The organism is Pseudomonas multiresinivorans, from assembly GCF_012971725.1.
In the GTDB taxonomy this organism is placed as follows: domain Bacteria; phylum Pseudomonadota; class Gammaproteobacteria; order Pseudomonadales; family Pseudomonadaceae; genus Pseudomonas; species Pseudomonas multiresinivorans.
Window position 1 is genome coordinate 282,192 of the sequence record NZ_CP048833.1, and the last position, 111,392, is coordinate 393,583.

108 protein-coding genes and 2 pseudogenes are annotated in these 111,392 nt (G+C 66.1%); 50 read left to right on the top strand and 60 right to left on the bottom strand.

Annotated elements, in window-relative coordinates:
• Positions 1-230 precede the first annotated feature (230 nt).
• The 8 genes from G4G71_RS01310 to G4G71_RS01345 all read left to right on the top strand — a co-directional run bounded on the left by G4G71_RS01310 (position 231) and on the right by G4G71_RS01345 (position 11,439).
• Positions 231-2,447, top strand: a complete 2,217-nt coding sequence (locus tag G4G71_RS01310; RefSeq protein WP_169935097.1) for a TonB-dependent receptor — start codon at positions 231-233, stop codon at positions 2,445-2,447.
• A gap of 14 nt (positions 2,448-2,461) precedes the next feature.
• Positions 2,462-3,535 (top strand): ABC transporter substrate-binding protein, encoded by a 1,074-nt coding sequence (locus G4G71_RS01315; RefSeq protein ID WP_169935098.1) that lies wholly within the window; start codon positions 2,462-2,464, stop codon positions 3,533-3,535.
• Positions 3,536-3,770: 235 nt separating this feature from the next.
• Positions 3,771-6,059: a TonB-dependent receptor family protein gene (locus tag G4G71_RS01320; RefSeq protein ID WP_169935099.1), complete on the top strand. Its 2,289-nt coding sequence runs from the start codon at positions 3,771-3,773 to the stop codon at positions 6,057-6,059.
• A gap of 46 nt (positions 6,060-6,105) precedes the next feature.
• Positions 6,106-7,701 carry a GMC family oxidoreductase gene (locus G4G71_RS01325; RefSeq protein WP_169935100.1) on the top strand — a complete coding sequence of 532 codons (1,596 nt, stop codon included), beginning with the start codon at positions 6,106-6,108 and terminating at the stop codon, positions 7,699-7,701.
• Positions 7,702-7,711: 10 nt separating this feature from the next.
• Positions 7,712-9,121, top strand: coding sequence for an aldehyde dehydrogenase family protein (locus G4G71_RS01330; protein WP_169935101.1), 1,410 nt, complete (start codon positions 7,712-7,714; stop codon positions 9,119-9,121).
• 214 nt (positions 9,122-9,335) lie between these two features.
• Positions 9,336-10,526, top strand: a complete 1,191-nt coding sequence (locus tag G4G71_RS01335; protein ID WP_169935102.1) for an MFS transporter — start codon at positions 9,336-9,338, stop codon at positions 10,524-10,526.
• Between the two features lie 317 nt (positions 10,527-10,843).
• On the top strand, positions 10,844-11,098 hold the full coding sequence (locus G4G71_RS01340; RefSeq protein ID WP_169935103.1) for a type II toxin-antitoxin system HicA family toxin: 255 nt from the start codon (positions 10,844-10,846) through the stop codon (positions 11,096-11,098).
• Positions 11,095-11,439, top strand: a complete 345-nt coding sequence (locus G4G71_RS01345) for a type II toxin-antitoxin system HicB family antitoxin (protein ID WP_169935104.1) — start codon at positions 11,095-11,097, stop codon at positions 11,437-11,439. The genes G4G71_RS01340 and G4G71_RS01345 overlap by 4 nt, the downstream gene beginning before the upstream one ends.
• A gap of 133 nt (positions 11,440-11,572) precedes the next feature.
• Here G4G71_RS01345 and G4G71_RS01350 read toward each other — a convergent pair whose 3' ends face one another.
• On the bottom strand, positions 11,573-12,304 hold the full coding sequence (locus tag G4G71_RS01350) for a class II aldolase/adducin family protein (protein ID WP_169935105.1): 732 nt from the start codon (positions 12,302-12,304) through the stop codon (positions 11,573-11,575).
• Positions 12,305-12,643: 339 nt separating this feature from the next.
• Between G4G71_RS01350 and G4G71_RS01355 the strand changes: the two genes are divergently transcribed.
• From G4G71_RS01355 to G4G71_RS01385, 7 genes are all read left to right on the top strand, one after another.
• Positions 12,644-13,798 (top strand): LLM class flavin-dependent oxidoreductase, encoded by a 1,155-nt coding sequence (locus G4G71_RS01355; RefSeq protein WP_045213251.1) that lies wholly within the window; start codon positions 12,644-12,646, stop codon positions 13,796-13,798.
• A 17-nt stretch (positions 13,799-13,815) separates the two neighbouring features.
• On the top strand, positions 13,816-14,871 hold the full coding sequence (locus G4G71_RS01360) for an ABC transporter substrate-binding protein (RefSeq protein ID WP_054909532.1): 1,056 nt from the start codon (positions 13,816-13,818) through the stop codon (positions 14,869-14,871).
• A gap of 86 nt (positions 14,872-14,957) precedes the next feature.
• Positions 14,958-16,013: an ABC transporter substrate-binding protein gene (locus tag G4G71_RS01365; protein WP_169935106.1), complete on the top strand. Its 1,056-nt coding sequence runs from the start codon at positions 14,958-14,960 to the stop codon at positions 16,011-16,013.
• Complete coding sequence (locus G4G71_RS01370) at positions 16,000-17,217, top strand: MFS transporter (protein ID WP_169935107.1); 1,218 nt, start codon at positions 16,000-16,002, stop codon at positions 17,215-17,217. The genes G4G71_RS01365 and G4G71_RS01370 overlap by 14 nt, the downstream gene beginning before the upstream one ends.
• Positions 17,218-17,979, top strand: coding sequence for an ABC transporter permease (locus tag G4G71_RS01375; RefSeq protein ID WP_169935108.1), 762 nt, complete (start codon positions 17,218-17,220; stop codon positions 17,977-17,979).
• Positions 17,976-18,737: an ABC transporter permease gene (locus G4G71_RS01380; protein WP_169935109.1), complete on the top strand. Its 762-nt coding sequence runs from the start codon at positions 17,976-17,978 to the stop codon at positions 18,735-18,737. The genes G4G71_RS01375 and G4G71_RS01380 overlap by 4 nt, the downstream gene beginning before the upstream one ends.
• A 25-nt stretch (positions 18,738-18,762) precedes the next feature.
• Positions 18,763-19,557, top strand: a complete 795-nt coding sequence (locus G4G71_RS01385; RefSeq protein WP_169942455.1) for an ABC transporter ATP-binding protein — start codon at positions 18,763-18,765, stop codon at positions 19,555-19,557.
• A 254-nt stretch (positions 19,558-19,811) separates the two neighbouring features.
• Here G4G71_RS01385 and G4G71_RS01390 read toward each other — a convergent pair whose 3' ends face one another.
• Positions 19,812-21,449: a SulP family inorganic anion transporter gene (locus tag G4G71_RS01390; RefSeq protein WP_169935110.1), complete on the bottom strand. Its 1,638-nt coding sequence runs from the start codon at positions 21,447-21,449 to the stop codon at positions 19,812-19,814.
• Positions 21,450-21,921: 472 nt separating this feature from the next.
• Between G4G71_RS01390 and G4G71_RS01395 the strand changes: the two genes are divergently transcribed.
• Positions 21,922-22,281, top strand: a complete 360-nt coding sequence (locus G4G71_RS01395) for an SMR family transporter (protein ID WP_169935111.1) — start codon at positions 21,922-21,924, stop codon at positions 22,279-22,281.
• Positions 22,275-22,604, top strand: coding sequence for a multidrug/spermidine efflux SMR transporter subunit MdtI (gene mdtI, locus G4G71_RS01400; RefSeq protein ID WP_169935112.1), 330 nt, complete (start codon positions 22,275-22,277; stop codon positions 22,602-22,604). Before G4G71_RS01395 ends, mdtI begins: the two co-directional genes overlap by 7 nt.
• A gap of 280 nt (positions 22,605-22,884) precedes the next feature.
• Here mdtI and G4G71_RS01405 read toward each other — a convergent pair whose 3' ends face one another.
• The 12 genes from G4G71_RS01405 to flgB form a co-directional block, all read right to left on the bottom strand.
• Positions 22,885-23,931: a hypothetical protein gene (locus G4G71_RS01405; protein WP_169935113.1), complete on the bottom strand. Its 1,047-nt coding sequence runs from the start codon at positions 23,929-23,931 to the stop codon at positions 22,885-22,887.
• A 120-nt stretch (positions 23,932-24,051) separates the two neighbouring features.
• Positions 24,052-24,966 carry a flagellar hook-associated protein FlgL gene (gene flgL / locus G4G71_RS01410; RefSeq protein WP_169935114.1) on the bottom strand — a complete coding sequence of 305 codons (915 nt, stop codon included), beginning with the start codon at positions 24,964-24,966 and terminating at the stop codon, positions 24,052-24,054.
• 22 nt (positions 24,967-24,988) lie between these two features.
• Positions 24,989-26,356 carry a flagellar hook-associated protein FlgK gene (flgK, locus tag G4G71_RS01415; protein WP_169935115.1) on the bottom strand — a complete coding sequence of 456 codons (1,368 nt, stop codon included), beginning with the start codon at positions 26,354-26,356 and terminating at the stop codon, positions 24,989-24,991.
• Positions 26,353-27,393 (bottom strand): lytic transglycosylase domain-containing protein, encoded by a 1,041-nt coding sequence (locus G4G71_RS01420; RefSeq protein WP_169935116.1) that lies wholly within the window; start codon positions 27,391-27,393, stop codon positions 26,353-26,355. Before G4G71_RS01420 ends, flgK begins: the two co-directional genes overlap by 4 nt.
• Positions 27,393-28,496, bottom strand: a complete 1,104-nt coding sequence (locus G4G71_RS01425) for a flagellar basal body P-ring protein FlgI (protein WP_240964860.1) — start codon at positions 28,494-28,496, stop codon at positions 27,393-27,395. Before G4G71_RS01425 ends, G4G71_RS01420 begins: the two co-directional genes overlap by 1 nt.
• Before the next feature lie 15 nt (positions 28,497-28,511).
• Positions 28,512-29,174 (bottom strand): flagellar basal body L-ring protein FlgH, encoded by a 663-nt coding sequence (gene flgH / locus G4G71_RS01430; RefSeq protein ID WP_037016153.1) that lies wholly within the window; start codon positions 29,172-29,174, stop codon positions 28,512-28,514.
• A 2-nt stretch (positions 29,175-29,176) separates the two neighbouring features.
• On the bottom strand, positions 29,177-29,962 hold the full coding sequence (gene flgG, locus G4G71_RS01435) for a flagellar basal-body rod protein FlgG (protein WP_169935117.1): 786 nt from the start codon (positions 29,960-29,962) through the stop codon (positions 29,177-29,179).
• Positions 29,963-29,989: 27 nt separating this feature from the next.
• The gene (locus G4G71_RS01440; RefSeq protein WP_169935118.1) at positions 29,990-30,718 is read right to left on the bottom strand and encodes a flagellar basal body rod protein FlgF; all 729 of its coding nucleotides are present in this window, start codon (positions 30,716-30,718) and stop codon (positions 29,990-29,992) included.
• Positions 30,719-30,969: 251 nt separating this feature from the next.
• Positions 30,970-32,157 (bottom strand): flagellar hook protein FlgE, encoded by a 1,188-nt coding sequence (gene flgE / locus G4G71_RS01445; protein WP_169935119.1) that lies wholly within the window; start codon positions 32,155-32,157, stop codon positions 30,970-30,972.
• A 35-nt stretch (positions 32,158-32,192) separates the two neighbouring features.
• Positions 32,193-32,864 carry a flagellar hook capping FlgD N-terminal domain-containing protein gene (locus tag G4G71_RS01450; protein WP_169935120.1) on the bottom strand — a complete coding sequence of 224 codons (672 nt, stop codon included), beginning with the start codon at positions 32,862-32,864 and terminating at the stop codon, positions 32,193-32,195.
• Positions 32,864-33,292, bottom strand: a complete 429-nt coding sequence (flgC, locus tag G4G71_RS01455) for a flagellar basal body rod protein FlgC (protein ID WP_169935121.1) — start codon at positions 33,290-33,292, stop codon at positions 32,864-32,866. Before flgC ends, G4G71_RS01450 begins: the two co-directional genes overlap by 1 nt.
• A gap of 4 nt (positions 33,293-33,296) precedes the next feature.
• Entirely contained in the window at positions 33,297-33,662 is a 366-nt protein-coding gene (flgB, locus tag G4G71_RS01460; RefSeq protein WP_054909518.1) for a flagellar basal body rod protein FlgB, read from the bottom strand.
• 320 nt (positions 33,663-33,982) lie between these two features.
• Between flgB and flgA the strand changes: the two genes are divergently transcribed.
• Positions 33,983-34,546 (top strand): flagellar basal body P-ring formation chaperone FlgA, encoded by a 564-nt coding sequence (flgA, locus tag G4G71_RS01465; RefSeq protein WP_169935122.1) that lies wholly within the window; start codon positions 33,983-33,985, stop codon positions 34,544-34,546.
• 272 nt (positions 34,547-34,818) lie between these two features.
• On the opposite strand, the gene G4G71_RS01470 is transcribed toward flgA, so the two are convergent.
• The 6 genes from G4G71_RS01470 to G4G71_RS01495 all read right to left on the bottom strand — a co-directional run bounded on the left by G4G71_RS01470 (position 34,819) and on the right by G4G71_RS01495 (position 40,625).
• A complete protein-coding gene (locus G4G71_RS01470) occupies positions 34,819-35,748 on the bottom strand; it encodes a phosphatidate cytidylyltransferase (RefSeq protein ID WP_024766297.1) in 930 nt (309 codons plus the stop codon).
• A 1-nt stretch (position 35,749) separates the two neighbouring features.
• Entirely contained in the window at positions 35,750-36,379 is a 630-nt protein-coding gene (locus G4G71_RS01475) for a lysophospholipid acyltransferase family protein (protein ID WP_169935123.1), read from the bottom strand.
• 14 nt (positions 36,380-36,393) lie between these two features.
• On the bottom strand, positions 36,394-36,840 hold the full coding sequence (locus G4G71_RS01480; protein WP_169935124.1) for a hypothetical protein: 447 nt from the start codon (positions 36,838-36,840) through the stop codon (positions 36,394-36,396).
• Positions 36,830-38,170 carry a phosphatase PAP2/dual specificity phosphatase family protein gene (locus G4G71_RS01485; protein WP_169942459.1) on the bottom strand — a complete coding sequence of 447 codons (1,341 nt, stop codon included), beginning with the start codon at positions 38,168-38,170 and terminating at the stop codon, positions 36,830-36,832. The genes G4G71_RS01480 and G4G71_RS01485 overlap by 11 nt, the downstream gene beginning before the upstream one ends.
• A gap of 11 nt (positions 38,171-38,181) precedes the next feature.
• Positions 38,182-39,939: a bifunctional alpha/beta hydrolase/class I SAM-dependent methyltransferase gene (locus G4G71_RS01490; RefSeq protein ID WP_169935125.1), complete on the bottom strand. Its 1,758-nt coding sequence runs from the start codon at positions 39,937-39,939 to the stop codon at positions 38,182-38,184.
• A 65-nt stretch (positions 39,940-40,004) separates the two neighbouring features.
• Positions 40,005-40,625 (bottom strand): CDP-alcohol phosphatidyltransferase family protein, encoded by a 621-nt coding sequence (locus tag G4G71_RS01495; protein WP_169935126.1) that lies wholly within the window; start codon positions 40,623-40,625, stop codon positions 40,005-40,007.
• 306 nt (positions 40,626-40,931) lie between these two features.
• Here G4G71_RS01495 and lafA point away from each other — a divergent pair, with 306 nt between their 5' ends.
• The 3 genes from lafA to G4G71_RS01510 all read left to right on the top strand — a co-directional run bounded on the left by lafA (position 40,932) and on the right by G4G71_RS01510 (position 43,412).
• Entirely contained in the window at positions 40,932-41,813 is an 882-nt protein-coding gene (lafA, locus tag G4G71_RS01500) for a lateral flagellin LafA (RefSeq protein ID WP_169935127.1), read from the top strand.
• A 289-nt stretch (positions 41,814-42,102) separates the two neighbouring features.
• Positions 42,103-42,936, top strand: a complete 834-nt coding sequence (locus G4G71_RS01505) for a winged helix-turn-helix domain-containing protein (RefSeq protein ID WP_240964861.1) — start codon at positions 42,103-42,105, stop codon at positions 42,934-42,936.
• Positions 42,924-43,412, top strand: a complete 489-nt coding sequence (locus G4G71_RS01510) for a hypothetical protein (protein ID WP_089285788.1) — start codon at positions 42,924-42,926, stop codon at positions 43,410-43,412. The genes G4G71_RS01505 and G4G71_RS01510 overlap by 13 nt, the downstream gene beginning before the upstream one ends.
• Positions 43,413-43,417: 5 nt before the next feature.
• On the opposite strand, the gene G4G71_RS01515 is transcribed toward G4G71_RS01510, so the two are convergent.
• The 17 genes from G4G71_RS01515 to G4G71_RS01595 all read right to left on the bottom strand — a co-directional run bounded on the left by G4G71_RS01515 (position 43,418) and on the right by G4G71_RS01595 (position 58,086).
• Positions 43,418-44,449, bottom strand: coding sequence for a flagellar motor protein MotB (locus G4G71_RS01515; RefSeq protein ID WP_169935129.1), 1,032 nt, complete (start codon positions 44,447-44,449; stop codon positions 43,418-43,420).
• Positions 44,446-45,318 (bottom strand): flagellar motor stator protein MotA, encoded by an 873-nt coding sequence (gene motA, locus G4G71_RS01520; protein WP_169935130.1) that lies wholly within the window; start codon positions 45,316-45,318, stop codon positions 44,446-44,448. The genes G4G71_RS01515 and motA overlap by 4 nt, the downstream gene beginning before the upstream one ends.
• A gap of 13 nt (positions 45,319-45,331) precedes the next feature.
• Entirely contained in the window at positions 45,332-46,093 is a 762-nt protein-coding gene (locus G4G71_RS01525) for a FliA/WhiG family RNA polymerase sigma factor (RefSeq protein ID WP_240964862.1), read from the bottom strand.
• Between the two features lie 6 nt (positions 46,094-46,099).
• The gene (locus tag G4G71_RS01530) at positions 46,100-46,585 is read right to left on the bottom strand and encodes a flagellar basal body-associated FliL family protein (RefSeq protein ID WP_169935131.1); all 486 of its coding nucleotides are present in this window, start codon (positions 46,583-46,585) and stop codon (positions 46,100-46,102) included.
• Between the two features lie 44 nt (positions 46,586-46,629).
• Positions 46,630-47,784 (bottom strand): flagellar hook-length control protein FliK, encoded by a 1,155-nt coding sequence (locus tag G4G71_RS01535; RefSeq protein ID WP_169935132.1) that lies wholly within the window; start codon positions 47,782-47,784, stop codon positions 46,630-46,632.
• A 3-nt stretch (positions 47,785-47,787) separates the two neighbouring features.
• Positions 47,788-48,105 carry a hypothetical protein gene (locus tag G4G71_RS01540; RefSeq protein WP_169935133.1) on the bottom strand — a complete coding sequence of 106 codons (318 nt, stop codon included), beginning with the start codon at positions 48,103-48,105 and terminating at the stop codon, positions 47,788-47,790.
• Positions 48,089-48,487, bottom strand: coding sequence for a flagellar export chaperone FliS (fliS, locus tag G4G71_RS01545; RefSeq protein ID WP_169935134.1), 399 nt, complete (start codon positions 48,485-48,487; stop codon positions 48,089-48,091). Before fliS ends, G4G71_RS01540 begins: the two co-directional genes overlap by 17 nt.
• Positions 48,484-49,833, bottom strand: a complete 1,350-nt coding sequence (gene fliD / locus G4G71_RS01550; RefSeq protein WP_169935135.1) for a flagellar filament capping protein FliD — start codon at positions 49,831-49,833, stop codon at positions 48,484-48,486. Before fliD ends, fliS begins: the two co-directional genes overlap by 4 nt.
• A 420-nt stretch (positions 49,834-50,253) precedes the next feature.
• Positions 50,254-50,694: a flagellar export chaperone FlgN gene (gene flgN / locus G4G71_RS01555; protein WP_169935136.1), complete on the bottom strand. Its 441-nt coding sequence runs from the start codon at positions 50,692-50,694 to the stop codon at positions 50,254-50,256.
• The gene (flgM, locus tag G4G71_RS01560; protein ID WP_169935137.1) at positions 50,691-50,975 is read right to left on the bottom strand and encodes a flagellar biosynthesis anti-sigma factor FlgM; all 285 of its coding nucleotides are present in this window, start codon (positions 50,973-50,975) and stop codon (positions 50,691-50,693) included. Before flgM ends, flgN begins: the two co-directional genes overlap by 4 nt.
• Before the next feature lie 191 nt (positions 50,976-51,166).
• On the bottom strand, positions 51,167-51,589 hold the full coding sequence (locus G4G71_RS01565; RefSeq protein ID WP_024766279.1) for a flagellar FliJ family protein: 423 nt from the start codon (positions 51,587-51,589) through the stop codon (positions 51,167-51,169).
• Complete coding sequence (gene fliI / locus G4G71_RS01570) at positions 51,589-52,920, bottom strand: flagellar protein export ATPase FliI (RefSeq protein ID WP_169935138.1); 1,332 nt, start codon at positions 52,918-52,920, stop codon at positions 51,589-51,591. Before fliI ends, G4G71_RS01565 begins: the two co-directional genes overlap by 1 nt.
• 1 nt (position 52,921) lies before the next feature.
• Positions 52,922-53,620 (bottom strand): flagellar assembly protein FliH, encoded by a 699-nt coding sequence (gene fliH, locus G4G71_RS01575; RefSeq protein ID WP_169935139.1) that lies wholly within the window; start codon positions 53,618-53,620, stop codon positions 52,922-52,924.
• 6 nt (positions 53,621-53,626) lie between these two features.
• A complete protein-coding gene (locus G4G71_RS01580) occupies positions 53,627-54,667 on the bottom strand; it encodes a FliG C-terminal domain-containing protein (RefSeq protein ID WP_024766276.1) in 1,041 nt (346 codons plus the stop codon).
• Positions 54,645-56,336 (bottom strand): flagellar basal-body MS-ring/collar protein FliF, encoded by a 1,692-nt coding sequence (gene fliF, locus G4G71_RS01585; protein ID WP_169935140.1) that lies wholly within the window; start codon positions 56,334-56,336, stop codon positions 54,645-54,647. Before fliF ends, G4G71_RS01580 begins: the two co-directional genes overlap by 23 nt.
• A gap of 9 nt (positions 56,337-56,345) precedes the next feature.
• On the bottom strand, positions 56,346-56,681 hold the full coding sequence (gene fliE, locus G4G71_RS01590) for a flagellar hook-basal body complex protein FliE (RefSeq protein ID WP_169935141.1): 336 nt from the start codon (positions 56,679-56,681) through the stop codon (positions 56,346-56,348).
• Positions 56,682-56,706: 25 nt separating this feature from the next.
• A complete protein-coding gene (locus tag G4G71_RS01595; protein ID WP_420826000.1) occupies positions 56,707-58,086 on the bottom strand; it encodes a sigma-54 dependent transcriptional regulator in 1,380 nt (459 codons plus the stop codon).
• Positions 58,087-58,559: 473 nt separating this feature from the next.
• Here G4G71_RS01595 and G4G71_RS01600 point away from each other — a divergent pair, with 473 nt between their 5' ends.
• Genes G4G71_RS01600 through G4G71_RS01630 form a run of 7 tightly spaced genes read left to right on the top strand, consistent with a single transcriptional unit; the run spans position 58,560 to position 64,859 of the window.
• The gene (locus tag G4G71_RS01600; protein WP_169935143.1) at positions 58,560-59,399 is read left to right on the top strand and encodes a FliM/FliN family flagellar motor switch protein; all 840 of its coding nucleotides are present in this window, start codon (positions 58,560-58,562) and stop codon (positions 59,397-59,399) included.
• Positions 59,396-59,767, top strand: coding sequence for a FliM/FliN family flagellar motor switch protein (locus G4G71_RS01605; protein WP_169935144.1), 372 nt, complete (start codon positions 59,396-59,398; stop codon positions 59,765-59,767). Before G4G71_RS01600 ends, G4G71_RS01605 begins: the two co-directional genes overlap by 4 nt.
• Positions 59,767-60,537 (top strand): flagellar type III secretion system pore protein FliP, encoded by a 771-nt coding sequence (fliP, locus tag G4G71_RS01610; RefSeq protein WP_420825969.1) that lies wholly within the window; start codon positions 59,767-59,769, stop codon positions 60,535-60,537. Before G4G71_RS01605 ends, fliP begins: the two co-directional genes overlap by 1 nt.
• 19 nt (positions 60,538-60,556) lie before the next feature.
• A complete protein-coding gene (locus G4G71_RS01615; protein ID WP_045213351.1) occupies positions 60,557-60,829 on the top strand; it encodes a flagellar biosynthetic protein FliQ in 273 nt (90 codons plus the stop codon).
• A 4-nt stretch (positions 60,830-60,833) separates the two neighbouring features.
• A complete protein-coding gene (gene fliR, locus G4G71_RS01620) occupies positions 60,834-61,634 on the top strand; it encodes a flagellar biosynthetic protein FliR (protein WP_169935145.1) in 801 nt (266 codons plus the stop codon).
• On the top strand, positions 61,627-62,760 hold the full coding sequence (flhB, locus tag G4G71_RS01625) for a flagellar biosynthesis protein FlhB (protein WP_169935146.1): 1,134 nt from the start codon (positions 61,627-61,629) through the stop codon (positions 62,758-62,760). The genes fliR and flhB overlap by 8 nt, the downstream gene beginning before the upstream one ends.
• Before the next feature lie 2 nt (positions 62,761-62,762).
• The gene (locus G4G71_RS01630) at positions 62,763-64,859 is read left to right on the top strand and encodes a flagellar biosynthesis protein FlhA (protein WP_045213356.1); all 2,097 of its coding nucleotides are present in this window, start codon (positions 62,763-62,765) and stop codon (positions 64,857-64,859) included.
• Between the two features lie 203 nt (positions 64,860-65,062).
• Here the strand turns inward: G4G71_RS01630 and G4G71_RS01635 are convergent, their stop codons facing one another.
• Positions 65,063-65,425, bottom strand: a complete 363-nt coding sequence (locus G4G71_RS01635; protein ID WP_054909495.1) for a PilZ domain-containing protein — start codon at positions 65,423-65,425, stop codon at positions 65,063-65,065.
• A gap of 356 nt (positions 65,426-65,781) precedes the next feature.
• On the opposite strand from G4G71_RS01635, the gene G4G71_RS01640 reads away from it, so the two are divergent.
• From G4G71_RS01640 to G4G71_RS01665, 6 genes are all read left to right on the top strand, one after another.
• Positions 65,782-66,903 (top strand): PAS domain-containing protein, encoded by a 1,122-nt coding sequence (locus tag G4G71_RS01640; RefSeq protein WP_169935147.1) that lies wholly within the window; start codon positions 65,782-65,784, stop codon positions 66,901-66,903.
• Positions 66,904-66,913: 10 nt separating this feature from the next.
• On the top strand, positions 66,914-68,350 hold the full coding sequence (locus G4G71_RS01645; RefSeq protein WP_169935148.1) for a sigma-54 interaction domain-containing protein: 1,437 nt from the start codon (positions 66,914-66,916) through the stop codon (positions 68,348-68,350).
• Positions 68,351-68,756: 406 nt separating this feature from the next.
• Positions 68,757-69,356: a dimethylamine monooxygenase subunit DmmA family protein gene (locus G4G71_RS01650; RefSeq protein ID WP_169935149.1), complete on the top strand. Its 600-nt coding sequence runs from the start codon at positions 68,757-68,759 to the stop codon at positions 69,354-69,356.
• Positions 69,353-70,321, top strand: coding sequence for a PDR/VanB family oxidoreductase (locus G4G71_RS01655; RefSeq protein ID WP_169935150.1), 969 nt, complete (start codon positions 69,353-69,355; stop codon positions 70,319-70,321). Before G4G71_RS01650 ends, G4G71_RS01655 begins: the two co-directional genes overlap by 4 nt.
• 14 nt (positions 70,322-70,335) lie before the next feature.
• Positions 70,336-71,352, top strand: coding sequence for a heme-dependent oxidative N-demethylase family protein (locus tag G4G71_RS01660; RefSeq protein WP_169935151.1), 1,017 nt, complete (start codon positions 70,336-70,338; stop codon positions 71,350-71,352).
• Positions 71,353-71,461: 109 nt separating this feature from the next.
• Positions 71,462-72,991 carry an APC family permease gene (locus G4G71_RS01665; protein WP_169935152.1) on the top strand — a complete coding sequence of 510 codons (1,530 nt, stop codon included), beginning with the start codon at positions 71,462-71,464 and terminating at the stop codon, positions 72,989-72,991.
• Between the two features lie 240 nt (positions 72,992-73,231).
• Here the strand turns inward: G4G71_RS01665 and G4G71_RS01670 are convergent, their stop codons facing one another.
• Positions 73,232-74,167: an AEC family transporter gene (locus tag G4G71_RS01670; protein WP_169935153.1), complete on the bottom strand. Its 936-nt coding sequence runs from the start codon at positions 74,165-74,167 to the stop codon at positions 73,232-73,234.
• 62 nt (positions 74,168-74,229) lie between these two features.
• On the opposite strand from G4G71_RS01670, the gene G4G71_RS01675 reads away from it, so the two are divergent.
• Positions 74,230-75,150 carry a LysR substrate-binding domain-containing protein gene (locus G4G71_RS01675; protein WP_240964863.1) on the top strand — a complete coding sequence of 307 codons (921 nt, stop codon included), beginning with the start codon at positions 74,230-74,232 and terminating at the stop codon, positions 75,148-75,150.
• Positions 75,151-75,244: 94 nt separating this feature from the next.
• Here G4G71_RS01675 and G4G71_RS01680 read toward each other — a convergent pair whose 3' ends face one another.
• Positions 75,245-75,925 (bottom strand): SDR family NAD(P)-dependent oxidoreductase, encoded by a 681-nt coding sequence (locus tag G4G71_RS01680; RefSeq protein WP_169935154.1) that lies wholly within the window; start codon positions 75,923-75,925, stop codon positions 75,245-75,247.
• Between the two features lie 292 nt (positions 75,926-76,217).
• Positions 76,218-77,168, bottom strand: coding sequence for an adenosine deaminase (locus G4G71_RS01685; protein ID WP_169935155.1), 951 nt, complete (start codon positions 77,166-77,168; stop codon positions 76,218-76,220).
• 196 nt (positions 77,169-77,364) lie between these two features.
• Here G4G71_RS01685 and G4G71_RS01690 point away from each other — a divergent pair, with 196 nt between their 5' ends.
• The 4 genes and pseudogenes from G4G71_RS01690 (at position 77,365) to G4G71_RS01700 (ending at position 79,552) form a co-directional block, all read left to right on the top strand.
• Positions 77,365-77,856: a hypothetical protein gene (locus tag G4G71_RS01690; protein WP_169935156.1), complete on the top strand. Its 492-nt coding sequence runs from the start codon at positions 77,365-77,367 to the stop codon at positions 77,854-77,856.
• A gap of 101 nt (positions 77,857-77,957) precedes the next feature.
• Positions 77,958-78,546, top strand: a pseudogene (locus tag G4G71_RS30140) (calcium:cation antiporter); the annotation flags it as partial.
• 59 nt (positions 78,547-78,605) lie between these two features.
• Positions 78,606-79,040 (top strand): annotated as a pseudogene (locus G4G71_RS30145) (calcium:cation antiporter); the annotation flags it as partial.
• A gap of 2 nt (positions 79,041-79,042) precedes the next feature.
• Positions 79,043-79,552: a nucleoside 2-deoxyribosyltransferase gene (locus G4G71_RS01700; protein ID WP_169935158.1), complete on the top strand. Its 510-nt coding sequence runs from the start codon at positions 79,043-79,045 to the stop codon at positions 79,550-79,552.
• Positions 79,553-79,695: 143 nt separating this feature from the next.
• On the opposite strand, the gene G4G71_RS01705 is transcribed toward G4G71_RS01700, so the two are convergent.
• On the bottom strand, positions 79,696-80,718 hold the full coding sequence (locus tag G4G71_RS01705; protein WP_169935159.1) for an energy transducer TonB: 1,023 nt from the start codon (positions 80,716-80,718) through the stop codon (positions 79,696-79,698).
• 85 nt (positions 80,719-80,803) lie between these two features.
• Positions 80,804-81,766, bottom strand: coding sequence for a CobW family GTP-binding protein (locus G4G71_RS01710; protein ID WP_169935160.1), 963 nt, complete (start codon positions 81,764-81,766; stop codon positions 80,804-80,806).
• A 76-nt stretch (positions 81,767-81,842) separates the two neighbouring features.
• Between G4G71_RS01710 and G4G71_RS01715 the strand changes: the two genes are divergently transcribed.
• Positions 81,843-82,199, top strand: coding sequence for an NADH:ubiquinone oxidoreductase (locus G4G71_RS01715; RefSeq protein ID WP_169935161.1), 357 nt, complete (start codon positions 81,843-81,845; stop codon positions 82,197-82,199).
• Between the two features lie 137 nt (positions 82,200-82,336).
• On the opposite strand, the gene G4G71_RS01720 is transcribed toward G4G71_RS01715, so the two are convergent.
• Genes G4G71_RS01720 through dksA form a run of 3 tightly spaced genes read right to left on the bottom strand, consistent with a single transcriptional unit; the run spans position 82,337 to position 84,597 of the window.
• Positions 82,337-82,969 (bottom strand): DUF1826 domain-containing protein, encoded by a 633-nt coding sequence (locus G4G71_RS01720; protein WP_169935162.1) that lies wholly within the window; start codon positions 82,967-82,969, stop codon positions 82,337-82,339.
• Entirely contained in the window at positions 82,969-84,171 is a 1,203-nt protein-coding gene (gene zigA, locus G4G71_RS01725; protein ID WP_169935163.1) for a zinc metallochaperone GTPase ZigA, read from the bottom strand. Before zigA ends, G4G71_RS01720 begins: the two co-directional genes overlap by 1 nt.
• A 21-nt stretch (positions 84,172-84,192) precedes the next feature.
• Complete coding sequence (dksA, locus tag G4G71_RS01730; RefSeq protein WP_024766818.1) at positions 84,193-84,597, bottom strand: RNA polymerase-binding protein DksA; 405 nt, start codon at positions 84,595-84,597, stop codon at positions 84,193-84,195.
• A 129-nt stretch (positions 84,598-84,726) separates the two neighbouring features.
• Between dksA and G4G71_RS01735 the strand changes: the two genes are divergently transcribed.
• Both G4G71_RS01735 and folE2 read left to right on the top strand, forming a co-directional pair.
• Positions 84,727-85,128: a hypothetical protein gene (locus tag G4G71_RS01735; protein ID WP_065086381.1), complete on the top strand. Its 402-nt coding sequence runs from the start codon at positions 84,727-84,729 to the stop codon at positions 85,126-85,128.
• Positions 85,129-85,197: 69 nt separating this feature from the next.
• Complete coding sequence (gene folE2, locus G4G71_RS01740) at positions 85,198-86,085, top strand: GTP cyclohydrolase FolE2 (RefSeq protein ID WP_169935164.1); 888 nt, start codon at positions 85,198-85,200, stop codon at positions 86,083-86,085.
• Here the strand turns inward: folE2 and G4G71_RS01745 are convergent.
• Together G4G71_RS01745 and cfaB are read right to left on the bottom strand one after the other, a co-directional pair.
• The gene (locus G4G71_RS01745; protein ID WP_169935165.1) at positions 86,082-86,558 is read right to left on the bottom strand and encodes a GNAT family N-acetyltransferase; all 477 of its coding nucleotides are present in this window, start codon (positions 86,556-86,558) and stop codon (positions 86,082-86,084) included. The two genes, folE2 and G4G71_RS01745, sit on opposite strands and share 4 nt — an antisense overlap.
• Positions 86,559-86,688: 130 nt before the next feature.
• Entirely contained in the window at positions 86,689-87,873 is a 1,185-nt protein-coding gene (gene cfaB / locus G4G71_RS01750) for a C17 cyclopropane fatty acid synthase CfaB (RefSeq protein WP_169935166.1), read from the bottom strand.
• 415 nt (positions 87,874-88,288) lie between these two features.
• On the opposite strand from cfaB, the gene G4G71_RS01755 reads away from it, so the two are divergent.
• On the top strand, positions 88,289-89,707 hold the full coding sequence (locus G4G71_RS01755; protein ID WP_420826001.1) for an MDR family MFS transporter: 1,419 nt from the start codon (positions 88,289-88,291) through the stop codon (positions 89,705-89,707).
• Positions 89,708-89,720: 13 nt separating this feature from the next.
• Here the strand turns inward: G4G71_RS01755 and G4G71_RS01760 are convergent, their stop codons facing one another.
• The 8 genes from G4G71_RS01760 to G4G71_RS01795 form a co-directional block, all read right to left on the bottom strand.
• Complete coding sequence (locus G4G71_RS01760; RefSeq protein WP_169935168.1) at positions 89,721-91,025, bottom strand: MFS family transporter; 1,305 nt, start codon at positions 91,023-91,025, stop codon at positions 89,721-89,723.
• A 499-nt stretch (positions 91,026-91,524) separates the two neighbouring features.
• Positions 91,525-93,360 (bottom strand): glutamine--fructose-6-phosphate transaminase (isomerizing), encoded by a 1,836-nt coding sequence (gene glmS, locus G4G71_RS01765; protein WP_169935169.1) that lies wholly within the window; start codon positions 93,358-93,360, stop codon positions 91,525-91,527.
• A gap of 15 nt (positions 93,361-93,375) precedes the next feature.
• Complete coding sequence (locus tag G4G71_RS01770; protein WP_169935170.1) at positions 93,376-94,146, bottom strand: DeoR/GlpR family DNA-binding transcription regulator; 771 nt, start codon at positions 94,144-94,146, stop codon at positions 93,376-93,378.
• A 180-nt stretch (positions 94,147-94,326) separates the two neighbouring features.
• Positions 94,327-96,363, bottom strand: coding sequence for a GGDEF domain-containing protein (locus tag G4G71_RS01775; RefSeq protein ID WP_169935171.1), 2,037 nt, complete (start codon positions 96,361-96,363; stop codon positions 94,327-94,329).
• On the bottom strand, positions 96,360-97,232 hold the full coding sequence (locus tag G4G71_RS01780) for an endonuclease/exonuclease/phosphatase family protein (protein WP_065348224.1): 873 nt from the start codon (positions 97,230-97,232) through the stop codon (positions 96,360-96,362). The genes G4G71_RS01775 and G4G71_RS01780 overlap by 4 nt, the downstream gene beginning before the upstream one ends.
• Before the next feature lie 12 nt (positions 97,233-97,244).
• Positions 97,245-97,886 carry a thiol:disulfide interchange protein DsbA/DsbL gene (locus tag G4G71_RS01785; RefSeq protein WP_169935172.1) on the bottom strand — a complete coding sequence of 214 codons (642 nt, stop codon included), beginning with the start codon at positions 97,884-97,886 and terminating at the stop codon, positions 97,245-97,247.
• A 179-nt stretch (positions 97,887-98,065) separates the two neighbouring features.
• Positions 98,066-98,671, bottom strand: a complete 606-nt coding sequence (locus G4G71_RS01790; protein WP_024766807.1) for a c-type cytochrome — start codon at positions 98,669-98,671, stop codon at positions 98,066-98,068.
• 47 nt (positions 98,672-98,718) lie between these two features.
• Positions 98,719-99,009 (bottom strand): c-type cytochrome, encoded by a 291-nt coding sequence (locus G4G71_RS01795; protein ID WP_024766806.1) that lies wholly within the window; start codon positions 99,007-99,009, stop codon positions 98,719-98,721.
• Between the two features lie 180 nt (positions 99,010-99,189).
• Here G4G71_RS01795 and yihA point away from each other — a divergent pair, with 180 nt between their 5' ends.
• Complete coding sequence (yihA, locus tag G4G71_RS01800) at positions 99,190-99,852, top strand: ribosome biogenesis GTP-binding protein YihA/YsxC (RefSeq protein WP_169935173.1); 663 nt, start codon at positions 99,190-99,192, stop codon at positions 99,850-99,852.
• Between the two features lie 278 nt (positions 99,853-100,130).
• On the opposite strand, the gene polA is transcribed toward yihA, so the two are convergent.
• Complete coding sequence (gene polA / locus G4G71_RS01805) at positions 100,131-102,881, bottom strand: DNA polymerase I (protein WP_169935174.1); 2,751 nt, start codon at positions 102,879-102,881, stop codon at positions 100,131-100,133.
• Positions 102,882-102,955: 74 nt separating this feature from the next.
• On the opposite strand from polA, the gene G4G71_RS01810 reads away from it, so the two are divergent.
• A complete protein-coding gene (locus G4G71_RS01810) occupies positions 102,956-103,243 on the top strand; it encodes a DUF2782 domain-containing protein (RefSeq protein WP_024766803.1) in 288 nt (95 codons plus the stop codon).
• Positions 103,244-103,277: 34 nt separating this feature from the next.
• The gene (locus G4G71_RS01815) at positions 103,278-104,228 is read left to right on the top strand and encodes a homoserine kinase (RefSeq protein WP_169935175.1); all 951 of its coding nucleotides are present in this window, start codon (positions 103,278-103,280) and stop codon (positions 104,226-104,228) included.
• 114 nt (positions 104,229-104,342) lie between these two features.
• On the opposite strand, the gene G4G71_RS01820 is transcribed toward G4G71_RS01815, so the two are convergent.
• The 3 genes from G4G71_RS01820 to znuA form a co-directional block, all read right to left on the bottom strand.
• Positions 104,343-105,032: a TSCPD domain-containing protein gene (locus G4G71_RS01820; RefSeq protein ID WP_169935176.1), complete on the bottom strand. Its 690-nt coding sequence runs from the start codon at positions 105,030-105,032 to the stop codon at positions 104,343-104,345.
• Between the two features lie 14 nt (positions 105,033-105,046).
• Positions 105,047-107,194 carry an adenosylcobalamin-dependent ribonucleoside-diphosphate reductase gene (locus G4G71_RS01825; protein WP_401036333.1) on the bottom strand — a complete coding sequence of 716 codons (2,148 nt, stop codon included), beginning with the start codon at positions 107,192-107,194 and terminating at the stop codon, positions 105,047-105,049.
• A gap of 426 nt (positions 107,195-107,620) precedes the next feature.
• Complete coding sequence (gene znuA / locus G4G71_RS01830) at positions 107,621-108,562, bottom strand: zinc ABC transporter substrate-binding protein ZnuA (RefSeq protein WP_169935178.1); 942 nt, start codon at positions 108,560-108,562, stop codon at positions 107,621-107,623.
• A 70-nt stretch (positions 108,563-108,632) separates the two neighbouring features.
• Between znuA and zur the strand changes: the two genes are divergently transcribed.
• Genes zur through G4G71_RS01850 form a run of 4 tightly spaced genes read left to right on the top strand, consistent with a single transcriptional unit; the run spans position 108,633 to position 111,144 of the window.
• Complete coding sequence (gene zur, locus G4G71_RS01835) at positions 108,633-109,139, top strand: zinc uptake transcriptional repressor Zur (protein WP_017521236.1); 507 nt, start codon at positions 108,633-108,635, stop codon at positions 109,137-109,139.
• Positions 109,139-109,939 (top strand): zinc ABC transporter ATP-binding protein ZnuC, encoded by an 801-nt coding sequence (gene znuC / locus G4G71_RS01840; RefSeq protein WP_169935179.1) that lies wholly within the window; start codon positions 109,139-109,141, stop codon positions 109,937-109,939. Before zur ends, znuC begins: the two co-directional genes overlap by 1 nt.
• The gene (gene znuB / locus G4G71_RS01845) at positions 109,932-110,720 is read left to right on the top strand and encodes a zinc ABC transporter permease subunit ZnuB (protein ID WP_169935180.1); all 789 of its coding nucleotides are present in this window, start codon (positions 109,932-109,934) and stop codon (positions 110,718-110,720) included. Before znuC ends, znuB begins: the two co-directional genes overlap by 8 nt.
• 37 nt (positions 110,721-110,757) lie before the next feature.
• A complete protein-coding gene (locus G4G71_RS01850) occupies positions 110,758-111,144 on the top strand; it encodes a hypothetical protein (protein ID WP_169935181.1) in 387 nt (128 codons plus the stop codon).
• Positions 111,145-111,392: the final 248 nt, after the last annotated feature.

The window sequence follows — 111,392 nt, forward strand, 5'->3', positions numbered from 1 at the left end:
ACCCAGCATGAACTGCTGCGCCAGCAGCACCGCCTCTCCACGCAGAGGAAAAAATCCTTACAGATCATGCCATTGGAAAGTCGGTACGGAAGTTGCGATGCCCCCCACAAGCCAACCGGCCTTATCACGCGTGAGCCAGCAGAAGCGCAACGCAATAACAGCTTGATGCCTTGCGGCGACGACCGAGCACCACAGAGCCAGCCGTCTTTTCGCCGCCCCCTGGGGACACCATGTTCAAACGCAACACCCTTTCCCTCGCGATCCTGGCGGGCCTCGCCAGCGTCGCTGTGCATGCCGCCGACGGCGATACGCAGAACAAGGAGGACGCCAGCACCGCGCCGACCCTCGGCAAGGTGGTGGTCACCGCGCAGAAACGCGAAGAGTCGGTGCAGGAAGTACCGGCGCCGATCACCGTGCTGAGTGGCGAGAAGATTCGCGATGCCTCGCTGCAGTCGGCCAACGAAGTCACCCGCTACACCCCCAACGCCTCCGCCGGCACCACCGACGGCCATGGCCGCCCGCGCTGGTGGATCCGTGGCCTGGGCACCGGCGACCAGGGCGCCAACACCGTCAGCCCGATCGGCATCTACGTCGACGACGTGTACATCGCCAACATCAGCGCCACCGGCTTCCCGCTGTTCGACCAGGAGCGCGTGGAAGTGCTGCGCGGCCCGCAGGGCACGCTGTGGGGCAAGAACACCACGGGCGGTGCGATCAACTTCATCTCGCGCAAGCCAACCTTCAGCCCCGAGGGTTACTTCAAGGTCGACATGGGCAACTACGCCAACCGCATCGTCGAAGGCGCGGTGAGCGACGCACTGGTGGACGACAAGCTGGCCGGGCGCGTGTCCTTCCACCACCAGGGCCGCGACGGCTACACCGAGAACAAGAACGACGGCAACGACCAGGGCGCGCTGGAAGACGACGCCGTGCGCCTGCAACTGGCCGCGCGGGTGAATGACAACCTCGACGCCAACCTCAACGTCCACGCCCGCCACTACCACGACACCGCCAGCTACAACACCGTGAGCTACGGCACCCGCCCGAACGGCACCAACCAGTTCGGCTACTCCATCGATCCGGAACTGGGCAAGGCCAACTTCAACGCCAAGTACCAGGCCGAGATCGACCAGGCCGGCAGCAACCTCAACCTGGTCTGGCAGCTGGGCGAACTGGAGCTGACCTCCATCACCGCCTTCGAACACTTCACCCGCGACGGCTGGACCGACAGCGACAATACCCCGCTGGAACTGCAGCGCAGCTACAGCTATGCCGACAGCCAGCAATGGTCGCAGGAACTGCGCCTGGCCTCGCCGCGCAGCGACCGGCTGAACTGGGTGCTGGGCTTCCACTACTTCAACGAGGACCTGGAGTCGAAGAACGCCAACGCGGCGCTGCCCAACGTCTACGTGCCCAGCTACTACAACAACGTCAGCTACGACCAGAAGACCGAGAGCTACGCGATCTTCGGCAGCACCACCTACAACTTCACCGACGACTTCAGCCTCACCGCCGGCCTGCGCTGGACCCGCGAGACCAAGGACATCGACCTGGAGCGCCTGGTCAACCGCGGCGCGGCGAGCTTCGGCGACGGCCACTGGTGGCAGCCGGGCAACGTCGAGACTCCGCTGATCGTCAACGCCACCCAGGACGAGAGCAACACCTGGAGCGACTACAGCTGGGACCTGACGCCCGAATACCGGATCTCCGACAACGCCCGCGCCTACTTCCGCTATGCCCGCGGCTTCCGTTCCGGCGGCTACAACGCCGGCGTCACCAGCCAGGCCACGGTGGCCAAGGTCGATCCGGAATACCTCACCTCCTACGAGCTGGGCCTGAAGTCGGAATGGTTCGATGGCCGCCTGAACGCCAACGCCAGCGTCTTCTACTACGACTACAAGGACATCCAGCTCAACATCGTCACCGCGGTGAACAACCAGACCGTCTCGCGCCTGGCCAACGGCGCCCAGGGCGAGGCCTATGGCGCCGAGTTCGAGCTCGAAGCCATCCCGGTGCAGAACCTCCACGTCAACTTCGGCCTGGGCCTGCTGCACACCGAGTTCACCGACTACACCTCGGGCACCGACGACTACTCCGGCAACCACTTCGTCCGCGCGCCCAGCGTCTCGGCGGTGATCGGCGCCGACTACCGCATCCCGCTGAACGTCGGCGGCGCGGTGATCCTCGGTACCGACTGGAACACCCGCAGCCGCCAGTACTTCTTCACCAACGACCAGAGCGCCAACATGCGCAGCGGCGGCTACACCCTGGGCAACGCGCGGGTGACCTACGAGCTGCCGGGTGAAACCACCCGCGTCACCGCCTACGTGAACAACCTGACCGACAAGGAATATCGCAACCACACCCTGCCGGGCGGCTACCAGACCGCCGCGGTGATGTTCGGTGATCCGCGCACCTTCGGCGTCTCGGTCACCACCGACTTCTGAGCGAGGTAACTGCCATGTCCCTGATCCATCGCACGTTGCGCCGCCTGCTGCCGGCGGCCGCCATGCTGCTCGCGGGCCACGCGCTGGCCGCCGAGCAGCCCAGCACCCTGCGCATCGCCACGGTGGCCTACGCCAACGCCGGGCAGATCACCTTCAACGGCCCGGCCTACGTGATCGACCGCGACAAGTGGCTGGAGCAGCAACTGGCCCAGCGCAACATCAAGCTGGAGTGGGTGCCCGCAGCCACCGGCTCGGTGGGCACCTTCGTCAACGAGGAGTTCGCCAACAAGCGCATCGACTTCGCCTTCTACGGCGACCTGCCGTCGATCATCGCCAACGCCTCGGGCGTGCAGACCCAGCTGATCGTCCCCGGCGGCATCGGCAACAACGTCTACCTCGTCGTGCCACCGGGCTCCACAGCGAAATCCATCGCCGACCTCAAGGGCAAGCGCATCGCCCTGCACCGTGGCCGGCCGTGGGAACTGTCGTTCGCCAAGCTGCTGGAAGCCAATCACCTGGGCTTCGAGGACTTCCGCATCTTCAACCTCAACCCGCAGGCCGGCGCCGCCGCATTGAGTGCCGGGCGGGTGGATGCGTTCTTCACCCTCAGCGATGCCTTCCTGCTGGAGGACAAGCAGGTCGGCCGCGTCATCTGGTCGAGCAAGGAGGCGCCGGCCGACTGGAAGATGCGCGCCGAAGTCTGGGGCGCGCGGGACTTCGTCAAGGATCATCCGGACCTCACCCAACTGGTGGTGGACGCCTACCTGAAGGCCGCATGGTGGGTGTCCCAGGACGCCAACCAGGCGGCGTACCAGGAAGCGCAATCACGCTCCGGCGTACCGCTGAGCGTGCTGCAACGCGAAGTCGCCGGCGAGCCTTGGCCTGCGCACTTCTCTCCGCTGTACGACGACGCCCTGCGCCAGCACTACACCGATGGCATCGCCTACAGCCTCAAGGCGAAACTGATCCGCAACGAGGTGAAGGTGGACGACCTGCTGGAGCCGAAGTTCGTCGAGCAGGGATTGAAGAACCAGCAGCTCGAGGGATTCTGGAAAGAGCAGGTGAAAACCGTCGCCAGTCAGCCCTGACATTCCTGGCGCCAGCCCAAATAATAAAGCCCCGATAGCGGGGCTTTATTATTTGGGCGATAAACTTTCACGAACAACTGTTCATAACAAGTAGCTGCCCCAGCACCACTGTAAACGCAGTTGCTGCAGCAACAGCAGAGAAACACCTAAAATCCGCACTAAACCGCTCTAAATCGCATGGCACAGAGCTTGCTCAGGCTAATGGGTAAATTATTAAAAGCCCCGAGCGACTGCCATGAAGCATGCAAGAGATTTTCGATTGAAACCGCTGGCCATTGCATTATCCAGCGCCCTTTTATTCAACGCTGAAGTTGCACTTTCCGACGAATCCAATAGCGCCGGAAATATCACCCTGAGTACCGTCACGGTCCAGGGGCAAAGCCAGGAAACCCAGGTCGGCGATGCCCGCAAGGAAGTCGCGCCGGTCTCCAAGGGCACCCTCACCAAATCCCAGCTGGAAAAGTTCGTCGGCCTCGACAGCGCCGTCACCGGCGCCCTCAAATACCTGCCCGGCGTGCACGTCAGCGGCGGTGACAACAGCGGCATCACCGAAGGCGGATTGAACATCCGCGGCTTCTCCCAGGACCAGATCGGCTTCGTCCGCGACGGCATCCCGCTCAATGACCCGCAGTTCCTCACGCCCCATGCCGACTTCATGGGCGACCCGGAGAACTACGAGTCGGTGTCGGTGCTCTACGGCTCCTCCTCGATCAACGCGCCGACCCTCACCGCCAGTGGCGGCAGCGTGCTGATCAAGTCCGTCGCGCCAACGAAGGAAAGCGGCCTGCTGGTGAAGCAGAACGTCGGCAGCGACAGCCTGTTCCGCACCTTCGCGCGGGTGAATACCGGCGAGGTGAACGGCTTCTCTGCCTGGCTCTCGGCCTCTCGCACCACCGCCGACCTCTGGGACAACAGCGGCGGCGAGCTGTCCTCCAACCGCTATGAAGGCAACCTGCAATACGAGTGGGACGGCAACCGCATCAACGGCATCTTCTCCAGCTTCCTGATGCGCACCAACAGCTACAACCACCCGACGCTGGCCGAGTACCGCGCCAACAAATACGACCAGGGCTACCCGCGCGACATCTACCCCACCAAGGGCAACGGCACCAACGGCGTGCCCGACGTCACCGTGCCCGGCCAGAGCGCGGCGGCCTCGCGCGCCGACTTCAAGATCCAGACCTACGCGCTCAATGGCCTGTTCAACCTCTCCGACAAGGTCCAGCTGAAGGTCGACCCGTACTTCGTCCGCGTCACCGACGGCACTGCCGCCGTGGCCGTGGTGCCGGTCAACGAAAACCGAGTGAATGCCGACCTCAATGGCGACGGCGACAACATCGACCCTCTGGTGACCGGCGCGCTCAGCGTCTACCCGACGCAGTACCGCATCGGCTCCACCAATACGTTGGACTTCCTGGTCAACGACGATCACACCCTGCAACTGGGCCTGTGGACCGACTACACCCACGCGCGCAACCAGTTCCCGGTGGTCGAGATCAAAGGCAACGGCAAGCCCGCCGGCATCGACGGCAGCCACAAGCTGCGCGATGGCAACGGCAATGCCATCTACTTCACCGACCAGCGCAACGAGATCACCACCCAGAAGCTCTGGGTGCAGGACACCTGGGACATCACCTCGCAGCTCGTCCTCACCGGCGGCCTGGCCTGGCAACACACGCAGAACAAGGGCGACGATCGCCTCAGCGGCTTCGACGACAGCGCCGACTACAACCGCTTCCTGCCCAGCCTGAGCCTGAGCTACCAGCTCGACCCACAGCAGCAGCTCTACTACAACACCACCTCGAACATGCGCACTCCGGCGGTGGCCTCGGTCTACGGCCAGGCCAATGGCGGCGACAAGCAGAAACCGGAAGTCACCTGGAACCAGGAGATCGGCTGGCGCTACAGCACCGATGACGTGCTGCTCAGCGCGGCGCTGTTCTACGACAAGTTCAAGGATCGCCAGGCGGCGTTCGAGGAAGTCTCCGGCGTCACCTCCTACTTCAACGCCGGCGATGTCACCACCAAGGGCCTGGAGCTGTCGCTCAACGGCCTGCTGCCGGCGAACTTCAACTACTTCGCCTCCTGGACCTACCTGCGTTCCACCCAGGACGACGACTACAGCGCCGGCGGCGCCAGCCTCGACACCAAAGGCAACCAGCTCTACGACACCCCGCGAAACCTGTTCAGCGCCGGCATCGGCTACGACAACCAGACCTTCTACGCCAACTTCCTCGGCCGCCACACCGGCAGCTTCTACGGCGACCTGGCGAACAACGAGAAGATCGGCGGCTACACCGTGTTCGACGCCAACCTGGGCTACCGCCTCAAGGACCTGGGCAGCGCGCTGAAGGAAACCACCCTGACGCTCAACCTCAACAACGTCTTCGACAAGCACTACCTGTCGGGCGTGAACTCGGGGACGGTCTCCGCCGACCCGGCCGACGGCGACTTCTACGGCGCGCCGAAGTACTACAAGGGCGCCCCGCGCGCCCTGGTCGCCGGCATCTCCGTCGGCTTCTGATCACCCTGCACGCGCCCGGTGCGGGAGCGCCGGGCCGGGAGGCGACATGACCACTCCTCGCTATGACCACATCATCGTCGGCGGCGGCAGCGCCGGCAGCGTGCTTGCCAGCCGCCTCAGCGCCGACCCGAAACGCCGCGTCCTGCTCATCGAGGCCGGCCCGGACACCCCGCCTCACGCCACGCCGGCGGAAATCCTCGACGGCCACAACCCCTTCCGCCTGCGCCTGGAACTGCGCGATCGCTATTTCTGGCCGGACCTGAGCGTCCGCCACGGCGCGCAGCCAGAAGGTGTGGAGCGCCCCGAGCGCTACCTCGAACAGGCCCGCGTGCTCGGCGGCGGCTCCAGCGTCAACGTGCTGGTGGCCAACCGCGGCCTGCCGCGCGACTACGACCAGTGGGCCGAACTGGGCGCAGCCGGTTGGGGCTGGGACGACGTCCTACCCTACTTCCGCAAGCTCGAACGCGACACCGATTACGCCGGCCCACTGCACGGACACGACGGGCCGATCCCGATCAGCCGCGTCTCTACCCGCGACTGGACGCCCTTCACCCGCTCCGTGGTCTCGGCGCTGCAAGCCGAAGGGCTGCGCGACATCGGCGACCAGAACGGTGTGTTCGACGACGGCTACTTCGCCCCGGCGGTGAACCTGGAGCACGGCCAACGAGTGTCAGCCGCCCGCGGCTACCTCGATGAAGCAGTGCGCGCGCGGCCCAACCTGACGCTGTGGACCGACAGCCAAGTGCTCAGCCTGCAACGCGACGGCACGCGCATCACCGGCGTCGAGCTGCAACGTGACGGTGAGCGCGTTGCCGTGGAGGCCGGCGAAGTCATCCTCGCCGCCGGAGCGCTGCAATCGCCGGCCTTCCTGCTGCGCAGCGGCATCGGCCCGACCAGCCAGTTGCAGGACCTGGGCATCGAGGTGATCGCCGACCGCCCTGGCGTTGGTGGCAACCTGTGGGAGCACAGCTCGCTGGGCACCCTCGCCACCCTGGGCGATGCCGCGCGCTCCGACGCAATACTGGCGCGGCCCGGCACGTCGCACCAACTGGGCATCCGGGTCTCCTCGGGCGTCGATCCGGACATACCCTCGGACCTCTACCTGGCCATCGGCGCGGACGCCGAGCGCGGCGTGGCCCACGCGCTGTTCTGGATCAACAAACCCAACTCCAGTGGCCGCCTGACCTTGCGCGATCGCGACCCGGCAAGCCCGCCGCAGGTCGATTTCAACCTGCTCTCCGACCCGCGCGACCTGCAACGCGCGCGCGTGGCGCTGCGCACCATCCAGCGCCTGTTCAAGCACCCGGTCCTGGCGCGCTACGAGCTGCAACTGGCGCTCACCCCCTTCGCCGTGCCGCAACCGGGCGGGCCGAAGCTGGAAACCCTGCTGGCCGACGACGCGGCGCTGGAAGCCTACCTGCGCCGGCACATCGGCGGCGTCTGGCACCCCAGCGGCACCTGCCGCATCGGCGCCGCCGATGACCCGCAGGCCGTGGTCGACAGCGCCGGTCGCGTCTACGGCGTGGAAGGCCTGCGCGTTGCCGACGCCTCGATCATCCCGGTGATCCCCACCGCCAACACCAACCTGCCGACCCTGATGCTCGCCGAGAAAATCGCCGACGCCATCCTGGGCGGTGCCTGAGGAACTCGCCATGTCGCGCTATGAACTGCTGATCGATGGTCGCCTCCAGGCGGCCGAGCACTACGACCGGGTTATAGACCCGGCCAGCGAAGAACTCGTCGGCGAAGCCGCCCGCGCCAGCCTGGAGCAGGTCGACGCGGCGGTGGACGCCGCGCACCGCGCCTTCCCAACCTGGGCCACCGATCTCGACGGCCGCCGCCAGAGCCTGGCCCGAGCCGCCGAACGAGTACGCGAGAACGCCCAGGCGCTGGCCGAGCTGATCACCCGCGAACAGGGTCGCCCGCTGCGCTCGACACTGGAGGAAGTGGCGGGCGTCGCCGCCACTTTCGAGCACCACGCACATCTGGAGCTTCCCGCCGATACCCAGTTGCGCGACGACGGCGAACGCCTGGTGCGCATCACCCGCAAACCCCTGGGGGTGGTCGCCGCAATCACCCCGTGGAACGTCCCGCTGATCCTGCTGGTGCTGAAGATCGCGCCCGCCCTGCATGCCGGCAACACCGTGGTGGCCAAGCCCTCGGAACACACGCCGCTGTCCACCCTGCTGCTGGCGCGACTGCTGGGCGATGTGTTCCCTGCTGGCGTGTTCAACGTGATTGCCGGTGCAGGCGAGGTCGGCGAACACCTGGTGCGCCATCCCCGAGTGCGCCACGTGACCTTCACCGGCAGCGTCGCCACCGGCAAGCGCCTGTATGCCGGCGCAGCGGACGACCTCAAGCGCCTGACCCTGGAACTGGGCGGCAACGATGCCGCGCTGGTGCTGGAAGATGCCGACCTCGAAGCCATCGTCGAACCGCTGTTCTGGGGCGCCTTCTGGAACAGCGGCCAGGTGTGCTTCGCGATCAAGCGCCTGTACGTGCATGAAAGCCTGTTCGAACCGCTGCTGGCCAAACTCGCCGAACGCGCCGAGCGCACCCGCCTCGGCCATGGGCTCGACCCGCAGACGGAACTGGGGCCGCTGACCAACGCGCAGCAACTGGAACGGGTCATCACCCTGGTGGAAGACGCCAAGGCTCACGGAGCGCGCATCCACAGCGGTGGCACGCGGCCCGACGGCCCCGGTTACTTCTACCCGCCGACCCTGGTCAGCGGCGTGGCGGCCGGTGTCGCGCTGGTGGATGAGGAACAGTTCGGCCCGGTGCTGCCGGTGATCCCGTTCCGCGACGAAGAGGACGCCATCGCCCAGGCCAACGCCAGCCCCTACGGCCTCGGCGCCTCGGTGTGGACCCGCGACCTGGCGCGCGGCGAAGCCATCGCCGAACGGTTGGAGGCGGGCCTGGCCTGGGTCAACCAGCACGGCCACATCCAGCCCGGCGCGCCCAAGGGCGGGCACAAGTGGAGCGGGCTCGGCTACGAAGGCGGGCAACGCGGTTACGAGGCCTTCAGCGAGCTGCAGGTGCTCAACATTTCGCGGCGCTGAGGCGCGGCTTATCCAGATCAAAGCCCCTCACCCTGACCCTCTCCCGCGAACGGGAGAGGGGGCCGTTCGGCGCAGGATGAAACTGCCGCGTCAGCCGGCACGGACCGCCCCCTCTCCCCGAGGGAGAGGGCTGGGGTGAGGGGGAAGGCGCCGGCACAGGCTTTCCCGGAAAACAGACAGCCATTCCAACCCAACTCTCAAAGAGGATTCCCCGATGCGTGCCGGAAGCTGGCCCTCGATCCTGCTCACCCTGGCCTTCGCCGTGATCATCGCGGCGTGCCACGGCAAGACCATCCTGCTGGTCGCCGACATCGCCAACGCCTTCTCGGTCAGCCCCTCGCGGGCCAGCTGGGTCGTGTCGGCGGTGGCGGTGGTCGCCGCCCTCGCCTCGCCCCTGGTCAACTGGATCGTGGCGCGGGTCGGCGAGCGCCGTGCCATCGTCTTCGGCCTGTTGCTGGCGGCGGCGTGCAGCTACCTGGCGAGCCGCACTGAAGATTTCACCACGCTGATCACCCTGCGCGTCATCGAAGGCGCCGGCTACATCAGCGTGGTGCTCGCCGCACTCGCCTTGCTGGTACACACCACCGAAGGCCGTCGCCGCACCACCGCGCTGGCGTTCTGGTCAGTGGCCTCGCCCCTGGGCGGGGCCATCGCCATCTTCGCCGTGGCGCCCTATGTCGGCGGCCAGCATGGCGAATGGCGCAACGCCTTCAGCGGCCACGCGCTGGTGCTGCTGGTCCTGCTGCTGGCGACGCCGCTGCTGCCATCGGTGAACCTGGCGACCCGCAGCGAGCGCCACTCCCTGCGCCAGACCTTCCGTCTCTACGCCGACCCGTCCGTGCTGCGCCTGGCGCTGGCCGTGGGCGCACCGCTGACCGTGGCGCTGGGCCTGGTGACCATCACCCCCGACTACTTCATCCACAGCCTGGGCGTTGCCCCTTCGACCATCGGCGTGATCTCCACCATCGGCATCCTCTCCAGCGTGCTGGCCGGGCTGCTCGCCGGCTTCGTGCTCAACCTGCGCTTCTTCGGCCCGCTGGCCGTGGTCGGCGGCGCGCTGATCGGGGTGGTGCTGGAGGTGCTGGTGTTCATTCCCGGCATCGCGGCGTCCACCGCCATCGTGGCGAAGATCATCCAGGGCTTCGTTGGCAGCTTCGTCGTCGCCTGGGTGTTCACCAGCATCCCGCGCATGAGCCGCGGCGGCGACGTGATGGGCGCCGGCGGCGTTGCCGAACAGGCGCTGTACCTGTCGATGTTCCTCGGCCCGGTGCTGCTGTTCCCGCTGTTCAGCCTGCCCTCGCGCCTGCCGTTCTTCGCCGTGCTGATCGTCGCCAGCCTGCTGCCGCTGTTCCTGCTGCCGCTGGGGCTGCGCTGGCGCGCGGCGGAACCGCCGGTACCCGCCTGACCGGGTCGCTATCTACAGGAGGCTCACACTCGCGCTTTCCGTAGAATGGGTGGAGCTTGCGATATCCATCAGCCATGGACGGGCGAAACACGATGGGTATCGCTTCGCTCCACACCATCCTACAAAGGCGCGCCAGAAAGCCTGGAGTATGAGTGTGGGTAGGAGCGAGCTTGCTCGCGAACAAACCCCGCGGCGGGCTCGGATCGCAAGCAAGAACTCAGCGTCTCCCTCGCTCCTACAAAAGCATCCGAGATGGCTGGCCTATCCCGAGGAAATGGCAACCGCAGAGTGCTATCATATGGCGATAGCATTTCTGGATGCAGAACCGCCACCGTAAAACCCTCGCCATGATCTTCCGCACGCCAACCAGTGCATCGATAGTCTTTACCGACATCGAAGCTCTGGTTCTGCATTTGGGCGGCGCCGTGGATGAGCGTGAAGGGTCACGGGTGAAATTGGTTCTGCATGGCCAGACCTGGCGCTGCCATCGCCCGCATCCGGGCAAGGAGGCCAAGCGTTACCAGGTCGAGGAAGCCCGCGAGTTCCTGCGTCGGGTTGGAGTGGAAACATGAGCCGCATGACCTACAAGGGTTACACCGCCCGTATTGAATTCGACGATCGTGATGATCTCTTCGTCGGCCGCCTACTGGGCGTGAACGACATCATCAGTTTCCATGCAGACAGCGTTGGTGGGCTGCATGCTGCCTTCCAGGATGCCGTCGAGGATTACCTGGCCGACTGCGCGGAGCGCGGTGTGGAACCGGAGAAGCCGGCGTCCGGCAAAATCATGCTGCGCATCCGCCCGGAGGTTCACGCCGCAGCCGCCATTGCGGCGAAGGCGTCCGGCAAGAGCCTGAACCAGTGGGCGGAGAGCGTTTTCGAACGCGCAGCCCGGAGGCGCACTGGCAGCTGAATGCAGGGTTGTAGGAGCGAGCTCGCTCGCGAACAAACCCCGCGGCGGGCTCGGATCGCTCCTACGAAAAGCCCGCCGATTCGCAGCCATGAAAAAGCCCTCGCAAGAGGGCTTTTTCAGTTCAGGGGAAAACTCAGGCCGCTGCGCCCAGCAGCTTCTGGCCCTGCTCCCAGAGGCCGGTCATCTTCCATTGCTGTTCCAGCACGCCGGGGCCGAATTCCTGTGAGCCGCCTAGGCCTTCGGCGAGGCCCTGGAAGTAGGCGCCTTCCTCGATCAGCAGGATCAGCTTGGACGCCTTGATCAGGTCCTCGCCCCAGAAGGTCGCACCGCCGTTGGCTTCGAGGATGGCCGGGGTGTGCGGGTTCTCGGCGATCCTGTCGAGGATGAACAGCGGCTCGGGCTGGCGGCGGTCGATGTAGATCGGCAGCTCGCGGGCCAGGGTCACGCGCTGGGAGGCGGCGTAGCGGATCGGCAGCACGCGGTGGGCGCTGGCCCAGCCGCCGAGGTACGGCGTGTGGACGTGGATCACCACGTTGATTTCCGGGCGCGCCTGGAAGATCGCCGCATAGCGCTTGCCGTTGCCACCGGCACCACGGCCACTGAGCGGAGTCGCCCCGGCGATGCTTTCGTCGAGGATCACCTCGCCGTCCCAGGTCGAGATCACCGCGCGGATTTCCTGATCGTCCGCCCATGGGTTGGGCGCGTGGACGGCGATCACCTTGTCGCTGTCCGGCACGCGGACATAAGCCTGGTAGGTATTGGTGGCGGTCAGGGTGCGACTTTCCTTGAGCACACGGAAAGCCTTGGCGAAGTCCCGGCGGACCTGTTCAAGCTGGCTGGCGAGTTGCGGATCGAGGGTGGACATGGAGTGCCTCCTGGCAGTCGGGGATGGATGAACCGCTTGGCGGTGTTCCAGTGACTGAGCAGGACTTGTGCCACTAAAAAATATCGCTATTAATCAACAAGTTAGAAGACAACAAAGCCAACAGCGGGGCATCACGCCTGGCTGAGCGGGCAAAACTGCTGCCCGCCCAGCATCCCCTGCTGACCCACTGCTGCTGTACAGACAAACGCCCTGCTGCCGCAGCAGCACACCCGCCTGCAAGTCCCGCCACGCCTGGCCTGCAGCCTTTGGGCACAGCCCTTGCTCAACACCTTGCACGAGCAGCACGACGCTGCCCCCGCCACGTAAAGGAGCAAGGCCATGAGCACCGAATTCTTCTGGCGACTGCCGCTGGGCAGCGACGGTCCCTATCTCGCCTCAGACAAGAACAACCGCGGCAGCCACATCGAGCGCCCCGGCAACATCGCTCCGGGCCGCCTGCCCAACGGCGAGCCGGACGGCTTCACCTACATCGACTACATCGCCCAGGTGGCCAAGGCCGCCGAGATCGCCGGCTTCGAGGGCGCGCTGCTGCCCACCGGGCCGGAGCCGTGGATCGCCGCCGCCGCGCTGGCCCGCGAGACCCGGCGGATCAAGTTCCTCATCGCCTTCCAGGCCGCCTGGACGCTGCCCGCCTATGCCGCGCAGCAGGCGGCCATCCTCCAGCACCTGTCCCGCGACCGCCTGGAGTGGAACATCATCACCGGCGGCAACCCTGCCAGCCAGCGCGCCAACGGCGACTTCCTCGAGCACGACAAACGCTACCAGCGCACCGGCGAGTTCCTCGACATCATCGACGGCCTGTGGAAGAACGAGCAGTTTTCCTACCAGGGCGATATCTACCAACTGGAGAACGGCTCGCTGCCCATCGCGCTGCGCAACGTGCGCAAACCGGGCGTGTACTTCTCCGGTTTCTCCGACCCGGCGCTGGATGTCGCGGCGAAGCACGCCGACGTCTACCTGAACTGGGCCGAACCCATCGACAAGCTCAAGCCGCACCTGGAACGCGTGCGCGAGCTGGCCGACAAGCAGGGCCGTGAAATCCGCTTCGGCATCCGCATCGACCTGTTCGCCCGCGAGACCGAAGAGGCCGCCTGGAGCGAGCTGCGCCGCCAGTACGAGCGCATCGACGCGCGCACCAGCGCCTTCATCAAGAACTTCGCCACCGGCTCGGATTCCGTCGGCGCCGCACGGCAGACCGCCTACCACCAGAACGTCGAGCGCTTCGACGACCTGATCCTCGGCCCCAACCTCTGGGCCGGCTTCGGCAAGGCCAAGCCGGGCCCGACCATCGGCCTGGTGGGCAGCCACGAGAACGTCGCCGAACGCCTCGCCGAATACCGCGACGCCGGTTTCTCCACCTTCATCCTCGCCGGCAATCCGCACCTGGAAGAAGCCCTGCGCATCGGCCAGGAAGTGCTGCCGCTGGTGCAGGGCAAACGCGCCGACGTCCACGAACTCAAGGCCCGCGCCTGACCCACAAGGAGCTGCACATGTCCCGTCCCCTCGATACCCTCTGGTACACCCGTTGCCCGGTTCCCACCGGCCTTGGCATCGCCGTGCAGAAAGGCTGGCTGGAAGAATCCCTGGCCGAGCAGGGCACGAAGATCCAGTCGCTGCGCGAGTCCGCCGACCAGGCGGTGCGCGAGTCGCACTTCGACCACACCCTGCAGAACTCGGTACGCCACGGCGGCAATATCCCGGCCATCTGGGCCCGCGCCAGCGGCCGCGAGACCCGTGTGATCGGCCTGTCCTGGGCCGATGAAGCGCAACTGATCCTGACCACCGCCGAGAGCGGTATCCGCAGCGTGCGCGACCTCAAAGGCCGGCGCTTCGGCCTGCCGGACTGGAGCGGCGCGCAGATCGACTTCACCCGCGCCCAGGCCATCCGCGGCCTGGAAAACGCCCTGCGCCTGGAAGGCCTGGAAGTGCGCGACCTGGAGCTGGTGGACTTCGGCCTGAAGGGCACCTTCAGCGATGAAGCGCCGGGCAACATCGTCGGCATCACCGGCCATGGCGGCAGCCGCCGACGCAGCCAGAACCCGGAACTGGTCGGCCTGCTGCGCGGCGAAGTCGACGCAATCTTCCTCAAGGGCGCCCACGCCGTGCAGCTGGCGCAGCAGTTCGGCCTGCACACGGTGATCGACACCGGCGCGCACCCCGAGCCGCTGATCCGCGCCAACAACGGCACGCCGCGCACCCTGAGCGTCGACCTCAACCTGCTGGAGCAGCACCCCGACGCCGCCACCGCGATCCTCGCCTCGGTGCTGCGCGCGGAGGACTGGGCGCACCAGCACCCGGACGACACCCGCCGCTACCTGGCGCGTGAAACCAACAGCAGCGAGTTCTGGGTCGCCACGGCGTACGGCGAAGACGCCCACCTGCGCCTGCGCACCAACCTGGACGAAGGCTCGATTCTCGCCCTGCAGGACTTCACCGACTTCCTGCACCGCTGGAACTTCGTCCCGGCGCGCTTCGACGTGCGCGAGTGGATCGATCCGCGCCCGCTGGAAACCCTGCGCAGCCGCCTGGCGCAAAAGGCCGGCTGACCAACGTCACGAGGGCGATTCCCTCTGTTTCCCGACCTGAGCCCCCGCGCGCCGGCGCGGGGGCTTTCATCCCCCGACGGACACCCATGAGCACACCGCTGGAAACCCTCTGGTACACCCACAGCCCCGTCCCAACGGGCCTCGGCATCGCCGTCGAATCCGGACGCCTGGCCCAGGCCTTCCGCCCCTTCGGCACGCGCATCCAGTCGCTGCGCGAGTCCTCCGAACGCGAGGTGCGCGAGGCGCATTTCGACCATCACCTGCCCTTCTCCGTCCGCCACGGCGGCAACATCCCGTCGATCTGGGCCCGCGCCAGCGGCGCACGCACGCGGGTGATCGGGCTGTCGTGGAGCGACGAGGTGCAACTGATCGTCAGCGCGCCGGACAGCGGCGTGCGCAGCGTGCGCGACCTGCGCCACCGGCGCTTCGGCCTGCCGAAGTGGGCCAACGTGCAGATCGACTTCACCCGCGCTCAATCCCTGCGCGGGCTGGAAAACGCCCTGCGCCTGGAAGGCCTGGAAGTGCGCGACGTCGAACTGGTGGACTACCCCTACGGCGGCACCTTCAGCGACGACCCGGTACGCCATGTGTTCGGCGCCCAGGTGGCGCTCAAGGGCAACCGCGTGGTGCAACGCAACAACGAGCTGATCGGCCTGCTGCGCGGCGACATCGACGCGATCTTCCTCAAGGGCGCCCATGGCCTGCAACTGGCCCACGAATTCGGCCTGCACGTGGTGATGGATGTCGGCTCGCACCCCGAGCCGCTGGTGCGCGCGAACATCGGTACACCACGGACCCTGACCGTCGACCAGCAGCTGCTGGACGAGCATTTCGACGCTGCCGTACTGGTGCTCGACAGCGTGCTGCGCGCCGAGCAATGGGCCTGGGCACACCCGGAAGAGACCCGCCGCTTCCTCGCCCGCGAGCTGAACACCAGCGAATTCTGGGTGGCCAGCGCCTACGGCGACGACGCCCACCTGCGCCTGCAGACCAACCTGGCCGAGCGCTCGATCAACGCGCTGCGTGATCTCACGGCGTTCCTCCAGCGCTGGCAATTCATCGCCCGCGACTTCTCGGTGGAAGACTGGATCGACCCGCGCCCACTGGGAGCGCTGCTGGGGAAAGTCGATGTCGCCATCTGACGCGCCGCGCGAAAGGCCCGGCGCCTTCCTGCTCAACTTCATGCTGCTGGCGGCCTTCAGTGGGGCCACCATCGGCATGGCGAAGATCGTCACCACGCTCTACGCCATCAGCATCGGCGCCAATGCCATGCAGATCGGCATCATCTCGGCGATGGAAGCCCTCGGCATGGTGATCCTCACCCTGCCCGCCGGCTTCGTCATCGCCCGCTTCGGCGCGCGCCGGGTGTACTTCCTCGCCAGCCTCGGGCCGATGCTGCTGAACCTGGCCATTCCGCTGTTCGGTGGCTGGCTGTGGCTGGCCTTCGCGCGGCTGCTGATCGGCCTGTGCATCCCGTTCCGCATCGTTGCCATGAACAGCGCATTCCTGCGCCAGCTCAAGCGCATCGGCAACGACAAGGCCGGCTGGTACCGCGGCTCGCTGACCCTGGGCATGGGCCTGCTCGGCCCGCTGCTGGGCAACTGGCTGAGCGGCGCGGCGAGCTTCACCTGGGGCTTCGCCGCCATCGGCCTGTGCTTCGGCCTGATGGCTTTCTACAGCCTCGGCTTCTGGGAAGGCGAGGCGCCCAGCGAAGACGTGCCCGTCGCTGCCGCCACCGGCGGACTGCTGCAACAGGTCGGCAACATGCTGGCCAACGTCGAGATCGCCGAAAGCTGCCTGATCGAGCTGCTCAGCGCCGCCACCAGTGCGCTGTTCGGCACCTTCATCCTGCTGCTGGCGATGGAAGTCGCCGGCCTCTCGCAAGGCCAGGCGGTGAGCCTGGTGATGATCCAGGGCCTGGCCTCGGTGCTCGGCCTGTTCGGCTTCGGCTACCTGATCGAGCGCAGCGGCCGGCGCCTTGCCTACATCGGCAGCCTCAGTGCGGCACTGCTCGCTCTGCTGCTGCTCGGCAGCGCGCACAACTACTGGCTGCTGGCATTGGGCGGCGTGCTGCTCAGCGCGGCGGCGGCGCTGATCCACCTGGTGAACATGGCCCAACTGGGCGAGCACGCGATGGACAAGAGCAAGATTTCCGGGCTGTTCAACCTCGCCTCGATGTCCGGCAGTTTTTCCGGCGCGCTGCTGGGCGGGGCGATCAGCCACTTCGTCGGGCTGGGCAACCTGTTCCTCTGCTGGATTCCCCTGGTGCTGCTGGCTGCGCTGTTCTGCTGGCAACGCAAGCTGCGCCGGCAAACCACCGAGCCTTTGCTCGGGCAGGAGGGCTGAATGGCCAAGCGTACCCTGGATCGCCTGAGCTGGTTCGTCTCGCCGCTGCTCCTGCTGCTGGCCTGGTTCGTCGCCGCGCGCGCCGGCTGGTTCCCGCCGCAACTGCTGGTGCCGCCCGTGGAAGTCTGGGCGAGCTTCAAGGACCTGCTGGCCAGCGGCGAGTTGCGCGAGCACGTGGTCAACAGCCTGTCGCGCCTGGCCATCGGCTTCAGCATCGGTGCCCTGGGCGGCCTGGTGTTCGGCACCGCCATGGCGCTGTCGAAGACCGTGGAAGCCTACTGCGCACCGCTGTTCCACACGCTGCGCCAGGTGCCGTCGATTGCGCTGATCCCGATGTTCATCCTGTTCTTCGGCGTGGAAGAGACCTTCAAGATCCTGATCGTCACCAAGGCCGCCTTCTTCCCCGTAGCGCTGGCTGCCAGTGAAGGCGTGAAGGGCATCCCGCGCGGCTACTTCGAGGTCGCCAGCGTGTACCGCCTGCCACTCTGGAGCCTGCTGCGCGACGTCGCCTTCCCCGCCGCCGCGCCGCCCATCGTCACCGGCCTGCGCATCAGCCTGAGCCGCGCCTGGATGGTGCTGGTAGCCGCCGAGCTGCTCGCCGCCGACAGCGGCCTGGGGCAGATGATCGAGCTGAGCCGGCAGATGCTGCGCATCGACATCGTGATGGTCGGGGTGATCGTCACCGGCGCCATCGGCTTCGTCCTCGATTTCGCTTTCCGCCTGCTGGAGAAGCGCCTGCTGCGCTGGAGACCGACGCCATGACCCGACTTCTCAAGAGCCTGCGCGGGCTGGTGCTGCCGGCACTGCTGATCGCCGCCTGGCACTGGCAGTCGCAACAGGGCGCCAGCGCCGCCTATGCCTTCGTGCCGCTGGAGCGCATCGGCGCCGGTTTTGCCGAGCTGATCCGCACCGGCGAGCTGTGGCTGAGTGTCGCCGCCAGCCTGCAACGCACCTGCCTCGGCCTGTTGATCGGCGTGCTCGCCGGCTTCGCGCTGGGCGCCGGCATGGCCTTGTCGCGCCCGGTGGAGCGGCTGTTCGCGCCGCTGTACCACACGATCCGCCAGGTGCCGATCCTCGGCCTGATTCCGCTGATCGCCCTGTGGTTCGGCAGCGGCGAGCCGTCCAAGGTGCTGATCGTCAGCCTCGCCGCCTTCTACCCGATGACGCTGAACGCCTTCGAGGGCTTCCGCGACGTGGAGAAGCGCTACCGCGAAGTCGGTCGGCTGTATGCCTTCGGCCCCTGGCAGCAATTCCGCGAGGTGCTGTTGCCTGGCGCGCTGCCCAGCCTGGGCAACGGTGTGCTGCACGCGCTGGCCTTCGCCTGGGTCAGTTCGGTGGGCTGCGAGCTGTTCCTCTCCACCGGCATGGGCCTGGGCAACCTGATGATGAATGCCGAGACCGGCTCGCGCATGGAGGTCGTAGTGATCGGCGTGCTCAGCATCGGCCTGCTCGGCTACGCCATGAACCAGCTGTTCGCCCGCCTCAGCCGCCACCTGCTGCGCTGGCGCAACCTGCGCTGACCCTATTGCCATGAGTGCCTCGATCATGAACGCGATCCTCGACCCCGCCATCCTTCCCGCCCAGCAGGCGCAATCGGGCGCGCTGGCCATCCAGGGCCTGAGCAAGGCCTACGCCATCGACGGCCGCAGCCTGCCGGTGCTGGAGAACATCTCCCTCGACGTACGCCCCGGCGAATTCGTCAGCATCGTCGGCGCCAGCGGCTGCGGAAAATCCTCGCTGCTGCGACTGATCGTCGGCCTCGAAAACGATTACAGCGGGCGCATCCTGCTCGACGGGCAGACCATGAACGGTACCAGCCTGGAGCGCGGCATCGTGTTCCAGGACCACCGCCTGTTCCCCTGGAAGACCGTGGAGCAGAACGTCGCCCTGGCGCTGAAGAACCAGAAGCTCAGCCGCGCCGAAAAGCGCGAGCGGGTCGCCGAGCACCTGGAGCTGGTCGGCCTGACCGGCTTCGAGCAGGCCTATCCGCACCAGCTCTCCGGCGGCATGGCGCAACGCGCGGCCATCGCCCGCGCGCTGATCACCCAGCCCAAGGTGCTGCTGCTGGACGAACCCTTCGGCGCCCTCGACGCCCTCACCCGCGTGCGCCTGCAACACGAACTGCAGCGCATTTGGGTGCAGCAACGCAGCACCATGATCATGGTCACTCACGACGTGGAGGAAGCGCTGTACCTGGGCGACCGAGTGGTGGTGATGGACGCGCGGCCGGGGCGGATTCGCCATGAAGTGCGGGTCGACCTGCCGCATCCGCGCGAGCGTGGGGAGCCGGTGCTGACGAAGCTCAAGGAGGAACTGTTGGCGGAGCTGATGCAGGGCTGATCGTTGGGTAGGAGCGGACTCCGTCCGCGATCGGCTTCCGGCGTGATGCAGACCTATCGCGGACGGAGTCCGCTCCTACGGTGTTTGGGACTCCTCTGCGGGGGGTTGCCCTCTCCCCAGCCCTCTCCCTGAAGGGAGAGGGAGCCGTCAGTGCCGGCTGATGCCACGGTGTCAGCCGGCGCCACTCCTGTCCCCTCTCCCTTCAGGGAGAGGGTTAGGGAGAGGGTGCTAATCCCGTGCACCCAACCTTCCCGTTACTGATCCACACCCTCCGCCAACGCCGCAGGGAAATCCGGGTGATACCCCGCCCCAATCTCCTCCAGCACCCCGGCCTTGCGCAGCTTGCCCAGCACCCGCGCATTGGCCTCGCACAGCCGTACTTCGATGCCGCGCCGCTGCAGTTGCTCGATCACTTCCTGCAGGGTCTGCAAGCCGGTGATGTCCATGAACGGCACGTGGCGCAGGCGGATGATCAGCACTTTCGGGTCAGTATGGGTCTTCGCCAGCGCGCGCTCGAAGGTCTCCGCCGCGCCAAAGAACAGCGGTCCCTCGATGCTGTACACCAGCACGCCCGGCGGCAGGTCGCCAAGGCCGCGGCCGCGCAGCTCCACGTCCAGCTCGGGGCCGTCGTCGGCGTGCACTTCCACCGAGGAAGCCATGCGCCGCAGGAAGTGCAGCATGGCGAGGATCACGCCGATGTTCACCGCGATCACCAGGTCGCTGAACACCGTGAGCAGGAAGGTCACCAGCAGGATGGCTACGTCGGCGCGCGGGGCACGCTTGAGCATGAACAGGAAGTGCCGAGCCTCACTCATGTTCCAAGCCACCACGAAGAGGATCGCCGCCAGCGCGCAGAGCGGAATGTTCGACGCCAGTGGCGCGAGGAACAGCAGGATCAGCACCAGCGTGGCCGCATGGGTGATCCCGGCCAGCGGGCTGTTGCCGCCGTTGCGGATGTTGGTCGCGGTGCGGGCGATGGCGCCGGTGGCAGCGATGCCGCCGAACAGTGGGGTGACCAGGTTGGCGATGCCCTGGCCGATCAGCTCCTGGTTGGAGTCGTGGCGGGTGCCGGCCATGCCGTCGGCAACCACCGCCGAGAGCAGCGATTCGATGGCACCGAGCATGGCGATGGCGAAGGCCGGGCCGATCAGTTCGAGCACGCGCGGCAGCGTCACTTCCGGCAGGCTGAAGCTGGGCAGGCCTTGGGGAATGCCGCCGAAGGCGCTGCCGATGGTGGCCACGCCGTCGAAGTGGAACAGCGACTGGATCGCCGTCACCACCACCATCGCCACCAGCGGGCCGGGCACCCGGCGCAGCGCGGCGATGCGCGGGGTGAACAGCACCAGAGCCAGGCTCAGCAGCGCCAGCAGGGTCGTCGCGATGTGCAGTTGCGGCAGGGCCTGGATCAGGTGCCCGAGCTTCTGGTGGAAGTGTTCGCCGGTCACGGCGGGAAGGCCGAAGAAGTCCTTCCACTGGCCGACCCAGATGATCACGCCGATACCGGCGGTGAAGCCGACGATCACCGGCGCGGGGATGAAGCGGATGATGCTGCCCAGGCGACTGACGCCCAGCAGCACGAGGATCGCGCCGGCCATCAGCGTGGCGATCTGCAGGCCGTCGACGCCGTACTTGGCCGTGACCCCGGCGAGGATGACGATGAAGGCGCCGGTCGGCCCGGCGATCTGCACCCGGCTGCCGCCCAGCAGCGAGACCAGGGCGCCGGCGAAGATCGCCGTATAGATGCCCTGCTCCGGCTTCACGCCGCTGGCAATCGCGAACGCCATCGCCAGCGGCAGCGCGACGACCCCGACGATGACGCCGGCCACCAGGTTGCGCGTCCAGTGTTCGCGGCCAAAGAGTCCGGCCTTCCAGGCTTCTCGCAGGGCGATCATCACAGTCTCCGACGGGATATCGATGCTGGATGCTAGCAGGCCGGAGCAGGAAACGGCCTGGCGCAGGTCATGACTGTGGCGTGCTGTCGCAGGCGAAACAAGGTGAACAAAATATTGCACAACCCTGACGACACGCTGCTTCCAGCAGGCTTTTGAAATGTCGGAATATGGGCGTTTAGCCCCGAAATAGAGGCGGTCGATTTGCCAGGCGACCTGAAATTTGGCACAATATGTTCATTATGTTGAACATCAAGGCTCTACCTCTCCCCACTTCCCGCCTGGTGTCGCGCGAGCGCCACTGGACCGGCGACCTCTAGCTCCTCCCTTCGGCTGCTACCTGTTGGTGGTGCCAAGTGCGGCGAACACTCCTAGGTGATTGCCGCCCGAGTCGGCGCCACGAAACCCGAACCGAAACCGCCGCAAGGATGCTCTTAGCGAGACTGCGCGCGGCTGCCCGTGGGAGGGCTCCACCATGCGTTCCTGGATCTATCTGTTTGCCGCCATCGGCTTTGAAGTCGTTGGCACCACCTCGATGAAATTCACCCATGCGCTGTACCCGGTCGTGGGTCTGCTGCTGATGTACGTAATGATCGGCCTGTCTTATTACTTCCTGTCGCTGGCCATCAAGCATGTGCCGGTCGGCGTGGCCTACGCCCTGTGGGAAGGCATCGGCATCGTGCTGATCACCCTGGTCAGCGCCTTCTTCCTCGGCGAGCACCTGAGCCTGGACAAGGCCCTGGGCCTGGCCGTGATGATCGCCGGCATCCTGCTGGTGAAATCCGGCACCCGCACCACCCCGCGAGAGAAGAACCTTGAGGTGGTGACATGCTGAACCATGACCTGATTCCGATGGCCTGGCTGGGCCTGGCCATCGTCCTGGAAGTGATCACCAACCTGCTGCTGAAGTACTCCGATGGCTTCCGCAAACGCGCGATCGGCGTGGCCTCGATCCTCTGCGTACTGGGCGCGTTCACCGCGCTGTCGCAGGCGGTACGCGGCATCGAACTGTCGGTGGCCTACGCCATCTGGGGCGGCTTTGGCATCCTCGCCACCGTTGCCATGGGTTGGGCGCTTTTCGGCCAGCGCCTGGTGTGGCGCGGCTGGGTCGGCCTGGCGATGCTGGTGCTGGGTATGGGGCTGCTGAAGCTGGCGTGATTGCTGGCGTTCGGGACTAACAAGGCGGAGCTGGGCTCCGCCTTTTTGTTGTCTTGAAGAGGGTGCCGTGCGGTTCGCGAGCAAGCTCGCTCCTACAGAAATCCTAACGGAGTGGATGCCCCTTGTAGGATCGAGGGGGACGCCTAGTTCTTGCTCGCGAACAGCCCTTGCGCCGGCGTATCAGGATCGTAGGGCGCATAACCTGGAACAGGTTATCCGCCGGCATGTCCGCGGCGGATAACGCTGGCGCGTTATCCGTCCTACGAAAGACCGACGCGAATCACGCCAGCAGGCTGACCACCGCAAAGCGGCTGAGATTCGCCTGCGCCACCACTGTCTGCGCCGCCGCGCTGTAGTGGGTAGCGCTGCGCCCCATGCGGTCGAGCATCGAGGCGGCGAAGGCGTGCGCCCACTCGCGCTCGTCCTCGCTGGCGTGGCGGTCGAGGAAGTCGCGGATGTCGTCCTGGCGGTGGCGCAACTGATCGCGCAGGCCGCCGATACGATCCAGCGCCGAGACCACCGAATCGAGCAACTGGCGCTGCTCGCGGAAGGCATCGGTCCTGATCTCCGTGGGGAACGCCAGCAGCCCTTCTTCCTGGCTTTTCAGCCGGGTGTTCTTGCCCTTGGCGAACAGCTTGCCCTCGCCCTGCACCGCCAACTGGCCCTTGAGCTGCTGCCAGTCGGCCTCGGGTGCGGAGAACTTCAGCGCGCCGTCGCTATCGAGTTCGGCGCGGATGCCGGCCTGGCCCAGTGTCGCATTGAAGCGGCGCAGCACCTGTTCGGTGCTCATGCCGTCGTCCAGGACCACCGCCGCCGGTTCGGCGAGTTGGCGGCCAGCACTGAACAGCAGGGTTTCCTTGCCGGAACGCTGGATCGCTTCCACCGACTCCAGCCCCTCCAGGCTGAAACGGCTGCGCACCGGTTCGTTGAGACGCAGGCGGAAGTTGGCGTCGAGGCTGCCGTCCGAGCGCTGGGCGCGCTGCTCCAGCAACTCGTTGACCTGCCGGGTAGCCTGGCGCACGCCTTCGCGGTCCTGGGACTGCGGCGCGCTGAGTTCGCGGCTGAGGTTGAGCTTGAGGCCGCCGAGGCGGTCCTGCAGGTCGCCCAGGTAACTGTCGGCGGACTGCATGGACGACAACTGCTGGTTGAGCTGCAGGTTGAAGCTGCCGCTCTTCTGCGCACCGCGTGCCATCTGCGCGGCGTTCTCACCCTTGTCCTCGCCCTTGCGCAGGGCATTCTGCCGCTCGCCGGCGGCCGGCAGGATGGCGTCACGGCGGGCGCTCGGGTCGAAGACGGCGGCGGCCGGCAGTTGTTTGATGACCTTCATGGCGACCTCTGCACCGATGTGCCTCCGCCCGGCGCAAGGGCCGGGCGGAGGCGGGATAAAAAGTAGGGGCGACCCGCCGATTGGCGTCCAGACCTCCGTGCGGGGCCCCTACGAAGAAACTTACAGGCGGCTGAACAGCGACAGGTCGTTGAGCTTCAGGTAGGTCTTCTGCGTGGCCTGCAGCGCGAGCTGGTAGGTGTTCAGGTCGATGCTGGCGCCGGCGTAGTCCAGCTGCGACAGCTCGCCGTTGATCTTCTGGTTCACCAGCGAGACTTCCTCGTTGCTCGAATTGAGCATGGTCAGGGTGTTCTGCCGGCCGCCCAGCTCGGTGATGGCGCCGAGCACGCCGTCGTGGCCGCTGTCGAGGCTATCGATGGTCGCGGCGATCTGCGCGTGCACCGCCGGGTCGGTGACGTCCAGCGCCGGGTCCTTGAGCATCTTCACGGTGGCATGCAGCTGGTTGAGGAAGTCCATGTTGCTGCCGAACACCCCCAGCGCGGTGACGTTCTCTTCCACCTGTACGCCATTGGCCACGGCGGCCTGGCGCGACTTGTCGTTGCCGGTGGCGACGTAGCTGTCGGTCAGCGGTTCGTAGGTCACGGCGGCGGTGTCGCTGAGGGTGCCGGAGAACAGGTAGCGGCCCTCTTCGTCACGCACGTTGACGAAGCTGACGATGGTCTTCTCGATGTTCTCCAGCTCGCCGGCCATGGCGTTGAGGTCGCCGCCGGTGTTGGAGCCGTTGGCCGCCCAGAGCAGCAGGTCGCGCACGTTGAGCATCGCGTCGGAGGTGGCCTGCAGGTTGGCTTCCTGGGTGGAAAGGTTGCCCGAGACGTTGCTGATGTTGGTGCGGTACTGCGCCAGGCTCGCTTCCTCGCGCTGGATGCGCAGCATGCGCACGCTGGCGATGGGGTCCTCGGAGGGCTGGAGGATGCGCTTGCCGGTGGACATCTGCTGCATCAGCTTGCCCAGGGCCGCCGAATTGCTGTTCATCGAGCCGCTCATCAGCGCGGTGATCTGTGCGTTGGTAATGCGCATTCTGCTTTCCTTGCGAGGCCCCTTAGAAGGCCGCGAGCATCGAGTCGAACAGCTCCTTGGCGGTGCTGATGACTTTCATGTTGGCCTGGTAGGCCTGCTGGTAGGTGATCAGGTTGACCGCCTCTTCATCCAGGCTCACCGCGCTGACGCTGTCGCGACTGGCCTGCGCCTGGGCCGCCACGGTGGTGGCGGTCTTCTGGTCGGCCTGGTTCTGCCGGCTGGCGCTGGCGACCTTGCCGAGCAGGCCGGCGAAGGCGTCGTTGAGCGTCACCTGGCTGCCGCCAACGGTGATGGTCTGGCCCTTGAGCTCGAGCAGCGCCAGCAGGTTCTTGTTGTTGCCGCTCTCGCCGACAGTGTCCGACAGCGCGAGCTCCTCGGGCTTGAGGCCATTGAGCGAAAGCATCGCCGTGGTGCTGCCGGCGTTGTAGGTCAGCAGCGGCTGGCCGGCGTTGCCGTTGAGGTCGAAGCCATTGGCGAGGGTGTCGTTGACCAGCTGGGCGAACTGCCCGGCCATCTCGTGCAGGGCGGTCTGGTTCGGCCGCAGGGTGTCGTACTCGGTGTCGTACAGCGCGCCGAGGGAACCGCCCATGCCGTCCTGGGACAGCGGGAAGCTGGTGCCGGCGAAGGTCAGGGCGATTTCCTGCTCGCCGCTGGCGCTGCGGCTGATCGCCAACTGGCCGGCGGAGTTGCCGGCCACCAGCGGCTGGCCGTTGGCGAGTGACACGGTGAGCGAGCCGTCGGCCACTTCGTTGACGCGGATCGAGGCGTACTTGGACAGATCCGCCACCAGGCTTTCGCGGTGGTCACGCAGCGCGGTGGTATCGCCACCGGCGGAGCCGACTTCGACGATCTGCTTGTTCAGCGCGGCGAGGTTGGCAGTCAGGCCGTTGATCTCGCCGACCATGGCGCCGCGCTGTTCCTGTAGGGCGCGCAGCTGGCTGTCGATGTTGCCGGACAGGCCGTTGAAGCGCTGGGCGAGGTTCTTGGTCTCGTTGATGATCTGCTGGCGCAGGGCGACCGAGCCGGGCGTGGCGGTGGCCTCGCTGAGCGCGGCGAAGAAGTTGTCCAGGCCGACGCTGATGCTCGAACCCTCGCCGCCCATCAGCCCTTCCAGCGCGGACAGATACTGCTGGCCGCTGTCGTAGTAGCTCTGCTCGGTGGTGGCGCGCCACAGCTGCTGGTTCTGGAAGTCGTTGGCCATGCGGCGGATGCTGGTCACCACCACGCCGCCGCCGACGTTCAGGCCGCCTTCACCGGCCAGCGAGGCGAGGATCGGGCTCAGTCGGCTGAAACCGGGGGTGTTGGCGTTGGCGACGTTCTGCCCGGAGGTGGCCAGGGCGATCTGCGCCGCACGCAGGCCGCTGTAGCCGATCTGGCTCAACATACTCAAGACGCACTCTCCTTCGACTCGATGCGGATCGGCTGGGCGAACGCCGCCGAGGCCGGTCGGGATACAAATTCAGGCTGTTGCCCCTGATAGGCGACGGAATCGGCGTGGCGCTTAAATCCTTCCTGCGGCGCGTGCTTCAGGCCGCTCTCAGGCGACAGGCCGCTGCCAGGGATACGCGCCGGCGCCTGGGCCTCGCGCACACGGCGCAGCACGCCGAGGGTGTAGTCACGGGTTTCGTCGTAGGGAATGCTGCGCACCCAGTCGGCCATGCCGATCTGCCCGCTGCGCGGGTCGCCGTTGTTCTTCAGCCACTCGTCGACCTTGCCGGGGCCGGCGTTGTAGGCCGCCAGGGCGAGCACATGCTGGCCGTCGTAGCGGTCGAGCATCTTGCCCAGGTAGGCGCTGCCCAGCGCCTTGTTGTAGGCCGGGTCGCTGGTCAGGCGCTGCTCGTCGTAGGGCAGGCCGAGTTCGCCGGCGACTTCACGGGCGGTATCGGGCATCAGCTGCATCAGGCCGCGCGCACCCTTGGGCGAAACGGCGGCAGCGTCGCCGCCGGACTCCTGGCCGATCACGCTGTCCACCAGCGTGCGGAAACCGGCGCTGCCCTGCTGCCAGGCGTGGGCCAGGCGATCGACACCGCGCTGCCAGGTATCCACCAGCGGGTTGCGGCTGGACACCGAAGGCCGGCGTAGCGCCTCGCCGCCATCGGCGAGTGCGACGGGTTCGGCAGCATCGGTCGGCTCGGCGGAGAGCTGACGCACCAGCAAGTCGGCGATGCCGGTCTGCTTGCGCGAGGCCAGGTGCTCGGCCAGCGCTTCGTCGTAGAAATCGCGCATCGTATCGAGGTCGCGGCTGCGCAACGGGCTGCCGGTGGAGAGCACGTCGCCGGCCTTGCGCATCTGCTTGAGGATCTGTTGCAGGAACATCGCCTCGAACTGCTCGGAGGCGGCCTGCAGCTGCTCGCGGCGGATAGTTTCGGGCGACTCGCCGGGCTGGCCGGTCGGCACGATAGGACGGTTGAGCGAGGTGATGCTCATCAGATGACCACCAGCTCGGCATTCAGCGCGCCGGCCTGCTCCAGCGCCTGGAGGATGCTCATCACGTCGTCCGGGGTGGCGCCCAGGCTGTTCACCGTATTGATGATGCTTTCCAGGCTGGTGCCCTCGGGCCACTTGAACATCGGCTTCTTGTCCTGGCTGACGGACACATCCGACTGCGGCGTGACCGCCGTGGTGCCATTGGAGAACGGCCCCGGCTGGCTGACCTGGGGGTTCTCGCTGATGGTCACGGTGAGCGTGCCGTGGGCCACGGCGGCGGCCTTCACGCGCACGCCCTGGCCGACCACCACGGTGCCGGTGCGGCTGTTGAAGACGACCTTGGGCCGGGTGCGGCCTTCCTGCACCTCCATGCCTTCGAGCATGGCCATGAAGCTGGTGCGCTGGGCGCTGCTGACCGGCGCACGCACCGACACCTTGGTGCCGTCCAGCGCGGTAGCGGTGCCGGAGCCGAAGCGCTCGTTCACCGCGTTCATCACCTGGGCGGCGGTCTGGAAGCTCGGCTTGCGCACGTTGAGCATCACGTCCGGGCGCCGGGTGAAGTCGCTGGGGATCATCCGCTCGATGGTCGCGCCGTTGGGGATCAGGCCGCTGTTGGCGCTGTTGATCGACACGCTGGAGCCACTCTGCCCCTGGGCATGCAGGCCGCCGACCACGAGATTGCCCTGGGCCAGCGCATAGACTTCGCCGTCCACGCCCTGCAGCGGGGTCATCAGCAGCAGGCCGCCGCGCAGACTCTTGGCGTCGCCCAGCGAAGACACGGTGACGTCGATGGTCTGCCCGGCGCTGTAGGACGGCGGCACGCTGGCGGTGACGCTCACGGCGGCGACGTTCTTCAGTTTCGGGTCGACGTTCGGCGGCAGGTTCACGCCGAACTGCTTGAGCATGTTGGCCACCGACTGGTTGGTGAACTTCACCTGGTTCTTGTCACCGGTGCCATCCAGGCCGACCACCAGGCCATAGCCGATCAGCTGGTTCTCGCGCACGCCTTCGATGTCCACGAGGTCGAGCAGCGGGATGGCCAGTGCCTCGGCCTGCCAGAACAGGCAGGCCGTCGCCAGCAGGCGGGAAAGAGTTCTACGCATGAAGGGCTCGCCTGCTTACATCGGGAACAGCGGATGGGTGAAGAAGCGCGTCAGCCAGCCGGCCGAATTGCTGTCGTTGAGCACGCCGCGCCCGGCGTAGGAAATCTTGGCGTTGGCGACGTTCTGCGAGGACACCTGGTTGGCGCGATTGATGTCGTCCAGGCGCACCAGGCCGGTGAGGCGGATGAACTCGTCGCCCTGGTTCAGGCGCAGCGACTTCTCGCCCTTCACCAGCAGCACGCCGCCGGGCAGCACCTTGTGCACGGTCACCGCGATGGAGCCGGTGAGGGTGTTCTGCTGCGAGCTTTTCGCCGAACCGTTGAAATCGCGGTTCGCCGTGGCGGAGGTTTCCAGGCCGCCGTATTCCTTGGTCAGGATGGTCGGCACCGGCACGTCCAGGCTGGATTTCTTGCCGAAGCTGGTGCCCGCGCTCTTGCTCGACTGGGTGGACTCGCTGAGTACCACGGTGACGATGTCGCCGACGCCGATGGCGCGCTTGTCGCGCAGCAGCGAGCCGCCGTAGCCGGAGCGGAACAGCCCGCCGCTGGTGGTGGGCGGCAGGCTGTAGTCCAGCTCCGGCGGCTGGTAGAGCGAGGAATCCTCGTCCGGCAGCATCTCGTTGAAGCTCTGGCAGCCGGCGAGCAGCGCCAGGGCGAGCAGCAGGGCAAGGCGCGTCATGGTCAGACCGTCTGGTTGAGGAACTGCTGCATGCCCGACGCGGCGTCGAGCACCTTGGCGTTGGCCTCGTAGGCACGCTGGATGGCGATCATGTTCACCATCGCTTCCACCACCTGCACGTTGGAGCCTTCCAGCACGCCCTGCTTGAGCGTACCGAGGCCTTCCTCGCCCGGCGTGCCTTCCTGCGGCTCGCCACTGGCGGCGGTTTCCTTGTAGAGGTTGCCACCGAGGGCTTCCAGGCCCGCCGGGTTGGTGAAGCTGACCAGGGTGATCTGGCCCAGCTCGGTGGGCAGCGTCTCGCCGGGAAGAATGGCGGTGACGATGCCGTCGCTGCCGACGGTGAAGCGACTGGCGCCGGCCGGTACTTCGAGGTTCGGCGTCAGCGGCAGGCCCTGGGCGTTGACCACCATGCCTTCGTTGTTCAGCTGCAGCTGGCCGTTCTCGGTGTAGTAGGTGTCGCCGTTGGGCGCCTCGACCTGGAAGAAGCCGCTGCCGACGATGGCCAGGTCCATCGGTTGCCCGGTGGTCTGCATGCTGCCTTCGGTGAACACCTTCTGCGTGCCGACGACGCGCACGCCGCTGCCCAGCTGGATGCCGGACGGCACGGTGTTGACCTGATCAGCCTGGGCGCCGGGTTGCAGCTGCACCTGGTAGAACAGGTCCTCGAACACCGCGCGGTCGCTCTTGAAGCCGACGGTGTTCACGTTGGCCAGGTTGTTGGCCACGGTGGACATCGCGGTGTCCTGTGCCGCCAGGCCGGTCTTGCTGACCCAAAGTGCCGAACTCATGTTGTGCTCCTGTCTGCGCGCCGCGCGTTACGCGCCACGGATCATGCGGTCACCGGCCTCGGCGAGATCCGAGGCGGCCTTCATCATCTTCACCTGGGTCTCGAACCGCCGGTTCAGGCTCATGGTGCCCACCAGCTGGTCGATGGCCGAGACGTTGCTCTGCTCCAGGTGCCCGGAGACCAGGCGCACGTCGTCGCTGGCGGCGACGTTCTGGCCGTCCTTGCTGACCAGCAGGCCCTGGGCGTTCTTCACCAGCGACGCGGCCGGTGCGTCGACCAATTTGAGGCGGTCGACGTCGGTCATCATGAAATCGCCGCGCGGCATCACCGAAATGGTGCCGTCGCTGCCGATGGCGATGGCGTCGTACTCGGGCAGGGTGATCGGGCCACCCTCGCCGAGCACGGCGCGGCCGTTGATCATCAGCTGGCGGTCGGCGTCGATCTCCAGGTTGCCCTGGCGCGTGTACGCCTCGCCGTTGCCGCTCTGCACGGCGAGCAGGCCCTGGCCCTGGATGGCGACGTCGAGGTCGCGCCCGGTGGCCATCAGGGTGCCGGCGCTCATGTCGACGCCGCTGCTCTCGATGCGCGCCAGGTGGCGGCTGTCGTAGCCGGCACCGCTCACGTCCACGGCGGTGGCGTGCTCCAGGTCGGCGCGAAAGCCGGGGGTGTTGACGTTGGCCAGGTTGTTGGCGCGAATGTCCAGCGCAGACATGCTGCGGCTGGCCGCCGTCATCGCGGTGTAGCCGAGACGATCCATGACGAGTCCTTAGAGCCTGTTTGTGATCTTTTGAGTTAGAAGACCATGTGGACTTATTGCGTGGAGAACCCCTCTCCCCAGCCCTCTCCCTGAAGGGAGAGGGAGTTTGTCCGTGCCGGCTGATGCCATGGTTTCATCCTGCTCCGAACGGTCCCCTCTCCCTTCGGAGCGGGGCGCGCAGCCAGGGTTAGGGAGAGGGAAATGCCCGAGCCTCGATACTTCCAACACCGCAGAAGATCGTAAGAAGGCGCTTAGATGGCCGAGAACAGCACTTGGGTGAGCTCCTTGTCGGTGGTCATCACCTTGGTGTTCGCCTGGTAGTTGCGCTGGCCTTCCATGAGGCCCACCAGTTGCTGGGTGATGTCGACGTTGGAGCCTTCCAGGTTGCCGGCCGACAGCGAGCCGAACTGGCCGATGCCGGGCACGCCGATCAGCGGGGCGCCGGAGGCGGAGGTCTCGGTCCAGGCGGTGCCGCTCTGGTTCTGCAGGCCGCCGGTGTTGACGAAGTTGGCCAACGCGACCTGGCCCTGCAGCATGCGCTGGCCGTTGCTGTAGTTGACGTAGACCTTGCCGTCGTTCTCCACCGCGATGCCGGTCTGCTCGCCGGCGGCGTAGCCGGTGGTGCGGTTGGTGGTGACCACGAAATCGGAGCCGTACTGGCTGGTGCCGGTGTAGTCGAGGGCGATGTTCATCGGGTTGACGCCCGGCAGGTTGAAGCTCACCGGTACCGCGGCAATCGGCGTGGACAGCGAGCCGTCCGGGGCGAAGGTCAGCGACTGGGTGGCGCCCACGGCATTTCCATCCACTGCGTAATGCGCGTCCCAGGTGTTGCTGCCGGTCAGTACAAAGTACTGGGTCAGCGTGTGCTCCTTGCCCTGCGAGTCGTAGATCTTGCTGGTGTAGGTGGAGTTGTAGGTCGCCACGTTCTGCGGATCGAACGGCGCAACGGTGGGCACCTTTTCGTTGGAATCGAGGTTGGCGACGAACTCCAGCTTGTCGGTGGCCTTGGCCGGCAGGTTGGCGGTCTTCACCTGCAGGTCGGACACGGTACCCACCAGCAGGTTGCCGGCCGCGTCGGTCGGGTAGCCCTGCAGGCGCTGGCCGGTGGCGTTGATCAGGTAGTTGGCATTGTCCTGGCTGAACACCCCGGCGCGGGTGTACTGGGTGTCGCCGTTGCCGCTCTTGACGACGAAGAAGCCGCCGCCGGAGATGGCCAGGTCGAGGTTGCGGTTGGTCGACACCAGCGAGCCGCCCTGGCTGATGCTCTGGGTGGTGCCGGTGACTTCCACGCCCATGCCCTTGGTGTCGGCGTAGACGCTGCCGAATTCGGTGCGCGAGGACTTGAAGCCGACGGTGCCGGAGTTGGCGATGTTGTTGCTGATGGTGTCCAACTGCTGGGTGACGGCGTTCAGGCCGGTCAGGGCGATGTTGAAGCTCATGGCGTTAGCTCATCCTAAGAGGGGGAAACAGGCGCTCAGGCGGCCTGGCCCTGGCTGAATTCGACGATCTTGTAGAACGGCACGGAACCGGCACCCGCGACGTCCAGGACCGGGCCGTCGGCGCTGACGCGGACGTTGTGAACCAACCCGGACACCTCGATGCCCGGTGTCTCGCCACTCTCGGTCTTCACCGCCAGCGTGTATTTACCCGGCTTCAGGCCGAGCGCTTCGGGGTCCACGGTGAAAGGCACGGCACCCGGCTCCTGCGGGCCGAGGGTGATGTCGGTGCGTACGCCGTTGGCGTCGGTGAGCTGCAGCACGGTGGTGGCCGAGGCGTGTTCCAGGTTGACCTGCCCGCTGACCTTGTCGCCGTCCAGCTGCAGGCTGTCGGCGCTGACCTTCACTTCCTGGCCGACCAGGCCGGCGGCGGTGAGGGTCTGCAGGTTGTCCATCAGCACCAGGTTGTTCTGCTGCAGGGTGGTCATGTTCTGCATGCTCTTCACCTGGGCCATGGCCGAGTACTGGTTGATGAACTCGGTGCTGTCCACCGGCTTGGTCGGATCCTGGTATTGCACCTGGGCGACCAGCAGGGTGATGAAGCTGTTCTCCATGTCGCCCATCTCGCCGAGATTCACCGCCTGCTTGGGCGTGCCGGACGACGTGCCGTTGGTGCTGGTACCGCTGGTGTCGTTGTTCACCGTGCTCATCAGGCGTCTCCCAGTTTCAGCAGGCTGGATTGCATGCTCTTGACCCGGTTGAGCACTTCCACACCGGTCTCGAAGCTGCGGGTGGCGGACATCATGTCGGTCATCTCTTCGATCTCGTTGACGTCGGGGTAGTAGACGTAGCCGGTGGCGTCGGCCAGCGGGCTGCCCGGCTCGTAGCGGCGCTGCGGGGCGCGGCCGGAGGTGACCACGTCGAGCACCTGTACGTGGGCGCCGCCCATGCCGGCGCCGCGGGTGAGCTGGTCGTTGTCGTAGACGGCGGCGAACATCGGCTTGCGCGCCTGATAAACGTCTTCGGGCTTGGCGGAGGCCGAGTCGGCGTTGGCCAGGTTGCTGGCCACGGTGTTCAGGCGCACGGTCTGCGCGTTCATCGACGAGCCGGCAATGCGGTAGATGGAATCGAATGCCATGGCGTCAGCGTCCTTCGATGGCCTGCTTGAGGCCGCGGAATTTCATGGTCAGGAAGGTCAGGCTGGTCTGGAAATCCATCGCGTTGCGCGAGAACTCCGCCTGCTCGGTGGCCAGCTCGACGCTGTTGCCATCCTGGGAAGGCTGGTTGGGAATGCGGTACTTCAGCTCCATCGATTGCGGGCCTGCGCTGGCCAGCAATGCCGACGGATTGCCCTGCCGCTGCATCTCGGCGGCGAAATCGATGTCCCGCGCCTTGAAGCCGGGGGTGTCTTCGTTGGCCAGGTTGGAGGCCAGAATTTCGCTGCGCTGCATGTGCAGCGAGAGGGCTCTCTCGTGGAGACCCAGGGTCTCGTCAAACCGTATACTCATTCGCGCAACCCGCTCTCGTCGTTCGGCCATCTTTCGGTGTGCGCAGCGATAGAGCACAAAGCATGCCCACCCCGGAATATCGCTTCATGCCACTGATTTACAAGGCTTTACGCACAGGAAAGAACAGCGCATGCAACGCGCCTTTTCCGCTTTCGACGTGCCGCGCGACGGGATGCGGAAAGGCCCTTTCCGCCTGCTTCCTCCTGCTGCTGCCCGCCCTCGCGCATGCGCAGGATGCGCGTGCGCAACTCGACGCCGCCGCGCAGCAGCAGGTCGCCGCCGAGCTGAAGGAAGCCGCACGCAAAGCCGGATGGAAAGGCATGACTTTCACGGTAAACAGCAACCTGCCCAACAGCCTCGGCAAGCTCGCTGCCTGCCCTGGCGGCCCGCAGCTGCGTGTGCTCGAAACGCCTGCTGCGATTACCGCGCGACGACGCTTCGAAGCCTCCTGCACAGGGCAAGCCGGCTGGCCGGTGACCTTCATCAGCCAACCCACCGTGTACCTGCCGACCGTGGTCGCCAGCGGCGAGATCGAGCGCGGCCAGACGCTGGACGCGGCGCGACTCAAGCTCGCGCCGGTGGAACTGGGCAAGAGCTCGCGGGGTTACTTCACCGATATCGCCGAGGTGGCCGGCAAGACCGCCCGCCGCCGCATCCGCGCCGACCAGCCGCTGAGCCCGGCGCTACTCGACGGCGTGCTGCTGGTGCGCCGTGGCCAGCAGGTGAAGATCGTCGCCAGCCAGGACGGCATCCAGGCCAGCGCCGTCGGCGAGGCGCTGGCCAACGGCAAGCAGGACGAGGTGATCCGGGTGAAGAACCTGCGCAGCCAGAAGGTCATCGACGCGAAGGTGCTGGCGTCGGGAGAGGTGAGCAGCATCTTCTGAGTGCTACGGACCGCTTTACGCAGGATGGGTGGAGCCCGTACGGCGATCGTTCGCGAGCAAGCTCGCTCCTACAGTAAGCCGGTCGCTCCAGCGTGCTCTTCGTAGGAGCGAGCTTGCTCGCGAACCGCACGGCAGATTGCTCGTCGCGGACGGAGTCCGCCCCTACAGCCCCGTAGGGCGCATAACGCGCCAGCGTTATCCGCCGCAGAGTAGCTGGCGGATAACCTGTTGCAGGTTATGTGCCCTACGGTCCTACGAAGGTAATACCCGCATCAGGTCCACCAATACCGCACGAAGTGGAAGAACACCGGCGCCGCGAAGCACACCGAATCCAGGCGGTCGAGCATGCCGCCGTGGCCTTCGATCATGTGGCCCCAGTCCTTCACCCCGCGGTCGCGCTTGATCGCCGACATCACCAGGCCGCCGAAGAAGCCGAGGATGTTGATCATCAGCGCGATCAGCAACGCCTGCCAGAAGGCGAACGGGGTGATCCACCACAGTGCGCCACCGATCAGGGTCGCCAGCGCCACGCCTCCGACGAAGCCTTCCAGGGTCTTGGACGGCGACAGGTTGGGGGCGATCTTGCGCTTGCCGAAGAGCTTGCCGCAGACGTACTGCAGCACATCCGACAACTGCACGACGATCACCAGGAAGGCGATCAGCAGCAGGTTGCGGCCCTCGTAACCCTCGATGTTCAGGGTCAGCAGCGCCGGCACGTAGGAGATGCAGAACACCGCCAGCATCAGCGCCCACTGCACCTTCGAGGCGCGTTCGAGGAAGTGCTTGGAGTCGCCGCCCAGCGAGGCGAGGATCGGCAGCAGCAGGAACACGTAGACGGGGATGAAGATGGAGAACAGCCCATACCACTGGATGCCGATCAACAGGTACTGCATCGGCAGCACGAAGTAGAAGGCCGCGACCAGCGCCGGGTAATCGCTGCGCCGGGTCGGCATCAGCGTGAGGAACTCGCGCAGGGCGTAGAAGGACACACCATAGAACAACAGGATCACCGCCCAGTAGCCGAGGGCGAAGGCGCAGCCGATCACCGCGACCATCACCCACCAGGCGTTGATCCGCGCGTTGAGGTTGTCGATCACCGCGTGCGGCCCCGCCGGCGCGCGCCAGCGCAGTACCGCGCCGACCAGCGAGGCGAGAACGAGAATGCCGCCGATACCGGCGAACAGCAGCCAGGTCTGGTTCATCTCAGCGACCCTCCGCCGCGGCGAGTTTCAACAGCGCCTCGCGGGCGCGCTCGAGGAAGTCTTCCTTGGCCTCGTCCTCCTGCACCGCCAGCGGTGCGCCGAAGCTCAAGGTGCACAGCAGCGGCAACGGCAGCGCGCGGCCCTTGGGCATCACACGATTGAGGTTGTCCAGCCATACCGGCACCAACTCGACCTGCGGATGCGCTTTGGACAGGTGATAGATGCCGCTCTTGAACGGCAGCAGGCGAACTTCCTCGTCGAGGTTGCGCGTGCCCTCGGGGAAGAGGATCAGCGAGTCGCCGTCGGCCAGCGCCTGCTCCACCGGCTCCAGCGGATTGCCGCCTTCTGCGCCGCGCGTGCGGTCGATCAGCACGCCGTGGAACACGCGGTTGATGATGAAGCCACGCAGGCCGCCCTTGCCCCAATAGTCCATCCCGGCGACCGGGCGCGTACGCGCGCGCAGTTCGGGCGGCAGCGAGGCCCAGAGCAGCACGAAGTCGCCGTGGCTGCTGTGGTTGGCGTAGTAGATGCGCTGCGCCGGGATCGGCGTGGTGCCGATCCACAGGCTGCGCAGGCCGGTCACCGCGCGGGCACCGGCGATGATGGCGTAGGCGAACAGTCGTTCCAGCATTGCAGGGGCGTTCCTCAGGATTGGAAGGTCAGGGCGATCAGGCACAGCAGCGCAACGAGCCACTGCGCAGCGCAGAGCATTACCTGTCGGCGCAGGAGTTTCAGCGCGCCACGGCTGCGGTCGATCCAGGTGCGACCGGACAGTTCGGCGGGCACTCCGACATAGGTGGCCAGCGCGTCGTCCAGTTGCCGGGTTTTCTCCGGCAGCGCGTCACCGGCATTGGCCATGGCTTCGAACAGATCGGCGTCCAGCGCCACGCGCATGGCGTAGAACTTCTGTACCAGGCCGAGCAGCACCAGCAGGGCCATGCTCAGGCTGTACGCCAGCGTGGCGCTGGCCATCAGCACGCCGTAGAAGCCCAGCGCCAGGGCCAGCACGGTGAGCGCGGAGGACAAGCCATTGAGGCTGCTGCCACGGCGCAGCAGGCTGGCCACCAGGATCAGACTCGGATCAACCGACATGACTCACCTCTCGTGGTAGTTGCGGCTGCCCGGCGACCTGCGCCAGCACCGCGAGTTGTTCGGCCTTGAGCACGATGTGTGGACGCGCGCGGCGAATCTGCGCCACCGCGTTCTCGACCGTGGCCGCCTGGCCGGATAGCAGCAGCCACGCGGCCAGGACCGTCGCACTGCGCGAATAACCCAGGGCGCAGCAGACCAGCAGCGGACCGCGCGCGCGAAGTTCGTCGATCAAGGCGGCGCCCAGTCGACACTGATCGACGCTGGGCGCGATCAGGTCGAGCAGCGGCAGGCTCGCGTAACGATCGTCATGCGCCGTGCAGGGAAGCTCGGCGCACAGGTCGAGCACTCCCAGTTCGGGCCGCGCCTTGCGCTCCGCCGCGCCGGGCAGGCGACCCAGCCAGAGCCCCGGCATCACCTCATCGGGCTGCGGGTGCTGGCGCGTCCACGCGCGGGAGTTGATCCAGGCGGCCAGCCGATAAGGCGCCAGCAGCCAACAGGCCGCCAGCGAGTGGCGGCCCTCCGCGCGCTTCTGGAAGCCCTCCGCGCCGATGCCCAGGTAGCACAGCGCAACCAGCGCCAGCGATACTGCCGGCCAGCACAGCCAGAGCCAGATGCCGCCTCCGCTCAGGGCCAACATCCCGCAAAGCCCCGCGCCGATGGCGTAGAAGACGGCTAGTCGAAGTCGTCGCGGATCGGTGCTCAGCGTCCAGGCGGCCAGCGGCAAACGCCCTTCCCGCGGCCACAGCCAGAGGCAGAAGAAACCCGCCAGGGCTCCCGTCGGCACATCGATGAAGTGGTGCTGCCAGGTGGTCAGTACCGACAGCCCGATCAGCGCGAACCAGCCATGCAGCAGCCAGCGCCAGACCCCGCTGGCGTAGCGCCCGTAGGCCGCCCAGAGCACCACCAGCAGCGCGATATGCAGCGAGGGCGCCTGGTTGAACGGCTTGTCGAAGCCCATCAGCACGTCGAACAGCCAGCCGAACAGGCCGTCCAGCGCCGGGCGCTCGAAGCTGAAGCGCAGCGGGAAAAGCAGGAAACAGCTGACCGCGATAACCTGCGCCGTGAGCAGCCGCAAGCCGTGGCTGTCCAGCTCGCGGCGGGTACGTGGCAGCAGGAAGGACAAGCCGTAGAGCAGGTCGATCGACCAGTACGGAATGATCGTCCACGGCCACAGCGGCATGCCGCGCTCCCAGTCGAACACCAGTACGCCGACCGTCTCGCGCTGCCCCGTCACCCAGTTGGCGAAGCCGTAGCTGGCGAAGAAGAACGGCGCGAGGCACAGCAACCAGATCACCGCCCGGCGAAACACGCCGGGCTCGCGTGGCGGCATCGCTGCAGCCATCAGCTGCGCTCCCGGCGCGCCAGGGACACGGTGAAGATGCCGTCCTCGTCGATGCGCTGGGCCAGCTTGCGGAAGCCCGCCGCTTCGACCAGTTGGTCCATCTCCAATTGCGTGCGGCGGCGCATCACCCAGGCCTGGCCGGCGCGATGGCTGGTCAGGGCGCGGGCGATCAGCTCCAGCTGCGGATGCCAGGGCTGGCCGGTGTAGATCAGGTAGCCGCCCTCCTCCACCGCTTCGCCAAGGCCGGCCAGCGAGCCGCTGACCATGGCGTTGTCGGCGAACAGCTCGTAGAGACCGGACACCACCGCCAGGCTCGGTTTCGGCTCTACAGCGGCCAGGTCAGCACCATCGAAGGCATCGCCCTGGACGAAGCGCGCACGTTCTTTCAGGCCAAGGCGCTCGATCAGCGCCGAGCCTTCGCGCACGTTCAGCTCGCTGTAGTCGCGCAGCAGCACGCTTTCCGGCAGCGGTTCGACGCCGTGCAGCGCTTCGAGTATGTAGCGCCCGTGGCCCGCGGCGATGTCGAGGATGCGCACCTCGCGGCCCTGCTCGCGCAGGCTGGCCATGGCCAGGCGCAGCAGTTCCTCGATATGCACCTTGCGCTGGCGGATGCCGCGCCAGCCGGCGGATTCCAGGTAGGTGCGGTCGATCATCCGCCCCACTGGCCCGGCGCCGGCGGGCTGGTTGCGATAGACATAGTCCAGGGTGCTGCCGGAATCGAAGCCGGTCTGGAAACCGAGGTTGATGCCGTCCGACAGCAACCGCCCCAGGCGCATGTTGGCGCGGGTCGCGCGCCAGTAGAGGTCGCGGATCGACCAGCTGGGCAGAGGGGTCGCCAGGGCTTCAGCTTCTGCGCAGGTGTAGCCGAAGCGGTCGGCGTCGCGCAGGTCCGGGCGCTCCGGTGCGCGGGTGAAGCATTCGAGAATGAAGCGCCGGGCACGGGTCACCGCCTGCTCGCGGTTCAGCTCGCCGAGGGTGTCGTGGAAGAAACCGGGCAGGATGTGCAGCTCCTTGCGCGCCGTGCCGAGGTTGTCGAAGAAACGCTGCTGGGGCTTGCGGTGCACCACGAAATCGGCGCCGGAGATCAGCAGCTGGGTCGGCACCTGGATCGCCTGGGCGTCCGCCACCACGCGGTCCGCGGCCTCATACAAACCCAGCAGCACGTTCACCGAGATCGCCTTGGCGATCAGCGGGTCGCTGTCATAGGAGGCGATGCGCTCGGGATCGTGGGTGAGGAATTTCGCCTTCACGTAGCTGTTGACGAAGAAGTTGCCGCGCCATGCCCTTGCCAGCTTCAGGCCCGGCCGGGCGAAGGGCACGTAGAGCTTGACCTTGAACGCCGGCGAAGCAAGCACCAGGCTGCGAATCGGCGGGGCGTAGTCATGGACCCAGGTGGACGCGACCACGGCGCCGACGCTCTGCGCGATCACTGCCATGTCGCTGACCGCGATGCCGTGGGTGGCGGCGATGTGCTCGACGAAGGTCTGCACGTCACGCACGCTGGTGCCGAAGCTCGGACTGTCGCCCCGCGCTCCCGGCGACTGGCCGTGGCCACGGGCGTCCCAGGCGAAAACATCGAAGCCGGGCAGCTCGAGCTCGTCGGCCAGGTGGCCGATGCGGCCGGAATGCTCGTGGCCGCGGTGGAACAGCACGACCGCGCGGCGTGGCTCATCGTTGGCGGACAACGCCGGCCAGTGGCGATAGAACAGCTCGGCGCCGTCGTGGGTGATGAAATGGTGATTAGAAGACTCGCGCATAACTTCCTCTGTTGGATGCATTGGGAGGCGCTCCGGCCTCCACCGTGAAATGTCCTGGCCGCGGTTCAGCCGGCCGGTTGGTTGCGTTGCTCGGCCAGCCCCTGGCGCACCCGGTTGACGATAGTCAGCACCAGCAGCAGCGCCAGCAGCACCAGCAGCGGGTCGAGCCAGGACAGCGGCAGCAGTCCACTGGCCACGCCTGCACCGAAGACGCCGAAGCACAGCGCACGGTCGCTCTTGCCCATCGGCCCGTCATAACGCCGCGACGCACCGACCATCACGCCCAGCACCCCGGCGTATTCGCTGATCATCGCCAGCAAAACTACCAGCACCACCAGCGCCGGGGTCACGCCCGGCAGCAGGGCAAACGGCAGGTACAGCGCGCCGTCGGCGATCACGTCGGTCAGTTCGTTGAGGTAGGCGCCCAGCTTCGACTGCTGGCCGAACTCGCGGGCGAGCATCCCGTCCATGGCGTTGAGTGCCATGCGCAGGAACATCCACAGCGGGATCAGCTGGAATATCCAGGCGTGGCTGGCGAGCAGCGCGACGCTGAGCGCCACCAGCAGCGACAGGCCGCAGGCGGCCAGCGTTACCTGGTTGGCGGTGACGCCGCGCTCGTGGAGACGGGTGACCTGGGGGCGGAGCAGGTTCTGGAAACGGGACTTGAGCTGGTAGACGGAGATCATGAGGTTCCTTTCTCGGGGTTCGCACTGAGCGGTTCACACGAACTATCCACAGCCTTGTGGACCTGGGGAGCTTAGCTGCACCTCGGCGCCGGGGCTGTCAGACATGTCTCAACAAGATAGATGAACGATCCCAGGCAAAAGGGCACATGACCGTGCACAACAATGCCGGCGGCGTGACTGCCGGTAGCGTCGGAATCCCCGCGCCAAAAAATTTTCCGGCACCCTTAATCCTTCCCCGCGAGCTGTCGCCTTACCCCTTCAGCAGGCACAACGCCGGCTTCATCCAGCTCATACAGGAAGTCCACCATGGCCTTGTCGATTCAAACCAACTACTCCTCCCTGATCACCCAGACCAACCTGGGCAAGACCAACAGCCTGCTGGCGACCAACCAGCAGCGCCTGGGCACCGGCCTGCGCATCAACTCCGCCGCCGACGACGCCGCCGGCCTGCAGATCGCCACCCGCCTGAACGCCCAGTCCCGCGGCATGGACGTGGCGATGCGCAACACCAGCGACGCCATCTCCCTGATGCAGACCGCCGACGGCGCCTTCAGCGAGCTGACCGACATCACCCAGCGCATGAAGGACCTGGCCACCCAGGCCGCCAACGGCACCAACTCCACCGACGACGGCAAAGCCCTGTCCGCCGAATTCAACGAGCTGGGCAAGGAGCTGACCAACATCATCTCCAACACCAAGTTCGCCGGTGACGCGCTGTTCGGCGTCGATGGCGCCAGCGGCAAGTTCGGCACCACCGGTGGCGTGACCTTCCAGATCGGCTCGGACAAGGCCGAAACCCTGAACGTCGACGTAGCCGCCCAGCTGAAAGCCGTGACCGACGCCTTCGGCACCCTGACCAAGCAGTTCGCCGCCACCCCGGCCGCCGGCACCGAGCTGGAGACCCTCACCGGCGCCAACACCGCGATCGACAACGCCAGCAAGGCGCTGGACGCCATCGGCAGCCTGCGTGCCCAGTTCGGCGCGAACATCAACCGCCTGCAGCACACCTCCAACAACCTGGCCAACATGAAGGACAACACCGACCTGTCCAAGGGCCGCATCATGGACGCCGACTTCGCCGTCGAAAGCGCCAACATGAGCAAGAACTCCATGCTCATGCAGTCCGGCATCTCCATGCTCAAGCAAGCTGGCCAGATGCCCAGCATGATCATGGGCCTGCTGGGCTAAGGCCCGGCCAGCGCGAGGCGCCCGCCTCGCGCGCCCTGATTCGGCAGCGCCCCGCCCCGGCGGGGCGTTCTGCTGTCTGCGGGTACGCTGACAAGCGGTGTTACGACTTGCGGTCGTGGCGCAACCCGTCTGCGCCAGTGGTTTCAAGGCTCGTGTGAAAATTGCAAGCACGAGTGTGCAAAATTCAGAACTTGCACCCACATTTTTCTGGCGCCAAAATAATGCCTCTGCCTCCATGGACAAATGGAGTTTCCCCGCGACCGTCAAGGGAGCGGCTGGCAAGGGCTCGATGAACACACTCACTTCACCGCTACCGGACAGCCGGCCAATCGCCTGCCTGAAGCTCCGGACTGGCCGCTCCGATTGCGTCGCGCAGTTCTATCCCGCGCTCTATCAACTCGACCTCGACCGTGACGGCCAGGTGGAGCGTATCGACCTGGGTTTCTCCGGCAGCCGGGTACTCGAACGCCTGTTGCAAAACCCCGGAGACGTGGTCGCCCGCGACGAACTGCTGACCCACGCCTGGTCCGACCGCGTCGTCGGCCAGGGCAGCCTCAACCAGCAGATCTACACCCTGCGCCAGGTGCTGGCGGACGAGAAGCAGCGGCAGATCATCCAGACGCTGCCGCGCCGCGGCTACATGTTCAACCCGCAGTACCTGGTGGGCCAGGCGAGCGAGCCGGAAGCGGAAGTGGCCGATGCCACGCCGGAAGTGATCCCACTGAAGAGCCCCGCAGCCGCGCCGCGAACGCCGAATCCAAGGCGCCTGAAATTCGCCGCAGCCAGCCTCTGCATCCTCGGCCTGCTGGTCCTCTCCGGCGCTTTCTACTACACCCAGTTGCGCAGCCCGGTCCTCACCACCGAACAGAATCTGGGCTCGCTGCAGATCACCTACGTCGAAGACAACGAACAGGACCTGCAACGCCTGATCCGCAATACCCGGCCGCTGGCGCACCAACTGGCCGACCTCGCCACCCGCCCCATCGGCCTCATGCTGCACATGACCTCGGGCTTCTACGAACTGGTCTGCGTGCAACCCGAGGGCAACTCCAACTGGTTGCTGATTCACGAGAGCCAGGTCGCCCGGATTCCCCAGGAGCAGTTGCGCAAGTGCCTGAACTGAACTTACGCCGCCAGGCCGGCGTGGCACGCCGCTGCCTGGTGATTTCGCTGTTCGGCGTCGCCTGCCTGGCGCTGGCACTGGGCATGCTGTGGAAGCACGCCCGCAGCACATCGGCCATCGACGGCCGCTACGCTTCTTCCGGGCAGGTGCTGCTGGGCAGTGGCAAGGTGCTGGAAATCGCCCAGACCACAATGTTCCACGAAGGGCGCTTCTACTCGATGATCCAGCAGGACGCCAACATCCTCGAGGTCTCGGGCAACGTCGGCAGCGACCTGGGCGGGCGCTATCAGTTGCAGGTGGAAGAGAACAGCATCAGCAACCTGCAGGCCGACAGCGGCCTGGACAGCGAGCTGATCTTCAACCTCCTCTACGGGCGCCAGCGCGGCGCACGCATCACCCTCGAACCCCTGGGCGAATGCCTCTACGGCGTGGAAACGCGCCAGGTGTTCTGCCCGCGCCATCCGCGCGATCGCTGACCCGCTCACAGCTGCAACGCCGGCTTGGCCGCTGCCGTGGGTGTCGACGCCTCGACGGCCGCAGAAGCCGGCGCCTGCGTCTTCTCCGGTTGCGTTTGCTGCGGCTCGACCAGCTTCGCGCCCGAGGCCGAGTAATGCACCTGCGCGTAGCTCTCGCCGAAGATTTCCCGGTAGAGGCTCTCCGCCCTGTGGGTCAGCAGGAGGATCTCGATGCGCCGGTTGGCCCCGCTCTCCGGGTCCTCCGGACGTAGCGGCATGACGTCGGCCTGGGCCGCCACCTGCAGCACGTGGCCCGCCGGCAGGCCGCTGTCGACCATCACGTTGCGCGCGCGCAGGGCGCGGTCGCCGGAGAGGTTCCAGTTGTTGTAGCCATCGGGCCGGCGGTACTGCACCGCATCGGTGTGGCCGCTGAGGATCAGCTTGTTCTGCACCTTGGACAGCACGCCGGACAGCGCGCCGAGCAGCGTCTGGAAATGCGGATCGAGGGTCGCCTGGCCACGGGCGAACATGAAGCGCTGCTGGTCGTCCTTGATCAGGATGCGCAACCCCTGCGGCACAACCGTCACCTCGATGTTGGCCAGCGCATCGACCTTGCCGGATACCTCGCGGATCAGCTCGGCCAGCTCACGCAGGTCCTCGTTGCTGTCGTACTGGCGGCCATCCTGTTGCGCGCTGGAATCCTCCGCCTGCTCGCCGGCCTTGCCCTGCTTGCCGGCGTCCAGGGCGAGTTGCGGTGCCGGTTTCTCGGGCGTCTTGATCGGTTGCGGCATGCCGTCGAGTTCGGCGGGCGTGCGGCTGGCGCCATCGAACACGCCGGCGCCGCCATCCACCACCGGGTTGGCATCCTGGTCGCCCACCGCCACCGGCTGTAGCTCGGTCTGCGGGTGGACGATCCACAGCACCATGAACAGCGCCATCATCGCCAGGGTGAAGTCGGCGAAGGCGACTTTCCAGGCGCCGCCATGCTCTTCATCGTGGCCCTTCTTGCTGCGGCGCTTGATGATGATTTCGCCATGTTTGTCGGCACGCTTCTTCATGCGGCGTCCCGCTCTTCCTCATAGCGGGTGACCCAGGTCTCCAGCTGTTTGAAGGCCGGCTTCACGTCCTGTTCGATCAGCTTGCGACCGGCGTCCACCGCCAGCAGCGTCGGCTTGCCAGCGACGTGCGCGACCAGGGTGGTGCGCACGCACTCCAGTGCCGACAGCTCGGTCTTGATCCGCTGGGCCATGGCGTTGGAGAGCGGGTCCATCAGGCAGTAGCAGACGAAGATGCCGAAGAAGGTGCCCACCAGCGCGGCGGCCACGTGGGCGCCGATCTCGGCCACCGAGCCGCCGATGTTGCCCATGGTGATGATGATCCCCAGGATCGCCGCGAGGATGCCGAAGCCGGGCATCGCCTCACCGACCTTGTGCAGCGACTTGGACGGTTGCAGCAGCGCGTGCTCCATGGCGTCCAGTTCCTGTTCGAGGAAACCTTCGAGTTCGTGGGCGCTGATCTTGCCCATGGCCATCAGGCGGAAGTTGTCGGCGATGAATGCCATCAGGTTCTTTTCCTGGAGGATCAACGGGTAGCGGGCGAACAGATCGCTCTGGTCCGGCTCCTCGATGTGCGCATCGAGCACCTTCAGGCCGCCGACGTCGACCATCTCCAGCAACTCGTAGAGGAGCATCAGCAGCTGCCGCTGGAATTCCTCGCCGCGGCGTTTGAAGACGAACACGCCCTTGATCTGCGAGCACATTTCCAGCAGCACTTCGCGCGGGTTGGCGACCACCAGCGAGCCCAGGCCGGCGCCGAGGATGATGAGCATCTCCGCCGGCTGCCAGAGTGCGCGCATGTCGCCATGGGCCATGGCGTAGCCGCCGAGCACGGCGGCGATGATGATCAGGGCGCCGATGATTTTCTGCATGGTTATGGGTTCTTCAGAGAGTGTCGGGGTCGTTGAGGAAACGGCTGCACTTGCCGATCGCCTGCTTCATCAGCTGGCAGATGCGCGCATCGGTCAGCTCCAGCACCAGGGCGATTTCCTTGAGGTTCAGTTCGTGCTGGTAATACAGGTTGAGGATCAGCCGCTCGCGTTCATTGAGGCGCTCCAGCGCCTGGGCCAGCAGGCGCTCCTTGAGCACGCGCTCTTCCAGCGCATCGCCGCTGGCCTGCACGCCGTCGTGGCCGCTCTGCAACAACGCGTCGAAGCTCTCGATGGCCTCGGAGGATTCGGCGCGCAGGTAATCCTGGTAGCCCGCCTCGTCCAGGCCGGTGGCGGCGAGCACTTCCTCGTCGCTGGGCACGCGGCCGAGTTGGCGCGCCAGCGCGCGGATCGCATCGCGCACCTTGTGCGCCTGCTGCCGCACCTGGCGTGGGCGCCAGTCCTGCCGGCGCAGTTCGTCGAGAATGGCACCGCGAATGCGCAGCGCGGCGAAGCGGCCGAACTGCTCGTCCGGCTCGCCGTAGCGGCGCAGGCCTTCGAGCAGGCCCATCAGGCCGATCTGCTCCATGTCCTCGCGGTCCAGCACCTGGTTGGCCTGCAGCGACAGCTGGCTGACGATGCGTCGCACCAGCGGCAGGTACTGCATCATCCAGCGCTGCTCGACCGCCGGTGACAGGCGCGCGTGGCCGCCTTCGGGGCTGTCGTAGCCGCCGACGCCACTGGCATGGCCGTGAGCAGGATCGCGAAGGGCGTGCATGGCGGCCTACTGGACGATCATCTTGCTGAGCAGCACGTGCTCGAAGGGCACCACGACCTTGCGCGCGGCGAAGTCGTCGATCACCGCCTTCTCCAGGCGCGTCTGCACCTCGCCGATGGGCATGGCGCGCAGCACTTCGAACTTCTCCGGCGTCAGGTTGGCGACCACCGAGCTGCGCACCATGGGCGCGACGCTCTCCAGCTTCTTGCGCTCCTGCTCGGCCCTGGCCTGCAGCACCAGGTCGATCACGAAGTAGTGCTCGCGATCCTCGCCACGGGAGCTGACGATGATCTTCTCCACCGGCACGAAGAGGTACTCGGCGCTCTCCTGCTCTTCCTCTGTTGCATCTTCCTTGGCTGCCTCCTTGTCGGAAGCGGTGGCGGCCGGGGCGAGGCTGGCGGACCTGATCATCTTGTAATTGACGAACACGCCGCCCAGCACGACGGCGATATTCACGATGAGCATCAGTAGAACGAGACGCGGCGTGGACATGGGGTTTCTCGAAAAATCCTGTAGGAGTGAGGGCCGCTGGCGGCCTACACGGTAATCAGTACATCGCTGTCGCCACGCGGCGCGGAACGCTCGCCCGCCTGCGCATCACGCGGGTTGGCGGCGACCGTGAGCTGTTCTTCGGCAAAGCGCTGGCGGTTCTGCTGGCCCTGCTGGCCGGACTGCGAATCGGAGGAGACCTGTACGTTGACCTGCAGGAAGTTCTGCCCGACCAGCTCCTGGCGCAGGCGCTCACTGGTGTTCTGCAGCAGGCGCACGACATCGCCGTTGGACGCGGAAATCTGCACGTTGAGCTGGCCGGCCTCATGGCGCACGAGGATCTCCAGGGCGCCCAGTTCCGGCGGGTCCAGGCGAATCGTGGCGTTCTGCACACGCTGGCCGAGCTGCAGCTCGACGTTGTCGCGCAGGGCGCTGACCATCTGCTCGCCCCAGTGGGCCTCGTTGCTGCCCTTGAGGTGCAGCGGCTTGTCGAACAGCGGCGACGCCGGTGCAGCAGACGAGGCTGGCGTGCTGCTGTCGGTCGCCGGAAGACGCGAGTCGAGCGCGCCGGCGGGCAACGTCGGTACGGAGGATTCCGGAGTCTGTACGGCAGCAGCCAGGTGCTGTTGCAGCAACGTCTGCGCCTGGCTCTGGGTCGCCTCGCGCGGTGCCGGCTGTGTGGGTGCGGCCGGCTCTTCGGGCAGCTCGGCGGGCGGCAGCAGCACGTCTTCGGGCTTCACTGCGGCGGGCGCTGGCTGCGCCTGGCCATCCACGGTCTGGGTGGCAAAACCGGCCACCTGGGTGTGGGTCCGGGCCGGCGGGTTATCCCGCGCCTGCACCACCAGCCCGGCCTGGCCGAGCATGCCGGCGAGCCAGTTTTCCGCGCCGGAGGGCGATGCTTCTTCGCTTGTCCGGCCCTGCGTATCGTCGTCGCGGGTATCGACGGGCAACGCCTCTGGCGGCAGCGCAGCGTTGGCTTGCTGCACCGGCTCCTCGGCCTGCGCGGTATCGAACTGGGCAAGAAACGACTGCACGCTGATGGTTCGCTCGCCGGCATTCGACTGTGCAGGCGGCTGCGCGCGGAATCCCGCCACAGCGGCACTGTCGGCGCCGTCGCGGCGCGAGTCCTGCGAACGCGCGTCGGCCACCGGGCGTGCAGCGCGGTCCGTGGTCGGCAGTGATTGGGTCGGCAACTGGATCACGGTCTATCGACCCTCCTGGTACGTATCCACCTGCATGTACGCCGAGCGACCCTCGGCGTATTCCAGGTGCGAGAGCAGCAGGCGGCGCAGGCGCTCGCACTCTTCGGCACAAGCCTGCGACGCCTGCTCGTGCAGGCGCTTCAGGTGCTTCTTGGCCAGCAGCACGTCGGCGGCCAGCCCGGTCTGCGATGACATCGCTACCAGTTGCGCGCGGATCGCCAGGTCGACCTGCCCCATGGCTTTCCAGTCCTTGCGCTGCAGCGCCGCACCGAGCCGCTCGTACAGCTCGAGCAGGCGCCGGCGATCATCCACGTGCGGCACTCACGCCCTCCCAGCCTTCGCGCAGGATGCCCAGCAGGCGCACGACCTCATCTATCCCGGCGACCTCCATCGACACGCTGACGTCGGAGAGCCGGTAGATGCAGTAGTCATACAGGCGCGCCAGGCCCTGCACGGTCTCACCGCCGTTCTCGTAGTCGAGCGCGCCGTTGAGGCCGTTGAGGATGTTCAGGCACTTCTCCAGCGAGCGGCCTTTCTGCTGGTAGCGCTTGTGCTCGATGTGGCCGCGGGCGCGGGCCAGTTCGTCGAGCAGGCCGTCGAACAGCACCAGCACCAGTTCGTAGGGCGAAGACGAGGCGGCCTTGGATTCCAGGTCGATCATCCGGTAGCTGTCGTAGCTTTCGTTCATGCCGTAGGCGCTCATCCGAACATCCCGCTGGTCTGACTCATCGACTGCATGACCTGCATCATCGAGGTGTATTGCTTGAGGTAGCGCGCGTAGTAGGTGTCGTACTGCTTCTGCAGATTGTCGTAGTCGTCGTTGACGCGGCGCAGGCTGTTGTTCAGGGCGTCCTTGCGGTTCTTCATCACACCGTTGGTGCTGTTGGTGTAGACGGCGACCCCCTTGTCGAGGCTGTCGAGCAGGTTGCCCTTGCCCATGAACAGCTTGTCCAGGCCTTCCGGATCGCTGGCGATGGCCTTTTCGAAGCGCGTGGCGTCGAGGGTCAGCTTGCCGCTGCGGTCGGCGCTGATGCCGAAGTTGATCAGGTTGGCGCCGCCGAAGGTGGTGCGGACCATCTGGTTCAGCGCGTTGTCGATGGCGCGCACGCTGGAGTCGCCAGCCAGGGCCCCACGAGCATTGCCGTTCTGGTCGCCGGCGGCGGTCAGGCTGTCGATCTGGCTGGCCAGGGCATTGAAGGCGTCGATGAAGGTCTGCACCTTCTTCTTGGTCTCGCTCTGGTCCTGTGCCACGGTCATGGTGATGGCCGCCTCACCGGACTTCTGCGCCTGGGTGAAGGTGACGCTGACGCCGTCGATGATGTTGTCGAAGGTGTTGCTGGCGTTGCTCAGCAGCATGCCGCTCTCACCGCCCAGGCGGACACGGGCGTCCTGTGCCTTGGACAGCTCCTGCGGATTGCCGATGGCGCTCTCGAAGGCACTGTTGCCGCTGTCGGTACCGCTTAGCGACAGACCGATGGCGTTCGCCGCGCCGGACTTGTCCGCGCCCAGCACCAGCGAGACCTGGCCGTTGCTGCGCACCAGGGTGGCCTTGACGCCGGTGTTGTCGGTGGCCTTGTTGATTGCCGCAGCCAGTTCGTCCAGCGAGTTGCTGCCGTCGCCGTCGGTGTCGATCTTGCTCAGGTCGATGTCGAAGGACTTGCCGTTCTGGCTGAGCGTCAACGTACCCTGGGTGTCGATGTCGCCGGCCTGGAGGCCGGAGAACGACAGCTGATGGCTGGTGGCGAGCTGCTCGACGAAGAAGTCGTAGCTGCCGGGCACGGCGGTCTTGTCCACCTTGGCGGTCAGGTAGCCGTCCTTGCTCAGGGTGGCGCTGTTGACCAGCATGCTGGTCTTGCTGCCAGTCACGCCCTGCAGGTTCTTCACCGCCGTGGAGAAGCTCTTGAGCGCCGACTCCAGGGAAGTCACCGCAGTCAGCTGGGACTGGTACGAAGACTTATTGCGATCCGCCTTGCTCAGGCCGTTCTGCACTTCGTACGTGGCCAGTTGCTGGGCCATCTGTTTGACGTAATCGGAATCTATGGTCGCCATCTGAATCCACCTCTTTGTGCCCCCTCTGCATAAGGTCAGGAGCAATTACGATGCCAATGCCGTAAGTCCCGCCATTCAAGGCTTTGCGGGCTTCCCGGGGAGAAGGCTGACTTCCGCCCGGCGTGGTTTGGCGCGCAGCGGGAAGCGGCATTTCCGCCTGCCGAAAGTGCACCTTGATGCAGGGAAAGAGCGACCGTAGGGAGGGATTCGTTAAGCCATTTCGGCAGGATGTTTTTCGAGGGAATCCTGCGCGGGGGCTGCCCTCTCCCTAACCCTCTCCCTGAAGGGAGAGGGGACTGGTTCGGAGCGGGCTGCAACCGTGGCAGCAGCCGGCACGGATGGCTCCCTCTCCCTTCAGGGAGAGGGCTGGGGAGAGGGCCGATCCGAGCACAGATGTATCGCGTGAATTCCGGTTGCAGATCAGTACAGCTGCCGCGAATACACCGGCTGCTCGCGCGGATCGCCCATCAGCTGGCTGAGGATGTCGTGATGCATCGCCAGCAGCTTGCCGTTGCGCTCGTTGAGGCGCTTGCACTGGGCCGTGAGCTGGCCCAGCTGCTGCCACTCCTGCTGCAGCTCTTGGCGACGCGGCGGCTTGTAGTTGGACAGCAGCGTGCGCATGCCGTCGGCATCCATCGGCAGATGGAAGGCGCGCAGTACGCGGCTACGGCGCTGGGCGCGGCCGGCGACGGCTTCGAGCAGTGCCTGGATGTCCGGGTTCAGCGCTTCGATCTGCGCGCTGTCCCGCGCCAGCAGGTGGCGATAGAGCTCCTGCAGGCGCTCGCGCAACGCCAGGCAATCGCGGCCATCCTGCTGGATGTCCTGCTCGATCACCTGCAGCAGCCGCGCGCGCTGGGTCATGCGTCGCTGCTGCGATGGTAGGAGAGGATGCTGGTGGCGAGCAGGCGAGTGTCGTTGGCCAGGTCGCCATTCATCAGGGCGCGGCGGATTTCGGCAACGCGATCCTGGTCCACGTCGGGCATGGCGCGCAGGGTTTCCTGCATCTCGTCCAGGCGCAGCGAATCGCTGACCGGCGCGCTGGCGCTGGCCTCTGCCACGGGAGCGGCGCGCTCGGTGCGTGCGCTCTTGGCGGACTCGCTGGTGGCCAGCGCAACGCTGGTCAGTTGCCGGGTGATTTCCATGGTCGGTATCCGAGTATTTTGGGGCTTTCCCTCAGAGGGCGACCGCCTCGCGGGAAAACTTAAATGCCGTGTTTCGCGCTCGCCGAACAGACGGCGGATAACCGCAAGCGGTTATTCGCCCTACGGCTCGAAGGTTCCGGCGTAGGGCGCATAACGCGGAACGCGTTATCCGCCATGTCCGCAGGCCAGACTCAAGCCCTGGCACGCCACCAGGACTGCGCGGCGAGGCCATCCTGGATTTTCTGTTCCTGCTGCGCCAGCTGCGCCTGCCACTGGCCGACCTTGGCCTCGATCACCTGGGTCAGCACCTTCTCGCTGCGCATCGCGGCCAGCAACTCGCCCTGGATTCGCGCCAGGGCCTGCTCGGCAACCTCCAGCTCGCGGCGCTGCAACTGCAGCATCTTGTGCAGCGTCACCTTGTACTGCTGCTGGTTGTGCCGCTGCAAAGGCGTGCTGGTGGCGACACTGAAGCCACACAGGCGGTCGAGCCCGGTGATGTTGTTGCGGTAGCGCTGGCACAGCGTCTGCTGGTAATTCACCCGGCCCAGCAACTCGCGAACCTTGCCGCCACGCACATCGGCGAGGCGCCCGAGCATGTCGATCTGCGCCTTCATCAGCGGCTACCGACGATGCTTTGCAGGGTGGCGACGCTGTTGCCCAGCTCGGCGCCATCTGCCGTTTCCTGGCGCAGGTAGCGCTCCAGCATCGGCGCCAGCTGCACCGCGCGGTCAGTCTTCACGTCCATGCCCGGCGTGTAGCCGCCCAGCGGGATCAGCTCCTTGATGCGCTCATAGGTGCCGCTGAATTCCTTGAACTGGCGCGCCGCAGAGAGATGCACCGGGTCCGCCACCTGGCTCATGCAGCGGCTGACCGAGGCGCCGATGTCGATGGCCGGGTAATGCCCGACATCCGCCAGGCGCCGCGAGAGCACGATGTGGCCGTCGAGGATGGCGCGGGCGCAGTCGACGATCGGGTCCTGGTGGTCGTCGCCCTCCGCCAGCACGGTGTAGATGGCGCTCAGGCTTCCGCTCTCGCCCTCGCCGTTGCCGGCGCTTTCCACCAGCTCCGGGAGCATGCCGAACACCGACGGCGGGTAGCCCTTGGTCGCCGGCGGCTCGCCCAGGGCCAGGGCGATCTCGCGCTGGGCCATGGCGTAGCGGGTCAGCGAATCCACCAGCAGCAGCACGTCCTTGCCCTGGTCGCGGAAGTAGGCGGCGATGCTGTGGCACAACTCGGTGGCCTTCAGGCGCATCAGTGGCGATTCATTGGCCGGCGCCACCACCACCACGGCCTTCTGCAAGCCTTCCGGGCCGAGGGAGTGCAGGATGAACTCCTGCACCTCGCGGCCGCGCTCGCCGATCAGCCCGACGACCACCACATCGGCCTTGGTCTGCCGGGTGATCATGCCCAGCAGCACGCTCTTGCCCACGCCGCTGCCGGCGAACAGGCCGACGCGCTGGCCCTTGCCGAGGGTCAGCAGGCCGTTGATGGCGCGCACGCCAACGTCCAGCGGCTCGGACACCGGGCGCCGGCGCAACGGGTTCACCTGCGGCAATTCGGTGGGCAGGGGATGACGGCCGGCGAGTTTGCCGAGGCCGTCCAGCGGTTCGCCGAGGCCGTTGACCACGCGCCCCAGCCAGGAATGATCGATGTTCAGCACAGCTTCGTCCGGCGCCGGGAAGACCCGCGAGCCGGAGGTCAGGCCGACGGGCTTCTTGAAGGGCATGAGGTAGGTGATGTCACGGTTGAAGCCGACCACCTGCGCCTCCAGGCGCTCGCCGTCGGCGACTTCCACGTAGCAACGCTGGCCGGTCATGCGCCGGCAGCCGAGGCTTTCCAGCAACAGGCCGGAGACGCGCACCAGGCGACCGCTGACCCGCGCCAGCTGGACCGAATCCAGCGAGCGCAGCGCTTCTTCGAGCTTGAAGCCGTCGCCCAGGGCCACGTCAGTCTTCGTCCTGCAGGTGCGCGCTCAGCGCTTCCATGCAGCTGTCCAGGCGCTGCTGGCAACCGATGTCGGCTTCGGCCTGGGCGGTAACGACACGGCACTCGCCCAGCGCCAGGCGCTCGTCCGGCACCAGTCGCCACCTGGCGGCGCGCTCGGGGTTGAGTTCGCGGATACGCGCGCATTCTTCCGGGTTGAGCTGGATCTGCACGTCACCCTGCTCGCCCGGCATGGCGGCGAGGGCTTCCTCGGCCAGCGTCAGCAACTGCGTGGGGTTGAGCGTGAGTTCGACGCGAATGACCTGCCTGGCCACTTTCTGCACCAGCTCCAGCAGCTCTTTCTGCCGCGCGTGCTGGAAGGCCTGGTGATAGTCGGTGAAGGCATCGACGGCGGCCTGCAATGGCGCACTGGCTTCGTCGAACACTTGCCGGCCAGCGGCTCGACCTTCCTCGCGACCCTTGCGCAGGCCATCCTGGCGACCGGCTTCGAAGCCTTCGCGCAAGCCTGCCTCTCGGCCTTCGCCGACGCCGTCCTGGTAGCCCTTCTCCAGGCCCTCCTGGAAGCCTTCGGAGATGGCGCGCTGGCGCGCGGCCGGGTCGCTGTCCCAGCCGTGGTTGTCGGCGCTGGCAGTCGCGCAGCGTGGCGGGAAGCGGTACGGGCGCCAGGCGCGGCTGTCGGCCTTGATGACTCTGATCGCCATGTGCGGTTACTCCACCGTCTGCTCGCGGAACAGCTGCACCTGCAGGTCGCCCTCGGCGGCGAGATCGCGCACAACGCCCATGATCTCCTTGCGCACCTGCTCCACGCGGCTCAGCGGCACCGGGCCCTGGCGGCGGTTGATCGACTCCATCTGCTGCATCTGGCGCTTCGGCATGGCGCCCTGGATGGCGCGCACCAGCTCGGGTTCGGCGCCTTTCAACGCGACCACCCACTCGTCCAGCGGGATGACTTCCAGCAGGGTCTGCAGCACTTCCTGGTTCTGCCGGGAGAGGATGAAGAAGTCGTACATCTCATCCTCGATCCTGCCGACCAGGCTGTCGTTGTGGGCGCGCAGCAGCTCGAACATCTGGTTCCGGTCGCCCTTGAAGCGGTTCATGATGTCCGCCGCCTGCTTGACCCCGCGCACCTGCGAGCCCTGGGTGGAGAGCACGCGCAGGCTGCGGTCGATCAGCTGTTCCAGCTCGGCGATGACGTCGCTGTTCACTTCGCTGAGGTTGGCGATGCGGAACAGCAGTTCGTCCTGGCGTTCGGCGGGCATCGCCTCGAGTACGTCGGTGGCCATGCCCGGCGGCAGGAAGGCGAGGAACACCGCCTGCATCTGCGCGTGCTCCTTGGCGATCAGCGCGGCGAACTGCTTGGGATCGATCCACTCCATGCGCGCCATCTTGGCGCGGATTTCCTCGCCGTAGATGCTGTCCAGCAGGTTGCGCGTGATGTCGCTGCCCAGCGCCTTGCCGAGCATGCCGGCGAGGTAGGAGCGCGAGGCGCCCTTGATGCTCGATTGCAGCTTGTAGTCGTCGAAGAAGCGCCCGATGACGTCGGAGACGGTGTTCTGCTTGACGTTGGACAGCCGCGCCATCGCCTGGCTGATGCTGACGATCTCCTCGCGGCTGAAATTGCGCAGGATGCCCGCGGAGGCTTCGTCACCCATGCTCAGCATGAGGATCGCCGCCTGTTCCAGCGAGCTCACGGCGCGCATCTGCGGGCCGCGCTTTTTCGGTTCTTCAGGCAGGCTCGTGTCGGTCATTGCGGCCAATCCAGTGCTTGATCACTTCCGAGACCCGTTCCGGGTCGTTCTTCGCCAGCATCTGCAGATGCTCGATCTGGTGTTCCAGTCCCGAGCCCGGCGCCGGCAGGCGGATCTCCGAGAGCGGGTTCAGCTCGCCGAGGACGTTGAGGCCGCCGACGGTTTCATTGGAAAGCGCCAGGCGCCGCTCGGCATCCAGGGCCAGCGGGTAGTCGCCGGCACCCTCGGGCAGGGCCGCGGTGGCTGCCGGCTGGGCGCGCTGGGTCAGGCTGCGTACTGCCGGGCGCACGCCGAAGAGCAGGAACAGCAGCGCGATCAGGCCAAGTACGGTGTAGCGCACCAGGGATTGCAGGGCGCTACTTTCCCACCAGCTCGCCGAGGACTCTTCCACCGCGGTGGCGGCGAATGGGAACACGCTGACGGTGATCAGGTCGCCGCGCTGGGCGTTGAAGCCCACCGCGCTCTTCACCATGGCTTCCAGGTCGGCGCGGGCCTTGTCGGTCCAGCCGCCTTCGGGCGCGGTGGAAGCGTTGATCACCACTGCCACGCTCTGCTGGCGCAGGGCAAAGGGCGGGTACTTGATGTGGGTGACGCTCTGGTCAAAATCGTTCTGCCGGGTGGTCTCGTTGCGGGTCGAGGTCGCGGCCTTGTTGTCGGTGCTGGCGGTCTTGCCGTTGCCGGCCGGGGCGTTGGCGTTCTGCGCCTGGCCCTGCTGCGCCTGCGGCGGCGGCTCCGGCGGACGGTTGCTCAGCGAGCCGGGTACGCCAAGGGCCAACTGGTCGAGGGTGGTCTCGTTGCGCAGCGATTCACTGCGCAGGCGCGGCGCCTCGCCGTAGGCCTGCAGGGTTTCTTCCTTCTGGCTGAAGTCGATGTCGGCGGAGACGCTGATGCGGTAATTGCCCAGGCCCAGCACCGGCGCCAGCACTTCCTCGACGTTGCCCACTGCCTTGCGCTGGTACTCGTCCACCGCCTGCCAGTTCTGCGACGGGCCGCCGGCGCCGTTGATGCCGCGCGACAGCAGCACGCCGTTCTGGTCCACCACGCTGACGTCTTCGGGCTTGAGCTGCGGCACGCTGCCGGCCACCAGGTTGACGATGGCGCCGACCTGCTCCGGGCTCAGCCGCTGGCCGGGCGCGAGTTGCAGCAGCACCGAGGCCTTGGCCGGTTCGCGACGGCCCACGACGAAGGAATTGCTGTCCTCGCGGGCGACGTGCACACGCGCCTGCTCGATGCCCTTCAGGCCCATGATGGTCCGCGCCAGCTCGCCTTCCAGGCTGCGCTTGAGGCGTACATCCTGGAGGAAATGGCTGGTGCCCAGCGGCTCGTCCTTGTCGAACAGCTCGTAGCCGGCCGGCACCGATACCTTCACGCCCCTGGCCGCCAGCAGCATGCGCGCGCGGGCCAGGTCTTCCTCGCGCACCAGCACCTGGCCGCTCTGCGGGTGCAGGCGATAGTCGAAGGCTTCGGCGTCCAGCACCTGCATTACGTCGGCGGCCGGGTAGGCTTCGCCGGCGCCGTACAGCGGGCGATAAGCCCCCTGGTCGCGCCACAGGTAGAAGACCACGGCGGCGGCCAGCAGCGCGGCGCCCAGGGCAATGCCGAGCAGGCCCAGGCGCGGGTCGAGCTTGAGTTTGTCGAGCGGCAGGCGCCCTTTGAGTTTCTGCAGCACTGTCAGTCCTTACAGCGGCATGCGGATGATTTCGTCGAAGGCGCCGGTGAGCTTGTTGCGCACCTGCAGCAGCGCGGAGAACGACACGCTGGCCTTCTGGCTCTGGATCATGGCGCCGACCAGGTCGTCGCTCCGGCCGCTGTCCACTGCGGCCATGGCGGCGCTGGACTGGTGCTGCTCGGCATCCACCGAGCGCAGCGCCTGCTCGAAGCTGGCGCCGATGCCCTGTACGGGCGCGTTGTCGGCGAACTGCGCGGCGGGACGCACGGCTGGCCCGCTGGCCAGGTCGGCGTAGCGGTTCATCCGGTCCAGCATGTCCTGCTGCACCTGCATGATCGAACTCATGGAAGGTCTCCCCCGGAAGACGAAATCAGAAGTGCACCTGCACGCCCTGCTCACGCATCGCGTTGAGCCGGTAGCGCAGTGCGCGGGTGGTCATGCCCAGGCTCTCGGCGGCCTTGGTCTTGTGCCCGCCAAAGCGGCGGATGGTGTCGATCACGTGCTGGTACTCGGCGAGCTTGCCGCTGGCGCGCAACGCGGCGCGGCCGCCCTCGGCCGCCAGCGGGATCACCGCGGCAACGGTGGCCATGGGCGCTTCCGGCGCGGCCAGGCCGAGGTCGCGAGGCTGGATGAACAGGCCGTTGCGCAGCACCAGGGCGCGTTGCAGGGTGTTCTCCAGCTCGCGCACGTTGCCCGGCCAGTCGTGCTGCAACAGCGCGCGGCTGGCGGATTCGGTGAGCAGGTCGTGCTCGGCGTCCTGCGGGGCGTACTGGCGGACGAAGCGCCGCGCCAGCGGCAGCACGTCTTCCTTGCGCTCGCGCAGAGGGCTGATGTGCAACGGCAGGACGTCGAGACGGAACATCAGGTCGGCGCGGAAGCGCCCTTCGTTGACCTCGGCCTGCAGATCGCGGTTGGTGGCGGCGATGATGCGCACGTCCAGCTCGATCTCGCGGCGTCCGCCCAGGCGCTCCACGCGCTGCTCCTGCAGCACGCGCAGCAGCTTGGCCTGCAGGGCCAGCGGCAGTTCGCCGATCTCGTCCAGCAGCAGGGTGCCGCCGTTGGCCAGTTCGAACTTGCCCGGCTGAGCCGTCACCGCGCCGGTGAAGGCGCCGCGTTCGTGGCCGAAGAGGATGGATTCGAGCATCGCCTCGGGGATCGCCGCGCAGTTCACTGCGATGAAGGGTGCGTCCGGGCTGGCGATGCCGTGGATGTAGCGGGCCAGCAGTTCCTTGCCGGTGCCGGTCTCGCCAGTGATCAGGATCGGCGCGCGGGTCTGCGCTACGCGTTGCGCCATCGCCAGCAGGCGGCGGCCGGCCTGTGAGCGCGAGACGAACAGTTCCTGGGCGACGCTGGAGGCTTCCTGGCGGCGCAGCAGCGCGGCCAGCTGGCCGGCGCCAAAGGGTGACAGCAGGTAGTCGACGCAACCGAGGTCGAGCAGGGTGGCGGCCTTGTCCTGCTCTTCATAACCGACGATGGGCACCACGTCCCGCTCGCGGCCATCGCTGAGCAGCGCGCCGACCTGGGCATAGAGATCAGGAGCGGGGAAAGCGCCGGCGAGGATGAACAGCAGGGAAGCATCACTGCGCGCGCGGACCAGTTCGGCGAAGCCGGAGAAGCGTTCGACACGGCAGCCTTCGGCCAGCAGCGTCTGCAAAAGGAGGGCGTGAGCGGCGTCCGAGGACGGCCCGATGATCGCAACTTTTTTCTGCGCCGGCCGCTCTACGAGCAGCGTTTCACATAATTGATCGATCGACTGGCTTACACTGTTCACCGCAACTTTCCATTCGCTAGTGCGTTCGAAAAGCCTTTCGTTGATCAAACGCCAGCGTCTGCCGATCAGATTCTCGGCGACTGCGAAACCTTTTAACGAAATGGCTATCTCACGGGTGGCATTGCAACAACTTCGTCACACATGAAGTTACTGCAACCTGTAACTAACCCACCCACACTAACAAGTGCCAGCACTACGCCATAGCTTCCCGCCGATTAATTAAGATCAATAGACAAAAAGTTCCGTCAAAAACAGCATTTGATATCTATTGATTTAATCGGGCGACCTCAGATCGCTATCATTGCGCCACGTCAGCAGCCTGTGATGCAGCAATTTCAGGCCCCTGGCAGACAGAGCATGCCGCGAGCAACGATCAGCCGACCCCGGCGGTCACGACACTTCCCGTGTCCTTGGGCAGATGGCAGATCGAACCTGGAAGTACGACGCTGAGCATGACTGGCAAATCAAAAGTCCACCATGGCGTGCCCGCCGACAGTCTCATCCGACTGAAACCGCAGAAACTCGGCCGGCATTATCACAAGATTCCGCAGTACATCAAAGAGATCTCCGGAAAGTATCCGCGGATCATCAGCGACTATTTCCTGCGGCATTATCGAATCAATCTCGAACTGGATAACCTGCGTATTCACGAGGAACTTCCCCGTGAACTGGAATGCCTCTTCGATTCGCCCCTGGGCAAGTTCGGTTTCGCCATGGACCGCGCCCTGCTGACCGAAGTCATCGAGTGTTACTACGGCGGCACCCTGGTCGCCAATCGCGACACGCCGCCGATCAGCAGTTCCGAGCAACGCATGCTCGAGCGCCTCGGCCTGGACGTGGTGGACCTGTTCGGTCGCGCCCTGCTGATGGGCGAATCGGTGGGCCGGCTGCAGCAGATCGACCCGACCTATGAAGAGGTGCAGTGGGAGTACGTGGCCGAGTTCAGCTACGTCAGCCACCTGACTGGCGAACGTTCCTCGCTCTACCTCTACCTGGACAACCCGCTGGCGGACGAACTGACCCGCCGCCTCGCCGGCCCGCCACCGCCGCGAGTGACCGGCAACCCGGTGGAACACATCAAGCACCTGCCGCTGCGCCTGGATTGCGTGGTCGCCGCCGCCAGGATGCCGCTCTCGCAAGTGCTCGGCCTGGAGCCTGGCGATGTGCTGACGATCCGCCCGCTGGACCGCGTCGAGGTCCGCGTGAACCAGCAGAAGCTGTTCCGCGGCGCCATCTTCGAAGACGACGGCACCCTCTTCCTCTCCTCCCTGGAAAGCGTGAAAAACCCATGACCGGTTCTCTCTCCGACTCCGAGTTCGAGTCGCTGATCAACGATGGCGACCTCGACCTGACCCAGGATGCTGTCGATACTCCCGCCGAGCCCGTGCGCGCATCGCTGCCGCAGCAGGACCTGAGCTTCTTCGGCAAGATTCCGGTGAACGTCACCCTGGAAGTCGCCTCGGTGGAGATTTCCCTGAAGGAGCTGATGGATGTGGACGCCAACAGCGTGATCATCCTCGACAAGCTCGCCGGCGAGCCGCTGGACGTGAAGGTCAACGGCGCGCTGTTCGCCAAGGCCGAAGTGGTGGTGATGAACGGCAACTACGGCCTGCGCGTGCTGGAACTGTGCGGCGCCAGCCTCGACGCCCTGACTGCCTGATGATGCGGCGCCGTTCCCTGACAGGCAGATCGCTGGCCACGCTGGGCCTGCTTATCGCCGCGCTCTGCCCGCTCTGCGCGCAGGCGGCTGGCGGTGAGGTCACGCTGTTCAACCTGCACGACACGGCGGACGGCCAGGCCTTCAGCGTCAAGCTGCAGATTCTCATCGTCATGACGCTGCTGGGCTTCCTCCCGGCGATGCTCATGCTGATGACCTGCTTCACCCGCTTCGTCATCGTGCTGGCCATCCTCCGCCAGGCCATCGGCCTGCAGCAGAGCCCGCCGAACAACGTGCTGGTGGGCATCGCCCTGATCATGACGCTGCTGGTGATGCGCCCGGTGTGGCAGGACATCTACGCCAACGCCTACCAGCCCTTCGAGGCCGACCAGATCAGCCTGGAAGACGGCCTGGGCCACGCCAAGCAGACGCTGAGCCGCTTCATGCTCGCGCAGACCAACCGCACCTCGCTGGAAACCATGGTCTCGCTGGCCGGCGAAACCCTGCCGGAGAAACTGGAGGACCTGGACTTCTCCCTGCTGTTGCCGTCCTTCGTGCTCAGCGAGCTGAAGACCGCGTTCCAGCTGGGCTTCATGATCTTCATCCCGTTCCTGGTGATCGACCTGGTGGTGGCGAGCGTGCTGATGGCAATGGGCATGATGATGCTCTCGCCAATGATGATCTCGCTGCCGTTCAAGCTGATGATCTTTGTGCTGGTGGACGGCTGGGCCCTGATGATGGGCACGCTGACCAGCAGCGTGCAGCCGTTCTAGCGGCCTTTCGGAGAACGCCATGCTCACCCCGGAAAGCGCCGTCGATATCGTTTCCAATGCCGTGCACATCACCGCGCTGATCGTCTGCGTGCTGATCGTGCCAAGCCTGATCGGCGGCCTGCTGGTCAGCATTTTCCAGGCCGCCACGCAGATCAACGAACAGATGCTCAGCTTCCTGCCGCGCCTGCTGATCACCCTGGGGATGCTGGTGTTCGCCGGGCACTGGATCCTGCGCACCCTCTCCGAACTGTTCATCGAGTCGTTCCACCAGGCAGGCCGCCTGGTCGGCTGATGCCATGCAACAAGGCGCATCCATCCTGCAGGCCTTCGACACCCTGCAAACGCTGCAGGCCTGGTGGTGGCCCTTCTGCCGGATCATGGCGGTGTTCGCCCTGGCGCCGATCTTCAGCCACAAGGCGATCCCCATGCGCCTGCGCATCCTCCTCGGCCTGGCGCTGACCGTCGCCCTCGGCGCCGCGCTGCCGCGCCCGCCGGCCATCGACCCGCTGTCCGCCCAGGGCCTGCTGGTGGCGCTGGAGCAGATCGCCTTCGGCCTGATGCTGGGCCTGGCTCTGATGCTGGTGTTCACTGTGTTCACCGTGGTGGGCGACGTGATCTCCACCCAGCTCGGCCTGAGCATGGCGGTGTACAACGATCCCATGAACGGCGTGTCGTCGTCCTCGATCTTCTACCAGCTGTACTTCATCCTGCTGGTATTCCTGTTCCTCTCCATCGATGGGCACCTGCTGGTGGTGAGCATCCTCTACCAGAGTTTCATCTATTGGCCGGTGGGCAGCGGCCTGCATTACCTGGGGCTGGAATCGGTGGCCGGTAGCCTGGCCTGGGTATTCGCCGCCGCGGTACTGATCACCCTGCCGGTGGTGTTCTGCATGACCCTGGTGCAGTTCTGCTTCGGCCTGCTCAACCGCATCTCGCCGGCGCTGAACCTGTTCTCCCTGGGCTTTCCCATGGCGATCCTGGCGGGCCTTGCATGCATCTGGCTGACCCTGCCGGACATCCCCGAGAACTACCTGAAGCTCACCCGCCAACTGCTCGATGCTATCGGCGTGATCTTCCGCGAGGGGCGCCATGGCTGATCAGCACAGCGCCCAGGAAAAGACCGAAGAGGCCTCCCAGCAGAAGCTCAGGAAGAGCCGCGAGGATGGCCAGGTCAGCCGCTCCAAGGACCTCTCCACCACGCTCTCGCTGCTGGCTACGCTGATCGCCCTGAAGTTCTGCGTGGAGCATTTCTACGACGGCCTGAAGCAGGGCTTCGCGCTGTCCTTCATCGACCTGAGGAACAGCGAGATCGGCCTCGACGACCTGCCGCTGGTGCTCGGCCACCACCTGGTGCTGTTCATCACCACGCTGCTGCCGCTGCTGGTCACGCCGCTGCTGGTGGTGCTGTTCTCGATGATCCCCGGCGGCTGGATCTTCTCCAGCAAGAACTTCATGCCCAGGCTGTCCAAGCTCAACCCCATCACCGGGCTCGGACGCATCTTCTCGCTGCAGAACTGGACCGAGCAGGCCAAGTCGCTGCTGAAGATCGCCGTGCTGATCGCCGTCGCCCTCTACCAGCTGAACGGCGCCCTGCCCGGCCTGCTCGCCTTGCAACGCAGCGATGTACGCAGCGCCATCGCCACGGCCTTCGGCACCTTCTACGACATCACGCTTTCACTGCTGGTGGTGTTCATCCTGTTCTCGGTCATCGATATCCCCATCCAGTACTTCTTCTTCAAGAAGAAGCTGCGCATGACCAAGCAGGAGCGCAAGGAAGAACACAAGAACCAGGAAGGTCGCCCGGAAGTGAAGGCGCGCATCCGCCAGTTGCAGCGGCAATTGGTGCACCGGCAGATCAGCAAGACGATCAAGACCGCCGACGTGGTGATAGTGAACCCGGTGCACTTCGCCGTAGCGCTGCGCTATGACCCGAAGAAGGCCCAGGCGCCCTACGTGGTCGCCAAGGGCCTCGACGAGACCGCGCTGTACATCCGCAAGATGGCCAAGGCCCATGACCTGGAAGTGCTCGAACTGCCGCCGCTGGCCCGTGCGATCTACACCACCACTCAGGTGAACCAGCAGATTCCGGCGCAGCTGTACAAGGCCGTCGCCCACGTCCTGACCTACATCCTCCAGCTCAAGGCCTGGCGCTCCGGGCGCCGTGAACGCCCGGAGCTGATCCAGAACGTCCCCATTCCCGAAGAACTGCTGAACAGAGTCTGACCATGCGCCTACTGCAGTCACTATTGCCGACCTTCCAGAGCGGCCGCATCGGCATCCCGCTGATCATCCTGTCGATCCTCTCGATGATCATCCTGCCGCTGCCGCCGCTGGTGCTGGACGCCCTGTTCACCTTCAACATAGTGGTCGCCATCCTGGTGCTGCTGGTCAGCGTGTCGTCGAAGAGCCCGCTGGATTTCTCGCTGCTGCCCACAGTGATCCTGGTCACCACGCTGCTGCGCCTGACCCTCAACGTCGCTTCCACCCGCGTGGTGCTGCTCGACGGCCACACCGGCACGGGCGCGGCGGGCAAGGTGATCGAGGCCTTCGGCCACGTGGTGATCGGCGGCAACTTCATCGTCGGCCTGATCGTCTTCGTGATCCTGATGATCATCAACTTCATGGTCATCACCAAGGGCGGCGAGCGTATCTCCGAGGTCACCGCGCGCTTCACCCTGGACGCCCTGCCCGGCAAGCAGATGGCCATCGACGCCGATCTCAACGCCGGCCTGATCGACCAGAACGAAGCCAAGCGCCGCCGTTCGGAAGTGGCCAAGGAGGCCGACTTCTACGGCGCCATGGACGGTGCCTCGAAGTTCGTCCGCGGCGATGCCATTGCCGGCATCCTGATCCTGCTGATCAACCTGTTCGGCGGCCTGGCCATCGGCGTGTTCGTCTACGACCTGCCGGCCGGCGCAGCCTTCCAGCGCTACGCCCTGCTGACCATCGGCGACGGCCTGGTGGCGCAGATTCCGGCGCTGCTGCTGTCCACCGCGGCGGCGATCATCGTCACGCGGGTCAACGAGTCGGCGGAAATCACCAGCCTGGTGCGCCGGCAGATGCTCGCCTCGCCGTCGCTGCTCTACACCGTCGCCGGCATCCTCGTGGTGCTCGGCCTGGTGCCGGGCATGCCGCACACCGCCTTCTTCGCCTTCGCCGCACTAGTGGCGTTCATCGCCTGGCGCCTGTCGCTGGCCGGCCCGCCCATCGAGGCGCAGACGCTGGAGCAGACCCAGGCCCTGACGCACGCAATGGACCAGGAAAAGGCGCAGCAGCTGGCCTGGGAAGACATCCCGCTGGTGGAGCGGCTGTCGATCTCGCTGGGCTACAAGCTGGTCAGCCTGGTCAACGAGGCCAGCGGCGCGCCGCTGCCACAACGGATTCGCGGCGTGCGCCAGACCCTCTCGGAGAACCTCGGCTTCCTCCTGCCGGAAGTGCAGATCCGCGACAGCCTGCGCCTGAAGGCCTCGCAGTACGCCATCCACATAAACGGCGAGCGCATCGACGGCGCGGAAATCCACGCCGACCGGCTGATGGCGATTCCCTCGCCGGAGCTGTACGGCGAGATCGACGGCATCCTCGGCGTCGACCCGGCGTACCGCATGCAGGTGGTGTGGATTCTCCCGGCCGACAAGTCCCGCGCGCTGAACCTGGGCTACCAGGTGATCGACTGCGCCAGCGTGGTCGCCACGCATCTGAACAAGGTGGTGCGCGAGCACCTGCCGGACATCTTCAAGCACGACGACGTCGAACACCTGATGCAGCGCCTGACCCTGCAGGCGCCCAAGCTCGCCGAATCGCTGAAGGCGCAGCTCACTTATTCACAGCAGCACCGCGTATTCCGCCAGCTGCTGCAGGAAGAAGTGCCGCTCAAGGACATCGTCACCATCGCCAGCGCCCTGCTCGAAGGCAGCGAGACCACCAAGGACCCGGTGCTGCTGGCCTCCGATGTGCGCTACGCGCTGCGCCGCAGCATCGTTTCCTCGATTGCCGGCGACCGCCCGGAGCTGACCGTGTTCGTCCTGGAGAACGCCCTGGAGAACACCCTTCTCGGCGCCCTGAGCATTGCCCAGCAGGCCGGTCCGGTGAGCCTGGACAACATCCCGGTGGAGCCCAGCCTGCTCAACCAGCTGCAGCACAGCATGCCGGTGGTGAAGGAAAAACTGCGCAAGGAAGGCCACCCGCCGATCCTCACCGTGATGCCGCAACTGCGACCGCTGCTGGCGCGTTATGCGCGGGTGTTCAGCCCGGGGCTGCACGTGCTGTCGCAGAACGAGATTCCGGAGCGGGTGGGGGTGCAGATATTGGGGACGCTGGGGTAAGCGAGTGCCGGTAAATTCGGGGGTTGGGCGTTACCCTCTCCCCCCGCCCTCTCCCTGAAGGGAGAGGGAGCTGTCCCGAGTGAGTTGGAAGTTCAGCGCTCGCCGGCTACCACCGTGGTTGCAGCGAACGCCGAACGACCCCCTCTCCCTTCAGGGAGAGGGCTGGGGAGAGGGTGCATCAGACTGCACCCAGGCCAACCCCCTCACGACAACCGCGCCCTCCCCAACAGGCTGCGGTTGAAACTCACCGACATCGACGTCACCAGCTCGGTAAACGCCGCACTCGGCCGATCCAGCTTGAACCCCTGTTCGAAGCGCGCGTTCTTGGCATCCTTCTTCGACCACTGGCAGATCGCCGTGATATCCACCGAACGGGTGTGATCCTCGCGCACCGGTATCTCCAGGCGCATGTCGTAGCAGCTGCCCGGCGCCAGCGGCTCCTCCGTCACCAGCCGCAGCCCACCCATCGAGACATCGAGTACCGTCCCCATGGAATCGCCACTCAGGCGGTTGGTCACGTTGATCTGGCCGATGTGGCGGAAGGTCAATCGACGGTGCTTGCGCATGCTGGCCTCTTGTTGGGAGCGGGGTCTGGGACGGACGGGGAAGAAAAACGCGCGCGCATCCTAGCAGCGGCCCCATCTCAAACGCTCTCAAAAGCTATCAAATGGCCAGCACACGGCGCGCGATCGCACCTCCTTCCATCGCCCGGCACCCTGCTGCAACGGCGCAGCGGCTAATCTGCGGCGATGTGCTGCGCGCTTGCGCAGAATGCTGCGTTTTTGCATACACCCTTGCTGCACCACCCCGGCGGGTGGGCGTTTCAGGCTGGCACGCTACGTGCGTTCCCCTCCTGCGGGCTGCGAGATGGCTCGGGCGCCGTGTTGGGAATTTGCATTGGAGATCTGCCTTGGAGGGAGAAATGGACCCGCTAAAACTGCTGCTGGACAGAGGCTTGTTGCTGTCCGACAGCCTGACGTCCCAGGGACGCTTCATCGAAGTCTCCGCCGAGCAGACCGACCAGCTCGGGTACCCGCCGGGCTCGCTGGACGGCCAGGGTGCCGAACTGATCTACACCGCCGACTCGCTGAACGCGCTGATGCAGCTGTTTGCCAACCCGCCGGCCGATGAACGCGTGCAGGACCTCGAGTTGACCCTGATCCGCCACAACGGCGGCCTGCTGCCGGTGCTCGCCAGCGGCGTGCTGCAATGGCGCGACGGCGAGCCGGCGCGCCTGCACCTGGTGAAGATGCCGCTGGGGCCGGTCAGTCGCCGCCTGGGCGAGCTGCAGAGCGCCAATGAAGTGATGAGCCAAATGCTCTTCAGCGCGCGGGTGGCCTACTGGTGCATCGAGTTCGCCGAGTCGGTGGATGTGCGCGAGACACCGGACGAGATCGTCCGCCAGGTGTTCGAAAACCGCTCCTACTGGCGCATGTGCAACCGCGCCATGGCCAACATCTACGAAATGCCCGCCGACGTCGACTTCAGCGAACAGCCGGTGCGCCTGTACTGGCCGCGCAGCCCGGCCAACGAGGAATTCGTGCGGCGGCTGATCGAGGCGGAATTCCACGTCGATGGTGCACTGTCGGTGGACCGCCGCCACGACGGCTCGCCGGCCTACGTGGAGAACGACGTGCGCGCCAGCATCCATAACGGCCGCCTGCTGCGCATGTGGGGCAGCCTGCGCGACGTCAGCCAGGAATTGCGCATGCAGCACGACGCCGAGCAGCGTATCGAAGCGCTGCGCCGGGTATTCGACGCGGTGCCCGACGCGGTGCTGGTGATCGACGAAGCGGCCCAGCCGCAATGGCGCAACGCGGCCTTCGAGCAGACCTTCGGCATCACCCGCGCCGCCGGCCTGGCTTCGACCCTGAACCGCATGCCGCTGCCCGAGCGCACCTGGCAGGTGCTCGACCTGCCGGACCAGTTCGGCAACTACCAGTCCTTCAACAGCCACTGCTCGCGCATCCTCATCCGCGAGGGCGTAGCCTGGCGCGTCTTCGTGCTGCGCTTGGCGAACAAGGCGACGGAGCTACATCCATGAGCAAAGAAGCATGAGCGAAGATGGCTTCTTCGCGCCGCTGCGCATGGGCATGCGTTCGTCGGTCAGCGCGTCCGGGGAGATGCTCTCGGCGTTGCTGGAAACCCCGGCGCTGCACGCTCTGCTGGACAGCTTCAGCGAGGCGCTGATCGTCTGCGACGGCGACTCGCGGGTGCGCTTCATCAACCTCGCGGCGGAGCGGGTCAACCGCGTGACACGCGTCGATGTGCTGGGCCTGCCCGAGGTGGACTTCTTCCAGCGCTCGGCGCTGCAGTTCGACGATTTCCAGCAGGCCCTGCGGCGCGGCGGCAAGAGTGCACTGACTCGCTCGCGCGATGGCCGGGTGTTCCTCACCCGCGCCCAGGCGGTCCCCACCAGCGCCTACGAGAAGCCCTACAGCCTGCTGATCCAGCGCGAGTACGAACCGGGCACCGCCGGCAGCCTGCGCAGCCCCTCCGGGCGCGCCTCGACCACCGACCTGCAAGGCCTGGGCGATCCGCAGGACAACGCGCTGCACATGTCGCCGCTGCTGTCCTCCATCGCCGACATGGGCGTGCGCGCGTTCCGTCGCCGCGCGCGCCTGCTGTTGCTGGGCGAGCCCGGCGTAGGCAAGACCGCCATTGCCCGGCACATCCACCGCGCCGCCGGCTGGGGCGACCGGCCCTTCATCGACGTGAACTGCGCGAGCATCCCGGAAACCCTGTTCGAGTCGGAGATGTTCGGCTACGAGCGCGGCGCCTTTACCGGTGCGTTGCAGTCGGGCAAGCGCGGCTACATCGAGAGCGCCTCGGGCGGCACGCTGTTCCTCGACGAGATAGGTGAGATCCCGCTGCAGGTGCAGGCCAAGCTGCTCAAGTTCCTGGAAGACGGCACCATCCAGCCGGTGGGTTCGCCGTTGTCCAAGCAGGTGCAGGTGCAGGTGATCGCCGCCACCAACAAGGACCTCCGCGCCCAGGTCGCGGCAGGTGAATTCCGCGCCGATCTCTACTACCGCCTGGCCGTGCTGCCGGTGGAAATCCCACCGCTGCGCGCCCACCGCGACGACCTGCCGGTGCTGATGGACATTCTCCTGGCGCGGATCAACCGAGACCGCCAGCCGCCGCTGCGGTTGTCCTCGGCATGCCGCGAACGCCTGCTGGGCTATGACTACCCCGGCAACATCCGTGAGCTGGTGAACATCTTCGAACGCCTGGCGGTGCTGGCCGACGATGTCGCCGATGAACTGCACCTGCCGCCGGAGCTGCTCGGCGCGCCGCCGGCCGGCAGCCCCCTCGCCGCCGCCGAACCGGTCGCGGCCATCGACGACCAGCCGCTCAAGGCCCAGGTGCAGCGTTACGAGCGCCAGGTCATCCTGCGCGCGGTGCGCCTGTGCGGCAGCAAGCGCAAGGCGGCGATCCACCTGGGCATCGACGTCGGCACGCTGATTCGCAAGTTGCAGCGGGACGATTGACGGTCCTCCGCTCCCGTAGGATGGGTGGAGCGGAGCGATACCCATGCTGTGTACGCACCGAATCGATGGGTATCGCTGCGCTCCACACCATCCTACGGTTGTGCCTCCGTGCGAATCCGCACACCTATCATTCAACGCCTGCGCGGGACCAGCCGGTCATGCGGCTTTACCACGCCCGACAGAAATCCCCCTGCGACAATCCACCGCTGCAAGCCTGCCTACAGGCGTTGTCATTTCTGCTTACACCTGTGTTGCCGAAAATTTTATTTTTCCTTTAATTTCAATAAGTTAACTATTTGGCACAGTCTGTGCCCTGTCTCCTGTCGACCCGTGACCGTGCACGGGTCCTCGAATCGCGCTGGCGTTCTGAAAACAGAGAACCGGCAGTTCTGGAGGCACAAGAATAATGCTCATCACAGGTATCAAGAGCCGGCCGGTCTACGACCAGTTGCGCCCGCTCGCCGGCGGCAACCACCACATCATCGCCGGTCAGGGCAGCGGCGGCGGCGCCATGCTCCGCCTGCTCGCCGAGATGCCGCGCAGCGCGCCGATCCGCGTGCTGTATTCCAGCGAGTCCTTCTCCGGTCAGGACCACCTCGCCGCACTGCGCGACCTCACCGATGTGGAACTTTCGATCTACCCGAGCAACCGCGCGCTGGTCGACGACCTGCACGCCCTGCTCGGCCAGTCGCGCATGGGTACCCGTCTGTATCTGGCGGGCTCGGAGAGCTTCATCGGCACCGCCATGCAGGCCGCCGACGCGATCAACCTGAACAAGGATGAAGTGCTGCGCGAACACGCCGGCTCCTTCGTCCGCCGCGTGTGGTGCGTGCACTGCGACGGCTACACCGAGAACGTCACCCAGCGCGTCTTCGACTGCCCGCACTGCGCCCGCACCCTGGTGGTCCGCGACCACTACTCCCGCCGCCTCGCCGCCTTCCAGGCGGTCAAGGCCGACGCCGAAGTCCCCGGCGAGCTGCCGGAAGCCGAGGAGCTCGATACATGAGCCAGTCCAACGGAACCCTCAACGTCCGAGTCACCCGCATCGAGCAGGTGACGCCGGAGATCAAGCGCTTCACCCTGGCTTCCACCGACGGCGCGCACCTGACGCCGTTCTCCGGCGGCAGCAACGTCGTGGTGCTGATGGCCCACGCCAGCGGCACCTACCGCAACGCCTACTCGCTAATGAGTTCGCCCTACGACGCCAGCGCCTACCAGATTGCCGTGCGCCGCGTGGAAGAAGGCCGGGGTGGCTCCAGGCACATGCATGACGTGGTGAAGGAAGGCGACGAGCTGGAAATCCTCCGCCCGGTGAACCTGTTCCCGCTGAGCAAGCATGCGCGCCTGCACCTGTTCATCGCCGGCGGCGTGGGCATCACCCCGGTGTGCTCGCAACTGGCCGAATTGCGCCTGCGCGGCACGCCCTTCGAAGTGCACCTGGCCGTGCGCGGCGACGCCCATGCGCGTCTGGGTGAAGAACTGCTGCGCGAGTATGGCGACGCCGTGCACCTGTACCGCGACGACCGCGGCGAACGCCTGGACATTTCCGCCGTGCTGGCCGACCGGCCGCTGGGCAGCGACGTCTACGTCTGCGGCCCCGAGGGCATGATCCAGGGCACGATCGACGCCGCCCGCGCCCACGGCTGGACCGACAGCCATATCCACTATGAACGCTTCCTCGAACAGGGCAGCGTCGGCGAGGCGTTCCAGGTCACGCTGGCGCGCAGCGGCGCGACCATCGATGTGTCGCCCGACCAGAGCCTGCTGGAGGCCGCCGAGGCCGCCGGCCACGAAATCCCGTACCTGTGCCGCGGCGGCGCCTGCGGCATGTGCGAGACCAATGTCCTCGAACTGGACGGCGAGATCCTCCACACCGACGACTGGCTGTCCGACGAGGACAAGGCCGCCAACAAGAAAATCATGCCCTGCGTATCGCGTGCCAAGTGCTCGCGGCTGGTCATTGACTGCTGAGCCGGAGAACGACCATGACCATCCAATTCCGCCCCGACGAAACCTACCGCGACGACTACACCTACGCCAACAGCCAGGCCTGCATCGACCGCGCGCCCTGGCCCTTCCCGGACGACGAGTACATGTACTCGATGAACCTGGAGCCGCATGTCTCGGTGGGCAACGACGCCTTCCGCGCGGTGTTCGACATCGACGAGCACTACATCAGCGAGTGCCGCGACCGTGCGATCACCCTGGAGAAGGACCCGGGCATGCACTACGTCTCCGCGCCGCACATGATGGAGGCGCAGTGGGACCTGCTCGAACTGATCATGGAGGCCTATGCCAAGGACTACCCGGAATACTTCTCCCTGGAGAAGGACGGCACCCGCTGGCACTGGACCAACAAGCTGCTCAACATCGACGACACCTTCACCTTCGGCGATCCATCGACCCTGCCCTACGAGCCGATGGAGTACGTCACCCGCCAGGCCCAGGGCGACTGGGTCCTGCAGGAAGAGCGCGACGGCACCCTGTACTGGGGCGCGGGCATCGCCACCCAGCGCGCCGACTATTCGCTGCGCTTCAACCTCGGTATGGCCTGGCACGAGTTCCACGGCCCGGTGCCGCTGGTGAAGGAAACCGGCATGCTCGACCGCGCGCTGAAGTTCCTCCTGCGCCTGCGCAACGGCCACCCGGTGCGCCGCCTGAACTGGTCGCTGACCGTCAACCCGCGCCTGGACGTGTCCGCCGAGTCCCTGCCCGAGTGGGCGCCGGACCGCACCACGGTGACCGCGGAGAACGCCGGGAAAAAGGTCTACTTGCGCATCGAACTGCAACCGCTGCACCGTCTGCCGCGCAGCAACGCCATCGTGTTCCCGATCCGCACCTACCTGCTGAGCCTGGAAGACATCGCCACCAACCCGGCGTGGGCCAAGCGCATGCACCGCGTGCTCAAGTCCCTCGACCAGCAGCTCGTCGACTACAAGGGCTTCACCCGCTACCACCCGCAAGCGGTGGAGTGGCTCTCGCAGTTCGACGACGGCCAATGACCGTCGCTCTGCATACCTAGAAAACCAACCCGAAAAGGGAACCGGCGGGCGTCGTGAGGCCCGCCGGACGATTGCCTTCTGCCCATCAACCCCCTGAGAGGAAACAACGATGAGTGGGTCCCCTGCCAAGCGTGCCGCTGGCGTTACCGATCAAGATGCCGAGCAGCTCGCTGCCCTCGGCTACAGCTCCAATTTCGAACGCAGCATGGGCCTGTGGGAGAACTTCTCCCTGGGCTTCACCTACCTGTCGCCGGTCGTCGGCGTCTACACCCTGTTCGGCCTGTGCCTGGCCGCGGGTGGTCCGCCGATGTTCTGGACCTACCTGCTGATCGGCCTGGGCCAGCTGCTGGTGTGCCTGGTGTTCTGCGAAGTGGTCTCGCAATTCCCCATCTCCGGGGGCGTATACCCCTGGGCGCGTCGCCTGGTAGGCAAGCGCTGGGCGTGGATGGTCGGCTGGGTGTATGCCTGGGCGCTGTGTACCTCCATTGCCGGCATCGCCGTGGGCGCCAGCCCGTACATGGCCGCCATGCTCGGTTTCGAGATGCACGGCAACGCCGCCATCGGCATCGCCCTGGGCCTGATCGCCCTGTCCACCGTGCTCAATCTCAGCGGCACCAAGCTGCTCGCCCGCGTCGCCATGTTCGGCTTCATCTGCGAGCTGGGCGGTGCGCTTCTGGTGGGCGGCTACCTGCTGATCTTCGAGCGTCACAACGACTTCAGCGTGCTGTTCAACACCTTCGACATCAAGGTCGACGGCAGCTACTGGCCGGCCTTCCTCGCCGCGTCGCTGGCGGGGCTGTTCCAGTACTACGGCTTCGAGGCCTGCGGTGACGTCGCCGAGGAAACTCCCAACCCCGGCAGGATGATCCCCAAGACCATGCGCATGACCATCTACATCGGTGGTGCAGCGGCGATGTTCGCCTGCCTGGCGCTGATCCTCTCGGTCCCGGACATCCAGCGTGTGATCAACGGCGAAGACACCGACCCGGTGACCACCATCCTCGCCAACGCCTTCGGCCCGGTGGGTTCGAAGCTGGTGATGGCGGTGGTGATGGTGTCGTTCGTGTCCTGCGTGCTGAGCCTGCAGGCCGCTGCCAGCCGCCTGCTGTTCGCCTATGCCCGCGACGAGATGATCGTCGGCAGCAAGGCCCTGTCGAAGCTCAACAGCAACCACGTACCGGCGGTCGCGCTGATGGTGGCAGGCGTGATGCCGGCAGCCATCGTCTGCCTGGGTCTGTTCATGGCCGATGCCGTGGCCACCATTGTCGGCTTTGCCGCGATCGGCATCTACATCGCGTTCCAGCTGATCGTCGTCGCCGCACTGATCGCCCGCGCCAAGGGCTGGGCACCGGGCGGCCAGTTCAGCCTGGGCAAATGGGGCGTACCGGTGAACGTCGCAGCGCTGATCTATGGCGTGGCAGCGATCACCAACATGGTCTGGCCGCGCACCCCGGACGCGCCCTGGTACATGAACTACTCGATGATCCTCACCACGGCGATCGTGCTTGGCGCCGGCCTGCTCTACATGCTGCTGGCCAAGCCCTACGACAAGGGCACTGCACCAGCGGGCGACGCCCACCGGATCTCCCGCCGCCAATCATCCGTGCGCGCAACTGGCGCGCTCACCGAACCGGCTTGATCGCAACGTTGACGCAATTCGGGCCATACGCCTGAGGGGCTGCGTCTGGAGCGCCACCTTTCCCCGGTGACGCTCCCCTGCGTTTGCGCGACGGACCGCCTTCTCCCGAGGGTTGGTCCGTTTTTTTATACCCGGCGCATGGTTTTTTGTAGGAGCGGACTCCGTCCGCGATATGCCATCGGCCAGCTCGGAGTGGCCGGGAATCGATCGCGGACGGAGTCCGCTCCTACGCAAAGGCTGCTATCGCGCAATCCACAGCAGGCACAGCGACAGGGTCACCAGCGAACCGAGGGTGGACAGCAGAATGCTCCGCGACACCACCGCCGCCTCGCGCTGGTAGTACTCCGCGAGCATGAACGGCCCGGTGCCGGTGGGCAGCGCGCTGAGCAGCAGCGCCGAATCGGCCCACAGCGGCGGCAGGTCGAAGACCTGGTAGGCGAGGAAACCGGTGAGCAGCGGCTGGCCGATCAGCTTGATCGCCACCAGCGGCCAGGCGCCAACCTGCTCGCCTCGCACTTCCTGCTTCTGCGCCAGGAACAAGCCGAGCGATACCAGAGCACAGGGCGTCGTCGCGGCGGCGAGCATGTCGAGGAAATGCAGCAGCGGCGCTGGAATACCGATGCCGGTCACCGCCCACAGCCCGCCAATGATCGGCGATACCACCAGCGGGTTCTTGCCCAGTGCCTTGGTCACCACCCACACGGCGCGGCCGATGTGCTTCTCCTCCTGCAGGCCGACCTCGATGCACACCACCGAGATGGCGAACAGCACGCAGACCACCAGCAACGAGGCGATCAGCGCCGGCTCCAGGCCGTCCTGACCGAACACCAGCAGGCACAGCGGGATGCCCATGTAGCCGGTGTTGGCGTAGGACGCGCTCAGCCCGTCGATGCTCGCCGCCGGCAACGGGCGGCCCTGCAGCAGGCGCCAGATCAGCGTGGCGAAGAACACCAGCAGACAACCGCCGGTGAAGGCCGCGAGGAAGCCCGGTTGCCAGATTTCCGCCCAGGTCGCGGTGGCGGTGACCTTGAACAGCAGCGCCGGCAGGCACAGCCAGACCACCAGCTTGTTCACCTCCGAAGCGGCTTGCGGGCCGAGGCGGTTGGTTCGCCGACACAGCCAGCCGACGAGGATCAAGGCGAAGATCGGCAGGACGACGGCGAACACGGTGTGCATGGCAGGGAACCTGGAGAACGGGAGCGGCAGGCGAGCATAGGGTTGCCAATCGATACCGTCCAATGCTTACTAAGGCGCCCATCCATACCCTTTCCGTATCAATGATCGACTTCCGCCAGCTGCGCTACTTCCTCGCCCTTACCGAGCACCTGCACTTCGGCCGTGCCGCCGAGGCGCTGCATATCACCCAGCCGCCCCTGAGCCGGCAGATTGCCGCGCTGGAGGAAGAACTGGGCACGCCGCTGTTCGCCCGACATTCCCGCTCGGTGGAACTGACCGCCGCCGGCCGCGATTTCCAGCAGCACGCCCGCGCGCTGCTCGCCGGCCTCGACCTCGCCGTGCGTTCGGCCCGTGCCACGGCGCGTGGAGAACGTGGCGAGCTGCGCATCGGCTTCACCATGCTTGCCGCTTGGACTCTGCTGCCACGCTTGCTGAAAACCTTCGCCGACGGCCATCCCGAGGTGAAGCTGGTACTCAACGAAGTGCTGCCGCGCGACCTCGGCCTGGCGCTGGATAACGGCGAGGTCGACGTCGCCCTGACCTTCCCCGAACGCGAGCCGGGCCAGCGGCTCTACCGCACGCTGCAGCGCGAGCCACTGTGCGCGGTGCTGCCGGCGGATCATCCGCTGGCGCAGACCGCCGAACTGGACGTGGCGAAGCTGGCCGGCGAGCCCTTCATCACTTTCCCGCCCGCCACGGCGCCGGCGCTGCACGAGTCGGTAATGGACTGCTGTCGCCAGCATGGATTCACCCCGTCAGTGCGCATGGAAACGCACCTGCAGCAGACCATCGTCAACCTTGTGGCCGAGGGGCTGGGCGTGTCCCTGGTGCCCGACTCGATGCGGCGCATGCAACTGCCCGGCGTGGCCTTCCGCGCCATCGCGGACTCGCCACAGGTGGAGTACGGCGCGGCGTGGAGCCCGCACAACGACAACCCGTGCCTGGCGGCATTTCTGCGCAGCGTGGGGGCGGTCGAAGCCTGAGATGTAGGGCGCATAACGCCTGCGGCGTTATCCGCCGCCATGGCGGATAACCCGTTCCGGGTTATGCGCCCTACGGTCGATAGGGTGCCACTCGCTAGACCCGCCCGGTCACCGGAATGCACGCGCCGGTGATCGCCGCCGCGTCTTCGGAGGCGAGGAACAGCAGGGTTGCCGCCAGTTGCTCCGGCCGCACCCAGCGGTCGAACTCGGCATCGGGCATGTCGGCCCGGTTCTGCGGGGTGTCGATGATGCTCGGCATCAGCGCGTTGACGGTGATGCGCGCGTCCTTCAGCTCTTCCGCCAGCGCTTCGGTCAGGCGCATGACGCCGGCCTTGGACGCCGCGTAGGCGCCCATGCCTAACGCCGCGCGGTTGGCCGCTGCGGCGGCGATATTGAGGATGCGTCCACGCCCACGCGCCTTCAGGTGGGCCAGCGCGGCCTGGCTGGTGACCACGGCGGTGCGCAGGTTGATGCGGTACATCAGGTCCCAGGTGTCGACGTCGCCGTCGGCCAGGGTTTCCCAGTGGAAGCCGCCGGCCACGTTGATCAGCGCATCGAGGCCGCCGAAATGCTCGTTGACCTGCTCCAGCGCCGCGCGGGCGGCGGCAGGATCGGTGAGGTCGATGCCGCCGATGGACAGCGCCCCGGCCTGTGGATAACGCGGCCCGACGGCACGGTCGAGCAGGGCGACCTGCCAGCCGGCGTCGGCGAACGCCTGGCCGACCACGCTGCCCAGATGGCCGAAGCCGCCGGTGATGGCGACGATCCTGTTCATAGGGTGCTTCCTCGCGAAGAAGTGGGAGGCGCACTTATAGGGTTAGCAGGCCCGGCGTGAAAGGTCGCGGGCGCCAGATGAGGGGACGGATCGGGACGGGGATTTCCGGGGAGATTCCGTGCTGGGCGTTCCCTCTCCCCAACCCTGGCTGCGCGCCCCGCTCCGAAGGGAGAGGGGGCTGTCTGCCGCAAGGTGGCATCGCGGTGTCAGCCGGAAAAATAGGATCTCTCTCCCTTTGGGAGAGGGCTGGGGTAAGGGGAACAGGCCCGCAGCGGAGCCAACCCCCAAACGCTTACTTCACCAATCGCGCATCCAGGCTGTTCTGCGCCAGCCGCTGCGCCTGCTCCCGGGTCATCCCCAGATGCTCGTGCAGGGCCTGGAAGTTCTCGGTGACGTAGCCGCCGAAGTAGGCCGGGTCGTCCGAGTTCACCGTCACCTTCACGCCGCGTTCGAGCATGTCGAGGATGTTGTGCTCGCGCATGTGGTCGAACACGCAGAGCTTGGTGTTGGACAGCGGGCAGACGGTCAGCGGGATCTGCTCGTCGATGATGCGCTGCATCAGGCGCTCGTCCTCGATGGCGCGCACACCGTGATCGATACGCTCGATCTTGAGCAGGTCCAGGGCTTCCCAGATGTATTCGGGCGGGCCTTCCTCGCCGGCGTGGGCAACGGTCAGGAAGCCTTCGCTGCGGGCGCGGTCGAACACGCGCTGGAACTTGCTCGGCGGGTGGCCGACTTCGGAGCTGTCCAGGCCGACGGCAATGAACGCATCGCGGAACGGCATGGCCTGGTCGAGGGTCTTGAATGCCTCTTCCTCGGACAGGTGGCGCAGGAAGCTGAGGATCAGGCCATGGCTGATGCCCAGTTGCTTCTCCCCGTCTTTCAGCGCGCCCTGGATGCCGCGCAGCACCACCTCGAAGGGAACACCACGGTCGGTGTGGGTCTGCGGGTCGAAGAAGGGTTCGACGTGAATGACGCTCTGCGCCTTGCACTTCTCCAGGTACGCCCAGGTCAGGTCGTAGAAGTCCTGCTCGGTGCGCAGCACGTCGGCGCCGGCGTAGTAGAGGTCGAGGAATTCCTGCAGGTTGTTGAACGCATAGGCCTGGCGCAGGCTCTCGACGTCGCCCCAGGGCAGGGCGATCTTGTTGCGCTCGGCCAGGGCGAACAGCAGCTCGGGCTCCAGCGAACCTTCCAGGTGCAGGTGCAGTTCGGCCTTGGGCAGGGCATTGAGCCAGTCGTACATGGGTGAGGTCTCGTTATGGTTGGATCAGGCGCCGACATTGGCACACAGGCTGACCCGGCAAGCAATTGGCAGCGGGGCAACAGGCCCCAGCATGCGTGGACAGAGATAATTCTGACGCAAAAGACAGATATCCGCGAAATCTTCCGACCGGCCCCCTTTCTAGAATCGCAGCACTTCCCCCACTGCGGCCCGTCCCATGAACAAGCCCCTGCTGGCCGTGCTGGCCCTGCTGCCATTTGCCCTGGCCGCCTGCGACTCTTCCTCCTCCTCCGACTTCCGCTACAACGAGGTGGTGACCCCGGCATTCCTGCATAACGTGCAGCGGATCGACCGGGACATGAGAAGACTGATCAAAGGCGATTTCGACTCCGGCCGTGCCGTCGCCGCGACGCGACCGGTGGAAAGCCCGGCCGGCCACATCGCCGAGCTCGAGCACGATCTCAACCAGGTGCAGCAACTGCAGCACGGTGAGGATGCCAGCCGCTTCGCCAGCAGCCTGTCGCGCTACTACGAACTGCAGATCGGCTACTACCAGAACCTCAGGCGTTATGCGGAAACCGGCGACAAGGCAAGGAAAGAGGCCCTTGCACAGGAACTCCACGACGCGTACCAGGCGTTGCATGTGCTGCCCGACCAGGTCCTCGCGGCGCAGAAGCAATTCCTTGAGCGCGCCAACCTGCCCCACTGAGCGAACGAGCCGCCCACGGCCATCAGCAGGTCGCTGGTGCGCCTCCGGTCCATTGCCTAAGATGGCGCTCTCGATCTCTTACGGAATGGACATCCCCCTCGATGCTGCGCGCGCTCAAAGAAGAAAAACTCCTCCTCCTCGCCCTGCTGGTGGCGATTGCGGTCTACCCGCTGGAGCACAGCCTGCTGGGTGGCGGCAAGATGCTCGCGGGGATCACCGCGACTGCGCTGCTGGCGGTGATCATCAGCGTCTCGCTGCGCGTGGCGCACCACGCCGAAATCCTTGCGGAGAAGGTCGGCGAGCCCTACGGCACCATGATCCTGACCCTGGCGGCGGTGCTGGTGGAGGTGGTGATCCTGGCGATCATGATGGGCCACAACCATTCCCCGACCCTGGCCCGCGACACCATCTACGCCGCGGTGATGCTCGACATGAACGGCATCCTCGGCCTGGCCGCGCTGCTCGGCGGGTTGAAGCACGGCGAGCAGTCGTACAACGACGACTCGGGCAAGACGTATGTGACCATGATCCTCACCGCCGTGGGCATCTCCATGGTGGTCCCTGAGCTGATCCCGGCCGAGCAGTGGAAGCTCTACTCCTTCTTCACCATCGGCTGCATGGTCATGCTTTACGCGCTGTTCCTGCGCATGCAGACCGGCCAGCACAGCTACTTCTTCAGCTACAACTACGCCACCCATGGCGAGCACGGCGAAGGCCACGAGGCGGCCGGCAACAGCAAGCAGTCCATGGCGCTGCTGGTGGTCGGCGTGGTGCTGATCGGCGCGCTGGCGGAGGTGATGTCCAAGGCCCTGGACGTCGGCCTGGAAGGCAGCGGCGTGCCGCCCATCGTGCCGGCGCTGCTGGTGGCGGCGATCTCCGCCAGCCCGGAAATCCTCACCGCCCTGCGCGCCGCCATGGCCAACCGCATGCAGCCGGTGGTCAATATCGCCCTGGGCGCGTCGCTGTCGACCGTGATCCTCACCGTGCCGGTGATCGAGGCCCTGGCGCTGTTCAAGGGCCAGCCGATCCAGATGGCGATGACCCCGCTGCAGACCGGCATGATGTTCATCACCCTGATGGTCGCCGGCTACAACCTGCATGATGGCAAGACCAACGCCATCGAGGGCATGACCCACTTCGTGCTGTTCGCCACCTTCCTGATGCTGTCGTTCATGGGACTCTGAACATGCTCAAGCTGTACCTCGCCGGCCCCGACGTGTTTCTCCCCGACGCCTTCGAGCAGGGCGAGCGGCTCAAGGCGCTGTGCGCCGAGTTCGGCGTGCAGGGGCTGTATCCACTGGACCACTCGGTACCCGAGGGCATCGTCGAGCCGGTGGAGCAGGCGCGCTGGATCTACCAGGCCAACCTCGAACTGATCCGCCAGGCCGACGTGGTGCTGGCCAATCTCAACCCGTTCCGCGGCGCCGAACCGGACAGCGGCACCGCCTTCGAACTGGGCTATGCCGCTGCGCTGGGCAAGCCGCTGTTCGGCTACATCGATGAAGGCGGCAGCTGCACCGAGCGCCTGCCTTGCGAATGGAAGGGTGACCAGCCGGGCCGCGATCGCGATGGCAACCAGATCGAGGGTTTCGGCCTGCCGCTGAACCTGATGCTCGGCGTGCCGGCGAAGATTGTCGTGGGCGGGCCCAGAGAAGCCCTGGAACTGCTGCGCAAGGAGCTGACGAGTCACCTGTAGGAGCGAGCTTGCTCGCGAACGGATTCTCCGGCGACTCCGCTGCGTAGGCGGTTCGCGAGCAAGCTCGCTCCTACCAAGAGCCAATCGCCGGAAACAAAAAAACGCGCCCGCGGGCGCGTTTTTCGTTTGGCTCGCAATGGCTGTCAGCGACGACCCTCGAGCTTGAAGAAGAACACCTTGGTCGCCTGGCGGGCGACGATCCGGCCACCGCTGACGCGGGGCTCGAAGCGCCACTTGTCCATGGCATCGCGCACGGCGTTGTCGAACATGCGCGGGGGCGAGGACTCCAGCACCTGGATATCGGCGATGCGGCCATCGCTGGTGATGGTGAACAGCACCTTCACCCGACCTTCGATGCCACGGTTCAGCGCCATGCGCGGGTAGACCGGCGGGTCCATGCGCAGCGGCTTGATGTCGCTGTCGTTCAGGCTGCCGGTGGGCAGGCCGGCGGGGCCCTGCGAACCGGTCGGTGCGGCCTGGGCGCCCTGGGTGAACTGGCCGACGGTCGGCGCGGCGGGCGGCGGCGGTGCAGCCGGGGTCGGCGGCGCGGCGGCTTCCTCGGCGGGCTCCGGGTCCGGCTCGGGCTTGGGTTTCGGCTTGGGCTTGGGCGACACCTTGGGCACGGCCTTCTCGACCGGCTTGGGTTTGGGCTTGGGCTTTTCCACCGGCTTGGGCGGCTCGATGGGCTTGGGCGGTTCGGGCTCCGGCGGAGGCGGAGTCGGCGCGGCAGCAGGTGGCTGCTGCACTTCCGGCTTGGGTGGCAGAGTGACGACACTCACCTGCATGGCCTTGGGCATCTCGCCGGCGCCCAGATTCAGTTCGGCCGGGGTCGGCATCACCCAGACCAGCGCGGCGACGATGGCCACGTGCATGGCAATCGCCAGGCCCGAGGACTTCCACCAGCCGCCGGGGGGCGGGGGCTGCTCGCCGTCTTCCACGCCTTCGACCGGCGCCGCGTAGGGAATCAGGACCTCTTCGGGAACCACTTCCTCGTCGCGGCGGGGGCCGGCACAACTGACGAGTCGCAGGGTGGCCTCATTCACGCGCTGGGCGTTCACGCTGGGCAAATGGGCGCCGTCATCCGCCGTGGCGGAAGTGAACAGCTGTTCCTCAGCGTCTACGGCTGGACTGGCGTCCGCCGCCTTGCGCGGTTGGGGTAACGACATGAGAAAGCCTGCGGGAAGAGTTCACGAAGCAGTATCTGCTGATAATTATTATCATTCACTAGTTACGCGAGGGCAACCTTATCTGTCAGATCGGTGCGATGGCGCAGCGTAAAAGGCCGTCCTGCAAGGCCTGCGGATCGACTTCGGCGGTCAGGATCAGCTCTATCCGGCTGTCCTTGCACCAGGCACTGGGCGTCCAGGGTGCCGGACCGACGGTACGGTTGCAGGCCAGCCAGGCACCTTCGCCGTGCAACACGGCCTTGGCCCGCAGCAGGCCGGGAACCCCGGCCAGCCAGGCGTCCAGCTCAGCCGTGCGGAAGCGCCAGTCACGGTGGAAGCGCCAGCCGACCGCCTGTCGGCCATCGTCCACGCGCACCTGGCGCAGCGGAGTTTCACGGCGCAACAGGATCGCAGGTTCACCAGGCGAGGCACCCTGCGGCAAATCAGCGCCGGCCGCTTCGACCGGCGCCCTCGGTAGCTCGCTCAGCGCCAGACGGCCTTGGGTCGTCCAATGCAATGGCACAGCCGGCAAGCGCGCCGCCAACGTCGCACGCACCACCTCATCCAACGCTTCGGACTTGTTCATCAACAGCATTGCCGCCTCGCCCAGCGCCTGCTGCTGCGCTTCGGGCAGGGGCTGGCCGACAGCCAGTGCGGCGGCGTCGAGCACCATCACCATCGGCTGCACGGCCAGTACGCCCTGCCAGGGCGCCGCACGCAGTTGCGCCAGCAGTTGCGCGGGATGGCCAAGGCCGGATGGCTCGATGAACAGTCGCTGCGGCCGCGCCTTGCGCAGCAGCCGGCCAAGGCCGACCTGAAACGGCGCGCCATTCACGCAGCACAGGCAGCCACCGGCGACTTCGCCCAGGGCGATGCCGTCCTCGTCGCGGGACAGCAGCGCGGCGTCGAGCCCTACCTGGCCGAATTCGTTGACCAGCACCGCCCAGCTTTCGCCTGCGGGACGTTGCGCCAGCAGGGACTGCAGCAGGCTGGTCTTGCCTGCCCCGAGGGGGCCGGCGATGAGATGAGTCGGGATCTGCTTCAACATTCGCCCATGGTGCCGCCTGACGCTCGCCGGGAAAAGCGCTAGAGTCGCGCCTTCCCCTCGCCACCCCGGATCGATCATGCGTCTGTTGCTGCCTTTTGCTCTTGCCTGCCTGCCCCTGCTCGCCCACGGCGAGGCCTGCGTGGTGCATACCCAGGGCAAGCAGGTCGACGTGAAGGTCTGCCAGCAGAACCGCACCATCCCGGAAAAACTCTTCCGCGAGGGTTTCTGCCAACCGCAGCTGAAGGACCAGAAGGTCGAGGTGACCTACGCCGAAAACTGCCCCAGCGGCGCCTTCGGCGTCTGCGAGAACGCCCAGACCCAGGGCGTGCCCTATCGCCAGGACATCCACTACTACGGGGTGGCCAGCGATGCGCGCATTCTCCAGCCGTTCTGCGAGCAGCAGAGCAACGGTCACTGGCGCAAACCCCAGTAACGGTCATCGCCCTGTCACACGCTTCGGGCCTACTGTCCCCGGGTACCTCACACCCTCCCGGCGCCCCACGCCGGACATGATCTTGGTGAATTGGGCCGCTCTCCCCGGGCGGCCTATTTTTTTGCCCGGGCGAAACCTCAACCCAACCAGTCGAGCGTGAGCAGCAGGCGGCGCTCGCCCGGTGCCGGCAACGGTGAGCGGTGGATGATGCCGGAGCCGAGATTGCCGGGCCATTTCTCGCCCTTGAACAGGCCTACGTCACCCGCCGCCATCTGGCGGATCTCCGCGCGGCTAGCCGGTTCGGCCGCCGCGTCGCCCAACCGCGCGCGGGCCATGGCCCACTCCTCCAGCCACTGGCTGGCGGGCCCCGAGTAGGTGGTGACCAGCCGCAGCGGTACGTGATCGACGTGGAAGCGCGGGCACATGGACTTGTCCAGGCTGCGCAGGCGCAGGCCGATGCGCTGCGCGCCGGTCAGGCAGGCGAAGGCTTCGGCCAGCCATTGCAGGTCGCTGCGAAACAGCGTGCAGCCATCAAGCATGGCGTACTCGCACAGCAGGTCGCCCAGTTCGACGCGCTCCTCGACCACCTCCAGGCTCTGCGTCAGGTCCAGCGGCTGGACGCTCAACCAACCGGCAAAGGTGCTGATTTCCGGGTACAGCGTGCGTTGCCAGACGGCCAGATTGACGTCTTCCTTGAGCACCTCGGCGAGCACCTGCGGATCGTCGCCAAGTACCTGCCGCGGCCAGGCCGGGGTTTCGAGGGCGAGCATCAGGCGCCGGCCTCCCAGGGTTCGAAGGGATCGGGCAGGCGCTTCCAGGCGGTGGTGCCGGCGGCCATTTCCTCGTCATCCAGCAGGCAATGATCCAATTCGCGGAAAAGCTGCTGGAAGTCCAGGTTCTGCCCGATGAATACCAGCTCCTGGCGGCAATCGCCGCTGTCCTCGCGCCAATGGCGCAGCACGCCCTGCAGCTCGGTGGTGTCCTGCGGCCAGTGCTCGCGCGGAACGAAGCGCCACCAGCGCCCAGCCAGGCCGTGGCGCATCAGGCCGCCGGCCTGGGACCAGTTGCCCGCCTCGCGGTAGCGGCTGGCGAGCCAGAAGAAACCCTTGGAGCGCAGCAGCCGTCCGTTGCTCCAGGGCTGGGCGAGGAAGTCATGGAAGCGCTGCGGGTGGAAGGGCCTGCGCGCCCGATAGACGCTGGAGGAAATGCCGTAGGCTTCCGTCTCCGGCAGGTGCTCGCCGCGCAGCTCCTTGAGCCAGCCCGGCGCTCGCTCGGCGCGCTGGAAGTCGAAGCGGCCGGTGTCGAGGATGCGCGCCAGCGGCACCTGGCCCATGACCATGGGCTGGATGTCGGCGTCGGGATTGAGCCTGCGCAGAATCGCCAGCAGCTCGTCGCGCTCGGCGCTGCCGATCAGGTCGATCTTGCTCACCAGGATCACATCGGCGAACTCCACCTGCTCCACCAGCAGGTCGCTGAGCGAGCGTTCGTCGTCCTCGCCGAGGGTTTCACCCCGTTCAGCGAGGCTGTCGGCGCCCTGGTAGTCGGCGAGGAAGTTCAACCCGTCGACCACCGTGACCAGGGTGTCCAGCCGCGCCAGGTCCGACAGGCTGCGGCCCTGCTCGTCGCGGAAGGTGAAGGTTTCCGCCACCGGCAGCGGCTCGGAAATACCGGTGGACTCGATCAGCAGGTAGTCGAAGCGGCCTTCGCCGGCGAGGCGGCTGACCTCTTCCAGCAGGTCCTCGCGCAAGGTGCAGCAGATACAACCGTTGCTCATCTCCACCAGGCGCTCCTGGCCGCGGTTGAGGCTCACGTCGCGCTGCACCTCGCGGCCGTCGATGTTGATTTCGCTCATGTCGTTGACGATGACCGCGACCTTGAGATTCTCGCGGTTCTTCAGGACGTGGTTGAGCAGCGTGCTCTTGCCGGCGCCAAGGAAGCCGGACAGCACAGTTACGGGAAGTGGCGCATTCATCACGGTGGGACTCCAGGGAAATCAGGCTTCGCGGACGTGCAGTTCGCGCCGTTCCTGGCGCTCCTTGGCCTCGATGCACAGCGAGGCGGTGGGGCGCAGCAGCAGGCGGCGCAGGCCGATCGGTTCGCCGGTTTCCTCGCACCAGCCGTAGTCGCCCCGGGCCAGGCGCTCCAGCGCCTGGTCGATCTTGTCGAGCAGCTTCTTCTCGCGCTCCAGCAGGCGCAGTTGCCACTGGCGCGCCTCCTCGCGGCTGGCGACATCGGCTTCGTCACTGGCCCGCTCGGTGTCCTGCAACGCCTGGAATTCCTCGTCGATGCGCCCTTGCAACTCGTCACGCTGGTCCAGCAGCAGCGCGCGGAAATAGCCCTGTTGCGCCTCGCTCATGTAGGCCTCGCCGGGCTGGGCGAGCAGTTCCTGTTCGGTCATGACCGTCTCCGGAAGGGAGTGATCTTTTATGTTATATTATAACAATGCATTGCCCGCAATCGGGAATCGACAACCGCCCGACGACGTGCGATACCGATGTTCCGCTCCACCCGCCCGCCGAGACCTTCGATGCTGCGCCGCGCCCTGCTGCTCTGCCTTTTCGCTCCCTTCGCCCACGCCAGCGGTTCCGCACCACTGCCTTTTCCCGGCGAGGAGCCGGCGCGCTGCGCCTGGTCGGCTTCGGTGCTGGCCTGCATGGACGGTTCGGGAAATCTCTACAGCGTCGCTACCCAGGGCCACGACACCTACCTGCGCGGCTTCGAGGCGAGCAGTGGCCGGCGCTGGGCGCAGACCGGCACGCGCTACGGCAGCCTGACCTTCTTCAGCGGAGTGGCCAGCGACGGCCAGGTGTGGGTCGGTACCAGCCGCGGCATCGGCTGGACCAACGTCAGCCGCTTCAGCAGCTCGTCAGGCGACAGCGCCCGGCTGACCTGCGGGCGTGTGAGCGGCTGCAAGCAGCAGGAGCGCTGAAGAACCCGTTGCGGGATTGTCGGGAAGCAAATACGTTATGTTATAACAATTGCCAACTGTGACCCACCCATGACCACCCTGCTTCCCGACATCGCCTGCCAATCCACCCGCCTGCCCATCCCGCTCGACTGGGTCGGCATGCAGGGCATCGCCGTGCCGCTGTGTATCGCCGGCGAGCGCGTCGCCGCATACGCCGACGCTGGTGTCAGCCTCGACGAAGCCGACGCGCGCGGCATCCACATGTCGCGTCTGTACCTGGCGCTGGAAGCACTGGCGGAAACAGAGCTTTCGCCGATGCTGCTACGTGACCTGCTCAGGCAGTTCCTGCGCAGCCACGCGCAGCTGTCCCGACACGCCAGCCTGGCACTGCGTTTCGAACTGATGCTGCAGCGCCCGGCGCTGGTCAGCCCGCTGAGCGGCTGGAAGCGCTACCCCTGCGAGATCCACGCGCAGCTGGAAGACGATGCGCTGCAACTGGAGCTGCGCTTGGCTCTGCCTTACTCCTCGACGTGCCCCTGCTCGGCGGCGCTGGCGCGCCAACTGATCCAGGAGCGTTTCGACAGCGACTTTGCCGGCAGCCCGCTGAAAGCCAGCGAGGTGCGTGCCTGGCTCGGCAGCCCGCAGGGTATAGTCGCCACGCCGCACAGCCAGCGCAGCGAGGCGCGGCTGCAGCTGCGACTCGCCCCGGCCGCGACGGCATTCGCTTTCAGCGAGCTGATCGACCACGCCGAAGACGCCCTCGGCACCGCCGTGCAGACGGCGGTGAAACGCGCCGACGAGCAGGCCTTCGCCCTGGCCAACGGGCAGAACCTGATGTTCTGCGAGGACGCCGCACGCCGGCTGCACCGGGCACTGGTGCAGCGGGAAGAGGTGTCGGGCTTCGAGGTGCGCGTGGTGCATGCGGAAAGCCTGCACGCCCACGATGCGGTGGCGGTGAGTCGCTGGGAACGCGACTAGGCGGCGAGGTCCAGCGCCAGGCGGATCTGGTCGCGGCACTGGATGCCGCTTTCGAAGATCGGCTCGGGGTAATGCCGCACGAAGTAATCCGGATCGATACCGACGATGCGGAAGCCTACCCGCTGGTACAGGCCAAGCTGCGCCAGGCTGGAATTGCCGGTGGCAATGGTCAGGCGCTGCAGCCCGGCTTCGCGCGCCTGCTCGATGGCAGCCAGCAACAGGCGCCGGCCCAGGCCACGCTCCTGCCATTCGTCTTCCACAGCGAGACTGGTGATCTCGGCGACGCCGGTTTCGCGCGGCGTCAGCGTGAGGACGCCGCGCACGGAGTCCGCCTCGTTCAGCGCCAGCAGGCGGGAGTCGTGCAGATAGCTCTCGATCTGCGCGCGACTGGGATCGGCCTTGAGCAACAGCGACCAGGGCGCCTGCGCGGGCGAGAGTTCGACGAGGGACAGGTCCGGGAAGAAATTCACCATGATTCATCTACCAAAGAGTCAGTGGGGACAGGGGGTTTAGCTCCCCGTGCTCCTCGATGCAAGCTTTTTGCCCCGCGCCAGAAACGCATCGAGCCCGCCGAAGCGGGCCCGATGCAGGGGCAGAAAAGACTCAGGAGTAGATATCGCGCCGGCTCCAGGGCACCTCCTGGCCGCCGTCCGCGTATGGCTTGCTGGCGAGAATCTGGTGCAGGTTGATCCAGCCCTTCCTGAAGCCATAGGCGCAACCGGCCAGGTACAGGCGCCAGATGCGCAGGGCCTGATCGGGCACCAGTTTCGCCGCCTCGGCCAGCTTCGCTTCAAGGTTGGCGCTCCAGAAGTCCAGGGTGCGCGCGTAGTGCAGGCGCAGGCCTTCGACGTCGACCACTTCCAGTCCCGCCTCGCTCATGCGCGCAACGGCCAGTGACAGGTGCGGCAGCTCACCATGGGGGAACACGTAGCGGTCGATGAAATCCCCGGCGCCGCGCCCCACCGGACGGCCGTCGGTATTGCTGGAGGTGATGCCGTGGTTCATCACCAGCCCGCCTGGCCGCACCGCGTCATACAGCTGCTGGAAGTAGAGCCCGAGGTTGGCGTGGCCGACGTGTTCGAACATGCCGACGCTCACTACCTTGTCGTAACGGCCATCGCGCGGCAGGTCGCGGTAATCCAGCAGTTCCAGCGTCACCTTGTCTTCCAGGCCCTCGGCCTTGACCCGCTCGCGGCCGAGCTTGAGCTGCTCCTCGCTGAGGGTGATGCCATGCACCTGTGCGCCAAATTCTCGCGCCGCCAGGCGCGCCAGCCCGCCCCAGCCGCAGCCGACATCGAGCAGCTTCTCGCCCGGTTTCAGCCGCAGCTTGCGGCACAGGTGGCGCAGCTTGGCCAACTGGGCCGTGGCCAGGTCCTCGGTACCGGTCTCGTAGTAGGCGCAGGAGTACACCATCTCCGGGTCGAGCCAGAGCTGGTAGAACGCATTGGACAGGTCGTAGTGGTAGTGGATGGCCTCGGCGTCGGTGGCCTTGTCGTGGCTTTCGCGCACGTAGTCGGCATCGCCGTCGTCGTCGCCCAGCGCGCTGCTCAGCGCATCGGCAGTGGCGATCACTTCCTGCATCGGCCCCTCGATGTCCATGCGACCCTCTACGTAGGCACGACCGAGAATATCGAGGCTGGGATGGGTGATCTCGGTCAGCAGGGTCGGATCGCGAACGACGAGCGTCACCTGCGGATCCGGCCCAAGGTCGAATGCCTGGGCCTCACCGATGCGGATGCGCAGCGGCAACTGCAGGGACAGCAACTCAGAGGGCAGGTTGGCGTTCATGCATACCTCCTGGTCACAGGGCTGGAAAACTATAGACCAGCGCACCCATAGTCTTCCCCTATGGCCTGGCCCGCCTAAAAACTATCGTGGCGCCGACCACCGCGGGACGTGCCGTTTCCTTTGTATTGGAGCCCGTTCCGAAGGATTGCGTTCCCGGAAAATCCACAGGCTGCAATGGAAGAATAGTTCGCTACGCAAGCGTAGCAGCCGATCCGGGAAGCATCGTTGCCAGCACCGAGATAGAGCCTTTACTGCCCCGCAACGATGACGGCGCCGTGACAGATTGCCGCTGCATTGCACTACACTGTGGTCCCTCCGCCCGCCTCCCGGACGGAGATCCTCTGAAGTGAAGGGGGCTGTCTTGACTACCTTTTCCGAGCCGCGTCCGGCGGTCCGCACCGTGCTGGTGGGGCTGATGCTGGCGATCTTCCTCGGTGCGCTCGACCAGACCATCGTCGCCGTGTCCCTGCCGGCGATCTCCGCCGGCTTCGGCGACTTCGACCTGCTGGCCTGGGTCATCTCCGGCTACATGGTGGCGATGACCATCTCCATGCCGATCTACGGCAAGCTCGGCGACCTCTACGGCCGCCGCGTGCTGATGCTCTTCGCCATCGCCCTGTTCACCTTCGCATCGCTGCTCTGCGGCGCCGCCCAGAGCATGGAGCAGTTGGTGATCGCCCGGGTCCTGCAAGGCATCGGCGCCGGCGGCATGATGTCGGTGAGCCAGGCGATCATCGGCGACATCGTCCCGCCCCGCGAACGCGGCCGCTACCAGGGCTACTTCAGCAGCATGTACGCGGTGGCGAGCATCGCCGGCCCGGTGCTGGGCGGACTGCTCACCGAATACCTGTCGTGGCGCTGGGTGTTCCTGATCAACCTGCCGGTGGGCCTGGTCGCCCTCGCGGTATCCCGCCGGACCTTGCGTGGCCTGCCCGTACCCGGCCGCAAGCCGGTCATCGACTACCTCGGCACGATGCTGATGATCGCCGGCCTGGGCAGCCTGCTGCTGGCGATCACCGAGGTCGGCCAGGGCGCGCGCTGGAACGACCCGCAGATGCTCGCGCTGTTCGCCGCCGCACTGGCACTGATCACGTTGTTCGTCGTGCAGGAACGCCGCGCGCCGGAGCCGCTGGTGCCGATGCACCTGTTCGGTATTCGCGCAGCCACCCTGAGCTGGCTGATCAGCTTCTTCGCCAGCTTCCAGGTCATCTCGCTATCAGTGCTGGTGCCGCTGCGCTTTCAGTCGGTGACCGGCGCGGGCGCCGACAGCGCCGCGCTGCACCTGCTGCCGCTGGCCATGGGCGTACCAATCGGCGCGTACTGCTGCGGCCGTCTCACGGCGATCATCGGCCGCTACAAGCCGCAGATCGTCGGCGGCGCGCTGCTGATGCCCCTGGCGATTGCCGGCCTGGCGCTGACGCCGCCGAGCGCGTACTTCCTTTCGGGGGTCTGCATGCTGCTCACCGGCATTGCCGCCGGCACGCAGTTCCCCACCAGCCTGGTGGCGGCACAGAGCGCGGTGGAGACGAAACACCTGGGCGTGGCGACCAGCAACATCACGCTGTTCCGCTCGCTGGGCGGGGCGGTGGGGATCGCGCTGATGTCGGCCCTGTTGCTGGCAATGCTGCAGCCGCTGGCGGGCGAGGCAGGTCACGGCCTGTCGGCCAGCGCCCTGCTGGCCAGCCTGAGCGGCGAAGGCCATGAAGCGCAGCGGCTGGCGCTGGATCGGGTATTCGGGCACCTGTTCCTGATCAACGCAGGCTTTGGCGCCCTGGCCCTGTTAATCGCCCTGTCGCTGCCCGACCATGCACTGCGCGGCCGGAGCAACGATTAGCGAATGGCGCGGGTCAGTCCTCGTCGTTGAGGTAGCTGACCTTGCGCAGGTCCGGCAGCAGCAGGCAGACCAGCAGCGCCACGCCGCACATGACCGAGACATAGATGTAGAACACGTCCTCCATGCCGATGCTCTTGAGTCCCAGCGCAGCGTACTCGGCGGAGCCACCGAAGATCGCGTTGCCTACCGCGTAGGACAGGCCCACACCCAGAGCGCGGATCTGCGGCGGGAACATCTCCGCCTTGATCAGGCCGCTGATCGAGGTGTAGAGGCTGACGATGGCCATCGCCAGGATGATCAGGCCGAACGCCGCGTAGGGGCTGCTGACGGTCTTCAGCGCGGCGAGGATCGGCCAGGTGCAGAGCATGCCCAGGGCGCCGAACCAGAGCATCGAGGTCTTGCGGCCGATACGGTCGGACAGCGCACCGAACAGCGGCTGCATGCACATGTAGCAGAACAGCGCGAAGGTCATCACGCCACTGGCCACCTTGGCGTCCATTCCGGCGGTGTTCACCAGGTATTTCTGCATGTAGGTGGTGAAGGTGTAGAAGATCAGCGAGCCGCCGGCCGTGAAGCCGAGCACGGTGAAGAACGCGCGCTTGTGGTGAGTGAACAGTTCGGTGAGCGTGCCCGACTCCTTGCGGTTGAGGTTGGACTCCTTGGCCGTCTCGCTCAACGAGCGACGCAGGTAGAAGGCGATCACCGCGGTGATCGCGCCGACCACGAAGGGAATTCGCCAACCCCACTCTTTCAGCTCATCGGTGGTCAGCAACTGCTGCAGGATCACCACCACCAGTACGGCCAGCAACTGGCCGCCGATCAGGGTGACGTACTGGAAGGAGGCGAAGAAGCCGCGCTGCCCCTTGAGCGCCACTTCGCTCATGTAGGTAGCGCTGGTGCCGTACTCGCCGCCAACCGACAGCCCCTGGAACAGACGCGCGATCAGCAGCAGCGCCGGCGCCGCGACGCCGATGGTGGCGTAGGTCGGCATCACCGCGATGGCCAGCGAGCCGCCGCACATCATCAGCACCGAGATCATCATCGCGGTCTTGCGGCCCTTCTTGTCGGCGATGCGGCCGAACAGCCAGCCGCCGATGGGACGCATCAGGAAGCCCGCGGCGAACACCCCGGCGGTGTTGAGCAACTGCACCGTCGGATCGTCCGACGGAAAGAAGGCATGGGCGAAGTACAGGGCGGTGAAGGCGTAGACGTAGAAGTCGAACCACTCCACCAGGTTGCCCGACGAGGCGCCGACGATGGCGAGGATGCGCGAGCGGCGTTCGTGGGCGGAATACTGCGGTGCGGCAGGTGCGTTCATGGGGATTCTCTTGTCGGTTTAACTGCATCCCGGACGTGAGGACGGAACTCCCTCGCCGCCCTTGCCAGCGAATTGCCGCCAGGCATTTTTCACTGACACAATCAGAAACAGTATAGACGCTTCCGATAGCCGGCTAACGAAATCCGCGGCCTGGACCGGCCCTTTCGGTTCGAATATCGGACACTCACGAACGCGCGTTTGTCGTTTCCGATTGACCGGCCAGTAGCCAGCTTCTATCGTTGGCCCGCTCCCCACCCTGCGGGAGACTTGTCAGGTACCCCTCGCAGGGCCGGAGCCCGACCTTGTCCACAAGACAAGGTCGATTTCCATTCCCCTCGTGTAGCGGCTCAAGCCGCCTGGCCTCGGTGCCCCGTCCACACCCCCGGACGTGCAGGCACCGGGGGAATGTTGATCGTCCCCTCCCACTCCCCTCTCGAATTCCAGCACCCCGAAACGAAAAAAGGCCCCCGAAGGGACCTTTCTCCTGGCGCCTGCGCGCTTATTCCACCGTCACGGATTTGGCCAGGTTGCGCGGCTGGTCGACGTCGGTGCCCTTGAGCACGGCGACGTAGTAGGACAGCAACTGCAGCGGCACGGTGTAGAGGATCGGCGCCAGGCAGTCGTGGATCGCCGGCATGCCCACCACGTGGGTGCCCTCGCCGTCGCTGATGCCGCTGCCGCCTTCGGCAAAGACCACCAGCTCGCCGCCGCGGGCGCGCACTTCCTGCAGGTTGGACTTGAGCTTCTCCAGCAACTCGTTGTTCGGCGCCACGGTCACCACCGGCATGTCGGCGTCCACCAGGGCCAGGGGGCCGTGCTTCAGTTCGCCGGCCGGGTAGGCCTCCGCGTGGATGTAGGAGATCTCCTTGAGCTTCAGCGCACCTTCCATCGCCACCGGGTACTGGGCGCCACGGCCGAGGAACAGGGTGTGGTGCTTCTCGGCGAACAGCTCGCTGATCTTCTCCACCACCTTGTCCATGGACAGGGCTTCTTCCAGGTGGGTCGGCAAGCGGCGCAGCTCGTTCACCAGCTCGGCCTCGACGCCGTCGCCCAGGCATTTCTGCACCTGGCCGATGCCGAGGGTCAGCAGCAACAGTGCGACCAGCTGGGTGGTGAAGGCCTTGGTGGAGGCCACACCGATTTCCGGGCCGGCGTTGGTCAGCAGGGTCATGTCCGACTCGCGCACCAGCGAGCTGGTGGCGACGTTGCAGATCGCCAGGCTGGAGAGGAAGCCCAACTCCTTGGCATAGCGCAGAGCGGCCAGGGTGTCAGCGGTTTCGCCGGACTGGGAGATGGTGACGAACAGGGAGTCCGGGTGCACCGCGACCTTGCGGTAACGGAACTCGCTGGCCACTTCGACCTGGCAGGGAATGCCGGTCAGGCTTTCCAGCCAGTAACGGGCGACCATACCGGCGTGGTAGCTGGTGCCACAGGCAACGATCTGCACAGTGCGCACCTTGCCCAGCAGCTCGCGAGCCTGCGGGCCGAAGTTGTCCACCAGCACCTGCCCGCTGCCAAGGCGACCTTCCAGGGTGCGCTGCACCACGGCCGGCTGCTCGTGGATTTCCTTGAGCATGAAGTGGCGGTAGCCGCCCTTGTCGGCCGCCTCGGCGCCCTCGTGGTAGCGCACTTCCTCGCGCTGCACCGGGTTGCCGTTGACGTCCCACAGCTGCAGGCCGTCGCGACGAATCTCGGCGATATCGCCCTCTTCCAGGTAGATGAAGCGGTCGGTCACCTGGCGCAGCGCCAGCTGGTCGGAGGCGAGGAAGTTCTCGCCGTGGCCCAGGCCCACCACCAGCGGGCTGCCGCTGCGGGCGGCAAGGATGCGGTCGGGCTGCTTGCTGCTGATCACCGCCAGGCCGTAGGCGCCGTGCAATTCCTTGACGACGGCCTTGAGCGCAACGGTCAGCTCGCCCAGCTCGCCCAACCGCAGGTGCAGCAGGTGGGCGATGACCTCGGTGTCGGTTTGCGAGGTGAATTCGTAGCCACGCGCCTTGAGCATTTCGCGCAGGGGCTCGAAGTTCTCGATGATGCCGTTGTGCACCACCGCCACTTCGCCACGGGAAAAGTGCGGGTGGGCGTTGGCCTCGGTGGGCGCGCCGTGGGTGGCCCAGCGAACGTGGGCGATCCCCAAACGACCGAGCAGCGGCTGCTCTTCGAGGGCCTGCTCAAGGCTGGAAACCTTGCCTGCGCGACGGCGACGGTCCAGCGCACCGTCAGCCTGGATCACCGCCACACCGGCGCTGTCGTAGCCACGGTATTCCAGGCGCTTGAGGCCTTCGACGAGGATCGGGGTGATATTGCGCTCGGCGATGGCGCCTACGATTCCACACATGGCTTGAGTCTCCTATCAGTCTTCGCAGCGCGCGCGAATCACTTTCACGTCGCGCGCCTGGATCAGTTCGAACGCCTCATCGCTCAGGCGTTCGTCGGTAATCAGGGTCTGGACGCTGCTCCAGGGCAGCTCCAGGTTGGGAATACGCCGGCCCAGCTTGTCGGCCTCAGCCATGACGATCACCTCGCGGGCGACCTCGGCCATGACCCGGCTCAGGCCCAGCAGTTCGTTGAAGGTCGTGGTGCCGCGCTCGATGTCCAGGCCGGTGGCGCCGATGAACAGCTGATCGAAATCGTAGGAGCGCAACACCTGTTCGGCCACCTGGCCCTGGAACGACTCCGAGTGCGGGTCCCAGGTGCCGCCGGTCATCAGCAGCACGGGCTCGCGCTCCAGCTCGCGCAGGGCGTTGGCCACGCTCAGGGAGTTGGTCATCACCACCAGGCCGGGCTTGCGGCCCAGCTCCGGGATCAGCGCAGCCGTCGTGCTGCCACTGTCGATGATGATCCGTGCATGCTCGCGGATGCAGGCGGCCGCCGCGCGGCCGATGGCCTGCTTGTAGCGCGACAGCGGCTGGCTCGGCTCGGCGATCAGCTCATGGGGCATCGGCACCGCGCCGCCGTAGCGGCGCAGCAGCAGGCCGTTGCCTTCCAGGGCGGCCAGGTCCTTGCGGATGGTCACCTCGGAGGTGGCGAAGCGGCGCGCGAGATCGTCCACGCTGACCTCGCCCTGTTCGGCGAGCAGCGCCAGGATGTCGTGGCGGCGTTGAGGCGTATTGCGTTTCGACATGAACGATTAAGTTTCGATTCGAAAGATAAGTGCGCGAATCAAAACCTATGTTGTTTCGTTCGTCAAGAATTTCCCGCTCGAACGGAAGCGACCTTCTGTAGGAGCGGACTTCGTCCGCGATGCTCACCGGCGGTGCCGGGGTTCGCGAGCAAGCTCGCTCCTACAAGAAATGCAGTGTGCTCAGTCGACTTCGAGACGGTTACGCCCGCCGCGCTTGGCACGGTACAGCGCCTGGTCGGCTCGCTCGAATACCGTTTCGGCGCGCTCGCCTTCGCGGAAGGCCGTGAGGCCCGCCGAGCAGGTGATGCTCAACCGTTCCCCCTTGAAGTGGAACGGGCAGGCTTCGATGGCGCCGCGCAGCACGTCGAGCAGCTGCTGTCCGCCCTCCAGCGGCGTGGCGGGCAGCAGCACGACGAACTCCTCGCCGCCAAAGCGGGCGATGAAGTCGGTCTTGCGCAGGCGCTTGGCCAGTTCGTTGGCGATGATCTTCAGCACCTTGTCGCCGGCGAGGTGGCCGAAGTCGTCGTTGATCCGCTTGAAATGGTCGACGTCCAGCACCGCCAGCAGCAGGTCGCCGCCGTAGCGCTGCCAGCGCGCCACTTCCAGGTCCAACCGCTCGGTGAGCGCTGCGCGGTTGGGCAGGCCGGTCAGGGCGTCAGTCATGGCTTTCTGGCGCTGGTCCTCGATGTTCGCCTGGAAGGTGCGGGCCTCCTCTTCCATGCTGGCGACACGGGTCACCAGCGACTGGATGCGCTCGCCCACTTCGCGCTCGCGGGCCTCGCGCTCCTCGCGGAAGCGGTCCATGGTGCCGACCAGGCCCTGCAGACGTGACTCGACGTGGTGCTTGAGGCCCTCCAGATCGGTCGCCTCCAGCACACTCTCCTTCAGACCACTGACCTGTTCGCGCAGGGTATCGTCCAGGTCGCGAGCGCTGGAGCTGGAGCCGCTGTGGTTCTCCTGGACGGCCTGCAGGCCGTCCAGGAAAGCCCCCAGGCGTTCGTTGAGCTGGTGCAGGTAGCCTTCGAACTCGTGCTGGCCGCTGTCGTTGAGCGAGAGTACGAGGACGCCCAGGTCATCCAGCACCGGCACCAGTTCGTACCAGTTGAGGCTGCCGTGGATCCGCGAACGCAGCGCCTCGGCCTGGACCTGCTGGGCGGCCGGCAGGTGCATCTCGTCCAGCAGGCGTAGCAGGCTCGCCTCGATATGCGGCGCCACCGCGCTGTAGCCGGGCTCCGGACGAGGCGGCAGGGCGTAGGGGTCGTTAGCCTGGCGCGCATCTTCGGGCGTGCCGAACAGGCCCGGCGGTACTGGCAGGCTGTCGAGCAGTTTGGAATCGTCGTGGCTGGCTGACTCTACTGCAGTCGGCCTGTCGATGACCTGCGCCTCGGCGACAGGCTCCGATCGCACGACCGGCGAAGGCGCGGCGGCAGGTTCCGGCGTTACCACCCGGGGAGCCATTTCGACTTGCGCCACGACGTGCTCGGCCGCCGTTGCAACGACGGCCGCCTCGGCAGGTGCAGGTGCAGGTGCAGGTGCAGGTGCAGGTGCAGGTGCAGGTGCAGGTGCAGGTGCAGCAGATTGACTTTCGCTGGGCGATGGAAGATCCACCGCCGCTTCCGTCATCGGCGTTCTTTCTGCCGGGGCGGCCGCTGTGCTGGACCCCGAATCCGGCACATCCGCCTCATCGCCGTCACGGCTGCCGAACAGCCGCTGCAGGAAACCGGGGCGCTGCTCCCCGCCACCGTTGCCAAAATGATCCAGCACCTGGCGTTGCAGTCGACTCAGTTCGCCCAGCAGCGCGGGAAGTTCGCGGGAGGAACTGCCACGGCTGGGAATGTCCTTGGACAGGCGCTTGAGCGGCTTGCGCACGTCACCCGGCATGTCCAGTGACAGCAGTTGCTGCGACAGCTGGCTGAGCGCGGCGACGTTCTGCTCGATGCGCTGCTGGCGGCGCTGCTCGGAGTCGAGCACGGCCTTTTCCAGCTGCGGGATCAGGCGCGACAGGCCGGCGTCCATGTCGTCGCGGCGCAGTACTTCGCGCAGCTCCTTCATGCAGGCGTCCACCGCCTTGTCGCTGCCTTCGGCCGCCAGGCTGCTGCGCACCAGGCCGCGACGCAGCAGATCGAGGCGAGCATCCCAACGGCGCTCGAGCTTCTCCTGCTGTTCGAGGTTATCCAGGTACTTCTGTTTCCAGCGCTGGTCGTCGTCGCGACTCATTCAGGGTCCTCGCCGCGCAAGGCGAGCGACGAGGACGAACGCAGGGCATCCGGCAGGCGGATTTCCACGGCCACGGGCAGGTGGTCGGAAATCGGGTGCGGGAGGACACTGACGCGTTCCAGCGCCAGCTCGGAACTGAGCAGGATGTGGTCCAGGCAGCGCTGCGGGCGCCAGCTGGGGAAAGTGGCCTCGACCTGCGGGGCGATGAGCTGGAGGTCGCGCAGTGGCGAGCTTTCCAGCAGGTCGGTGGCATGGGTGTTCATATCGCCCATCAGCACGTGGTGGCGGTAGTCCTGCAGCAGCTCGCGGATATAGGCGAGCTGGCGGGTGCGGGTCCGCGCGCCGAGGGCCAGGTGCATCATCACCACGGCCAGCGCGTCCTTGCCTTCGCCGAAGCGCATGAGGATCGCGCCGCGGCCGGGCGGGCCGGGCAGCGGATGGTCTTCCAGCGCAGTGGGCTGCAGGCGGCTGAGCAGGCCGTTGCTGTGCTGGGCGATGCGCCCGAGGTTGCGGTTGAGCTGCTGGTACCAGTAGGGGAAGGCACCGAGCTGAGCCAGGTGCTCGACCTGGTTGATGTTGCCGGAACGGATGCTGCCGCCGTCTGCTTCCTGCAGGGCGACTACGTCGTAGTCGGAGAGCAGTTCGCCGATGCGCTGCAGGTTGGTAGCGCGACCGGCGGCCGGCAGCAGGTGCTGCCAGCCGCGGGTCAGGTAGTGGCGGTACCTTTCGGTACTGATGCCGACCTGGATGTTGAAGCTGAGCAGGCGCAGCCGGCCGTCGTCGGGCAAGCCGGCGGAAGTCCCCTGGGCCGTATTCACCCGCGGAACACAGGCTCCCGCGACACGCTCACGAGTCCGCCGGCGCAGCATCGTCATCGGCCCTTACTGGGCGGCCTTGGCGCTGGCGCGTTCCTTGGCGATCAGCTGGTCAGCCAGCTGCAGCGCCTCGTCCGGGCCACCGGCCGAGCCGATGTCGAAGCGGTATTTGCCATTGACCACCATGGTCGGTACGCCGCTGATCTGGTAGGCCATCGCCAGCTTCTTGGCTTTCTCGATCTGGCCCTTGATGGCGAACGAGTTGTAGGTGCTGAGGAACTTGTCCTTGTCCACGCCCTGCTCGGCGACGAAGTCAGCCATTTCTTCCGGAGTGGTCAGGGCTTTCGGGTTGTTGTGCAGCTTCTCGAAGATGGCGTGGTGCACCTTCTTCTCCACACCCATGGATTCCAGGGTCAGGAACAGTTGGCCGTGGATGTTCCACAGGCCGCCGAACATGGCCGGAAGACGCACGAAGTGAACGTCGGCCGGCAGCTTCTCGACCCACGGGTTGATGGTCGGTTCGAACGCATAGCAGTGCGGGCAGCCGTACCAGAACAGCTCCACCACCTCGATCTTGCCGGGCTGGGAGACCGGGACGGCCTGGTTCAGCTCGGTGTAGTTCTTGCCCGCTTCGAAGTCGGCGGCGTTCGCGTTGACGGCGAACAGGCCGGCGAAGGCAAGAGCGGCGGTGAAAATCAGGTTACGCATGGTTCACTCCTTGGCTGAGCGGAACCGCCACGCTGCCGCGCGGCGGGATGAAGCGGTTTGACCGGAGGGGCCAGACACGGTTCCAGCATTGTAGTGGGGGCGGATGCAAAAAAGGGTGGCCGAGGCCACCCTTTTTTTCGAAGCAGTTTTTCGATCCGGCGTTGGGGCCGGACGGCTGCTTAGTGCAGGCCTTCGATGTAGCTGGAGATCGCGGCGATGTCCTTGTTGGACAGCTTGGCGGCGATGCTGCGCATGATCATGGCGTCGCCGTCGTTGGTGCGCTCGCCTTCGCGGAAGGCGGTCAGCTGCTTGGCGGTATAGGCCGCGTGCTGGCCACCCAGGTGCGGGAAGCCGGCTTCGGCGTTGCCCTGGCCAGCCGGATTGTGGCAACCGGTGCAGGCCGGCATGCCTTCGGCGAGCTTGCCGCCGCGGAACAGGGCTTCACCCTGGGCGACGAGCTTGGGATCGGCGGCGCCGACGCTGCCGTTCTGGCTGGAGAAGTAGGCGGCGATGTCGGCCAGGTCCTCGTCGCTGAGGTTGGTCAGCAGGCCGGTCATTTCCAGCACGGTACGCTTGCCGTCCTTGATGTCGTGCATCTGCTTGAGCAGGTAACGCTCACCCTGCCCGGCCAGTTTCGGGAAGTTGGGCGCCATGCTGTTGCCATCGGCACCGTGGCAGGCACCACAGACAGCAGCTTTCGCCTGACCGGCCTTGGCATCGCCAGCGGCGTGCGCCACACCGACAAGACCCAGGGTCAACAGCAGACTCACGATCAATTTGTTCATCAGCTAATCCAATAACGGCTAAGGGTGAAAGAGTAAGGCCTGAGAAGTTACTTCGACATCCACTGGATAATTGTCTGGTAATCCTCGGCGCTGCAGTCGGTGCACAGGCCGCGAGGCGGCATCGCGTTGAAACCGTTGGTCACATGTTGCACCAGCGTATCCATGCCCTTGTCCAGGCGCGGCTTCCAAGCGGTGGCGTCGCCCTTCTTCGGCGCCATTGGCAACTGACCATTGTGGCAGGCGCCACAGGCTCTGTTGAAAACGGCTTCCGGATCCTGGGCCGCCAGGGCGCTGGACGCCAGCGCGGCAACGATGGCTGCGAACAGCAGTTTCTTCATGATTATCCTCATCGCAGGGAACATCCGCGTTCTTGATTGCGCGGACTTCAACGTTCCCGTGTGGCTCGACCCTGGGGGATAAAGCGCACACAAAATCCGCGGCATTATATACTTCCGATGCCCAAACGGAAACGAAACCGCCCCCCGCGACACCGCGTCGCACCCGCTGCGAAGTTACCCATGTCCTCGAAGAACGCTACGAAAAACCCGATTCTCGGCCTCTGCCAACAGGCCACTTTCCTCATTTCCGCCGCCAAGGTGAACCAGTGCCCGGAAGACTCCGGCCTGGAAGTCGCCTTCGCCGGCCGCTCCAACGCGGGCAAGTCCAGCGCGTTGAATGCGCTGACCCACGCGAACCTGGCGCGCACCTCCAAGACCCCCGGCCGCACCCAGTTGCTGAACTTCTTCCGCCTGGATGACGAACGCCGCCTGGTCGACCTGCCCGGTTACGGCTACGCCAAGGTGCCGATTCCGCTGAAGCTGCACTGGCAGCAGCACCTGGAAGCTTATCTCTCCAGCCGCAATGCGCTAGCCGGCGTGGTGCTGATGATGGATATCCGCCATCCGCTGACCGATTTCGACCGCCTGATGCTCGACTGGGCCCAGGCCAGCCAGCTGCCGATCCACGTGCTGCTGACCAAAGCCGACAAGCTGGCCTACGGCGCGGCGAAGAACGCACTGCTCAAGACCCGCAAGGAAATCCTCGACGGCTGGGGCGATGTCGCCACCCTGCAGCTGTTCTCGGCGCCCAAGCGCCAGGGCGTGGAAGAGGCGCAACTGGTCCTGGCCGGCTGGCTGGGGCTGCTGGATGAGGAAGAAGAGGAGGCCGGCGAGGAGGCCTGAGGCCAAATCGCAGGCAAAAAAAACCCCGAGCTTCGTATGGGGAGGGGGAAGTTCGGGGTTTAAGTCCGGACCGCTAGGGCGGGGTCCAGTAATCTGCCAACACTAAACACTGCAAAGGAGCATCGAAGGGCTTCACCAGCCATTCACGAGTTCTGACTCGGCTCCTCGCGGGAAAGTTCAGCGGGTCACAAAAGATTTTTTCCGGCAGGCCCGAAAGCACTCGGACAATCCTGCCGGAAGGCCCGGCTGGCGGGCCTCCCGACCGTTCGTCCAGTCGATCAGTGGGCCTCGTCCCAGTTTGCTCCCACACCAGCTTCGACGACCAGCGGTACGTCCAGTTCCGCCGCCCCGCTCATCAATGGCCGAATGCCATCACGGACCTGATCGACCAGGTCCTCGCGCACCTCCAGTACCAGTTCGTCGTGGACCTGGAGGATGACGCGGGCATCGATGCCGCTCGCCTGCAACCAGTTATCCACAGCCACCATCGCGCGTTTCATGATGTCCGCCGCGGTGCCCTGCATCGGCGCGTTGATCGCGGTGCGTTCGGCGGCCTTGCGCATGGCGCCGTTCTTCGAGGCAATTTCCGGCAGGTACAGCCGGCGACCGAACAGGGTCTCGACGAAGCCCTGCTCGGCGGCCTGGGCGCGAGTGCGCTCCATGTAGGCCAGCACACCCGGATAGCGAGCGAAGTAGCGGTCGATGTAGGCCTGGGCTTCCTTGCGCTCGACGCCGATCTGCTTGGCCAGACCGAAGGCGCTCATGCCGTAGATCAGGCCGAAGTTGATCGCCTTGGCGCTGCGGCGCTGATCGGAGGTCACGTCATCCAGCGGCACGCCGAAGACTTCGGCAGCAGTGGCACGGTGCACATCGCGATCGTGGCGGAAGGCGTCCAGCAGGCCTTCGTCCTTGGCCAGGTGGGCCATGATGCGCAGTTCGATCTGCGAGTAGTCCGCCGCCAGCAGCTTGTAGCCCTTGGGCGCGACGAAGGCCTGGCGGATGCGCCGGCCCTCGGCGGTACGGATCGGGATGTTCTGCAGGTTCGGGTCACTGGAGGACAGCCGGCCGGTGGCCGCCACCGCCTGGTGGTAGCTGGTGTGGATGCGCCCGGTGCGCGGGTTGATCTGGTCCGGCAATTTGTCGGTGTAGGTGCTCTTGAGCTTGCTCAGGGAGCGGTACTGCATGATCACCTTGGGCAGCTCGTAATCCTGCTCGGCCAATTCCGCGAGGACGTTCTCGGCGGTGGACGGCTGGCCGGTGGCGGTCTTCGACAGCACCGGCAGGCCGAGCTTTTCATAAAGGATGGCGCCCAGCTGCTTGGGCGAACCGAGGTTGAACTCCTCGCCTGCCAGGTCGAAGGACTGGCGCTGCAACTCGACCATCTTCTCGCCCAGCTCGACGCTCTGCTTGCCCAGCAGGTTGGCATCGACCAGCGCGCCGTTGCGTTCGATACGCGCCAGCACCGGCACCAGCGGCATCTCGATCTCGGTCAGCACTTTCGCCAGCGACGGGATGGCTTCCAGCTTCTGCCACAGCGTCTGGTGCAGGCGCAGGGTGACGTCGGCGTCTTCCGCGGCGTAGGGGCCGGCCTGCTCCAGGGCGATCTGGTCGAAGGTCAGCTGCTTGGCGCCCTTGCCGGCGATGTCCTCGAAACGGATGGTGCTGTGGCCGAGGTACTTCAGCGCCAGGCTGTCCATGTCGTGGCGGGTCGCGGTGGAGTCCAGCACGTAGGATTCGAGCATGGTGTCGTAGGCGATGCCCTGCACGGCGATGGGCGTCGAGGCGTTGGCCAGGACGTTCATGTCGTACTTGGCGTGCTGGCCGACCTTGCGCTTCTTCGGGTCCTCCAGCAGCGGCTTGAGCGCCTTGAGCACAGCGTCGCGGTCCAGTTGCGCCGGCACGCCCATGTAGCTGTGCGCCAGCGGTACGTAGGCAGCTTCGCCTTCCTTGACCGCGAAGGACACACCCACGACCTGCGCCTGCTGCGGGTCGAGGCTGGTGGTCTCGGTGTCGAAGGCGATCAGGTCGGCGGCTTCCAGCTTCTTCAGCCAGGCATCGAACTGGCTCTGCTCCAGGACGATCTCGTAATGCTTCTCCGCCTCCGCAGCCGGGGCTTCTTCCAGCGCCAGCTGGGGGGTTCCGGCCTTGGCCGCCTGGCGTTGCAGGTCGTCCAGCCCGGTCTTGAATTCCAGGGTGCGGTACAGCTCGGTCAGCGCCTCGCGGTCCGGCTCGCCGGGGTGCAGGGCATCGATCTCGATGTTCAGTTCGACATCGCACTTGATGGTGGCGAGCTTGTAGGACAGGTAGGCCATGTCCTTGTGCTCTTCGAGCTTGGCCGGCAGGCCCTTGGCGCCGCGGATCGGCAGCTCGGGCACCTTGTTCAGGCTGGCGTAGAGCACATCGAGGCCGCCGCCCACGCCGGTGAGCAGGCCCAGCGCAGTCTTTTCGCCGACACCGGGCACGCCGGGAATGTTGTCGACCTTGTCGCCCATCAGCGCCAGGTAATCGATGATCAGCTCAGGACCGACACCGAATTTCTCCTTCACGCCATCCACGTCGAGCGTGCTACCGGTCATGGTGTTGACCAGCGTAATGTGCCCGTCGACCAGCTGTGCCATGTCCTTGTCACCGGTGGAGATCACCACCGCCCGGCCTCCGGCCGCGCTCTGGCGGGCCAGGGTGCCGATCACGTCGTCGGCTTCCACGCCTTCCACACAAAGCAGGGGCAGGCCAAGGGCGCGCACGGTGGCATGCAGCGGCTCCACCTGCACACGCAGGTCGTCCGGCATCGAGGGGCGATTGGCCTTGTATTCGGCGAACATCTCATCGCGGAAGGTCCCGCCCTTGGCATCGAAGACCACTGCAAACGGGCTGTCCGGGTACTGCTTGCGCAGGCTCTTGAGCATGTTCAGCACGCCCTTCACCGCTCCCGTGGGCATGCCGGTGGAAGTCATCAGCGGCGGCAGGGCATGGAAGGCGCGATACAGGTAGGACGAGCCGTCCACGAGGACGAGGGGTGCTTGGCTCATGAGGGGAATCAACCTTTTCAGAAGGGCTCGGGCTAAAATGTCCGTAGCCAATTCGACAAAGGGACAAGGTTATCATGCGTACGTTGAACCGCCTGTTGCTCGCCGCTCTACTGGGTCTTGGCGCGACTTCCGTCATGGCGGCGGACGACGCCCCCACGCCGGAACCGGATGTGACCATCCGCCAGGAGGGCGACAAGACCATCCAGGAATACCGTGTGAACGGTTTCCTCTACGCCATCAAGGTCGTGCCCAAGCACGGCAAGCCGTACTTCCTGGTGCGCCAGGACGGCAGCGACGGCAACTTCATCCGCTCGGACCAGCCCGACAAGCTGATTCCGCAGTGGCAGATCTTCAGCTGGTAAACCCTTCCCACCACGACGCTCCAGAGGATTGAGCATGTCGGTATTCACGCCTCTGGAACGTCCGGTTCTCGAAGACTTCCTCGCCCCTTACGGCCTCGGCCGCCTGCGCGACTTTCGTGGAATCGCGGAAGGATCGGAGAACAGCAACTTCTTCGTCAGCCTGGAACAGGGCGAATTCGTCCTGACCCTGGTGGAACGCGGCCCGGTGCAGGAGATGCCGTTCTTCATCGAACTGCTCGACGTGCTGCACGAAGCTGACTTGCCGGTCCCCTACGCCCTGCGCACGAAAGACGGCGAGGCGCTGCGCCAGCTCGAAGGCAAGCCGGCGTTGCTGCAGCCGCGCCTGGCCGGGCGCCACGAACGCTCACCGAACAACCATCACTGCAAGGAAGTCGGCGACCTGCTGGCGCGCCTGCACCTGGCGACCCGCGAGCGCATCATCGAACGCCCCAGCGACCGTGGTTTGAGCTGGATGCTGCACGAAGGCGAGACGATGCAATCGCACCTTTCCGGCAACGCCGCGACCCTGCTGGGTGATGCGCTGGAAGAAATTGCCCGCCTGCTTGCCGAACAACCGGCGCTGCCGCGCGCCAACCTGCACGCCGACCTGTTCCGCGACAACGTGCTGTTCGATGGCCCGCACCTGGCCGGCGTGATCGACTTCTACAACGCCAGCTCCGGCTGGATGCTCTACGACCTGGCGATCACCGTGAACGACTGGTGCTCCAACGACGACGGCTCCCTTGATGGTCCGCGCGCCCGCGCCCTGTTGGCGGCTTATGCGACCAAGCGGCCGTTTACCGCGCTGGAAGCCGAGCTGTGGCCGGAGATGCTGCGGGTGGCTTGCGTGCGATTCTGGCTGTCGCGGCTGATCGCGGCCGAGGCGTTTGCGGGGCAGGATGTGCTGATCCACGATCCGCAGGAGTTCGAGCGCCGACTGGCGCAGCGGCAAACGGTGGGGATTCATCTGCCGTTTGCGCTGTAAACGCTCCGACGGCTCTTCGTAGGAGCGAGCTTGCTCGCGAACAGGCCCCGCAGCGGAGTTGGTTCGCGAGCAAGCTCGCTCCTACAGCCATTACCCTTGCGCCTTAGCGCTGCATCACCCGCACTTGCTATGTCCGCAGTTCAAGCAGGTGGCACAGCCATCCATCTGCACCACCGCCATGGTGTTGCACTTTCCGCACAGTTGCGCGCCGGAGGGGAAGCCCTCACCCGGCTCCGCCTTGTTGGTGCCCTGGGCGGCTTCGTAGGCGGCGCGCTTTTCGGCGAGGTACAGGCGCTGCTCCTCGTCCATCTGCGCACCTTCCATCAGGCCGATGGCGACCATGTGGCGTTCGATCACCGCGCCGATCTCGGCGACAATCGACGGCATATAAATGCCGCCACGCTTCAGGTAGCCGCCACGCGGATCGAACACCGCCTTCATCTCTTCCACCAGGAAGGTGCAGTCACCGCCCTTGCGGAACACCGCGGACATGATCCGGGTGAGTGCGACGATCCACTGGAAGTGGTCCATGTTCTTCGAGTTGATGAAGATCTCGAAGGGGCGGCGCTGTTCGTAAGGAGTGTCCGGGTTGAGCACCACGTCGTTGATGGTCACGTACAGCGCGTGCTCGAACAGCGGTGACTTGATCTTGTAGGTGGCGCCGACCAGCAGCTCCGGCCGTTGCAGGGTTTCATCCATCTTCACCACGGCGGAGGCCGCGGCGGCTTCCGCGCGGGCCTTTTCCTCGGCCACGTCCACCACCTGGAAGCCTTTGATCTTCTGGTTGATCTTGACGCTCATCACTCTCTCCAGGGGTATCAGTACTTGCCGTAATAGCCTTCTTTCAGAGCATCGAAGAGGTTGGCGGCGGTATGGATCTCGCCGTCGTACTCCACTTCCTCGTTGCCCTTGAGTTCCACCACGCTGCCATCTTCCAGTTCGAAGCGGTACACCGTCTTCTCCAGGTCCGACTCCTTGACCAGCACGCCCTGGAAGGCCGCCGGGTTGAAGCGGAAGGTGGTACAGCCCTTCAGGCCCTGGCGCCAGGCGTAGAGGTAGATGTCCTTGAAGTCTTCGAACGGATAGTCGGTGGGGACGTTGGCGGTCTTGGAGATCGACGAGTCGATCCACTTCTGCGCGGCGGCCTGGATGTCCACGTGCTGCTGCGGGGTGATGTCGTCGGCGGTGATGAAGAAGTCCGGCAGGCGGTGCTTCTCCTCCTCCGCGCCCGGCACGGCGTGATGGTCCACCTGGTCGCGGTAGGCCAGCAGCTCGTAGCTGAAGACCGAGATCTTCTCCTTGGTCTTGCGGCCCGGGCGGATCACATTGCGCGAATAATGGTGCGCAAAGCTCGGCTCGATGCCATTGGAGGCATTGTTGGCCAGGCTCAGGCTGATGGTCCCGGTGGGCGCGATGGAGCTGTGGTGGGTGAAGCGCGCGCCGTGCTCGGCCAGCTCCTCGATCAGTTGCGGCGCATGCTCGGCGACGCGCTGCATGTAGCGCGAGTACTTGGCGTGCAGGACGCGCCCTGCGACCTTGTCACCAACCTTGAGGCCATCGGCCTTCATTTCCGGCCGCTTGCGCAGCATCTCGGCAGTGACTTCGTATTCCTTGACCAGCGCGGGCGCCGGGCCTTTCTCGCGGGACAGTTCCAGCGCCACTTCCCAGCCGACCAGGGCCATCTCGCGCGCCACTTCTTCGGTGAACACACAGGCTTCCGGGCTACCGTAGCGCAGCTTGAGCAGGGTCAGCGCCGAGCCCAGGCCGAGGAAGCCCATGCCGTGGCGACGCTTGCCGAGGATTTCCGCACGCTGCTGTTCCAGCGGCAGGCCGTTGATCTCCACCACGTTGTCGAGCATGCGGGTGAATACGCGGACCACTTCGCGGTAGCGCTCCCAGTCGAAGCGCGCGTTGCCGCCGAAGGCATCGACTACGAAGGTGGTCAGGTTCACCGAGCCCAGCAGGCAGGAGCCGTAGGGCGGCAGCGGCTGCTCGCCGCACGGGTTGGTGGCGCGGATCGCCTCGCACCACCAGTTGTTGTTCATCTCGTTGACCCGGTCGATGAGGATGAAGCCGGGCTCGGCGTAGTCGTAGGTGGACACCATGATCATGTCCCACAGGTGCCGCGCCTTGACCCGCCCGTAGACCTTGCACGCCACGCGGCCGTCGTCGCCAACCAGGTAGTTGTCGTGCACCGGCCAGTCGCGCCAGACGACTTCGTCCGGGTCCTTGAGGTCGACCTCGTCGCGCTCCTTCTCGTGGATCGGGAAGATCAGCGGCCAGTCCTCGTCGTTCTCCACCGCCGCCATGAAGCCGTCGGTGATCAGCAGGCTGAGGTTGAACTGGCGCAAGCGGCCGTCTTCGCGCTTGGCGCGGATGAACTCGCGCACATCCGGATGGCTGACGTCGAAGGTGCCCATCTGCGCGCCGCGCCGCCCCCCGGCGGAGCTGACGGTGAAGCACATCTTGTCGTAGATATCCATGAACGACAGCGGCCCGCTGGTGTGCGCGCCGGCACCGGAAACGTAGGCGCCACGCGGCCGCAGGGTGCTGAATTCGTAGCCGATGCCGCAGCCGGCCTTCAGCGTCAGCCCGGCCTCGTGGACCTTCTCCAGGATGTCGTCCATGGAATCGCGGATGATCCCGGAGACGGTGCAGTTGATGGTCGAGGTGGCCGGTTTGTGCCCCTGTGCGCCGGCGTTGGAGATGATCCGCCCGGCCGGGATCGCGCCATTGCGCAAGGCCCAGAGGAAACGCTCGTACCAGTGCTCGCGCAGGGCCTTGTTCGCCTCGACGTCGGCCAGGGCGCGGGCAACGCGCTGCCAGGTCTCGTCGACGCTGCCGTCGATGGGTTTGCCGCTCTTGTGCTTGAGGCGGTACTTGCTGTCCCAGATGTCCTGCGAGGCAGGTTGCAGGGCGAGAACTCCTTGGTCGGCGCCACGGGGGCGCGCATCGGTCTTGGCCATCCGAGAAATAACCTCCTGTCGGTTGGGTGGCAGGCGCAAAGGAGCGCGAGTAGACCCAATATGTAGACACAGAAGACTGATCGGCATCAATATCTTGTGCCTGGATCGCACCATTACACACGATAGACGGTTGATCGGAAGACGCTGAAAAAGATGCACGAATGCGACGATTGGCGGGGCGTGGGCCGCCCATCGGGAGGGAAATCTCAGGCAGGAATGGTGCGACGATCAGGCGCGGCAATGGACTTTCGTAGGAGGGGACTTCGTCCCCGATGTTGTCCGGCGCGAGGCGAACCTATCGCGGACGAAGTCCGCTCCTACGCTCAGGTCGGGTTCAGGGGCGCATAAAGCGGAACGCTTTATCCGCCGATAACGCCCGAGGCGTTATTCGCCCTACGATCAGGGAAGCCACGGCAGTAGCCCGAATCAAAGCTTCTCCAGGCACCCCGCAAACTCATCCGCCAAGTTGCCCAGCAGATTTTCGTAACCCTGGGCATCCACCTTCACACCCACGCCCAGGTCGTCCAGCTCGGCCAGCCGCACCGGCAGGCCCTGGCTCAGGGTATCGGCCAGGCGCGGGCGGATTGGCGGTTCGCTGAAGATGCAGGACGGGCCGGCCTTCTGCAGTTGCGTGCGCATGGCGGCGACGTGGCGGGCGCCCGGCTGGACGTCGGCGGAAACCGCGAACACCCCGGCGTGCCGCAGGCCGTAGGCCTCCTCGAAGTAGTCGAAGGCCTCGTGGAAGACGAAGAACGGCTTGCCCTTGAGCGGATCGATGCGCTGCTTCAGGCGCGTATTCAGCGTCTCCATGCGCTCGTCGAAGGCCTTCAGGTTGGCCTGGTAGCGGCTGGCATTGGTCGGGTCGGCGATGGCGAGGTCCTCGGCCATGCGCGCGGCGATCACCTGGGCGTTGGCCGGCAGCAGCCACAGGTGGGCGTCGATCATGCCGGGACGGTGGTCGTGATCATGGCCAAGGTCGTCATGATCGTGATCGTCATGGTCCGGATGATTCGACTCGCTGAAGTCGGCGAACTTGCGCAGGTGCATGCCGGCCTGGTCCTGCAGCGCCACGCTCGGGCCCTTGCGGCTGTCCAGCACCTTGGGCAGGAAGTTCTCCAGGTCCGGGCCGACCCAGTAGAACAGCTGCGCGTCGCGCACACGGCGGATGTCCGAGGGGCGCAGCGAATAGCTGTGCGGCGAGGCGCCCGGCGGCAGCAGCACGTCCGGCGTCCCTTCGCCGTCCTGGATGGCGGCGGCAATCAGTTGCAGCGGCTTGATGCTGGTCAGCACGCTGACCTCGGCACGCACGGGGAGGCTGAGCAGCAGCGCGCAGGCGGCGGTCAGCAGGGCGACGGGACGGAAGGACACGGCGGCACTCACACAGGGGAGACATGAAAGAGTAATATAATAACGTCTCTGAACCCGAGCGTCGCCGCGCATGTACAAGATTGCCCCCAAGACTCCCCTCGCCTGCCGCCCGCACGACCACGCCAACTGCGTGGCCAGCGCCCTGGCCGACGCCGACGCGCTGTGCGCGCGCCAGGGCGTGCGCCTGACCGAGCTGCGCCGGCGCGTGCTGGAACTGGTCTGGGCGAGCCATAAGCCGCTGGGCGCCTACGACATCCTCGCCGTGCTGAGCGAGGAAGACGGCCGCAAGGCGGCGCCGCCGACGGTCTACCGCGCGCTGGACTTCCTCCTGGAAAACGGCCTGGTGCACCGCATCGCGTCGCTCAATGCCTTCATCGGCTGCGCGCACCCGGAACATGCCCATGAAGGCCAGTTCCTGATCTGCCGCGCCTGCCACACCGCCATCGAGCTGGAACAACCGGCCATCAGCGAGGCCATTGTCGCCGGGGCCAAAGGCGTCGGCTTCGCCGTGGAAACCCAGACCGTCGAGATCGTCGGCCTCTGCGGCGCCTGCGCCCCCGGCCAGCGGGAGGCGTGATGAGCGATGCCCTGATCCGCCTGCAAGGCGTCGGCGTCAGCTATGGCGGCCAGGCGGTGTTGCAGAATGTCGACCTGACCATCGCCCCCGGCGAGATCGTCACCCTGATCGGCCCCAACGGCGCCGGCAAGACGACCCTGGTGCGCAGCGTGCTCGGCCTGCTCAAGCCCGATACCGGCAGTGTTTGGCGCGCGCCGAAGCTGTCCATCGGCTATATGCCGCAAAAACTCCACGTCGACCCGACCCTGCCGCTCACCGTCTTTCGCTTCCTGCGCCTGGTGCCCGGTGTGCAGCGCCCCCAGGCGCTCGACGCGCTGAAGGAAGTCGGCGCGGCGCACGTGATCGACAAGCCGCTGCAGAGCGTTTCCGGCGGCGAGCTGCAGCGCGTGCTGCTGGCCCGCGCCCTGCTGCGCAAGCCGGAACTGCTGGTGCTCGACGAACCCGTACAGGGCGTCGACGTCGCCGGCCAGGCCGAGCTCTATCGCCTGATCGGCCGCCTGCGCGACCGCCTCGGCTGCGGCGTACTGATGGTTTCCCACGACCTGCACCTGGTGATGAGCGCTACCGACAAGGTGGTCTGCCTGAACCGCCACGTCTGCTGCTCCGGGCATCCGGAACAGGTCAGCGGCGACCCGGCCTTCGTCGAGCTGTTCGGCCAGGATGCCCGCAGCCTGGCGGTCTATCACCACCACCACGACCATTCCCACGACCTGCACGGCGAGGTGGTGAAACCCGCCTTCCCCGCCGGCACGCGCTTCACTCCGGTCCACCAGCACGGCCCCGACTGTAACCATGGCTGATTTCCTGCTCAACGCCCTCCTCGCCGGGCTGGCCCTGGCAGTGGTCGCCGGGCCCCTGGGTTCGTTCGTCGTCTGGCGGCGCATGGCCTATTTCGGCGACACCCTGTCCCACGCCGCCCTGCTCGGCGTCGCCCTCGGCTTCCTGCTGGACGTCAGCCCGACGCTGGCGGTGACCGTCGGCTGCGTGCTGCTCGCCGTGCTGCTGGTCACCCTGCAGCAGCGCCAGCCGCTGGCCGCCGACACCCTGCTCGGTATCCTCGCCCACAGCACGCTGTCGTTGGGCCTGGTGACGCTGAGCTTCATGAAGGAAGTGCGCGTCGACCTGATGGCCTACCTGTTCGGCGACCTGCTCGCCGTCAGCCAGACCGACCTCTTGTGGATAATCGCCGGCAGCGCCCTGGTGCTGGGGCTGATCTGCTGGCTGTGGCGGCCGCTGCTGGCGATCACCGTGCACGAGGAACTGGCGCGGGTCGAAGGCCTGCCGGTCACCGCCATACGTCTGGCGCTGATGCTGTTGATCGCCATCGTCATCGCCGTGGCCATGAAGATTGTCGGCGTGCTGCTGATCACCTCGCTGCTGATCATCCCCGCCGCTGCCGCCCAGCGGCATGCGCGCAGCCCTGAACAGATGGCCTTCGGCGCCAGTCTGATCGGCCTGGTGGCGGTGTGCGCCGGGCTGTCGCTGTCCTGGTTCAAGGACACTCCTGCCGGCCCCTCCATCGTGGTCAGCGCGGCGGCCCTGTTCCTGCTGAGTTTTGTCCTGCCGCGCCGGACGGTGTAGAATTTGGCGATTTTTTGATCAAAAGAGACCCTGACGCATGAAGTCGTTCGTCATCCGCCTGTTCGCGCTGATGGCCATGGCGCTTGCCCTGGCGGCCTGCCAGAGCACCGCGACCAGCCCAACCAGCAGCAGCGCCTTCGAGACCGAACTGGCCGCCGGCCGTCTGGAATCCGCGCAGCTCGCGCTGGGTTCCGAGCAGGAAGACGCCACCCAGCTCGCCGAGCGCCGCAAACGCCTGGCCGACGCCTACCTGGAGCGCAGCCGCGAGGCCCTGGCCAAGGGCGACGTCAACGGCGCCACCACCGCCCTGACCCGCGCCCGCTCGCTGATGCCCCGCGCCCCTGGCGTCGCCGCCGACGTTAGCGGCCTGCAGAAGCCTGCCGCTCCCGTGGCGCCGGCTGCCCAGCCGACCTGCACCCCGTAAGCCCCAGGGCGCCCGCTCGTGGCGCCCCTTTATTTCCTTTTGTTCCGTAGTTAGTTGAACAAAGATTAATCAGCCATAAAAAAGCAGGTTAAAATGCGCGGTTTTGGCTGACCGCCTACGTTTGTCGTTTATCCCTCGACAACTTAGTAGGTCCCGAATCTGTTTAGGGCTTGCGAGCTAGAGCAGTACAAGGCGAAAACAGGCGAGAAAGCGGAGTCTACTCACGCGTAAATGAGCATTTCTCGCCT

Excerpts from the sequence above, each read along its gene's own strand:
- G4G71_RS01310 (WP_169935097.1), top strand. The coding sequence starts at position 231 with ATGTTCAAACGCAACACCCTTTCCCTCGCGATCCTGGCGGGCCTCGCC.
- G4G71_RS01315 (WP_169935098.1), top strand. The coding sequence starts at position 2,462 with ATGTCCCTGATCCATCGCACGTTGCGCCGCCTGCTGCCGGCGGCCGCC.
- G4G71_RS01320 (WP_169935099.1), top strand. The coding sequence starts at position 3,771 with ATGAAGCATGCAAGAGATTTTCGATTGAAACCGCTGGCCATTGCATTA.
- G4G71_RS01325 (WP_169935100.1), top strand. The coding sequence starts at position 6,106 with ATGACCACTCCTCGCTATGACCACATCATCGTCGGCGGCGGCAGCGCC.
- G4G71_RS01330 (WP_169935101.1), top strand. The coding sequence starts at position 7,712 with ATGTCGCGCTATGAACTGCTGATCGATGGTCGCCTCCAGGCGGCCGAG.
- G4G71_RS01335 (WP_169935102.1), top strand. The coding sequence starts at position 9,336 with ATGCGTGCCGGAAGCTGGCCCTCGATCCTGCTCACCCTGGCCTTCGCC.
- G4G71_RS01340 (WP_169935103.1), top strand. The coding sequence starts at position 10,844 with ATGCAGAACCGCCACCGTAAAACCCTCGCCATGATCTTCCGCACGCCA.
- G4G71_RS01345 (WP_169935104.1), top strand. The coding sequence starts at position 11,095 with ATGAGCCGCATGACCTACAAGGGTTACACCGCCCGTATTGAATTCGAC.
- G4G71_RS01350 (WP_169935105.1), bottom strand. The coding sequence starts at position 12,304 with ATGTCCACCCTCGATCCGCAACTCGCCAGCCAGCTTGAACAGGTCCGC.
- G4G71_RS01355 (WP_045213251.1), top strand. The coding sequence starts at position 12,644 with ATGAGCACCGAATTCTTCTGGCGACTGCCGCTGGGCAGCGACGGTCCC.
- G4G71_RS01360 (WP_054909532.1), top strand. The coding sequence starts at position 13,816 with ATGTCCCGTCCCCTCGATACCCTCTGGTACACCCGTTGCCCGGTTCCC.
- G4G71_RS01365 (WP_169935106.1), top strand. The coding sequence starts at position 14,958 with ATGAGCACACCGCTGGAAACCCTCTGGTACACCCACAGCCCCGTCCCA.
- G4G71_RS01370 (WP_169935107.1), top strand. The coding sequence starts at position 16,000 with ATGTCGCCATCTGACGCGCCGCGCGAAAGGCCCGGCGCCTTCCTGCTC.
- G4G71_RS01375 (WP_169935108.1), top strand. The coding sequence starts at position 17,218 with ATGGCCAAGCGTACCCTGGATCGCCTGAGCTGGTTCGTCTCGCCGCTG.
- G4G71_RS01380 (WP_169935109.1), top strand. The coding sequence starts at position 17,976 with ATGACCCGACTTCTCAAGAGCCTGCGCGGGCTGGTGCTGCCGGCACTG.
- G4G71_RS01385 (WP_169942455.1), top strand. The coding sequence starts at position 18,763 with ATGAACGCGATCCTCGACCCCGCCATCCTTCCCGCCCAGCAGGCGCAA.
- G4G71_RS01390 (WP_169935110.1), bottom strand. The coding sequence starts at position 21,449 with ATGATCGCCCTGCGAGAAGCCTGGAAGGCCGGACTCTTTGGCCGCGAA.
- G4G71_RS01395 (WP_169935111.1), top strand. The coding sequence starts at position 21,922 with ATGCGTTCCTGGATCTATCTGTTTGCCGCCATCGGCTTTGAAGTCGTT.
- mdtI (WP_169935112.1), top strand. The coding sequence starts at position 22,275 with ATGCTGAACCATGACCTGATTCCGATGGCCTGGCTGGGCCTGGCCATC.
- G4G71_RS01405 (WP_169935113.1), bottom strand. The coding sequence starts at position 23,931 with ATGAAGGTCATCAAACAACTGCCGGCCGCCGCCGTCTTCGACCCGAGC.
- flgL (WP_169935114.1), bottom strand. The coding sequence starts at position 24,966 with ATGCGCATTACCAACGCACAGATCACCGCGCTGATGAGCGGCTCGATG.
- G4G71_RS01420 (WP_169935116.1), bottom strand. The coding sequence starts at position 27,393 with ATGAGCATCACCTCGCTCAACCGTCCTATCGTGCCGACCGGCCAGCCC.
- G4G71_RS01425 (WP_240964860.1), bottom strand. The coding sequence starts at position 28,496 with ATGCGTAGAACTCTTTCCCGCCTGCTGGCGACGGCCTGCCTGTTCTGG.
- flgH (WP_037016153.1), bottom strand. The coding sequence starts at position 29,174 with ATGACGCGCCTTGCCCTGCTGCTCGCCCTGGCGCTGCTCGCCGGCTGC.
- flgG (WP_169935117.1), bottom strand. The coding sequence starts at position 29,962 with ATGAGTTCGGCACTTTGGGTCAGCAAGACCGGCCTGGCGGCACAGGAC.
- G4G71_RS01440 (WP_169935118.1), bottom strand. The coding sequence starts at position 30,718 with ATGGATCGTCTCGGCTACACCGCGATGACGGCGGCCAGCCGCAGCATG.
- flgE (WP_169935119.1), bottom strand. The coding sequence starts at position 32,157 with ATGAGCTTCAACATCGCCCTGACCGGCCTGAACGCCGTCACCCAGCAG.
- G4G71_RS01450 (WP_169935120.1), bottom strand. The coding sequence starts at position 32,864 with ATGAGCACGGTGAACAACGACACCAGCGGTACCAGCACCAACGGCACG.
- flgC (WP_169935121.1), bottom strand. The coding sequence starts at position 33,292 with ATGGCATTCGATTCCATCTACCGCATTGCCGGCTCGTCGATGAACGCG.
- flgB (WP_054909518.1), bottom strand. The coding sequence starts at position 33,662 with ATGAGTATACGGTTTGACGAGACCCTGGGTCTCCACGAGAGAGCCCTC.
- flgA (WP_169935122.1), top strand. The coding sequence starts at position 33,983 with ATGACTTTCACGGTAAACAGCAACCTGCCCAACAGCCTCGGCAAGCTC.
- G4G71_RS01470 (WP_024766297.1), bottom strand. The coding sequence starts at position 35,748 with ATGAACCAGACCTGGCTGCTGTTCGCCGGTATCGGCGGCATTCTCGTT.
- G4G71_RS01475 (WP_169935123.1), bottom strand. The coding sequence starts at position 36,379 with ATGCTGGAACGACTGTTCGCCTACGCCATCATCGCCGGTGCCCGCGCG.
- G4G71_RS01480 (WP_169935124.1), bottom strand. The coding sequence starts at position 36,840 with ATGTCGGTTGATCCGAGTCTGATCCTGGTGGCCAGCCTGCTGCGCCGT.
- G4G71_RS01485 (WP_169942459.1), bottom strand. The coding sequence starts at position 38,170 with ATGCCGCCACGCGAGCCCGGCGTGTTTCGCCGGGCGGTGATCTGGTTG.
- G4G71_RS01490 (WP_169935125.1), bottom strand. The coding sequence starts at position 39,939 with ATGCGCGAGTCTTCTAATCACCATTTCATCACCCACGACGGCGCCGAG.
- G4G71_RS01495 (WP_169935126.1), bottom strand. The coding sequence starts at position 40,625 with ATGATCTCCGTCTACCAGCTCAAGTCCCGTTTCCAGAACCTGCTCCGC.
- lafA (WP_169935127.1), top strand. The coding sequence starts at position 40,932 with ATGGCCTTGTCGATTCAAACCAACTACTCCTCCCTGATCACCCAGACC.
- G4G71_RS01505 (WP_240964861.1), top strand. The coding sequence starts at position 42,103 with ATGAACACACTCACTTCACCGCTACCGGACAGCCGGCCAATCGCCTGC.
- G4G71_RS01515 (WP_169935129.1), bottom strand. The coding sequence starts at position 44,449 with ATGAAGAAGCGTGCCGACAAACATGGCGAAATCATCATCAAGCGCCGC.
- motA (WP_169935130.1), bottom strand. The coding sequence starts at position 45,318 with ATGCAGAAAATCATCGGCGCCCTGATCATCATCGCCGCCGTGCTCGGC.
- G4G71_RS01525 (WP_240964862.1), bottom strand. The coding sequence starts at position 46,093 with ATGCACGCCCTTCGCGATCCTGCTCACGGCCATGCCAGTGGCGTCGGC.
- G4G71_RS01530 (WP_169935131.1), bottom strand. The coding sequence starts at position 46,585 with ATGTCCACGCCGCGTCTCGTTCTACTGATGCTCATCGTGAATATCGCC.
- fliS (WP_169935134.1), bottom strand. The coding sequence starts at position 48,487 with ATGAGCGCCTACGGCATGAACGAAAGCTACGACAGCTACCGGATGATC.
- fliD (WP_169935135.1), bottom strand. The coding sequence starts at position 49,833 with ATGGCGACCATAGATTCCGATTACGTCAAACAGATGGCCCAGCAACTG.
- flgN (WP_169935136.1), bottom strand. The coding sequence starts at position 50,694 with ATGACCCAGCGCGCGCGGCTGCTGCAGGTGATCGAGCAGGACATCCAG.
- flgM (WP_169935137.1), bottom strand. The coding sequence starts at position 50,975 with ATGGAAATCACCCGGCAACTGACCAGCGTTGCGCTGGCCACCAGCGAG.
- G4G71_RS01565 (WP_024766279.1), bottom strand. The coding sequence starts at position 51,589 with ATGAAGGCGCAGATCGACATGCTCGGGCGCCTCGCCGATGTGCGTGGC.
- fliH (WP_169935139.1), bottom strand. The coding sequence starts at position 53,620 with ATGGCGATCAGAGTCATCAAGGCCGACAGCCGCGCCTGGCGCCCGTAC.
- G4G71_RS01580 (WP_024766276.1), bottom strand. The coding sequence starts at position 54,667 with ATGACCGACACGAGCCTGCCTGAAGAACCGAAAAAGCGCGGCCCGCAG.
- fliE (WP_169935141.1), bottom strand. The coding sequence starts at position 56,681 with ATGAGTTCGATCATGCAGGTGCAGCAGGACATGCTGGACCGGATGAAC.
- G4G71_RS01600 (WP_169935143.1), top strand. The coding sequence starts at position 58,560 with ATGACTGGCAAATCAAAAGTCCACCATGGCGTGCCCGCCGACAGTCTC.
- G4G71_RS01605 (WP_169935144.1), top strand. The coding sequence starts at position 59,396 with ATGACCGGTTCTCTCTCCGACTCCGAGTTCGAGTCGCTGATCAACGAT.
- fliP (WP_420825969.1), top strand. The coding sequence starts at position 59,767 with ATGATGCGGCGCCGTTCCCTGACAGGCAGATCGCTGGCCACGCTGGGC.
- G4G71_RS01615 (WP_045213351.1), top strand. The coding sequence starts at position 60,557 with ATGCTCACCCCGGAAAGCGCCGTCGATATCGTTTCCAATGCCGTGCAC.
- fliR (WP_169935145.1), top strand. The coding sequence starts at position 60,834 with ATGCAACAAGGCGCATCCATCCTGCAGGCCTTCGACACCCTGCAAACG.
- flhB (WP_169935146.1), top strand. The coding sequence starts at position 61,627 with ATGGCTGATCAGCACAGCGCCCAGGAAAAGACCGAAGAGGCCTCCCAG.
- G4G71_RS01630 (WP_045213356.1), top strand. The coding sequence starts at position 62,763 with ATGCGCCTACTGCAGTCACTATTGCCGACCTTCCAGAGCGGCCGCATC.
- G4G71_RS01635 (WP_054909495.1), bottom strand. The coding sequence starts at position 65,425 with ATGCGCAAGCACCGTCGATTGACCTTCCGCCACATCGGCCAGATCAAC.
- G4G71_RS01640 (WP_169935147.1), top strand. The coding sequence starts at position 65,782 with ATGGACCCGCTAAAACTGCTGCTGGACAGAGGCTTGTTGCTGTCCGAC.
- G4G71_RS01645 (WP_169935148.1), top strand. The coding sequence starts at position 66,914 with ATGAGCGAAGATGGCTTCTTCGCGCCGCTGCGCATGGGCATGCGTTCG.
- G4G71_RS01650 (WP_169935149.1), top strand. The coding sequence starts at position 68,757 with ATGCTCATCACAGGTATCAAGAGCCGGCCGGTCTACGACCAGTTGCGC.
- G4G71_RS01655 (WP_169935150.1), top strand. The coding sequence starts at position 69,353 with ATGAGCCAGTCCAACGGAACCCTCAACGTCCGAGTCACCCGCATCGAG.
- G4G71_RS01660 (WP_169935151.1), top strand. The coding sequence starts at position 70,336 with ATGACCATCCAATTCCGCCCCGACGAAACCTACCGCGACGACTACACC.
- G4G71_RS01665 (WP_169935152.1), top strand. The coding sequence starts at position 71,462 with ATGAGTGGGTCCCCTGCCAAGCGTGCCGCTGGCGTTACCGATCAAGAT.
- G4G71_RS01670 (WP_169935153.1), bottom strand. The coding sequence starts at position 74,167 with ATGCACACCGTGTTCGCCGTCGTCCTGCCGATCTTCGCCTTGATCCTC.
- G4G71_RS01675 (WP_240964863.1), top strand. The coding sequence starts at position 74,230 with ATGCTTACTAAGGCGCCCATCCATACCCTTTCCGTATCAATGATCGAC.
- G4G71_RS01680 (WP_169935154.1), bottom strand. The coding sequence starts at position 75,925 with ATGAACAGGATCGTCGCCATCACCGGCGGCTTCGGCCATCTGGGCAGC.
- G4G71_RS01685 (WP_169935155.1), bottom strand. The coding sequence starts at position 77,168 with ATGTACGACTGGCTCAATGCCCTGCCCAAGGCCGAACTGCACCTGCAC.
- G4G71_RS01690 (WP_169935156.1), top strand. The coding sequence starts at position 77,365 with ATGAACAAGCCCCTGCTGGCCGTGCTGGCCCTGCTGCCATTTGCCCTG.
- G4G71_RS01700 (WP_169935158.1), top strand. The coding sequence starts at position 79,043 with ATGCTCAAGCTGTACCTCGCCGGCCCCGACGTGTTTCTCCCCGACGCC.
- G4G71_RS01705 (WP_169935159.1), bottom strand. The coding sequence starts at position 80,718 with ATGTCGTTACCCCAACCGCGCAAGGCGGCGGACGCCAGTCCAGCCGTA.
- G4G71_RS01710 (WP_169935160.1), bottom strand. The coding sequence starts at position 81,766 with ATGTTGAAGCAGATCCCGACTCATCTCATCGCCGGCCCCCTCGGGGCA.
- G4G71_RS01715 (WP_169935161.1), top strand. The coding sequence starts at position 81,843 with ATGCGTCTGTTGCTGCCTTTTGCTCTTGCCTGCCTGCCCCTGCTCGCC.
- G4G71_RS01720 (WP_169935162.1), bottom strand. The coding sequence starts at position 82,969 with ATGCTCGCCCTCGAAACCCCGGCCTGGCCGCGGCAGGTACTTGGCGAC.
- zigA (WP_169935163.1), bottom strand. The coding sequence starts at position 84,171 with ATGAATGCGCCACTTCCCGTAACTGTGCTGTCCGGCTTCCTTGGCGCC.
- dksA (WP_024766818.1), bottom strand. The coding sequence starts at position 84,597 with ATGACCGAACAGGAACTGCTCGCCCAGCCCGGCGAGGCCTACATGAGC.
- G4G71_RS01735 (WP_065086381.1), top strand. The coding sequence starts at position 84,727 with ATGCTGCGCCGCGCCCTGCTGCTCTGCCTTTTCGCTCCCTTCGCCCAC.
- folE2 (WP_169935164.1), top strand. The coding sequence starts at position 85,198 with ATGACCACCCTGCTTCCCGACATCGCCTGCCAATCCACCCGCCTGCCC.
- G4G71_RS01745 (WP_169935165.1), bottom strand. The coding sequence starts at position 86,558 with ATGGTGAATTTCTTCCCGGACCTGTCCCTCGTCGAACTCTCGCCCGCG.
- cfaB (WP_169935166.1), bottom strand. The coding sequence starts at position 87,873 with ATGAACGCCAACCTGCCCTCTGAGTTGCTGTCCCTGCAGTTGCCGCTG.
- G4G71_RS01755 (WP_420826001.1), top strand. The coding sequence starts at position 88,289 with ATGCTGGCGATCTTCCTCGGTGCGCTCGACCAGACCATCGTCGCCGTG.
- G4G71_RS01760 (WP_169935168.1), bottom strand. The coding sequence starts at position 91,025 with ATGAACGCACCTGCCGCACCGCAGTATTCCGCCCACGAACGCCGCTCG.
- glmS (WP_169935169.1), bottom strand. The coding sequence starts at position 93,360 with ATGTGTGGAATCGTAGGCGCCATCGCCGAGCGCAATATCACCCCGATC.
- G4G71_RS01770 (WP_169935170.1), bottom strand. The coding sequence starts at position 94,146 with ATGTCGAAACGCAATACGCCTCAACGCCGCCACGACATCCTGGCGCTG.
- G4G71_RS01775 (WP_169935171.1), bottom strand. The coding sequence starts at position 96,363 with ATGAGTCGCGACGACGACCAGCGCTGGAAACAGAAGTACCTGGATAAC.
- G4G71_RS01780 (WP_065348224.1), bottom strand. The coding sequence starts at position 97,232 with ATGCTGCGCCGGCGGACTCGTGAGCGTGTCGCGGGAGCCTGTGTTCCG.
- G4G71_RS01785 (WP_169935172.1), bottom strand. The coding sequence starts at position 97,886 with ATGCGTAACCTGATTTTCACCGCCGCTCTTGCCTTCGCCGGCCTGTTC.
- G4G71_RS01790 (WP_024766807.1), bottom strand. The coding sequence starts at position 98,671 with ATGAACAAATTGATCGTGAGTCTGCTGTTGACCCTGGGTCTTGTCGGT.
- G4G71_RS01795 (WP_024766806.1), bottom strand. The coding sequence starts at position 99,009 with ATGAAGAAACTGCTGTTCGCAGCCATCGTTGCCGCGCTGGCGTCCAGC.
- yihA (WP_169935173.1), top strand. The coding sequence starts at position 99,190 with ATGTCCTCGAAGAACGCTACGAAAAACCCGATTCTCGGCCTCTGCCAA.
- polA (WP_169935174.1), bottom strand. The coding sequence starts at position 102,881 with ATGAGCCAAGCACCCCTCGTCCTCGTGGACGGCTCGTCCTACCTGTAT.
- G4G71_RS01810 (WP_024766803.1), top strand. The coding sequence starts at position 102,956 with ATGCGTACGTTGAACCGCCTGTTGCTCGCCGCTCTACTGGGTCTTGGC.
- G4G71_RS01815 (WP_169935175.1), top strand. The coding sequence starts at position 103,278 with ATGTCGGTATTCACGCCTCTGGAACGTCCGGTTCTCGAAGACTTCCTC.
- G4G71_RS01825 (WP_401036333.1), bottom strand. The coding sequence starts at position 107,194 with ATGGCCAAGACCGATGCGCGCCCCCGTGGCGCCGACCAAGGAGTTCTC.
- zur (WP_017521236.1), top strand. The coding sequence starts at position 108,633 with ATGTACAAGATTGCCCCCAAGACTCCCCTCGCCTGCCGCCCGCACGAC.
- znuC (WP_169935179.1), top strand. The coding sequence starts at position 109,139 with ATGAGCGATGCCCTGATCCGCCTGCAAGGCGTCGGCGTCAGCTATGGC.
- znuB (WP_169935180.1), top strand. The coding sequence starts at position 109,932 with ATGGCTGATTTCCTGCTCAACGCCCTCCTCGCCGGGCTGGCCCTGGCA.
- G4G71_RS01850 (WP_169935181.1), top strand. The coding sequence starts at position 110,758 with ATGAAGTCGTTCGTCATCCGCCTGTTCGCGCTGATGGCCATGGCGCTT.